This is a genomic window from Salibacterium aidingense DSM 18341 (assembly GCF_000429685.1).
GTDB lineage: Bacteria > Bacillota > Bacilli > Bacillales > Marinococcaceae > Salibacterium > Salibacterium aidingense.
In genome coordinates this window covers 115344-211144 of the sequence record NZ_AUCI01000008.1, presented here as the reverse complement: position 1 = coordinate 211144, position 95801 = coordinate 115344, and the positions used below count along the sequence as shown (strand labels likewise).

The following is a 95801-nucleotide window of genomic DNA, read 5'->3' as shown; positions in this document are numbered from 1 at the left end:
CCAAAATATAGTCCTTATAGGAATCCAATTTCCTTGTCCTGGTCTTCAACGTTTCAACCCAATCCAAGGCTTCATCCCAATCCATTTCTAAATAGTTATAAACCGTGTTTCTTGATACACCGCACTTGCGGGCGATGGCTGCAATGCTGAAACCCTCTTCTTTCAAGTCACGAATACGCATATGATCTTTCATTTTATTCACCTTTCGTTTCCTCCAGACCAGCAATTATTGTTCCTAGTATAGCTGGTCCAAGAGAGATTCGTAACGAAAAAGTGTTCAATCTTATCAAGCAAAAAGTGTTAACTCTAATCTAGCAGTTACATGTAGGCATTTTATTGTCAATCGAACAATATGTAGGTGCTTTTTTGTCTTAAATAAGATTAGAATGTTGGCATTTTCATGTCAATAATTTTATGGATGAACGAGTTTTTCATTTAATTTCATGTTATGTAGGCACAATGTGTCATTTATGTAGGCACTTTTATGTCGACGGACAACTGCACAGGAGAGAGGGACATATTAAGAAGAATTTGTTTTTAGTTTACATAATATATATTATAGGAAGTTAAGGGGTAAAAATCCTTTTTGTATCAAAATTAAAGTAAACTTCTTATTTTGAGACATAAAAATTTTTTGAAATGCGAGAGATTCTTTCGGCCACTTCACACCGAATTCATGCCAGCAAGGTTTGACATATTGCCAATTCTGTATATACCCCTAGTTAACATACTGTTTATCGTTATCCGTCGATTGTTCCATCATTGCCGTTTCAGGATCATTTTCTAGGACTGCAGGCTGTTAATATCGATAAAAACCCGCTGTGACAACTGGTATCGCAAAATAAACGTCCTCTCCCCTGTCTCTATAATAGTACCTTCCAAATGACCAATTAACGACTAATAAATAATCCTGAATAACAAAAGACAGTGGTAAAAGCTCCACTGTCTTTCGTTTTCACCCTGCTTTTTATATGATATGGATACTAAAATAAACAATCCAGCTGAGCATAAGTACGGAAATCGTTCCTTCTCCCAGGACGGATCCTGTTTTTGTCGTGAGGGGGAACATCACGTTATACTTCACAGGATACAATAAGCGAATTCCCCGGGGGGTCATCATATCCAGAATGAAGTGACTTGCCATCCCTATCGTCAGACCGTATTGAAAGGCGGGGCCCCAGCCGTAAGGAATGGCCCCTGTCACGATGTAAAGAATACATAAAAAAAGGAGGCTGTGAGTGATTGTACGGTGCCCGAACAACTTCTGCACGACTTTGGATATCACGGTCATCCGCCTTCCGATCCACGAAAAGGGCTGGCAGATGTCAGGAAGGAGTCCACCGGTTACTACGGCCGCGGCGTATACCACTCCTTCCATACTGGTAAGACCAAACGGCATAGGTTGGATCGTATAAACGGCAGCACCGGCAGCCAGAGCACCAATCGTATGGGTTCCTGCATTCATGAGGATTTAACCTTTCTTTTTTCATTAGTTTACATAATATAATTATCGTTCATTTTCTTCGCTGTTGTTATTTTTCTGCAGCGTTTGATAATCGATTTTGGGCCAGGCGTGGGTTACTGTTCCATTTTCCTGGGTATCCACCACAAAGGATCCGTTGCTGTACCGATCACTTTCTCTCATGCTGCTGAAGTTCTCTGTTTCCAAATGTCCTGTTTCTGTTTGAATGTTGATCCACTCGTCTTCTCTCTGCAGCTTTTCCAGTCCGACAATGAGATGAGGTTTCTTTTTCAATTCCCGCAGTATCACCAGACCGCGTTTAGCCCGGCTCATGGTTTCAAATTCATCCAGCGGCATTCTTTTTACCGCTCCCCGGTGCGTAATAACTGCTGCGTCCGGATGCTGATTCGGCGGAATGATAAATCCATTAATAACCGTATCGCCAGGCTTTAAATTTATTCCCTTCACGCCGGCTGCGCGCTGGCCGACCGGTGCTGCTTCCTCTTCATGAAAACGAAGGCCGAAACCATAATTGGTCCCTAAGAATATTTCTCCGTCTCCATCTGTCATCTCCACATTAACAACATGATCCTCTTCTTTTAACTTGACCGCCACAAGAGCTCTGGAATAGCGCTGGGCCTTATAGGCGGATAACACTGTCTTTTTTACCAATCCCATTTTTGTGAAAAACACCAACAAACGATCATCGCTGAATTCAGAGATCGGAATGGCTTTAATCAGTGTATCCTCTGTATCCAACGGGACAATATTACCGATATGCTGGCCGTTATCCTTCCACCGTATTTCGCCCAGTTCATGAACCGGCATATAAAGGTACTGCCCTTTTTTTGTAAATAACAGCAGCGTGTCTGTTGTATTCAATTCCCCAAAGAACAATAGATCATCTGTTTCTTTCATGCCCGGCGGCTCTTCATTGGAAGCTGAATAGGACCGGTAACTTGTGCGTTTTACATATCCTTCCCTTGTAGCAGTGACAATGACGTTTTCCGACGGGACCATGACTTCAAGGTCAATTTTCAGTTCTTCAATTTCATCTTCTATCACCGTAAGACGTTCATCATTGTATGTCTTTTTTACATAATTCAGCTGATCTTTAATAACCTTTAAGAGCTTTGTTTCACTGGATAAAATGCCTTGAAGTTTTTTGATTTGCTTTTCAAGTTCTTCGGCTTCTTTTTCCAGTGTTGTAATATCTGTGTTAGTTAACCGGTAGAGCTGCAATGTAACGATGGCTTCCGCCTGCTCCTCCGTAAAATCAAAAGACTGGACCAGATTCGTCTTTGCATCTTTTTTATCATTGGAAGCACGGATGGTTTCAATCACTTGATCCAAAATAGAAATTGCTTTTTTTAGACCTTCTACAATATGCTGCCTTTTTTCCGCTTTATCCAGTTCGTACCTGGAACGGTTGGTGACGACTTCTTTCTGGTGGGAAACATAAGCCTGTAGTAATTGCTTTAAGCCGAGAAGCTGCGGTGTTTTATTATGTATCGCCACCATATTGAAATTATAGGACACCTGAAGATCCGTGTTCTTATATAAGTAATGCAGAACGCCTTGCGGATCTGCTTCTTTTTTTAGTTCAATCACAATCCTGAGTCCTGTTCGGTCCGTATCGTCCCGTACTTCCGCAATCCCTTCTATTTTTTTGTCAAAGCGTATCTCGTCCATGCGTTTTACGAGATTTGATTTTACTACTTCATACGGGATTTCGGTTACCACAATTTGTTTGCGGCCGCCTTTCAATGTTTCTACGTCCGTTTTCGATCGGACGACGACTTTTCCTTTTCCGGTTTCATATGCCTTCTTGATTCCATCTGTGCCCTGAATGATTCCTCCGGTAGGGAAATCCGGACCTTTTAAAACAGTCATCAAATCCTCTACGGAACACCCGGGGTTGTTTATTTCCATTAATGCCGCATCAATAACTTCTCCAAGCTGGTGCGGAGGAATATCGGTCGCATAACCGGAAGAAATTCCCATCGATCCGTTCACAAGGAGATTCGGATACATCGCGGGAAGGACAACAGGTTCTTCGATGGAATCATCAAAATTGGGGATATACTCCACCGTATTTTTTTCAATATCCCGCAGCATTTCTCCGGAAATGGAAGCAAGGCGGGCTTCGGTGTAACGCATCGCAGCCGGAGGATCCCCATCAATGGAACCGTTGTTTCCATGCATTTCAACGAGCGGATTCCTTCCCTTCCAGTCCTGGCTCATTCTTACCATGGCTTCATACACAGAAGAATCGCCGTGGGGATGATAATTGCCGATCACATTCCCAACGGTCTTGGCTGCTTTACGGAATGGTTTATCCGCCGTATTGCCGTCCTGCAGCATGGCATACAGGATACGCCTCTGAACCGGCTTCAACCCATCTCTGGCATCCGGGAGGGCCCGTTCCTGAATAATATATTTACTGTAGCGCCCGAATCGGTCGCCCAGCACGTCTTCCAGTGGTAAATCCAGATGTTTCTCTGCCTCGGTCACAATTACTCCTCCTCTGCCACATGAAGGTTTTCATTTTCAAGAATGTTCGCATCCTCTTCCATGCCAAACGCTACATGGGACTCAATCCATTTCCGCCGGGGTTCGACTTTATCCCCCATCAGCGTCGTCACACGTTTATCGGCGCGTGCCAGATCTTCTACAGTAACCCGTACAAGCGTTCTCGTTTCCGGATTCATGGTTGTCTCCCACAACTGGGTGGCATCCATTTCTCCCAGCCCCTTATAACGCTGAATGGAATAGCCTTTTCCTACTTTTTTGATCGCTTCCTGCATGCCTTCTTCATCCCAGGCATATTCAATTTTTTCCTTTGTTCCACTGCCTTTGCTTACTTTATACAAAGGAGGAAGAGCGATAAATACCTTGCCGGCTTCCACAAGCTGTCTCATATACCGGTAAAAAAAGGTGAGCAGCAGAACCTGAATGTGAGCACCATCAGTATCGGCGTCGGTCATGATGACGACTTTATCATAATTGCTGTCATCCAGGGAAAAATCCGTTCCTACTCCCGCACCAAGAGCGTAAATAATCGTACGGATCTCTTCATTTCTCATTATGTCGTCCAGTTTCGCTTTCTCCGTATTAATTACCTTGCCGCGCAAGGGGAGCACCGCCTGAAATTTCCGGTCTCTTCCCTGTTTTGCCGAGCCTCCGGCAGAATCTCCTTCGACAAGATACAGTTCATTGCGTTCTGGATTTCTCGACTGAGCCGGTGTCAGTTTTCCACTCAGCAGTTCTTTTTTCCGGCTCTTTTTCCCATTACGGGCTTCTTCCCGTGCTTTTCTCGCAGCTTCTCTGGCTTGCGATGCCTTAATGGCTTTTTTGATCAGCATCGAACTGATCGAAGGATTTTCTTCAAAAAAGTACGTTAGTTTTTCGGAAACAACTTGATCGATGGCTGATCTTGCCTCCGGCGTGCCCAATTTACTTTTTGTCTGACCTTCAAACTGAAGCATCGCTTCAGGAACCCGGATGGCGATAACGGCCGTAAAACCTTCCCGGATATCCGAACCATCAAGGTTTTTATCCTTTTCCTTTAGGAAATTCATTTTACGAGCATATTCGTTCACCACTCGGGTTAAGGCTGTTTTCGCTCCTGATTCATGAGTGCCGCCGTCTTTTGTCCGGACGTTGTTTACAAAAGACAATACGTTTTCCGTATAAGCATCGTTAAACTGAAAAGCAATTTCCAGTTCAATATCCTGGCTTTTTCCTTCGAAATAAACGACTGGGTGAAGCACCTCTTTATCTTCATTCAAATATTCAGCAAATGCTTTTATCCCTGTCTCATAGATAAATGTTTCGGAAATAACGTCTTCCTGTCTTTCATCTGTCAGTCTAATCGATACACCATTTAATAAAAAAGCTGCTTCTCTTAACCGCTCTGCCAGCATGTCATATTGGTAAGAGGTCGTACTGAATATAGCCGGATCAGGCTTAAACCGGATCGAGGTCCCTGATTGACTGGTCGTTCCTTCTTCTACAAGCGCCGTTACCGGTTTTCCGCCATCTGCAAATTCCTGCCGGTAAATCCTGCCGTCCCGATGAATCGTAACGGTCAGCCATTCCGACAAGGCGTTTACAACAGAAGCTCCTACTCCATGAAGCCCTCCGCTTGTCACATAGCCTCCCTGTCCGAATTTGCCGCCCGCATGCAAAACGGTAAATATAACCTCCGGGGTAGACTTGCCGGTGCGGTGCATTCCGGTTGGTATGCCTCTTCCATAGTCTGTAACGGAAACGCTTTGATCAGGATGGAGCGTAACATCAATAACGTCTCCGAAACCTGCCAGTGCCTCATCCACGGCATTATCGAGTATTTCAAATACAAGATGGTGAAGGCCGCGGCTGTCTGTGCTGCCGATATACATCCCCGGTCTTTTCCGGACAGCCTCCAGCCCTTCCAGTACCTGTATGGCATCATCATTATAATCAAAGGTCTGTGTCAATGACGTGTTCCCCTTTCTCTCCAAAGCAAAGCATGTATAGTACACTATAACATATCACACAAGAACATACGTTTCATTTGGTGAATTTTTTCAATGAGAAACGCTCATCTAGGATGGATGAGCGCAGATTACCTTTATTTTAGCATGGAATGTTCGATCTTAATACATTTATCCATGATCACTGTCATCCCTGCATCCCCGGCGATACGGGCTGCTTCTTCACTGACAAGATCCAGCTGGGTCCAAAACACATCAGGCACAGACGGCATCGATGCGGCGTCTTCTGCAACTGCCGGAAGGTGTTCCCTGCGCCGGAACACATTGACGATATCGACGTGCTCTTGTATATCCTGCAGCCTTGAAACAGCTTTTCTGCCAAGTACTTCTGACACGGTAGGATTCACAGGAATAATCGTATATCCTGCGTCCTGTATCGCTTTGCTTACCTGGTAGGCTGTCCGGGATGGATTATCAGACAGACCTACTACAGCAATCGTTTTGCTTTCTTTTAAGATCGTTTTGATGTCGTCCTGTGCTGGATTGGTAAAATTACTCATTGGCGGCTCTCTCCTTTTATATAGATTAGTCAAAAAAGCCATTGTCCGTCAAGTACTCTCTGGCAACCTTACTGGGATCTGCATCATTGTAATCCACCATATAGTTCATCTGCTGCATTTCTTCGTTTGAAATTTCTCCGCCGAGCTGATTTAAAATTTCTAATTGAGGATAAGCTTCCATCGTTTCTTGTTTCATCAATGGAGCGCCCTGGTAGGGAGGAAATAAATTTTTGTCATCCTCCAGTACCCGCAGATTGTACTCCACCATGTCTGCATCCGTAAAGTAGGCATCGATAAAGTCGACCTGTCCGGTCTCCACGGCTCTTGTACGAAGACCCGAGTCCATCGTTTCGACATTCTCAAAGGTCAGACCATATACGTCCTGAATACCGGGATAGCCATCTTCCCGGTCCGCAAATTCAAATGTAAAGCCGGCTGTTAATTCATCCGTATAAGGTTCCAAATCAGAAATCGTCTCAATTCCTAATTCATCCGCCTGCTGTTCTCTCATCGCAATGGCGTACGTGTTGTTAAACTGCATAGGTTCCAAATACACCATACCATATTCTTCAGCCATTCCCTTCTTTGCCTGCTGGTAGACTTCTTCTTCGGTGCTTCCCGATTCCGGAGTTTCTTCCAATAAGGCAGCCATTGCTGTACCCGTAAACTCCGGATAGATATCGATCTCATCCACAGACAACGCGTTAAAAGCAGCATCGGTGCTTCCAAAACCTGATTCCACCACTACCTGCAGATTCGTTTCTTCTTCAATAACATGCTTATACATATTAGCGATAATTTCCGGTTCCGCCCCCAGTTTTCCGCCAATCACAAGGTCGGGTTTTTGACTGAAGGTGAAAAGCGGAGCGGCCGCCACAAGTAGTGCTGCGATAAGTACAGAAGCGACAGGTGTTAAAGCTTTCCCCTGGGAGGTCTTTTCCGTTATCCGTAAAACAAAATCAAAAAACAGGGCAAGCAGCGCTGCCGGAATCGCACCGAGTAAAATGTACGCATTATCTGCGCGGTCAATGCCGGTCATAATAAAATCACCCAGCCCGCCGGCACTGATTAAAGCAGCTAACGTTGCTGTCCCCACAATAAGTACCATTGACGTACGTATACCAGCCATGATAACAGGAATGGCCATCGGCAGTTCCACTTTGCGAAGTCTGCGGAAGGAAGACATTCCCATTCCGGTGGCTGCTTCCTTGATCGCCGGATCCACTTCATTTATTCCGGTATACGTATTTCGAAGAATCGGAAGCAGCGCATACACCGAAAGCGCTACCACCGCTGGGAGAGTCCCGATTTCATTCAACAATAAAATCATGAACCCAAGCAGTGCCAGGCTCGGAATCGTCTGCAGCACAGCAGCCGCACCAATGATTGGTTCCGCAATTCGTTTCTTTCGTGATAAATAGATGCCAAGCGGGACGGAGATGAAGATCGCACAAAGCAGGGCTAAAAGGGACATATGTATATGTTCCCACAGCAGCGTCCAAAACATATTCTGCCGGTTTTGAAAAAGGTCGGCGACAGCTTGAATCGTTCCCATTTAAACCGACTCCTTTCCTGGCTGCGCATGGATGTTTTTCATATACCACACGATATCTTTGTAGCTTAACACCCCGATTAGTCTCCCGTTCTCCAGCACAGGCAGCGCATCCATATCTGTTTTTTCAAAATACTGCACAGCCTTTTTTAACAGCATATCGGGAGTAATAGAAACATCATGTTCAATTATCTCTCGGCCCTGCCGGCGTCCCAAAAAACTGGAATCATTATCAAAAATGTATAAAGGAGCGGGATATAAAGGGAGATTTGGAAGCTCCTCAATATTTGCGATATAGTCACTTTGCGGGTCCATCATTTCTCTTACCGGGGTGTCCCATTCATTTATGCGATCTCCGATAAAATCACGGACAAAATCATTTGCTGGATGGTTGGTCAGCTCATGCGGCGTTCCCACCTGCACTATGCTGCCCCCCTCCATCATACAAATACGATCTCCAAGAGCGAGAGCTTCATCCATATCATGGGTGACAAAAACAATGGTCTTCTGTATTCTGGACTGTAGTTGTTTAATGTCCTGCTGCAGCTGTTCTCTTGTTAACGGATCGAGGGCACTGAAAGGCTCGTCCATAATTAAAATATCTGGATCAGCGGCAAGAGCGCGAACGACGCCGACACGCTGCTGCTCCCCGCCGGAGAGTTCTGCCGGTTTACGCTTTTTATAAACAGCGGGATCGAGTTCCACCATTCGCAGCAGCTCTTCCACTCTTTCTGCCGTCTGTTTTCTTCCCCATCTGCGCATTTCCGGCACCACAGCCACGTTCTCTTCAATTGTCATCGTTGGAAACAAGGCAATCTGCTGGAGGACGTACCCAATGTTCCATCTTAATTCCTGCTTGTTCCAGTTCTTAAGGTTTCGGCCTTCGATGTGAATTGTCCCCTGGGTCGGTTCTATTAAGCGGTTAATCATTTTTAACGTCGTTGTTTTTCCGCACCCGCTGGGGCCGATAAGAACAAAAAGTTCTCCTTTTTCTATCGTGGTGGAGAAATCCTGAACTGCCTTTGTTCCATCCTGAAATTCTTTGGAGATATTTTCAAACGTTATCATTTTCAAGTCCTCTCTTCTTCCCTTAAAGATATCTATAATTATTTTTAATATCACATTTTGTTCGTTTTTAAACAAAAATTATTAGAGAAATCCTGGTTTTTGTCGAAGGGTTCGTGGAACGGAGCCTTCCTTTGGTTGCAGTATCTGAATAAGCAGCTTTACAGAGGACGCGCAAGCCAGGCGGAACCGTGTCAGAATAGCGAAGAAACAATGAGCAGGGACTTTCCCAGGCTCTGTTATTCAAATTTTTTAAAAAGATCCCAATAGATTTGGGACCTTATTAAGGAGCAACGATGGCAGCTGTTGCTGTCTGATACTCTTGAGGAGGACATGGGGTTCCTTTTAGAAATTTATAAACGGTACAGCGGTTTGTATTTATCTTCGAGGTAGGTTATTAAATAATCGGGATTAATCCCTTCCCCAGTAGTATCTTTCATGATGTCGGCCGGCGTTTTCGTCTTACCGTACTGATGGACATGTGTGGTCAGCCATTGCTTGACAGGCGACAGATTTCCACTGCGGATGTAGGAATCCAGATCCGGAAACTCCTTGCGCACCGCGTGATGAAGCTGGGCGGCATAAATATATCCTAACGCATAAGAAGGAAAATACCCAAAAGCCCCAAAGGACCAATGTACATCCTGAAGCACACCTTCCCTGTCTGTAGGAGGGGTGATGCCAAGGTATTGTTCCATTTTTTCATTCCACACTTCCGGCAGGTCTTTTACCTGCAAATCCCCGTTGATTAGTTTCTTTTCTATTTCATAGCGTGCAATAATATGAAGCGAATACGTGAGTTCATCCGCCTCTATTCGAATAAACGATGGTTTCGCCTCATTAACGGCACGATAAAAATCATCCAGCGGCACCTTTTCAAACTGACCGTTCGAGTAAGCTTTTAATAAATCGTAATTTTTCTCCCAGAATGCTTTGCTTCGTCCCACGAAGTTTTCCCAAAATAACGACTGGGATTCATGAATCCCCATGGAGGCAGCGTCACAGAGCACCGTCTCTCTCCATTCTGCCGGCAGATTTTGTTCATACAGGGCGTGTCCGCCTTCATGAATGGTACCAAAAACAGCCGTTCGAAAGTCCATTTTGTCATACTTAGTGGTTACGCGGACATCATTTGGATTTAACCCGAGGGCAAAAGGATGAACGGTTTCGTCCAGACGTCCGGCCTCAAAATCGTAAGTCATCTGCTCCAGAATCGTTTCACTGACCGCCTGCTGATTTTCCTTTGGAAACGTCCGGAATAAAAAGTCCGTTTCTGGTCTGTTGGGCGAAGCATTTATGTCTTCCACGAGGGGAACCAACCGTTCACGCAGCCGTTGAAAAACAGCATCCAATGTCCCCACCGTCATATCAGGTTCATAATCTTTCAGCAGCGCGTTATAGGGATGGCCCTCATATCCCCAGTACTCCGTAAATTTCCGGCTGAAATCAACGATCTTTTCCAGGTACGGCCGAAAGCTCTCAAAATCATTATTGTCTTTCGCCGTTTCCCACACAGATTCTGCTTTTGACGTTAAAATACTATACTCCTGAAATTCAGGCTCGGGAATCTGAACAGAACGATCATATTCCTTCTTCAGTTCTTCGGCGGCCCTTTTGGTACCTGTAGAAAGCTCATTGGAATCAGCCTCCAGAATACGGTGAACGAGGCGGCCGCTCGTATCGGAGGTTTTTAATTTAAATAGTTCGGTAGACAACATGCCAATTACTTCAGCCCGGGAGTCTGCTCCTTTTTTTGGAATCTTCGTGCGGGCGTCCCATTGCAGCAGACCGAGCGCCTGCTCATACGAAGACATTTTCTGCATATGTTCATAAAAAGCTTTTTCCGTCGTTTTAATGGAGTCCGTCACTGGGTCGACTCTCCTTTTATTATTTTTTCGTTTCTTGATTACAGAGTAAGCGTAACATATTCTTTTACAGGTTTTCATTTTTGAAAGACCACCGCAATCGTGTTATAACTGGTGATAGAAGAAAGGGGGCGGACCTATGAAGGTAACCATTAAACCTGAAGCGGCCCTTCTTTATAAAGAGGAGATGGAATTGGAGGACGGCGATTATCTTCGTTTGTATGTGCGTATCGGCGGGGTGGGTTCCGGCGGTTATTCCATTGGTGTCGGAAAAGAAAAACCTGAAGCAGATGCATACGTGCTTCAGGAACAAGGCATATATTTTTTTGTAAATCCGCAGGATCAATGGTATTTAGATGGAATGATTATTTCCTATGATTCAAAAATTGACCTGCTTCATTTCGAAAACCCGAACATTTATGATGTCACGAATCCGAGGTAGTTTTAAAGCCGTTGGGTCAAACGATAATTCCAGGCCATATTCAATTGGCGTTTAGCCTGGATTATAGCATCTTCCGGCTTAGAAGATAAGGGTTGTCCGTTTGGCGATTGGAGTGCTTTTTCAGCATTGCCGATCGCTTTTTCAATTTTTCGTAAAGATTGGATTTTCTGTTCTTCCTGAATACGTTCCAACCTGTCTCCCTCCCTGAATCATTCTACTTTAAAAGAATATCCAGATCAGGGCGGAAATATGCTAATTTTTTGGCGGACGCTGCCCCCAGTACTGGTAATAGTCCGTCTTTATTTTTCCGTTATAAAGCTTACGTTTTTTGGTTGCTTTTTTGCCATAAAGGGATTCAAATTTTTCATTAGACGTTAATATATAGATAGACCAGGTTTCAAGAGAACGAAATGCTTGGCCAATCTCCTGATACAGGGTATCAATGGATTCTTTTTCTCCGAGTCGTTCCCCGTACGGCGGGTTGGAAACAAGACACCCATAGGGTTTTTTGGCCGTAAAGTCCGAAGCCTGCATTTGTTTAAAGGAGACGACACCGTATAGTCCGGCTTCCATCGCATTTTCACGTGCCAGTTCCACAATCCGGTGGTCAATATCCGACCCCTGTATCTCCAACGGCTGGTCATACTCTGCTTTATCTTCTGCTTCTTGCCGGGCTCTCTCCCATATCCCCGGATCCAGCCATTCCCACGATTCCGCTGCAAAATCACGATTGAACCCGGGGGCAATCTTCTGGCCGATCAGCGCAGCTTCAATAGGAATCGTACCAGAACCGCAAAACGGATCCGCAAATGGCCGGTCCGGCTGCCAATTCGTCAGCATAACCAGAGACGCTGCCAGCGTTTCTTTTAAAGGTGCAGTATTTTGCACGGCTCTATATCCGCGTTTATGAAGACCGGCTCCGGATGTATCGATCGTTAAGACCGCCGTATCCTTATGCAGCGCAATTTCGATTTTGTACACTCCGCCGCTTTCGGCAAACCACTCTTTATGGTAGGTCTGCTTTAAGCGTTCCACTACTGCTTTTTTGACAATGGACTGGCAGTCCGGGACGCTGTAAAGGGTCGATTTGACAGAACGACCGATGACAGGAAATTCCGCATCCTCCGGAAGGTAATCCTCCCAGGCTGTCGCTTTGGTCCTTTCAAACAATTCCTCAAAGGAATAGGCCTTGAATTCCGCCACTTTTATTTTAACCCGGTCCGCCGTACGCAGCCACATATTTGTCCGGGCGACTGCTTCCACCGGAGCTTCAAATTCGACCCTCCCATTTTCCACTGTCACGTTTTCATACCCGAGCTCTTTTACTTCACGGGCAACCAGCGCCTCCAGTCCCATCGTAGCCGTTGCAATTAATGTTACATGATCGCTCATCGTTTCCTGCTCCTTTAAGGGTGCGGCTTCTTTGATTATGTTTCACTTGATGATAGTATTGGATAAAGAAAAAACCCCTTATTCAGGGGTTGACCGATGCCGTAACATTCCTATAAGCCATGTTCTGTCCCTTTGTGCTGCTGACGGTTATTCACCTCGCACTCCGGTGGCAGTCATCTATCTGCAGAGGAGATCTCTGCCCTTTCTTTCCGTTGATTTCCTTCCGAAAGGTGCCCCTACCAATATTTGGGTTTCTCGCTCGAGGGGTTTACCGCGTTCCACTCTGCTTGTTTCCAAACAGACTACGTCACTGTGGCACTTTCAGGGTAATCAGACCATATCTGAACAAGACACAGGTCTTTTTCCCGCCGTCGGTCCAGCAGAAGCCGGACCGCCCTGACTTATGGTTTCGCCAGGCACGAACACTACAGCCGTCTCAGGCTGTGCGAGCATGGACTTTCCTCTGCGCCTGAAGCGGCGCAGCGACTGCCGGAATGTTATCAGCATCTTTTTCAGCCACATGCTATTATATCCTGTTCCACGTGGTTTGACAAGCCGTATTATCTAAATTCAGGCGAACTTTTATTCTTTTTCACCGCTTTTTTGGAGAGTTGATCAGCGGCCCGGTTTTGCGTGGATGGAATCCATTTGACAAAACATAATTCGCAGGCAGAAAAAAGCTGCAGAATATCAGACAGATAGGAAGTGTACAGGCGGTGTTTGGTAAACTGTTTTTCGACTGCATCGTCGACCAATTTAGAATCCGTATGAATGGATGCCATCGTCCACCCCTTATCCACACACATTTGCAGTGCTTCCCGCAGCGCAGCAAATTCAGCCTCATGATTGCTCATGGTTCCAAGCGGTATGGCATAATGCTCATTTTCACCATCCGGTCGATTGACAAAAATACCCGCTCCGGCCGGGCCGGGATTGCCGGCGCTGGCTCCATCTATAAAGATTTTTAACATGGAGACTCCCCCAGCTCCCAGTTCCTATTCATATAGTTTTTTTCCAAACACTTCTTTTTCGAGATTCGATAAACGTTTTAAAATATCGTAATTTGTTCCGCCGGCCTGGATGGTCTGCTCCATGGAGGCATCCTGAGGCTGGCCATTATACCGGGTCTCGCGCTGGCGTGTATTCTGGTTCTGCTCGAGCTGCTGTTCCAGTTCTTTCACTCGTTCTTCATAAGCTTCATAATCCTGAATGATGATATCAAGAAATTGGTCCACTTCATCTTTATTATAGCCTTTCATACTGCTTTTAAAATCTTTATCTAAAATATCTTTTCCTGTTAATCGAATATTTTGCATCGTTAAGGTTCACCCCGAATATCATAGCATTTTGATATAAGTTGTTTGTCCTTTATTTTTTCAGAACTTCTTTGAAAAGTCAATTTTCAATCATTTTACTATTCAAAGTCATTGTGCTTTCTTATCCCAATTTCTTCTACCGTCTCCTGAAGATCGTCGGGGGTGATGCGATATATCGGGTACTCGTGGCTTTCGGCTTTTCGATTTGCGGCCTGAAGGTAATACTTTGGAGTTCCTTCCTGTTCTTCTGTATACAAAAGAAGCAGGGCCTCTGTTTTCATAACGATAAAGTCATTTTTGGCTCGAAGCTGCCCCGGATTTTCATATTCTTTATTGGAAATAGCTTCACTGTAGTCCGCCATTTGCAGGATACGCTGATATCGTTCCTGGGCATGCTCCGGCCAGATTTTATCCTGGTGCAGAAAAGGCGGAAGGACAGCCAGCCGGAGCCGGGGCCATTCGGCTTTCATATCAAGAACTACTTCCGCCGCCCATTGTTCCACTCCGGGGTGGCCGGAAACGACCACCCACTCCAGATCCTCTGCTAAAAAACCCTGAAGTTTGGCTTCCAAAGTTTTCTTGATATACGTTATTTCCTCCGCATCCTGCTTGAAAATCCCCATCTCCTGCGGCTTATATCCCGTCACAGCCAGTACTTTCACTCCAAATCCTCTCCTGTCCTATTTCCTCAGGAATATTTCCTTTATCAAACCATACCCCTTCTTTTTTCGACAAGAAGGCAAAAAAGAACACCTTACCCGCCTGGAGGGTATTGTCAAAAGAAAAAGATAATGCGCTGATCATGTACCTTTATGCGCTTGCCCGGGAAATAATTTCAGCCGGCATTTCCCTTTGCGATTTTATTTCGTAAACGCTGCCGGCGTTTATTAATTTCCTCTGAATACTGCCGGGCGTCTGCGGCGATTTCAGTATAATACAGCGCTTTTTCAATGTCTTTCTTTGTATGTTCCATGTATTTAGCTAGTTCCACCGCGGCATCTGCCGTATGCTGGTTTTCCTCCCGGCATGCCCTCTCAAAGTAACTCACAGCTTCCTCGATACGTTTTTGTTTTTTTAATACCCGTCCCAGCGCGTAGGAAGGAGATTCCTCTGTTTCTTTCTTGGACTCCGCAGCTTTTGTATAACACCATTCCGCCTGCGGCCACTCTTTGATTTGTTCAAACCAGCGTCCGATTTCCATCGTTTCCTGACGGGAGGTCCCCCGCTGCATCACTCTATCGGAAAGCTCAATATACAACGTGATCAAAGAAAGAACATCCCATTCATTATGGGTGAGTATCCCCTCAATAAATCCGGGATGCTGCTCCTGTAGATAATCGAAATAAAGCATAGGTGCCAGATATCCCGGGGTGTCGTTTTCCCTTTGGAAGCCTAGAATTTCAGCTTCCACGACAGAAAGCCGGCACGACGGAAGATCGTGTTTAAAAAGGCGCCGGGACGCATGCAGCAAATCAAAATGGCCAAACTCAGGAAGCTTTGGTACTTCGTTTCTTACAAACGTATGCCTAGTTTTCAACTGGGGCCAGTCAAAGGCTTTTCCATTAAAAGTAGCAAGATGGCAGATCGAATCCTTCATTTCTTTTAAAAAATAATAGTAAAACGCCACCTCGGCTTCTGGTCCCGGCAGAAAATACTGGCTCACATGGACATCACTCCTGGAAAAATACGCTCCCCCGAGCAGGAAAATCATATTTCCCGCACCGCTGTTCAGCCCTGTTGTTTCCGTATCAAAAAACAGAAGATCTTCCGGACGGCGTTCAAGAGGACGAAGCGGATGCCGGGTTAACTCCTTCTCCCATCGCTCCCATATTGGAAAAAGCTCCCCTAAAGCGTGTCTGCCATGATAGTGATCGAGGGGGTACTGCACTTCCCGTCTTATTACATACTGGTTTTCTAAATACAGAGGGGCGGCATGAAGCTGGTGCCATTCCTCTAAATAGGGAACCGTCTGCTGATCTTGTGCCGGCTGAACGCAGGTCTCTATGTTTTCTTTTGTCTTCTCGTCGGAAGAGGTGTGGTTCATGTGATGTTTCATCCGGTTTAATTTATTTTTAAGCTTCAACCTGCTGTTCCTCCTCCAGGATACGAATTAATCGCAATGTAAGCCACTTGGTCTCCTCTCCAAGGTTTAGGTCAGAGCCGGTGCAGGATGGGCAGCCGGATGTACAGGGACAGGCACGAATCAATTTCCGGCAGTCATGCAGAATGGTTGGAAATGTCCTGTAAACGGCTTCCGACAACCCTACGCCTCCCGGATATCTGTCATATAAAAAGATAGTTGGCTGTTCAGAATGGGTGGCTTTCATCTGGGGGACAACATGAAGGTCACTTGGATCACACATCACATGAATAGGAGCCACGTGACGGAGGACGTTTGCTGTGCCCATCAGAGCCTGTTCCAGCGGCTGTCTTCCAAACTTCTGCACAGCTGACTCGGGAAAACTGATCCAGCACGCGTTGGTATGCAGTTCCTCTTCCGGGAGGTGGATCGTTCCGGACCCGATATTTTCAAAGGTCGTCATCTTGATTTTTTTGAAAATGGTTGCTTTGGCGTTTACCATAACGTCACCAAATGCAGTGTCAAAGGAGGCGCAGGCTGTTTTTTTATCTTCCTCCAGCACCTTCAGATCCACAGCAAGATTGGCATCTGTATAATACTCTACCTGCACTTCTTCCACATAGGCTTTCTTCTCTTCCCAGTCAAGTTCTTCCACCTGGTATTGAACGCCCTGGTGCAGATAAATGGCTTTTTCATGCAGCAGGGTCATCGCGCTGAAACGGTCCATTTCCCCAATAACTTTTACGTTGGATATATCGGTTTGATCGATGATCACAACATTTTCCTGGGACGCAGAGCGCAGACTGATGCCATGAGCAGGGAAGGCATCATTCATCCAATACCATTTATTTCCACGCTGGTGCAGCACCTGCTCTTCGGCAAGATATTCCAGCACTTCTTCTATTGCCGTCCCATCAAAGGTCTCCCCTTGTTGAAAAGGTAATTCAAAGGCTGCACACTTGACATGATCCACGAGAATAATCAAATTATCCGGATGAACACGGGCGGATTCCGGATTTTGGTCCAGGAAAAATTCCGGCTGCTGGATCATATACTGATCCACGGGAGCAGAACTTGCCACCAGAACGATCAGGGATTCATCCTGGCGTCTTCCCGCCCGGCCGGCCTGCTGCCAGGCACTGGCAACCGAGCCGGGATATCCTGTCATAATACAAACCTGCAGCTGACCGATGTCAACTCCTAATTCCAGCGCATTTGTGCTGACGACACCCATAATGTCTCCGTCCCGGAGTCCCTTTTCAATCTCCCGTCTTTGTTGTGGAAGGTAACCGCCCCGATAACCCTGAATCGTTTTGGGACCTAATTCCTTTTTTACCAGTTCCTGCAGATGGCTTAAAATAACTTCTACTCTTACCCTGCTTCTGGCGAAAACAATTGTTTGAATGTTTTCTTTCAGGAAGCGGGAAGCCAGAGCATTTACCTCGGAGGTCGCCCCTCTGCGGATATTCAAAGATTCATTGACGACAGGCGGATTATAAAACACAAAATGTTTTTTCCCGCGCGGGGCACCGTTGTTATCTATCAGTTCAAAAGGCTCCCCGGTTAAATTTTCGGCTAGTTCCTTTGGATTGGAAATCGTGGCTGAGGTGGAAATAAAGACCGGAGAACTTCCATAATAGGAAGCAATCCGTTTCAGACGCCGGATAACGTTGGCAACATGACTTCCGAAAACCCCGCGGTAGGTATGAATTTCATCAATAATAATATAGTCAAGATTTTCAAACAGGGAGACCCATTTCGTATGGTGCGGCAGTATGGCAGAATGCAGCATATCTGGGTTTGTAATTACGACATGGCCGGCTTTTCGCACCAACTGCCTGATATTTGCGTTCGTGTCTCCATCGTAAGTATAACTCTTAATATCTTCACCGGCCGCTTCGATTAAATCATTTATCTCGCTTTTCTGGTCCTGGGCGAGGGCCTTTGTCGGGAAAAGATATAATGCTCTGCTTTCCTTATTATTTAAAATAGACTGCAGGACAGGCAAGTTGTAACAGAGCGTTTTACCGGAAGCCGTAGGCGTGACTGAAACGGTATTCTTCTGTTCAAACCCGCTTTTCTGCAGAGCAGAATGCTGATGGGTATAGAGCTCTGTTATACCCTTTTCTTTCAAGGCTTGAACAAGTCTAACATCCAACCCGGCTGAAAAAGGCGCCGTCCGTGCCGGTTCTGCTTCTATCGTATGCCAATATTCGATCCGGCTGCTCCACTCCGGATCCTTCTGCATCCACTCCATTAATTGGCGCAATGTTTGCTTTTGCATTCGAATTTTCACCTCTTATATCTCCTATTATACCGAATATACGTTTGATTTCCAATCCTCTGTGACAGAGAAACGAAAAGCCGCCAAACTTCACATTGGCGGCTTCATGTATTATTTTCCGCATGACGGGATCTCTTCAGTCAATGATCCGCGGCAGACGGTTTACCTATTCTTTCTCTATAGAGCTTTTTCAGTTCATCATTGTTAAGCCGGGTCAGCATCTGCCGCGGCAGTCCGCATATCATCTCTAAGTCTTTAATGAGTTTCCTGCGTTCCGTGGTACTCAAAAGACTATCTTCCCTTCTCCCTGTTTGCTTGCTTTTATTATACGTTTTCAGTCAGCATAAATCAAAAATTAATATTGTATTAGTACAGAAAAGGAACAAAAAAATACAATAACGAAATATCGTTATTGTAAAAAGAAGCAGAAATGCTGAAACCTTATATTATCTGGCCGTGTGGTATTCGTTAATCATCTGCAAAACGGTCTTTTCCTCTTTTGCCGGTGTTACACTGCGTTCTTTCGTTTTCCTGTTGGTCTTCTGCATGCTGATCACTCTCCCCATGAATAGTGTTATAATGTAATGCTTATTATACACAGTTGTTATAATACAGTCAACCGGTTTTGAAGAAATTTTCTAACATATCCCTTTCGGCTAAGAATTCGGGCTTCAGTCTACTTCATCCAATATTTATTGACTACGCTCTAAAAAAACTCTTACAGCAGATGCTGTAAGAGATATTAATATTAATTCAGTATTAATGTATCTATTTCGTCGACCAGATGGACAATTTCCGGTTTGCTGATCTGCGCTTCTGCCCCTACCTGTTCTCCTTTATGGTATAAATCCTCTGTAATCAATGATGAAAATATGACCACAGGGATGGATTTTAATTCATGATGATCTTTAATTTTATAGGTTAAATGATGTCCGTCCATTTTTGGCATTTCCAAATCGGTAATGATCAAGTCTGGAAGCTTCCGCTCTTCCACGTCCTCCGGTTCCCCCTGCAGGTAATCCCAGGCAGCTTTTCCATCCTGGAACATAAATGAATTAACATACCCGGCTTCCTCCAGCACATCTTCGAGCATTTGTCTTAAGATCGTGGAATCCTCAACGATCATCAGTTGTTTTTCGGTTCTGTCTTTATAGCTGATATTACTTACCTGGTTCATATTCACACCGGCTTCCGGGGCAATGTCCATCACGATTTTTTCATAGTCCAGAAGGAGGGACATTTTTTCCTCCATTTTTACAATTCCAATCGTATTTGCATCATATCCCTGGGAGAGTTCACCCGGTTTTTCTATCTGCTCCCAGGAAATGCGGTGTATTCGTGAGACGGAATGAACGTGAAAAGCAACCTTCATTTGATTTAGTTCGGAAATGATAAATTTATCGTGTTCCGGCTGTTCGGATGGCGGATATCCTAATACTTTCGCCAGATCTACAACCGGAATAACTTCCTCTCTAAGACGAACGACTCCTTCCAGATGTTCGTGTCGATTCGGCGTTTCTGTTACCGCTACCGGCTGAATAATTTCCCTTACCTTTAACACATTAATTCCAAAGGTGCCGCCGCCCACTTCAAACATGACGATTTCCAGTTCATTGGTGCCGCTTTCGAGCAGTATATCTGTTTGATTTGTCAGTGCCATGGTTCTACCCCCAACTATTCATATGGCATTAGTACTTTTGTCTCTATTTTACCTAATTACCGCTGAACTGCAAGGATTATTTCTAAATTACCCAAAAAAATCAAACTTTCCTCCTGATATAAATATAAAAAAGCCGGCAGTGGGGACTGCCGGCTTTTTTTGTTACAGGTTAACGGTAACGTCTCCTTCTTCACGGAGCTGATCGACAAGAGACTGTACCTGCTCATTCTGTTTTTGAGAGGTAATCTGCTGTTCAATCTGTGGTCTCATTTCTTCCAATGAAGGAGTCTCTGATTCAGAAGACCCGTCTTCTTCGCTGCCTCCGTCTTCACTTTCTTCACTGCCTTCTTCTCCTTCACCGCCGCCCTGGGCTTGTACCATTTGATTGTACATCTCTTCTACTTCTTCATCTGTTACCTCAATGTCCCCTGTTTCATTTTCTACCAATTTGTTTACTTTAACCTGCTGTTCAATATCGCTTTGCAGTTCATCCTCAGAAACACCTTCCGAATCAAGAGCTTCCTGGAACTGCTCATCAGAGCCAAACTGTTCTTTCAAGGATGTCAGTTCTTCATCAATTTCTTCTTCTGATGCGGTAATATCCTGGTTATCTGCTTCCTGAATCAACAGTTTCTGGCCGATTAACTGATCGACGGTCTGCTGTTGAATCTGTTCCTGCATTTCTCCGTTTTCATCCTGCTCCTGAATATTCATGCCTTGAGCAGCGTAGTTATTCAGCGTCGAGACATAAACCGATTCAAATTCATTTTTAGAGATTTCTTCTCCATTAACTTCAGCTACAACATCAGGTATATCGGAAAGATCAGGATCAGGCATTTCTTGAGCCGTTTCTCCCTCATTGCCGCCGTCTTCATTAGAGGAATTCTCATTGTTTTCCTCATTGGTTTCTTCCTGCTGGGAGTCATTGGATTGACCTTCCTGGTCATCTGATGCTTCGTCTCCTCCGCAGGCTGTCATTACAGACACAGACACAGCAAGCGCAAGGCTGACTATCCATTTTTTACTCAAATGTATTTCTCCTTTCATAATCCATACTGCCATGTATTGTAACATATAGAGCAGGCTAACACACATTATCCCTTTCCATTCTCCCTGTCCTGTCTTGGTGAAGACCATGACTTGTGTCTGCAAACCCTTCCATGGCAGGAAAAATATCCCCATTTTCTATTCTAATAGGAAAATGTGTAAAAGTATCAAACCTTATTCTTCCTCCTTATGGAACAAGAAGCCAGGGTCTTTCCTTCTCCCAATGTACTCTCCCCTTTACCTCAAACGTTTCCTGTACATTGGCATCATTGAGAATTTCTTTTTTTGGGCCCTTATGTATCATGTTTGCCTCTTTTAATAATAATACATTGCTTACAGAAGCCGGAAGTTCCTCCATATGATGGGTAACATAAATCAAGGCCGGAGCATTGTCCAGCTCCATAAGAGCTTCCAGGGAAGATAGAAATTCCTCTCTCCCTTTCACATCCAGCCCGGTACACGGTTCATCCAGAAGCAGGATCCGCGGCTCTGCCATCCAGGCCCGGGCAAGCATCGTTCTCTTTTTTTCCCCCTGGGAAAGCTGGGAGTACTTATTCTCTTTTAAATGTCCTATTCCAAAAAAATCCATCCAGCCGGAAGCTGTTTCTACCTGGTACGTGTTTGTCTTTTCATATAATCCCACCGAAGCAAATAATCCGCTTAATACCACTTCCAGCGCTGTATCACTGGCTCTTGTTCGATAACGATCATCCAGGGCATCACTGACCCAGCCAATACGCTGCCGCAGTTTTGGAATACTAATCCTTCCGTATTTCCCCTGCCAGCTATAGACAGCTCCGGATGTGGGCCATACATATCCGGCAATAATCTGGAGCAGAGTTGTTTTACCGGAGCCATTCAACCCTAATAACCCCCATTGTTCTCCTTCTTTCAATTCGAAAGTCACATCTTTTAACCTGATCGTACCGCCTGTTATTACATCTACGTTCTCAAAGGATAACAGCATTCTTTGCTTTTCCATGTTCTCCTCCTATATGTACAGATACATTAATACAATACCAAATTTTTAGGTTTTATTACAGTAATATTCCGGTACCATAAAAAAAATAAAATTTTTTCAATGGACATGCCACAAGAGCTGAAGCTTAATTGTTCCATTTATTTTATTTGACTTTTCTCGAGAAAATGTTATGTTAAATTTGTTAAAAAAATATTTAATTAATCTAACATTCTTAACGAAAAGGGGGCGAGAATGAAACGTATGGGTTATGCTCATGCTGAGAAAGAAGGATGCACAGTCTAGACCATTCATACGTTATCTTTCTGCTGAAGAAAAAATCAAAAGTAAGGGGTATCAATGAAAATGATGAAACAAATGATAAGCTCGATGTTATTTTTCTTTTTACTCACAGGACTTGCAGCCTGCGGCAGTGACGACACGGACACTTCCGAGGAACCGGATAACGCAGAAGAAGAAGCAGGAGAACAAAAGGAAGACGAGTCCTCCGGCGGAGAGTCCAGCGAAGAAGCAGACAGTGAGAGCAGCAAAGACACGCTGACAATGGGACAGATTAACTGGGCGGAAAATATCGCCGTGACAAACATGTGGAAAGTCATCCTGGAAGACCAAGGGTATGACGTTGAATTAAATAACCTCGATATGGGAACGACCATGGCAGCTGTCGCGGAAGGCGGCCTTGATATCAGTCTTGAAGTATGGCTGCCGATTCAGGATGCCAGTTATGTAGAAGAATACGGGGATGACATCAACTTCTCTGATGAAGTATGGTATGAAAATGCCAAGGTTGGGCTTGTTGTTCCTGAATACATGGAAGAGATCAACAGCATTGAAGACCTGAATGACCACGCGGAAGAATTCAATGGGGAGATCACAGGGTTCGATCCGGGTGCAGGTACGATGGAAGTAACCGAGGATCTTATTGAAGAATATGATCTGGACTTCGAACTTCTGCCAAGCTCGGAACCGGCCATGCTGGAGGAAATTAACCAGGCTGTTCAAAATGAAGAGCCGATAGTAGCTCCGCTTTGGAGTCCGCACCGGGTGTTTTCTCAGCATGATCTAAAATATTTGGAGGATCCTAAAAACACGTACGGTGATTCAGAGCAAATCCACCATGCCACACGCGAAGGGTTTGCGGAGGATTACCCTGAACTCGATGAATGGTTTAAGAACTGGAAAATGGAGGACGACGCGATTGGTGAATTGATGGTAGAAGTGAATGAAGCAGAAGAGCCAATTGATGGAGCAGAGAAATGGGTCGAGGAAAATCAGGATCTAGTTAACGAGTGGATAGAATAGAAGGAAAAAAGCTGTCCCGGCGGAAGCGTCTCCGCTGCAGGACAGCTTTTTCTTTATTTCAGGGGTTAACAGCAATCGCTGTCCGGAGCCCCGTTCATGACCAGTCCCGGTTCCCCGTCTTCGGAGGTTTCAACATCAAGCGTTACCTCTTCCACGTGTGAGAGAATCTGCTGTTCAATCGCTACGTGGATGCCGTTAATATCCCGTTTTACATCCTCTTCTGCCGGCTCATCCAGAGCCAGTCCTACATTTGGACCGCCTCAGCCCATGCCGGAAAAGACGACACGAATCGAGGACATATCATGTTCCTGCATGATTCCTTCAATAAACTGTTTAGCCTTGTCTGTAATCTCCATGTATTTCACCTCTTTCCTTCTTTATTCTAGAGGATCATCCTGTGTTTGAAAAGGATGGCGCTTTGTATCATATCGTTTATTGTTCCAATACCTTCGAAAATTGCAGCACGCTATTTTTTTTACTATCTCCTCATCAAACCGCTGCAGAAGCCATTCGATGAGGGAAGGAAATTTGGCAGGGGTTTCCATTCCTGTAATGGTTTCTGTTATTCCATCAAAATCAGAGCCAAACCCAATAATATCCGCTGCTCCCAGACTGCACAAGTGTTCCACCTGCCGGCCGAAGTCGGAAAAACCGGCCGTTTCTGTTCCATTTATAAACGGAGGATAAAAGGTCAAACCAATAAATCCCTGCTTTTGCACTAGAGTGCGAATTTGATCATCTGAAAGATTACGCGGATGAGGATGAAGGGTCTTCACATTCGTATGACTGACAACAGGTTGTTCTACCAGCTCTACAGCCTGCCAAAAACTTTTTTCATTTAAATGAGCCGCATCAAATACAATATTATGGTCATTCATCCATTGGATCACGTTTTTCCCCTTATCCGTGAGTCCATAATTATTGGACTGGAGACTTCCAGCGGCTAATTCATTTCTTTCGTTCCAGGTAAGAGAGGCCATTTCTACTCCGTTTTCTATCATTCTCTCCCATTCATTGAAGTCATCCTCCAGGACCCCCGCTCCTTCCAGGGATAACAAGGGCTGAATTCCGCCGTCTCCTAAAGAAGATTTTCTCCAATGGTGGTACAGCTGCATTTCTTTCTTTAATAATTCCTTTTGTTGTCCAGGTGTTTTATCGGTTGGAACAAACAATGCAAAATTCTGCATCCGCACGCCGCCCTTATTCATGGCTTCCGCTGTCACGGATGGCGGAAGTGACTGAACCATTTTCCATAAAGCATCACAATGAGCATCTGCAATATCCATGAACGATATCTTCCCTTCCTATTTTTGTATATTCTATGCGGGTGGGAAATAATCGTTTCATTCTACGGGCTGCTTTCTCATTTTCACTCCAACCGCGATGGTTTCATTTTTGTTCTTTAGGACCCATCCCAATGACGGATGATGGTCAAGACAAGGATTCGGTTTGATGTGAGAATACACATCTTCCCCGGCATAAACCTGCCCTTCGCTGTCATGAACTGATTCCTCCAGAATCAGGGCAAAATCAATAAAACCTTGTCAGCCTCCTGACAGGGCAGCCGTAAGAAAAATCCGGCCGCCGTTATCTATCCGCCGTTTCAATTGCCGGGCCGCTTTCTCTGTTATGGGTACCTGTTTCATGTTTTGGCCGCTCCCTTTCCTTGCTTTGCCTAAGAAAAAAGATTGCCCCTCACATATCGGGACAATCAGCTTGACTTATGAAAAGGTCAAGGGTAGAGGTCTATGGGTGACTTTTACACATTCCGGAACAGACCCCGATTTTTTTCCTTCAAGAAGGTGCTGGTACATCTTTTTTCCAGCCGCTGCATTGGCAGAATGTATTGTGATATGATCTGGATATAAATTATGTTCAAGAAGATAGAGTACAACGTCAAATCCATTTGTTTTCTTACTTCCTAAATCGTGATCCAGTGACAGGTGGGACACTGGTTCACCATCCCGCAGAAGCAGCATGCACTCTTCTGCTGTTTTTACTACAATATGATCTTCTGGTCCAGGCCTCACATCGTCAAGGAAAATATTACGTCGTTCCAATTAAATCATCCTTTGCTAATCATTCGATCACAGCAACTGATCGATGTTCGAGCCTATTGTCTTTCCATTTTATCACATCTATATACACAAACCAACAATGTTATAGGACAAGATCAATTTTTTGTATAATGCTGTCAATCGTTTGGAGCTCTCCTGTGTCCTTTTCGGAGTCCAATGAGTCCTTCACCTGACAGGCGGTCTGTTTATACCATGTCAGGCTGGATCCCCAGTTTTCTCTCATCCGGGCAATGAAGATATTATTCAAATAGGCGTGATAGGATGCTGTATACTCATCACCATACGGGCGAAGAGATTGTTCCAGTCTCTCCTTTAATTCGTTGTATTCTCCTTCAATGAAAAAACGGCCGGCGGTGCGGTAATGTTTTAAATAAGGCAGATCCCCGCTTTGGAAAGGAGGATGTTCATATATTCGAAACTCTGGAAAGCCGTCCCTCCATTCTGTTTTGGCAAAAGAATCTTTTATTTCGGACGGCAAAGCCTCGACGACCTGTTTCTGCATACTTTCCCATTGTCGTTTGATATAATATTCCATTCGTATAACAGTAGCACGGATTTCCTCAGCCAGAAGGTAAAAGATAAATTGAATCAATTCATTCACATACCGGTATAATTGTGGAGGAAAAGACGTGTCCTGATAAAAACGATGAGCTCCCAACTTCTCTTTATATTCGTCAAAGTAGCGGTAAAATACGCGCTGTTTCACATAGAACATTAATTCTTCCAGTTCCCTCTCTGTCTCCTGAATATCCAGTTCTACGTCGTAGGTTTCCAGCCATTCAATAAACTCTTGCGTTTTATGCCGGATTTTCTTCTCCTCTTTCTTTTCCATCATTTCTTTCTGCAGGATATATTGTTTATGCCATGCCAGGGCTTTTTTGGCCTGATATAGCTCTTCGTGTCCTTCTTTTATTAATGTTTGTTCCAATACATTCTCAGCAATATGCTGAAAATGCTTTAAAAAGGCTTCTACACCGGAAGCGTGCCCGGAACCATATAATTCTTCCTTTCCAGATATAGGAAATACCCGGGGAGAGGAAATACCAAAGCGTTGGAATTGATTCGTAACATAATCAAGAACATCCTGTAATTCCTTATTAGTAGTGGCCAGGTCGGCAGCATTTACCAGAAAAAACATCTTATCGTATGAAAAATATTCTTTCGTTCTGCCTAACTGTTTAAGAAACTCCTGGTCCGCTTTCGAATAGGCGTGATTGTAGTAGGTGATAAATAACACCGCATCTGCGTGTTTTAATTCTTCAAATGCTGTTTGGCTGTGCCGCTTATAAATAGAGCCAATCCCAGGGGTATCTGTTAACACATACCCATCCGCTGTGAAGCGGCAGCAAAAGTATATCGCCGCAGAACGAATAAGCAGCACTTCTTCTTTTCGCTGCAGCATTTCTTTGTACTCCTGAAGGTCGATCTGGACTATACGGTTTAATCGAGCTGATAAATGATGATAGGAGTCCCAGTATTGATCCAGGAGAACAATTTCTTCGGGTTGAAGCACTTCTACCGGAAGCGGGACTTCCTCCTCTTGCTCGTCCCCACTGTTCTTTTCCATCGCTTTCATATCAAGCCAGTCTTCCGGCGTTTCCAGGGTCATTCCAGCAGGTGATAAAATGTCATTCATGTCTTCGGTTAACTCCCGCCTTGATTTGTATTGCACCTCCACCGTACGATCCGGATGCCTTGAATCGGGATATTGTATGGATTGCACAAAACTCGTCGTAGGATTCGCGGAAGCTTCCAGTATAGGTTCTCCTGCTATTGCATTAGCCAGCGTTGATTTTCCTGCACTGAAGCTTCCAAACAACGACACCCGGTAGTATTTGTGTCTTAATCGGTCCGCTTTATTTTTTAATGACTGTTTTTGGTGTGCTAGGGTTTTCACTGCTGGAAGAAGGGAGTAAACATATTCCATTCTCCGGGCCATGTTTTCTGCGGCCCGGGCATAAGAAACCTTCGTCTGTGCCGGCAGCGGAGGATAAAAATCATCGATATCGACCACCGGCTCTCTCCTGACAGACACAACGGGGGATTTTGGACCGACGCCGGCATCCATTTTCGTTTGTTCCATCTGACTCTGGAGCGGGAGGGCGGAATACTCCAGATGTTTGATAACCTGTGCTGCTGTGCGGGTGATTGCTGTATACTCCTCCTGCCACTTTTTCCATACAAGAAGGGCTTCCTCCAGTTTAGCGTGTTGATTCTGTAAACGAGCTGTTTCCTTTTGCTGAGCCATATAGATTCTTTCTTTTACATAGGGAAACCATTCAATCACACTGGCTTTGTATTTTTTTCGTATTTCATCTATTATACTTCTGCAGAAAACCGATACATACGCATCAGAATATCTGGATCCCGGGCGTTCTGCCTGCCGTAATAGAGCGGCATCCGGAGAATGGCGGAGCGCGAATAGTTTTCTTTTCATATCCTGCTGGAAAATACCATAAGTTGTCATAATTGATTTTAGGTCATCCTGCAGATGAATATCTATATAGTTTCGGACGTTTTCCTGAAGACTTTCTATTAATTTCTCCTGTTTCTCCTGTAACTCCGTCCAGCGTTTTCTGCGGGAAAACAGGCGGAGCGGCAGGAACGAAGATTGTTTCGTTTCCAGGTAATCTTTTGCCAGAGTTCTGGTATGATATGGAGTGATTTTAGCATTGGCAAATACGGTATCAACGGCTCGAAGCATATCAATTTCCAGATGCTTGGACCAGGAGGAGGCTTTTTCGATTAGATGCCTGGTTTCCTCCACCTTCTCTGCAAGCTCCTGCTGGGAGGCGAAAGGTTGAATAACTGCCACATGTTCAGCGTCGGGCCTGGCTTTTCTTTCCCATTCCCCCGCCGTTTTTTCTAGAATTTGATATACCCGGAGAGCCATTGATTGACTGACATACCGGAAAGGATCGCGGCTGAGAGCCTGGATCATTCTGTTCAGGAGCTTCCAGGATTCCGGTGTTGTTTCTGGCTTTAAGGCAGATAAATAATGAAGGGAATGAAGGGTGATATTTTGTTTTTTCAAACTTTGGGTAACTTTCTTTTGAAAATCGGAAAAATATAACTCTCGTTCCTCATGTTTATCCACTTGATTAACAAGGAGCAGCGGCTCGATGTACATTCCATTTAATTTTTTTAAGAAAGCAAAGTTTTCTTCTGACTCTACATGCTGGTAATCAGTGACGTAACATACAAAGTCGGCTTCCTGTAAAGGAGCTTCGGCTGCCAGCCGGTGAGCCGCGATGCTCGAGTCTATCCCCGGAGTGTCCATGACTTTCACATTTTCCGGGAGTTGCGTTTCAGGGGATTGAATAAACAACTCCTCTATTTCATCTGTGGTGAACCAGGAATGATGCAGGTAATCCTCGGTCGCCTCCTCCCACACCTCGCTGGAGGAAGTCCGGTACCGCACAAAAGTACGATCTCCCTTTTGAAACTGAACAACATTGGCACTGGTAGGGACAGGATGAGACGGTAATATATCGTTTCCAATCAAATGATTCAGCAATGTCGATTTCCCAGCGGAAAAATGCCCGCAGAACACGACCGAAACGGCCGCGTCTTCTTGTTGATTAAAGGTGTCAAGCTGCCGTTGTACATCCTGAAACGATTCCAGCTGCTTGGCATGCACTAGTTGCGACAGGAACGATTCCAGGTATTCCATGGAGAATTGGTGCTGTTGAAAAAACGCACGTCGTTCCTCTTCCTTTAATAATACATCAGTAAGAGAAGGAGCTTTCATACGACCATTCCTCCTTTACGATTAAGCCGAAGCCAACGTGTTTTTTACGCGAAGGGAATAAAAGATAAGAAAAACTGCCCCTGCCAGGCTGAAGATACCAAGCCACACGTACAGCCCGCTTCCCCCAAGCTGCTCCATTGCCCAGCCGCCGCCTAAAGCTCCAGCAATTCCGGATATTCCAAAGAACGTGGTAATAAATAATAAGTGTCCCGTAGCCTGCAATTCTTCAGGAACAATTCTTGTCATATAACTGATCGAAGAAAAATACATTAATCCAAATGTTACTCCGTGAAACACCTGAAGCCATAAAATGTAGACAGGGTCGTCCGCGACTCCCATGATAAACCAGCGGGAAGCATACAACATCCCTGCAATAATAATAAAAACAAGGGGATGAAACCGTCGGAACCACAGAGCCGACAAAAAGAAAACGACAGCCTCGGAAACCACGCCGATAAACCAGGCTCTCCCAACAAGAGATTCCCGGCCGCCCAGTTCCATGATATACAAGCCTAAAAAACTATCGTTCGCGCGGTGGCCGATCGAAATAAAAAACAGCAAAATCAAAAAGATCACTACTTCTTTTCTGAGTCCAAATTGAACCGCGTGCAGAATCGTAACCGGCTTTTTAGCCGGTTCAGCATCCCGAAGGAAAAAAATAAGGCTGAAGGCTGCAGCTGCACAAGTTAAAAAGGGCAGAAAAATGAAACCAGGATGAAACTGTTCAAGCAATATCCCGGTGAGAAGGGAAGTAATCGCAAATCCCATCGAGCCCCACATCCGGATCGAACCAAAATTTAACCCGCGTTGAGTAACTGTTTTTTGTGTCAAACTATCTCCCAGAGCGGTACAGGGAGCAAGGAATAAAAAAAGGAAAAACATGAAAAGCATAAGGGACCATAAAACATTCATCTGGAAAAATACTAGACTGATGCCCATAGCCATCCCCATGCAAATCATGAGTACACGTTTAATGGTTTTCCATTTATCGCTCATATAGCCCCAAAACGGCTGGGCAAACACAGAAGCCAGGGGCCCCATCGCCATAAGCCAGCCGATTTGTGTCTCGGTCATTCCTTTGAACTGGAAATAAATAGGGGCATACCCTACCATAACCGTCAAGGCAGAATAAGCAAAAAATAAATAGGTCATTAATGGGAAAATTCCCTTTTGCCGGATCATGCCTGTACTCCTTTCCGTGTGACAGCGATTTCAATATCAAAAGAAAACCGGCCTGCGGCTGCCGGTGTGTACTAAATCAAAAAGTCTTTTTCAAATAGATAAGAATAAGGGATGTCAATAAATACATAAAGATCTTCGTTGATCGGATAAGAATACGTTCGAATTCGTTCTTCTTTATGAATATCCGTATAAAGATCAGACAAGATGCCCTTTTTTTCAAAATTCATCCGGACAATGTTTTCAAGAAAATAAGGGCGCCAGCTCCAATTTCTATTCCGTTCTTCAAAATGATACTGCCAGTTTCCTTCCTTATCGAGCACCGCATTGCCGGACTGCTGGAAGCCCTCATAATTACAAATATAGACCCGGAATGTGATGTCTTCGAGTTCGGAGGCAATACTTTTCGTCAATTCGTCCATATCAATCGGTTCTTTTTTGTTTTTTAATGCTTCCTGAAGGCGGGCTGCCAATGTATTGGTTAATTCAATCTGGGCTTCTATCTTTTTTTTCTCAAAATGAAGGAAGTGATTAAAATCTTTACGCAGGGTTTCCGCAAAAGTCATTTTATCCAGAAAACCGGGTTTTGGTTTTCCCAGATAATGACCTTGAAAGTATCTGGCCCCTTGCTTCCATGCAAAATTTAACTGGTTGAATTCACTTATATTTTCGAACAGGAGGGAAGCCCCGATTTTTCTGGAAAGGACCGATAAGGAATGCAGGGCTTCTCTAAACATTCCGGGAAAGGAGTGATCTTCCATGAATTCAAGGTCCACCTTTACAATATTGGGATTTAAATAGGCGATTTCATCCAAATGGGTGGAGCTTTTTCCTAAATCATCTAAGGCGACGTTAATCCCCATACTCTGAACATATTGGATAACATGTTTCAATTGAGACAAATCACCGTGAAATTCATGTTCTTTTAATTCCAGTACAATATTTTCAAACAACATGCCTTGTTCTTTATAGGCATTCATCCGGTTGAAGAAATGTTCGCCCCCGTCCGTTATAATTAAGTTTGCATCAATATTTAGAAACATGTAATCTCCGCGGCGCTCTTCCAGAAATACCATCAGTGCCTGGTGGTGGATATGTTCCTCGATTTCGAGACGATATTCTTCAGGTATGGAAGAATCCTGAAAAAAAGGAGCCAGGCTGATGACCTCTTCGCCAACCTTATAGCGCCCCAGCACTTCATACCCCATAATTTCCTGTTTGTCCGCACTAATAATAGGTTGATAGTGAGGGAACACATTTTGTTTGTTCATGACAATATCAAGAGCATCCATCGTTATCACTTCCTCTGTCCCAGACGTTTCTTCTATGACCGAATACCGGCCGCTGCAAATAGAAAGGTCTGTATAAGCTTCCTGTTATACAGACCCTGACGCTACGCAAAATCGTAAGGAGTTTGCTGATAAACGAAATAGTTTAACCAGTTGAGAAATAAAAGGTTGGAATGAGCCCTCCAGCGTAATGGCGGGTTTAAAAGATGATTGTCTTCCGGAAAATAATTTTTCGGCAGCTTGGTGGAAATCCCTCTCCGCGCGTCCCGTTCAAACTCCTCGCGAAGCGTTTCTGCATCGTATTCGCTGTGACCGGTAATGAATATCTGCTTCCCATTCCTTGAAGCCAGCAGGTAAACCCCGGCCTCTTCTGATTCTGACAAAATGTCGAGATCCGGTACGCTGTCCACATCTTCTCTTCTTGTTTCCGTATATCTGGAATGAGGAGCATTAAATACATCATCAAACCCCCTCAGTAAACTGTGGGTGGGGTCATGGATCTGATGTTCAAAAACGCCGAACTTCTTCTTCTCCAGCGGATGTTTCGGAATACCGTAATGATAGTATAACGCAGCCTGGGCTCCCCAGCAGATGTGAAGAGTGGACGTAACATTCGTCTTACTCCATTCCAGAATCTTCTTCATTTCCTCCCAGTAATCGACTTCTTCAAACGGAAGTTTCTCCACAGGAGCCCCGGTGATGATCATGCCGTCAAAGGTACGGCTGCTCACCTCGTCAATCGTTTTATAAAAAGCAGCCAGGTGTTCATGCGGAGTATTTTTCGAGCGGTGTGTATCCGGGTGAAGAAAGGAAACGTCCAGCTGCAGTGGAGTATTACCCAGCATTCTTAATATCTGGGTTTCTGTTGTTTCTTTTAAAGGCATTAAGTTTAAAATAAGAATTTTAAGCGGGCGGATGTCCTGCGTGTAGGCCCGGCTCTCATTCATAACAAATATGTTCTCTTTTGTTAATACGTCTTTGGCCGGCAGGTGATCGGGTACTTTTATTGGCATACGTCTCTCTTACTCCTTATTCTATTTCTCTTTATGATATTTCGTATAGTGGTATCTTAATTCTACAAAATATCATGAAATAGGAAAAGAATCAATTACCGGACAGAGAGACCTTTCCTTTAAGACTCCTGGCGTTTATCTTCATTTACATTTAATTTCCAGCTCGCGAGGCCGCTCCCTGTATGATTAGTATAGGACAATTCATAGTGGCCGGAGGGACGGACGTTGAAAGCAAGCGTTCCTCTTCTCAGACCTTCCGGGCGGAGCTGCCCCCCAACTAAACGCTGGTCTTCATGAGACGAATCGTGTTCAGCGCTATAGCCTTCTTCATCAGTTACTAAAATATTAAATAAAGGAATTTCCTGTGTTTCTTCCGACGCATTAAAAAATGACAAATCTACCACTATAAATGAATCTCCGTCTTCTTTTGTCATATAGGCATCATGGACTGTAATATCAAATTTTCCAACTCTTGCGGTTTCCTGCATTTCCAAAAGAAAATCGGAATTTGCGGAAACCGTCTGGTAAAATTGTTCGCTTTCTCCAGCTGACCGTTGTGATTGTAAAAACATTCCGCTGAAGATACCTAATACCAGCATAAGTGCAAGCAACAGCCAATATTTTTTATCCATTTCCTTTTCTCTCCATTTCTCCTTAAAACATCTCTCTTTTTCGATCAGGTCTACACCAGGAAAAAACAGCGGAATGACAGGATGTACTACGGTTATGGGAGGATCACTTCCACCAGTCGTCATGGATGGTGACCGGCAGCTGACGTTTGTGTTCCGTCTGTTCATATCGTTTTATTATTTTATCTTTTACCTCCGGATCAATATCTTTCCCTTCCAAAAAGTCATCGATTTGATGATACGTAAACCCTAATGCCTCTTCATCGGGAAGTCCCGGTTTATCACTTTCCAGGTCGGCCGTCGGTACTTTCTCAAAGGTATTGGAAGGGGCATCCAAGGCGCGCAGCAGCTGCTTTCCCTGTCTTTTATTCAATCCGAACAACGGAGCAACATCGCAGGCTCCATCCCCATGTTTTGTAAAAAACCCGGTTAAGGCTTCCGCCGCATGATCTGTCCCCAGAACAAGACAGCCAAATTCTGCAGCAATGTCATATTGAACCTTCATACGCTCCCGGGCTTTAGTATTTCCTTTATTAAAATCACTCATTTCCGTGCCAACTGCTTCTTTAAATGCCTCTTCTGCAGCATCTACCGCTTTTTGGATGTTCACGGTGACGGCCTTGTCCGGAGAAATATAATTCATGGCCGTAACGGCATCTTCCTCGTCGAACTGCTCTCCGTAGGGAAGACGCATCGCTATAAATGTATATGTTTTCGATTCTTCGTTATTCAATTCTGAAACAGCCAGCTGGGCAAGTTTTGCGGCAAGGGTGGAATCCTGGCCCCCGGAAATACCCAAAACGTAGCCGTTTGCTCCCGTTTTTTTTAAATAGTTCTTCAAAAAATCTTTTCTTTCTATGATTTCCTGATGCTCGTTGATATCGGGTTGAACTTCTAAATCGTCTATGATTGTTTGTTGAGTGACTTCCATGTTTTTCCCTCCAGCACTATTCTTTTTTATATTTACCTGTTCTTTGTGTATTCTAAACTTCATCTGAATAAGGAAGGATAAACCGCTCGAGCTGGGCCACTATCCCTTCCTCCTTAAGTATACGAACCTGAGTAGCTCCTAATAGATCAAAGTGCGGAAATGTCCGGCGCTCATGTATCCATTCTGGTTTCAAGCCATATTGTTTTCCCCATGCCGACAATGTATTGACATCAGCACAGCCTGCTTTCGTCACACAACGGCAGTCGGGAAATCTTGGATCATACCAATAATGGGTGATAAAGGCGATTTCTCCATTGTTTACTTTTCGCTTCCATTCATTCAGCTCACGCCTGTTAATTCCAAAAGCCATGGGATCCCCCTCCCCTTTTTATACCACAGTATTTATTTTCCTGTCGGAAAATGTGCCAGAAAAATTGACAAACCAATTACTGTTTATTTTTCTCGTAGGCTTGATGCCACTCCGGTAAATGTTTTTTTATGGATAAGGGGCGGAACGTGGTTTTATTCACACACACGTGACTGCTGGTCCCTTCCGCACACTGTTCTCCTTGACCATTGGTGATGGAGTATCCGTATACGACCCGGATACCGTCATACTTTTCAATCCATGTATATAACAGAACCGTATCTCCATAACGAACCGGTAATTTGTAATGTAAATCAACCTGGATAACCGGAGAGACAATACCGGCTGCTTCCAGTTCTTCATAGGAGAACCCCAGCTTATGGATAAAATGAGTGCGTCCCAGTTCACACCAGACGATATAATTCGAGTGATGGACAATCCCCATTTGGTCCGTCTCTGCATACCTAACTTCGATTTCTGTCACGGATTCCGTCATGTTTTTCATTCCTTCTTTCTGATTGTTTATACTGAAACGCGGCTTCCACATCCTCTATGGTCACGAGAACGAGCTTCTCTTCAGACAGCTCCTCCTCCTGAGAAAGACGGTAAGCCTGCTGTTGAAATAATTCTTCTGCCATATCTTCTGCAAAACGAGCGTTTCCGGAAGTATCCATTTGTTTAAAAACACTGCTTAAATGAATGTCTGCTCCTTTTTCAAAGAAGTAACCAAATCTTCGACAATATTCAATCGTAATGTGAACAAGATCCTCTACCGGAAACGAGGGAAAATAAAAGGATTTTTTAAAGCGGGACTGTAAACCGGGATTCATTTGGAATAATTGGTCCATGGGACCTGGGTAACCAGAAAGAATCACCACCAGATTATGCTCCTGCTTGGTCATTTCTTCCACTAGTGTATCCAGAGCTTCCCGGCCAAAGTCTGCCTTTCCGGCAGCCGCGAGAGAGTAGGCTTCATCAATAAAAAGCACTCCTCCCAGCGCTTCTCTAATTTTCCGCCGTGTTTTAACCGCCGTCTGGCCTGTGTATTCTGCCACGAGCTCACTTCTTCCAACGACAATTAAATGCCCTCGTTTCAACAGATCCATTTCTTTTAAGATTTCTGCATACAGCTGGGCTACTGTCGTTTTGCCCGTGCCTGGAGGTCCCGTGAAAACGGTATGGAGCTGAATCGGAGCAACAGGCTGTCCTGCCTTTCGGCGCTCCGTTTGAATCTTAATAAAGGAAGCGAGTTTTCTCATTTCCTGTTTTACATTATCCAGTCCGATCAAGGACTCCAGCCGGTGTAATGGAGAGACCTGATGTTCATTGTTTTCTTCTGCCGCCGGATCTTTCATATCTTCAGCAGTCAGCAGAGCAAAATCGTCCATTGCCCCGGTAGATTCCGCACCTATCTTCGCCCCCTTTTGAAAAATAGCATCCATAACGATATCTTTTATCGTTCTTGCATTTCCAAAACTATCGTCTACCTGTTCGTTTTCAATACGTTTTTTTAATTCTTTTGCCGCTTCTTCACTAATAACAAAATCATTATCAAGTGCTGTTTTTTCTGCTATTTTCTGAAGCTCCTCCAAGGAATAGTCAGGAAGATGAATGTGATTACTTTCCGGAAAACGACTTCGAAGTCCTGGGTTGGAGCGTAAAAACTGTCTCATTTCTTCAGGGTATCCTGCCAGTATAACAGCAAATGTTCCGGCATATTCTCCACTGGTCATCGCCGTTATAAGGGTATCGATGGCCGTCTGGCCAAAATCGTTGGCAGACATTCCCTCCCGTTTCAAACTATACGCTTCGTCAATAAATAATACTCCGCCTACAGCTTCTTTCACAAGGTTCATTGTTTTTTCTTCGGTTTGTCCAACGTACCCTCCAACCAGATGGGAGCGGTCCGCTTCGAGTACTTCACTGCGCTGAAGCAGACCAAGCTGATGGTATATCTGCGCCAGCAGATGAGCAAGCATCGTTTTCCCAGTCCCTGGATTCCCGGTTAGAATCATGTGCAGACTTCGTTCATCATTTAATTGATACCCTTTTTCTTTTCTTAATTTCTGATATTGTAAATAGTGGTATAAACGATGCACTCTTTTTTTTACATTTTCCAGTCCTATTAACTGTTCCAGTTCATATAAAGGGTTCTGATCCGGCTTATGGGACGTTTTCGTATGCTTCATTGCTTCTTCCCAGTGATCTTTTTTTTCATTTATACGTGATAATGCTTCTTTCATTTGTTTTACCTGCTCCGGGGAATAAAAAGAGCCGGACGCTGTACGCAGGTATTCGCCTGAAGCTTCGAATAAATCTGTATAGGCAGATAATCCTTCTTCGGTCAGGTTCTGCATCAACGCTAAATCATAATTGTAGTCTTCAGCTGTCTCTTCCAAAACATGCTTTCCATTTTCTAAAAAATGCTGGACCTGCTTTAAATAGTGGAGTTCTTTATCTGCGGTATCATATAACTGCCTGGCTGCTTTCTCTCTCGCACTGCTTTGATCTGTTTCTCGTATCGAAGTCAACGGATGAGTAAAAGCCATTTCTTTAATATTTTCAAGCTGTTCTAAGGTGGAAAGCTTTTGGATAACAGCTTCCTCTTCCAGTAATTCCCTTCCGTTGTGCATCCAGTGTTTGACCATTGGATCAAAGCGATAGCGCAGATTAAATCGGTCACGAGCCATTAATCCATAAATTTTAGCAGAAAGGTCCCGTTCTTTTTTGTGATCCGGATTTAATTGATCCAGCCAGTTCTTCGCTGTTTGAACCTTTACTACTTCTTTTTCTTTTTCCCAATTGTCTACTGCCGTCTTTATGGACTCGTACTTCGATTCGGACAACAACGACACTCCTTTTAAGGCACTGCTTTGCAATAGTTTCGCTGCAAACAGAGGCTTTCTCCCCTTGCTTAGGATAACGTATTATTCAGAGACCTTTAATAAGGTAACATTCACAAGAAAAGGGAGCTGTATCAAAGGTACAGCTCCTTTTCTATGACAAAGAGAAGACCATGAAGGGCAAGAGCGGAAGGCGGCGACTCCGGGCCAACAGGATGTTGGTCATGCAGGCGTTGCCACATGATGTGGCGGTTTTAGCCTGTTTCCTTTTCAAGCAGCAGCTGAGGCGCTGCCCGCTGCAAGCGTCCGCCTGCAGCGTATGCCCTCGTGATTCACCAAGAACTTATGGCTATTAATAGACTTTTGATACATCCCCCGTTAAAAATAGTCCATTTTATGATTTTCTCTTACACTGTATTTTGAAACGAGCCAGCGGATGCACAAGGTGCAGAATGCCCCTGCTATCCCGCCGATAGCGTTTAACAGGACATCATCTACATTTGCTACACGATGCGTAAAAATATATTGGTTTATTTCAATAAAGCTGGACAAAATGAGCGATAATACAGGTACCAGCCATATTGCTTTTCTTTTTTTCTCCATCCCTGCTGCCATTAACAGCCCAAAAGGAAAAAACATGATGACGTTTCCTCCAAGTATAATCAGCGGGTCTGCGATATCCGGACTGTAAATAGCAATTCTATATATACTGCGTAAGGGGACCAGATTATAGTTTCTTCCTCCCGGCCCGAGGGGCCCGTAAGAAGCTCCGTGGTTCCACGCAAATAATGTGACATAAAACAAAATAGATAAATAGATGAATAGTAATATAATTAAAATCGTTTTTCGGGTAAATAGATCATTAGTGTTCTTATCCCTTTTTGTATGTATCTCAAACTTGTTCATGCTCATCTCCTGTTTTCAAAGACCTGTCCCTTATTCTATTATCTGTTTTGAATATCTTTTTGACAAGAGAAATTATGTCTACAGGCATATAAGAAAAATACCCGCCATTTTTCAGCGGGTTAAGACATTTTCCGTTTATTCTCCCATTTTTCTTCAAGTTTATCCAATAACGCAGGAGTATTTTTAATTTCCTGCTTATTTGCCTCAATGAGATTTTTTAATGATTGTTTTTTTTGTTTATACATGAACATACCTCCTTTATTTTTAGTTTTGACATGTTATTTTGTATTTATACTAAGTACAGTACGTGAAATTTTAAAATATGCAAGATCTTGGATTAAATTTTCGAAGCAGCGATAGATAGTTTATGGTTCTAAAGTTTCATTATCTTAATGGTTTTATCGGCCAAATAAATAGTTTTTTAATATTTTTAGACAAAATTCTACAAAAATTAATTATGGTACGTGAAATTATAGAATAAAGCAGTCCATACTGACCCAGCGTTCTCTTAGATATTACTGTTCCAACCGTCCCGGTCTTTCTTGCCGCTGAATTCGCCTGTGTTTTACCTCTGGTCCACGTATCAATCGTTCCAATTCCCCCCTTTTTCACTTCCAAAAAAGGACTGCCCGGTATTCGGACAATCCTTTTGAATAGATATTAAACTTTCTTTTCTCCTTTAGCCTCTGCCAATTTGTCACGCAGTACAAGCTGCAGAATGCCTCCATGACGGTAGTAATCCATTTCAACATCACTGTCAAACCTGGCAATGGCCTCAAACGTGGTTGCTTTTCCATCCTCATCGACGGCTTCTACTACCACTTCCTCGTGAGGATGAACGTTATTATCAATTTTCACGTTAAACGATTCTTTTCCGGTTAATCCCAGCGATTCCGCATTTTCTCCTTCTTTAAACTGAAGCGGCAGCACTCCCATCAACACTAGGTTACTGCGGTGAATTCTTTCAAAGCTTTCTGCAATAACGGTTTTGATGCCCAGCAGATTGGTCCCTTTCGCCGCCCAGTCCCGGGAGCTTCCCATGCCGTAGTCTTTTCCGGCAATAACCATAAGCCCTGTATTATCTTGTTTATATTTCATCGCTGCATCATAAATAGCCATAACCTCGCCGTTCGGCCAATAGGTGGTATAGCCGCCTTCCGTACCGGGAGCGAGCTGATTTTTAATACGGATATTGGCGAATGTTCCGCGCATCATAACTTCATGGTTACCGCGGCGGGAACCATAGGAGTTGAACTGCGAAGGTTTCAACCCTTTATCCATTAAATATTTTCCTGCCGGGCTGTCTTTAGCTATCGAACCTGCGGGAGAGATATGGTCCGTGGTGACAGAGTCTCCAAATTTACCAATAACCCGCAGTTTATTAAGCGGTTTGATATCTTCCGGTTCTTCCGACATTTCTTCGAAAAACGGAGGATTTTGAATATAGGTGGACTCTTCCTCCCAGTCATAAAGCATCGGGTTGTCATCCGACTGCAGTTCATTCCAGCGCTCATTGTTGTCAAATACACTATCGTATTCGTCTTTAAATAATTTAGGAGATACGTTCTGATGGACAAAGTCTTTTACTTCTTCAGCAGAAGGCCAGATATCCTCAAAGTACACCTCGTTGCCGTCTTTGTCTTTTCCAAAAGAATCCTTACTCATGTCAAAATTAACATTTCCCGCAAGCGCATAAGCGACCACCAGCGGCGGAGAAGCAAGATAGTTTGCTTTTACAAGCGGATGAATACGTCCTTCGAAGTTACGGTTTCCGCTCAACACCGAAGAAACAAGCATATCATTGTCAGCTATCGCTTTTTCGATTTCCTCCGGAAGCGGTCCGCTGTTCCCAATACAGGTGGTGCAGCCGTATCCGACAAGATTGAAACCAAGATCATTCAAGTACGGCATCAACCCGGAATCTTCCAGATAACGTGTAACAACTTTGGAACCTGGAGCAAGGGAAGTTTTCACATACTCCGGCACATCCAGTCCTTTTTCGATGGCGTTTTTAGCCAGAAGCCCGGCGCCGATCATGACATATGGATTGGATGTGTTTGTACAGCTGGTAATTGCTGCAATCGTCACAGCTCCAGTTTCAAGCTTTGATGTCTTTCCGTTTTGATGTGTTACGTTCACCTTTTTATTTACGTCTTCTGGCGCAAGACCGAACCCTTGATTGCCTGCAGGCGCTGTCAGTGCTTCATTAAACGTCTTTTTCATTTGCGACATAGGAATTAAATCCTGTGGACGCTTTGGTCCGGAAAGGCTTGGCTCAATTGTAGACAAATCCAGTTCTACAATTTTAGAGAACTCCGGCTCCTCTTTTCCGTCTTCATAAAACAAGTCGTTAGCTTTCGCATAAGCTTCCACCATATCGATATGCTCTTCGGAACGCCCTGTCAGCCTAAGATAATTCAAGGATTCTTCATCTACCGGGAAGAAGCCGCAGGTTGCCCCGTATTCCGGAGCCATATTCGAGATTGTCGCGCGGTCGGCAAGAGGCATTTCTTTTAATCCTGGTCCGAAAAACTCCACAAATTTACCGACCACATTCGTTTCCCGCAGCAGCTGGGTTACTTTCAACGCTAAATCAGTGGCTGTGGCGCCGTTCGGAAGTGCCCCTTTCAGGCGGACACCAACAACGTCGGGAGCGGGAAAATAGGATGGCTGCTGAAGCATGCCGGCTTCCGCTTCAATACCGCCGACACCCCACCCCAGTACACCGAGACCATTAATCATGGTGGTGTGGGAATCTGTACCGACGAGAGTATCCGGGAAGGTATCAACTTCTCCATTTTCCGTTTCTTTTGTATGCACAACGGAGGCAAGATATTCAAGATTCACCTGATGGACAATTCCTGTAGCCGGGGGAACCGCTCTATAATTATCAAATGCTTTGGTTGCCCAGCTTAATAGTTTATAACGTTCTTCATTTCGTTCAAATTCCAGATTCATGTTCCGTTCCAGAGAATCCGGGGTGCCAAAACGGTCCACCTGGACAGAGTGGTCCACTACAAGGTCTACTGGAATGGCCGGATTAATCTTTTCGGCGTCTCCGCCGATGTCAGCCATCGCCTTACGCAGCGAAGCAAGGTCAACCACAGCCGGAACACCAGTGAAGTCCTGCAGGATGACCCGGGACGGCTTAAATGGAACATCTGCTGTTCCTCCCTCTTCCTTTCCCCACTTTGCGAGACTTTCCACGTGCTCTTTCTTGATCACTTTACCGTCCATCTGTCTTAATACAGATTCAAGGAGCACTTTAATTGAATACGGGAGCCTGGAGACATTACCGGCACCAGCTTCCTGCAGTGCTTTGATGTCATAATAATGATACGTCTGCCCATTCGATGTGAAAGTTTTGCGGGCATTAAATACATCGTGGTTCGCACTCATATGTATTCCCTCCTCTTAAACTATGATATAACAGATAATAGAAAAAGTCGAAAAAAAAGTTTTCCTTTCTCTGTTTGTCAAAATACTAAGGATTCCCTATCTAAGAATAGCAAAACTTGAATGAAATATAAATATTTTTTTTCAAAAACTCATAACGAGCAGAGATTATTCTCCATCGATATAAGCCTCCCAATAGAGCAGAGCAGAAGCCAGTTCCGCTATTTCTTCCTCGGCCACCGTCCGAAGATCCATCCATATCTTCCCATTCTTCATCCTGGCAGCAATAGATGGCTCCGCTTCCGTCCGCATTTTCTGAACCACTTTCTGTGCCTGTCCTTCCTTTGTTGCCACACTGACCACGGCAGTAGGAATTTCGACTTCTGGCATGGTGCCTCCGCCCACTTTGGACACATCCTCTTCTATTTGAGCCCGCCATTCAGAGAACGTTAGCTGTTTTAAAAGCTGCCAGGCCCGGCTTTTCACCTCTTCTTTTGATTCCAGCACCATCCGTACGGATGGTATTTGGTCTGCTTCCCCTTTTGCATAAGCTTTTAATGTTTCCTCCAAGGCGGCCAGCGTCATTTTATCCACCCGGAGAACACGGGCAAGCTGATGTTTTTTCAGAGCATCGATCCACTTTTTCTTTCCAGCGATAATACCGGCCTGCGGTCCTCCCAGCAGCTTATCCCCGGAGAAAGTGACCAGATCCGCCCCTGTCGATAATGCCTCTTTTACGGTTGGTTCATTGCCGATACCCTGCTTTTTAAAATCATAAAGGGCGCCGCTTCCTAAGTCTTCGTATACAAGCACGTCCCCATTTTCCTCTGCAATGTCTGTTAATTCGTGCAGGGGTACTTCTTCTGTAAATCCGATTGTTGTAAAATTACTCGTATGTACTTTCATCAGCATGGCTGTTTCTTCGCCCAGGGCTTTTTCGTAATCGCTGCGGCGGGTTTTATTTGTCGTCCCCACTTCCACTAGTCTGGCTCCGCTTTCTTCCATAATGGAAGACACCCGGAACGAACCTCCGATTTCTACTAGTTGACCACGGGAGACAATCACTTCTTTTTCGGATGCCAATGCTTTCAGCACGAAATATACAGCAGCTGCGTTGTTATTCACGACCATTGCTGCTTCCGCACCGGTTGTAATCTGTAACAGGTCCTCTAATACCGCATGACGGGAGCCGCGCTCTCCCGTTGTAATGTTATATTCCAAATTGGAGTAATAACGGGCTGTTCTGTGCACCTTCTGCACCGCAGCCTCACTCATGCTGGCGCGGCCAAGGTTGGTGTGGAGAATCGTGCCTGTTGCATTAATGATTTTTACGAGACGATCCCTGTCAAACGTGTGCAGACGCTCTTCCAGCCGTTCAAACAGATGATGTTTCACTGCCTCTCTTGATGATAGAGAAGGAGCGCTGCCATGTAAAAAAGCGGTACGCAGGTTGTCCGTTTCTTCGCGCAGCCAATTTGTCAGCAGCATGCTGTCCCCAAGATGTTCCTGAAGCTGCTGGAATTGGGAGGTATTTTGCATATCATGTATAGGCGGAATCCATCTTACCTGTTCCCTTGTCATTCTAAGCCACCTTCTATTCGTATATACACCAGGGGCTAAAAGAAGCGGCCGGCAGCGAAGGCCGACCGTTTCTGCTATTATTTTCCTATGTCATGAACCAGCTTATCTTCATCGGGAAACGTTCCCGTTTCTTTTTTGGAATACACTTGTTCTCCGTCGACGGTAACTTCAAACACCCCGCCGGATCCGGTGATAAGCTGTATCGACTCAATATCGGCCCGATGTACATCGTATAATTTATCCGCGAGACCCACGGCTTTAGGAGCATAATTTCACTGCATGCAGAATTCAATACTTACTTTCATCCTATCTCCCTTCCTATATTGATGATGCCTTTATTTTAGTGTATTGTTTGTGTTCATGCAAACAAACAGATTATACTAAAACACGAAGATGATTGTATGGAGGTGAACCGTTTGAGTAAGGAAGAAAAAATCAAGCTCACCAGTCTATCCTCAAAAGCCGGCTGAGGATGCAAAATCGGTCCTGAAGACCTGACGCAGGTCCTGCGTCATTTACCCGAAAGAGAAAAAGATCCAAACCTTTTAGTCGGCATGGATACCTCCGATGATGGTGGGGTTTATAAATTAACGGACGACATTGCTCTTGTCCAATCGGTCGACTATTTTACCCCGATTGTGGATGATGCTTACATGTTTGGACAGATCGCGGCGGCAAATGCGTTAAGCGACATCTATGCCATGGGGGGCAGACCGGCGACAGTTCTCAATATTGTCGGGTTTCCCATTCAGGAACTGCCGGATGATATCCTGGCAGGTATGATGAAAGGCTCGGCAGATAAAGTGTATGAATCCGGCGCAACCATTGTTGGCGGGCACTCTATTGACGATGAAGAACCAAAATACGGCCTGGCTGCCACCGGCATTGTCCATCCGGATAACATCTGGGCCAATCAGGGGGCAAAACCTGGCGATGCCCTTGTCCTGACAAAACCGATCGGGGTCGGTATTATGACCACAGCAATAAAACGTGAGGTTATTACTGCTTCACAGGAAGAAGCGGTAACACACGTCATGGCAGAACTGAACCATACTGCTGCGGAAACATTAAGATCCTATCGTCCCCATGCGGTAACAGATGTCACCGGCTTCGGCCTGCTTGGACACGGTTTTGAAATGGCAGAGGCCAGCAGCGTCACATTTACTTTTCAGACAGATAAGGTTCCTGTCCTCGACGGTGCTGCCGAACTTGCCGAACAAGGGGTCATTCCCGGAGGTTCAAAGGCGAATGCCTCTTATCTGGCTGACAGCATAACGTGGGAAAACAACGTCACGGAACTTACAAAAAGTATTCTCTGCGATGCCATTACTTCCGGCGGACTTTTAATCGCCATGGACCCCGCGGAAGCCGACGATTATGTAAAAGACATGCATAAAAAAGGGAAAACCGAGACGGCTGTTATTGGTACCGTTGAAGACCGAAAAGAAGCTTCCATTCACTTACGCTGACTCCGCCTGTTTTATAAACAATAGGCTGGGACAAAACAGTATCAAAACAAAAAAAATCCGAACGATTTCTTCCACAGATCGTTCGGATTTTTGTGCATTTGTCCTATCGCTGCGTCAGAATAGGCCGCTTCACGCGCACGACACATTTGGTTTTTTTGAAACCTGCTTTCTTTTGGCCAAGCCCCTTTGTTTTTTAAAGGAATATATTATCTAGGCGTGAATTGCTTTCCCGTATATAGTTTCCAGATTTTCTTCTCCCAGCTCCGCAGGAGGTCCGTCATAGATAATTTCCCCATTGGATAATCCGACCACCCTGGTTGCAAACGTTTTAGCCAGAGTGACATCATGAACATTCACCAAGGATAATAAATGCTGTTTATGATGCACTTCTTTCAATAAATGAAACACAGCCCGGGCCGTTCCAGGATCAAGACTTGCGACGGGCTCATCTCCTAAAAACACATCAGGCTCCTGCATCAAAGCGCGGGCCACTCCTACACGTTGTTTCTGCCCGCCGCTTAAGGATTCCACGCGCCGGTCGGCCATCTGTGATAAACCAACCTCCGCCATGACTTCCCGGGCCTTCTTTTTTTCCGCGTGCGTAAATATTCCGGCAAAATTCACAAACGAGCTGCGTTTCCCGAAAAGGCCCGTTAAAATATTCTGCTGCACGGTAAGCCTGGGAATAAGATGAAAATGCTGAAAAATCATGCCAGTACGGCTCCGCCAGCTGCGTCTCTGAGCTTCGGACATCGAGGCCAGGGATTCTCCCTGAACCCGAACTGTTCCTTCGGAAACAGGCTGCAGGGCATTAATTGTCCGGATCATCGTAGATTTTCCAGCCCCGCTCGGCCCGAGGACACAAACAAATTCCCCCGCTTCCAGGGACAAATTAATATTTTTAACCGCCGGCTCTGCCGCTTTAGGATAATAAACCGTTACATTTTCCAGTTCTATCAATGGTTTCCCTCTTTTCTTCCTTAAATGACCCGTTTCCGTACAAAAGCTCCGAATAAATCCACGATAATGACAAGCAGCATGATAAGCATAACTTCCACCGTTACCGCTGCATAGTTAAAGCTGTTAAAATCATTGATCAATTTTTGGCCGATACCGCCGCCGCCAATAAAGCCAAGAATCAAGGAGGTTCGTATCGCGACCTCAAATCTGTAAAAATAATGGGACAGCACATTGGGCCAAATTTGCGGCACAATCGAAAAAAGATTTCCAAGGCGTCTCCCGGCCCCAACGGACTTCATCGCTTCCTGCGGGCCTGGATCAGCAGCCTCGACCAGTTCGGATATAAGCTTTCCAAGCACACCAATATTATGAAGCAGTATGGCAAACACCGCCGGAAACGGCCCAAGCCCTAATACGACAACAAAAATTAAGCCAAAAACAATCTCCGGAATCGAACGTAAAATCGATAAAAAGAACCGAACCACGTAATAAAGAAGCGGATTTGCAGCTGTATTTTTGGCAGCAGCAAAGCTGAAAGGCAGAGCGATGAGCAGGGCAAAAAACGTCCCTAAAAACGCAATCGCAAGCGTCACGAGAACCGGATCAATCAGTGCAGGGATAACCTCCCAGCTCGCAGGAAAAAATTGTTCCCGGATAAACGTAACAGCATTGCTGAATTCTTTAAAATTGCTCCATTCAAATTCTGTTTTGCCCATGCTCCACCAGGAGAAAAATACGAGCAGGAGCACATATATCCAGGCTCTTTTTTTAAACCAGTTCATTCTTTCTACTCCTTTGACCGCCCTGCCTTAGTCTTCTATGCTTTCCATATTCAGCATGCCAAAATCCTCCGCTGCCTGAGCAATACTTTCATAGTTACTGTGATCCGTTTTTACAAAGGAGGAGGCCCCTCCAAATATTTCTAAAATCTCTTCGTCTTCAATGCTTGTAAAGGCATCCTGAAACTGCTGCTTTGTCTCCTCGTCCATTCCTTCCGGAACCGCCCACGGATATTGATACAGCTGTTCCGATTCCCAGATTGTTTTTATTTCACTATCATCAATGACACCTTCATCAACCAATTCATTGTAAATCGCACTGTCAATGGCACCTGCCTCTACCTCCTGATTCGCGACTGCATTTGCCGTCACATCGTGAGAGCCTGTATAACGAACGGAAGCAAAATCATGGTCTTCTTCCGATTCAAATACGCCTCGGTCTCTCAGCTCAAGCCCGGGAATGAGCGAACCAGAGGTAGAAGAGACACTTCCAAAAGCAAAATCAACTTCCCCGGCCTGTTCCAGCATTTCATCCAGGCTGTCCCACGGCTGATCTACATGAGAAATAATATAGGAATAATAATATGGCTGCCCGTCTATTTCTTGTGTTACGATAGCTTCTGCCCCGCTTTCCTCATTTGCAATTACATAGGTGAGCGGACCCAGATAAGCAAGATCAATATGGCCAAAATTAAGTGCCTCCACCACCGCGTTATAGCTCGGATAGTGGTCTACTTCCACTTCCCGGTCCATGGATTCATTTAACGAGGATTCCAGCGCATCCAGCCCATCTTCCATTTCTCCAGCGGATTGAGCCGGAATAACAGCGACTTCCAGCGCTTCACCAGAGCTTTCCCCGCCGCCTTTGTCTTCCTTTTCTCCGACATCCCCGCATCCTCCAAGTACAAGCAGGGAAGAAGCTGTCAGTGTCGTCAGCCATTTTTTCATGTTATGTACCCCCTGTTTCGTTAAAATAATCATATTCATTCTAAAAAAGAATAACAATTGCGTTATTAAGCTATCATTGTTTACGATAATTGTAAAGAAACTCGAATTTCCATGCAGAAAAGAAGGTGAGGGCATGAATGAAAAACAATTGCAGCTCTTCCTGGAGCTTGCGGAGTACCGCAGTTTTTCCCAGACGGCACATCGATTAAACATATCCCAATCCACCGTTACAAAACAGCTCCAAAGTCTGGAAAACGAGCTTGGAACAAAACTGATTGACCGGCAGAACGCCGGTCTCACAGAAGAAGGAGAGATGGTGTTTGAAAAAGCTAAAAGCCTTTTGACCGAGTGGGGACAGCTGCGAAAAGCCTGTCAGACAAGGGGAACCAAGTATACAGAATCGCTGAGGATCGGAGCGGGCACTACGCCTGGCACCTATTTTCTCCCCTCTTTATGTAAAGAATGCCACTATCATTATCCGCACTGGCGTCTCCACCTGCATATCGACGATTCCTCTACGGTTCTCTCTCTTTTGCTTGACAAAGAAATTGACGTTGCGATCATCGGAGCCAAGGTAGACAAGCCCCATGTCATTTCCACCAGGTTTTGGGAAGACAGACTTGCGATTATTGCCCCTCCCGGTGAAAATAATGAAACAGTCGAATCTTTTTCCGACTTGACGTCCCGGGCCTTTGTAAAAAGGAAACAGGCTTCCGGCACCTTTCAGGCTGTGGAAAAAGGGTTGAAAAACTGGGGCGGTTCGCTGGCAGAGCTGGAAACAGCAGCCGTTGTTCCAAATACAGAAAGTCTGCTTTCCTTGGTTGAAGCAGGTATCGGCTTTGGATTCGTTTCCGAATACGCGCTTCCTGCCGCCAGAGCCAGAGGATGTGTAAATAAAGGTTTTCTTTCCCATAAGCGGGAATTTTACCTTGCTTTCAGTAAAGAAAAAAAAGATCACCCTGTCATTCAAGCCTTCAGGCAGGTGGCCGAAGACTGGAAAGCATGACATATCAATGAGAAAGCAGCGAATAATATAAATCGGTATATTTGCCGGCCTCTTCCTCCGGGTGATGATATTTCTGAACGTATGCAGCAGAGGCGGCCTTCATTTTTTTGTACTGAGCCGGATGTTCTAATAAGTGGTAAAGTTTCTCTGTGCATTCCTCCGGCGAAGCAAAAAGATACCCGTTTACTCCGGGTGTGATAACACTTGCATTTCCGGGGTTCTGCCTGGCCAGCGCCGGTACGCCGAGGGCCATTCCTTCGAGCAGACTTATCGGCTGGCCTTCAGATACCGATGAATTTAACACGACATCCGCCCACCGGTAAAAGCTTGTCATCGTCCCGCTGTCGACCGGAGATTTATAATGAAACCAGGGACGAATGGCGGCTTCCTTTTCCACCTGAAGGGCCACGCTTTCTTCTAATTTTTCTCCTACGAGTAAAAGCTGAAGATCAGGGTACACCGTTTTTATAGTATCCAAAGCGTTCACGGTATACAACACATCTTTCACGGGGCGCAGCCCGGCGGGAAGCAGCAGTTTTGGATACCCCTGCGGCAGAGAAGGCGTCACGCCAGCCTCTGGATAAGAAACAGCGACGGCTTGCGGAATCACGACTACACGTTCCTGCATCCACGGAAAATCGTGCAGCACTTTTTCTCTGCTATCTTCCGTAAACACAGCCAGGATCCCGGCTTTACTCAAAAAACGTTCCATTTGAATTTTCTTGAACCTCTCCTTTAAATCGATATTAATATCAGTTCCGCCCGTGGTTAACACCAGGGGTTTATGAAGATTAACTCCTTTTTCCTCCACAAATTCCGCTGTCCGTCTTACATGCAGGGCATGCACCACATCAGCCCAGTCCATCCACTCATCGATTGGAGCGGATTCCTCTTCAAAAGCATGAACGTGAACCCGATGCCCTATTTTCTCTAAATAGGTTTTCATTCGCTTTGCTGTTGTTGAATTTCCCCTTTTTGAATAGTAATAAGGAGTAAGATAAAGGATGGATAACCCTTGTTCAGTCTTGGTCATATGTCTCACGCCACACTCTTTCTTCCTGTTTTCGTTTCGTCCATTTTTGTTCATCCAGCCATTCCAAAAAGGGTACAAGGTATTTTCTGGATATCGCGGCGGTTTCTTTTGCCTGCTGGAGAGTAAAACCATCAGGATAATTGGCAGTAAGGGCCCGTATCGTTTTCATCATTTCTGAAACGGCCCAGATATGTTTATCATCCATGGAAACAGCCTCCCCGGCCTGCAGTAAGGAATACTTAAGTTCCTCGCTGAGATCTTCCGGGATCCCCTGTTCCTCCGTATATTCTGCCCACGGACGCGGAGATAAACCGTCCTGCTTCCATGCCTCCTCTGCACGAGTCATCCGTTTCTCCCACCCATCCGGGTAATAAGGTATATGAGAGGAGTTCGCTACATATTGCTTATGCCGGGCCACCTTGTGGTGTCGTTCTGCTTCATCGAGGATTCGTTCGGCAAGTTCCTTAGGGAGCGTTCCTTCCGCAAACAGCTGCAGTTCCTGCTTATTTTTTCCGATCCGTAAAGGATGGGCCTCATGAAAAGATTCTAGTTCTTTCATCATGTCCGCTGTTTTTTGCTCGTATAATTCCTGTAAAGTTATTTTTTTATTATCGTATTGTTTGGCTTCCCCTTGTTCAATCAAACGGGCGCTTATCTCCTGCACCTCTTCCAGTAACAGACCTGCTTCTTTTGCCAATTGTTCAGGTTCGAGCCATTTATATTCCCGCAGCGCCGCTTTCAAATGTTCTTCCGGTGTCCCCTGCAATTCCTTTTGAAGCAGCTCCACCGCCTGCCTCCCGAAACGGAGCCGTTCTGCATTCGGATTAATAATCCAGCCGCCTCCAATTGTTTCCATCGGAGAAGGCCTGCGTAGAATAAAACGGTCGTGCCGTTTGGTCACGACCGACTCATTTAATAAAAGCTGACAGTAGACTTCCTGCTTTCCAGGCTCCAGCACATTCCGATCAAAAAATATGATTTTGCCGTATACTTCTGCGGTGCCGAGGTGCAGCTTCACGGGTCCGCGCTGCTTGAGTGCATACACGGCCAGTTCGGAAGTATAGAGCACAATATTTAATCTTGTGGTTGTTATGTAGTGTTCTGCCGAGACGACGACGTCGCCTCTTTTCAGTTCTTCTCTATCGACGCCGCTGATATTCATCGCCAGGCGCTGCCCTGCTTCACCTTTTGACACCTTTTCTCCGTGCCGTTGCAGCTGCCTGATTTTCACCGTCTTTCGAAGCGGCAGTACCTGGACGGTATTTCCTTCTTCCACCGTGCCCTCGTATACCGTCCCTCTCACAATGGTCCCCTGACCATGAACACTGAATACTTGATCGATTGGAAGGCGGAACGCCCCCCTGGGATTTCGGGAAGGAAGATCCTGCAGTATGCTCCTCAATGCTGTCCTGACTTCCTGTATCCCGCGGCCGGAAAGACTATCCACCTCCACCATGGCGGCATCTTCAAATGGGGTTCCCTGTACTTCTTCCCGTATGTCCTCTCCTGCCAGCTCAAGCAGTTCATCCTCGACCTTGTCTGCTTTCGTTACTGCTATCAAGCCGCCTTTTACATTCAGTAGAGATAAAATTTCAAGGTGCTCCTTTGTCTGGGGCATAACGCCTTCGTCGGCCGCCACCGTCAGAATGACAGCATCAATACCTGCCACTCCTGCAATCATCTGCCGTATAAAGCGTTCGTGACCCGGTACATCGATAATCGATACATCGATGTTCTCTGCTAATTGGAGGGGGGCAAAACCCGGTTCGATCGATACGTTTCGTTCTTTTTCCTCTTTCAAACGGTCTGTATCCCAGTCTGTTAACGCTTTGGTCAGGGTGGTTTTGCCGTGGTCAATATGACCTGCCATCCCTATCGTATACATTCGTTTCGCCATGGATTCCCCCGCCTTCTTCTTTATTTAAGAGACCTCTCTCCCTCTGTTCTGTCTATCTTACTATATGTCGAAAAACATTGAAAATCATTTCAATTGCTTGCAATGTCCTTATTGAAGGCGTAAAATACATTCCGTAATCTAGATACGGGGCCGGTTGCGATGCTGGTGCACGCCAAAGTCTTCAAAACTTTCCGGGAGGCGCGTGACGTCTCCGCTGGGTTCGATTCCCAGACGGTCCCGCCACTTTCTTTATTCCATTCCTAATAATTTTCTCCACCATGACCTCTTTGGTTTTTCCTTCGTATGGTCATCTGCCTCTTCTTCCACAAAAATTACTTCCCGGTGAACGGCATATTCCTTTGCAATAACAAGACCGACGTCACTCTTTTTGTCCATGGAAGTCACACGCCGAGCGTGAATCCCATAGTTCGAAGCGAGCTTCGTATAAGCTGATAACGCCTGGTAGCCGAGTTTGCCATTCACCACCATGATGGCATCGGAATGTTTCTGCAGCAGTTCTTCCACCTGAGGAAAAGTACCTTTTTTCATTACTTGTTTTTTCGTTAACGCAAGCAATACCCGCTCCCGGTAAGTTCCGAGAAACCTACGTTTTTCGTCGGGCTTCACCTCTTTAGGACCGTAGATCCCTTCTTCGAGATAATCGTTCACCTGTTTATCTGCCATTCCATTTACTCCTTTCCTGTCTCCAGTATATCAAACAACGGTTATCGACAATATTGCAACAATAAAGGCTTTCTCTATGTTTTTCGAGCGGGTTTGTGATAGAATACCGTTGAGATAAAGAGGAACGAGGTGAAACAGATGCCTTCTGATATGTTCATGTGGTTTATCGTCATATGGTCTGTATTTTTAACAGTCATGATGTTTATCGGCGGGTACTTCATGTTTCGCAAATTTTTAAAAAGGCTCCCGAAGGAAGACGGGCGGTCGATTCTGGATTGGCAGGATCACTATCTGGAAAGAACCATCCATTTGTGGCCGCAGGATAAGAAAGACTTACTGGAAGAATTGGTCGAACCGGTACCAGAACTGTTTCGAGATACCGCCCGGGAAAAAATAGCAGGAAAAGTCGGGGAACTGGCTCTGCAGGAAAATGCAAAGCGTATTGATGAAGACTTGCTGATCCGCGGCTATATTGTTGCCACTCCAAAACGGGATCATAAATTTCTGCGAAAAAAACTTGATGAAAAACAAATTGACGTCAGCCCTTACGAGCATTTATTTTCATAAGAAAAGCCGTTCCTTGTTCCGGAACGGTCTTTTTTATGGCTGCTGCGAACGAAATGCCAGTTCTCCGTCTTTTTTCTGAACCATTTTTTTCTTTTCCATTTTCTTAAACTGAACCAGCATGAAAATCCGCCACGGGATGATCATACCGTAGGCAAGGATAAAAAACATTCCAGCCAGTTCTTCGAGGTCGATCACATCCCCCATTAGTAATTTAAACACGATCCGGGCGATTAACAGGAAAAACAGTAAAAAAACGAAAGCTTTCGATCGAATCATATAAATGTCTGTCCCCCGTATTTCAAAACGGGAGGTTTTCATCAGCAAAAGGGAAAATAACAGACCGACTGATAAAGCTTCCAGTATTTGAGCGGCGTGCAGCCGGGCCGGTTCATACAAAAACATGAGAAACCCCGTAGACATAAAAAAGGGCGGCAGTATGATTTTTTTAACGTTTGCCGGTTTTTTAATGGCTTTCATTCGTATAAAAATCGCAACGAGCGCCATCACTGCTGCGCCTGCAGTGGAGATCAGTAACATATCATTCATGATAATCGGCCAACTCCTATCCCCTGCTTCGACAGAGGAAGACTTCTGAATTCCTTCATTTTTCTATCATACAATGGAAGAAACACGCAATGCAATGTGCCCCGCCTACAGAAAAAGCTGTTTCCTGTTCGGTCCGGTTCCTTCCCGCCGATTGGAAACAGCCTGCGTTTGTTTACTTTTTATCCTGTTGCTTCTGCATGGCTTTCATCATTTGGTTTATTTTTTTCTGCGACGGGTTTTGTCCCATCTGCATCATCATGACCCGGAGCATCTGCTCATTAATCGGGGGATTTTTCTTCAAATAGTTCATCATTGTTTTACGGGCGATAAAAAACCCTAATGCCGCGCCCGCCAATAGACAAAGTACACCGACGAGCACAAACCAAAGCCAGTCCATCCCGTTCATTTCCTCCTTCTACATACGTTACAGCGAATAGTTGATTGTCGTTACAACGTTTAACCTACATAATTATAACGTATCCCCTGCATCTTGGAAAGAGGGACGGCCTATTTCATGATAAAACGGAGTAGACTTTCAAAGGTTTCAGCCATCCATAGGCTTCTTTGTTTATGTTCACTGCAAAAAAATAGGGGGATATTTTTTTTAAACAGTCAAATACCTGCCATTCTTCTTTCGCAGACCCGGCATGGTCAAAAATAATATGTCTATCCTCCAGATAAATCGAACTATCCGAACGACAGGACACATAAGCAGCGTGTTCTGAAGGAAGTTTATCGAATCCTATCTTACTTAAATCCTTCTCCAGGGAGTCGATAAAATAAGGATACAACAGCGGTTCCGTTATATAATGTATCTGTTTTTCCAGTAAAGGTCTGGCCCACTCATATGCTTTGTGATAATCAAGAAACAACCGGTACAGCTTGTCCTCTGCTTGAAAATAGTGGAGCGCCACTTCTTTTGTAATAATAATCAGCTTATATCTTGTCATCGTTTCGCTCTCCTTTCGCTTCTTAACTTCGCCGGTGAGAATGCAGCTGCCTTTTCTAAACTATGTGTAGTACCGCTGATATGTCCCCCTCTAAACGCTTACCTACATCATACCGGAATCGAAGCGAAAGAACTGTCATTTTCTGAAAATAAAAAAAACTGTTTTTGTCGAATACGCCGGTTTTTCTCGACGTTGGAGAAGGTTTTCCCCGATGCGCGACAAAATTTTCCAATTTCGTCTCCTATTTCTTCTGCGTGTCAGGTCAAATAAAAAGGGGATGCCATGGTGTTGGCACCCCCTTTTTTTATTTGGAATCCAATAGTGTTTTGACTCGTGCGGTTACGTTTTCTACGGTAAAACCAAATTCTTTAATATTGACATCTCCGGGTGCAGAAGCACCAAACCTGTCAATACCCAGAACCGCTCCGTAGGCACCGGTATATTTGTACCAGCCATGGGACGATCCCATTTCAATAGCAAGAGCCGGAACGCCTTCAGGCAGAACTTCCCGCTGATATTCAAGCGGCTGCTGATCAAAGGCATGCCAGTTTGGCATACTGACCACGTTAGCTTTAACCCCTTCTTTTTCCAGGGATTCCTGTGCCTCTACGGCTAAAGCTACTTCCGACCCGGCAGCAAGCAGGAGAACATCCGGCTGTTTATCGATTTCCACTAATACATAAGCCCCTTGCTGAACACCCTTCTCTGCTTTTTCTGCTGTGCCGGGGAGAGTAGGAACTCCTTGTCTTGTTAAAACAAGAGCGGTTGGAGTCTTTTCACTTAGCAGAGCTGTTTTCCAGGCTGCAACGGTTTCATTCCCGTCAGCCGGCCGGATCACATTCAAATTCGGAATCGCCCGCAGAGAAGACGTTTGTTCAATCGGCTCATGGGTCGGTCCGTCTTCCCCGACAGCGATACTGTCATGCGTAAATACATACGTTACCGGCAGTTCCATCAATGCACTTAAACGCAGAGCCGGGCGCAGGTAGTCGGAAAACACTAAAAACGTGGAAACATAAGGATGGACGCCTCCATGCAGTTTCATCCCGTTACCAGCGGCAGCCATCGCAAATTCTCGTACACCAAACCATATATTCCGGCCTTTATAATCCTCTCGGGAAAAGTCATTTTCTTCTTTGATCAATGTCTTATTAGAACCGGAGAGATCCGCTGATCCGCCAAACAAGGATGGTACGGAGTTAGAAAGAACCTGCAGGGCTTCCCCTGATGTTGCCCGGGTAGCTGCTTTTTCGTCGCGGTACACTGGAAGCTCCCTGTCCCAACCTTCCGGCAGGTTTCCCTGGACGGCGAGGCTGAACTGTTTAGCGAGCTCTGGATATTTTTGTTTGTAGGTTTCAAAGGTTTGATTCCATTCTTGTTCTTTTCTCGCTCCTGCCGCTTTAACATTGGCAAAGTGTTCCGTAACTTCCGCGGGAATATGGAAATCTTCCGTAAATTCCCATTTATAAGCTTCCTTCGCCAGCTTTACTTCGTCGCCACCAAGCGGAGCACCATGAGCTGCACTGGTTCCGCCTTTATTTGGGGAACCGTACCCGATTTCCGTTTTCACTTCAATAAGGGACGGGCGGTCTGTTCCTCGGGCTTCTTCGATGGCGTTTTCAATCTCATTCAAATCATTACCGTCCTTAACGAGAACTGTATGCCAGCCATAGGCTTCATATCGTTTCATCACATCTTCAGAAAATGCCTGGCTCAAGGCTCCATCCAGAGAGACATCATTGGAATCATACAGAACAATTAACCGGCTCAGCTGAAGATGCCCCGCTAAAGATGCGGATTCAGCTGAAATACCTTCCATCAAATCTCCATCTCCACACAGGACATACGTATAGTGATCAACCAGTTGAATGTCATCGGTGTTATACGTTGCAGCAAGATGACGTTCTGCCATCGCCATTCCTGTAGCCATGCCTATGCCCTGGCCAAGCGGTCCAGTTGTTGCTTCAACCCCGGGGGTGTCCCCAAACTCCGGATGTCCTGGAGTTTTACTTCCCCACTGCCGGAAATTCTTCAGCTCATCCAGCGCCAGGTCATAGCCCGATAAATGAAGCAGACTGTACAAAAGCATAGAGCCATGTCCGGCTGATAAAACAAACCGGTCCCGGTTAAACCACTCCGGATGTCCTGGATTGTGGTTCATAAATTGGGTCCACAGTTTATAAGCCATAGGGGCGGCGCCCATTGGTAATCCGGGATGCCCCGAATTTGCCTGTTCCACACTGTCAATAGACAACGTACGGATCGTATTAACCGCCAATTCTTCCACATTCATTGCTGCCATCTGTTTCCCTGCCTTTCTATCCAATTAACTATGTATTGTCTTCTACCTCCTTAATCATAAACGTATTTTTTCTTTTGTACAAGCCGGATGGTGTGTTTCTTTACTCCAAAAACGAGCAAATAAAAATCCTGACGATTGATTGATCATCAGGAATTTCACGGACATATATGATAGGCAGATTTATTCACTCTATTGACGAAAGTGGGGATTGTTTCTTTTTGCTCTTTCCAGTTTATGAGGCGTAACATCGTCGCCTTTCTGGTCTACGACCTTTACAGATTGAAGCTGGCTCTTGAAGGAAGAACGAAACTTCGATAAATATTCGTTGCGGAGCTCATGCTGTTCTTCTTCTTCCTGCTCTGTTAATCCCGTCGTTTTGGAACGATGAGCCAATTCATTGATTCGGTCAATCTTCTCCTGAGAAAGCATAAAGCTGTATAACCCTCCCTCTTTCCTTTTTAAGCTTGTATTTATACTGTAAATCAGACGTTACCAGGAAGCAAACCGCTTTGTTCCCGGTGAGGCAGGATGAATAAGTGTGTACAGCACTTACAAGGGAGCAAGAAAAGATTTACTCCTGATTCGTAACATTTTTATTTTCCCTTTCTATAAATGCCTTATACCTTCTGTGGACTGTCGCTTTAGATATGTCGTAGCCAAGCCCCCTTAAGGCGGCGGCGATATCATAAAAAGGCAGTTCCCGCTGTCTCAGCCTTACAATCTCTTCAATCGGGGCCTGCTTTTTCTTTCTTCCGCCTCCTTCCCTGCCTGTCAGGTTTTTTTCCGGCTGATAACCTGACTGAACCGCCCGCTTCATTCCCCGTTTTATTTTCAAATTATGCAGTTTGCGCTGATGCTCTTCCACCATAGCCAATATATCCATAAGCATACTGTCATTTTCCGAAAGCTGCAGAACGCCTTCATCTCTTACTGTATATACCGGGATGTTCAGTGACGCCAGTTGATGCAGAAGCGCTATTTTCGCATTGCCGCGGCCGATTCTTGTTTCGTCCTGAATGCATAAAACGTCAGCCTGTCCGGAACTGAAACGATCCAGCATGTCCAGAAGGCCCTCTCTTTCCAGTGAATATCCACTCGCTTCTTCCACAATTATTTTATCGACTTGAAATCCGCAGCTTTCCGTTAACCGCTGCAGTTCTTCCTCCTGTCTTTGTAAGGAAGACTGCTGAGATTCCTTATTTGTACTGACTCGGCAGTAAATAATACAGCTTGTCATTTTGTTCCCTCAATTTTATTTATTTTCTACAGACCATTCATACGTTATTCTATCAGGCTGGTTTGTTTCATCAACATGTTCAACATAGGCATTGTCCTCTTCTCCCTGTCCGACCCATTCCACCGTAGCAATAAGCGAGAATAATGAAATAATGAAAAGTATTAAAATGGTCCATTCCTGTGCATTTAATTGTTTTATTTTTGAAATCATCCTGTCCCCTCCAAAAATAAGAATGTCTGTTCTGTTCTCATTTTAGTATATACAGAACTATTGTTCCCGTCAAGGGAAAATTAGAACTAGTGTTTGCGCACATATGTTTTCCATGATACAATAGCACCAATAAATTATAAAAAAATGAGGTGCAGCTTATGCCCAAATTATCGAAACGGCAACAGCAGATTCTGGATTATATAAAAGACGAAGTTAAACTGAAAGGCTATCCTCCTTCTGTCCGTGAAATCGGCGAGTCCGTCGGACTGGCTTCCAGCTCTACGGTTCATGGTCATCTTTCCAGACTGGAAAATAAAGGTTATATACGCCGTGATCCAACAAAACCGCGTGCTATCGAAGTACTGGAACTGGAAGAAGAAAATGTTTCGATCTCGGAAAGCCAGGCTGTCTATGTTCCGGTCCTCGGGAAAGTCACCGCCGGGGAACCGATCACTGCCGTGGAGAATATTGATGAATATATCCCTCTTCCTGATCGTATGGTTACCGATGAGAAAGTATTCGTTCTAACCATCGAAGGAGACAGTATGATTGAAGCCGGGATTTATAACGGGGATCTTGTCATCGTCAAACAGCAGCAAACTGCAGATAACGGAGATATCATCGTAGCGATGACGGATGAACTGGAAGCTACCGTCAAACGTTTTTACAAGGAAGATAACTACATCCGGCTGCAGCCGGAAAACGCTGCAATGGAGCCGATTATTTTGGATAACTGCACCATTTTGGGAAAAGTAACTGGAGTGTTCCGCACCCTCCATTAATGGAAAAAAAGACATTTCATAGTTTGTGTAAAGAAGCAATGCGTCAACATACGCAGACTCCCTCCAGGGGGAACAGCACGTGTCTCGTGACCTCCGCAGAGAGGGAATTCCTCCCATGGAGGCTCAAGTGCGTCCCCTACGGCAAAGCAGACACTCCAAGAACGACCAAAGGGAGTTAAGAAATGGTGCCCTTGTGCCCTGGGGAAAAGCGAAGTTTTTTGACGCAGCGGTAGAATGGGTACAAAAAAATTCCGAACGGTTCTCTCACGAATCGTTCGGAATTTTTTATCTCTTAATGGTTTTGTCCCAGACTCTTATTTTATGGCGGTTAGGCAGAAGCTTTTGGACCTGCTGATAAAATGCGGCTCCTTTTTAACGTGCGAAGGTGCTGTTTATGATGGCACCAGACCAGAATATCTGTTTCCCTTATCCGAAAAATACTGACTGTACGCTGGCTCAGCCTTCCGTTCTTTGATTCATAGATGATCTGAAGCGGACGTCCTGACTCTTTTGCACGCTGCAGTAAGCCATTCATATGCAATCCTCCCCCAACCCTTTTCTTTCATTATATACGAACATTTGTTTTGTTTCAATCAAAGCTGCTGCCATTCTGCCAGGGAATGTTCTCCAGTCTTCCTGCAGCGCCATAATAATAAAAGTCTGCCAATGATAACTCTTTCTTAGGATAACAACAGGGGGCTAATACAATGAATAAAAAATGATACCAATTCGTCCGTCCGCGGGCAGCCCCAGCCACCTCGAACACTTTTGACGGCTCGTTCTGCGGGGTCTTTGCCTCATGCTCTTCCCGCATGCACGTCTCGTTCATTCATGGAGCTTCAGTGATACAATCCGTGAAGTTTACTCCACATCAGCAAAAAAAATCGAGAAGGTTGTCATGCAAAAATATGAAAGACATAGGGGTAATATCCTCAAATGGGAGGGCAGTCGTTTTTCATCTTCGTATCGGCTTTTCACCCAAATAAAAGAAAACCCTCGGCACTTGATGTGCCAAGGGTTAACGATTTTAATACGTGGAAAGGAACTGTTCTCTTTCCCACGGGTGAACCATGCTGCGGAACATGTCCCATTCGATCTCTTTGGCTTCCGCAAAATGTTCGATAGCGTGCGGTCCGATAGCATTTACAAGGGTTTCATCGCTGAGAAGGTTATCCAGCGCTGCCCGAAGATCGGCAGGCAGGTCTTTGATGCCTTCTTCTTCGCGTTCTTCTTTACTCATCACATAGATGTTACGATCGGTTGGCTCCGGGGCATTAAGCTTTCTTTTTATTCCGTCCAGGCCTGCCGCGAGCATCGAAGCCATAGCAAGGTAGGGGTTGGCGGATGGGTCCGGACTTCTTACTTCGATACGGGTGCTCATGCCTCGGGATGAAGGAATACGCACAAGCGGACTTCTGTTTCTCAGAGACCAGGCCACATATACCGGTGCTTCAAATCCTGGTACAAGACGCTTGTAAGAGTTAACAATCGGGTTGGTCAGCGCAGTAAAAGCCTGGGCATGTTCCAGAATACCGGCAAGGAACTGCATTGCTGTTTCACTAAGCTGAGAGTCCGTCTTTTTATCATAAAACGCGTTTTCTTTGCCTTTAAATAAAGACATATTGCAGTGCATTCCCGAACCATTCACACCAAACAACGGCTTTGGCATAAAGGTCGCGTGCAGGCCGTGCTTTCTGGCAATCGTTTTAACGACCAGCTTAAACGTTTGAATGTTGTCACACGTTGTTACAGCATCAGCATATTTGAAATCAATTTCGTGCTGTCCCGGTGCCACTTCGTGGTGGGAAGCTTCAATTTCAAAGCCCATGTCTTCGAGTTCAAGCACGATATCGCGGCGGCAGTTTTCGCCGAGGTCTGTCGGGGCAAGGTCAAAATATCCGCCTTTATCGTTAAGTTCCATTGTCGGTTCTCCGTTTTCATCATTTTTGAAAAGGAAGAACTCCGGCTCCGGTCCAATGTTGAAATCTGTAAATCCAAGCTTTTCTGCTTCTTTCAGCACACGCTTCAGGACACCGCGCGGATCCCCTTCAAACGGAGTGGGTTCCTGTCCTGGTGCACCCGGCTCGTATATGTCGCAGATAAGGCGTGCCACCTTGCCTTTTTCCGGTGTCCATGGAAATACCACCCATGTATCCAGGTCCGGATATAAGTACATATCAGATTCTTCAATACGCACAAAACCTTCAATGGAAGATCCATCAAACATCATCAGGTTGTCCAGCGCTTTATCCAGCTGGTCGTATGGAATTTCCACATTTTTAATGATCCCCTGTAAATCGGTAAATTGAAGCCGTATGAATTTTACGTTTTCTTCTTCAGCCATTTTCATAATGTCTTTTTTTGTATTGGCCATGACGTAATCTCCTCTCTTCATTATAAAATTAAATTAATATGAAATCTTCTGCGAAAAAGCAAAAGAATATTCATTGAGCTAATGAAAAAATCGTGAAAGCTGTCCTTGAATCATAGAGGATCTTCCCTGGGTTCCCGCCATCATGACCTCTTTCTGCAAGTGGCGGCGGAGTTCTTTATCACTCATACCTTCTGTATTTTTAAGCGCAGCAGCCGGTTTCTCCTTCTCCTGGTCCGCGCGGAGTTCAAAAATTTCTTTGATGCCTGATAAGTTCACCCCTCGTTCAATCAGGGTTTTGATTTCAAGAAGTTTATCCACATCGTTAAATGAAAACTGGCGCTGATTTCCTTCCGTCCGCGACGGGTAGATCAAACCATGTTCTTCATAATAACGAATCTGCCTTGCGGATAGTTCCGTCAGTTTTTTCACGATACTTATAGGAAATAAAGGCATATTACGCCGAATATGATCATTCATCTGGCTGCCTCCTTTCCTTGTTGAAGTTAAGTTAATCCTACATGATGTGAGGTTTTTAGTCAATAGCATGTTAACTATTTTTACATCGGATTTTGGTTTTCTTTGTCGAATGGTAAGGTGAGCAGTTTTTCTTCAAGTAAGGTTTGAAGAGCTTGTTTTACTGCATATTTCACATGGGGAAACGTTAATCCGCCTTGAACATAAGCTGTGTAGGGAGGACGGAGCGGTCCATCCGCCGAAAGTTCAATACTGGATCCCTGGATGAAGGTGCCTGCCGCCATGATGACTTCATCTTCATAACCAGGCATCGGAGATGGGTTCGGCTGGACCATCGAATCAATCGGTGACGCTTTTTGGATGGCCTGGCAAAATCGAATCATTCGTTCTTTATTTTCAAACTGCACAGCCTGAATTAAATCCGTCCGCGGGTCTGTCGATGCCGGAACGGTGTTCAACCCCACTTCTTCCAGCATGGCCGCAGTATAGTGTGCCCCCATTAAGGCCTGAGAAACGATATGCGGCGCCATAAAAATCCCCTGAAACATCTCAAGCAGGCTATGTAAGGTAGCTCCTCCTTCCAGCCCAATACCCGGGGCGGCAAACCGCGCTGCTGCCTCTTCTATATATGTCGCGCTGCCGGCAATGTATCCTCCTGTCCGGACAAGCCCTCCGCCGGGATTTTTTATTAACGACCCTGCCAATAAATCTGCACCGGCATGTCCTGGTTCCGTCCTTTCCGCAAACTCCCCATAGCAATTATCGACGAATACTATAATGCCGGGTTTTATCTGTTTAATAAAGGTTATTAATGCTTCGAGTTTCTCTATTGTTAATGAAGGACGATTGCTGTATCCTTTAGAACGCTGCAGGGCCACTACTTTGGTATCTTCTTTTATCCAAGAGGCCAGAACCTCCGGATCAGGCAGGCCATTTTCAGAGAGCGGTGCTATATCACAGGAAATGCCAAATTCTTTCATGGAGCCTTTTTCCCGGCCGCTCAACCCTATTGCTGTCTCCAGGGTATCGTAAGGCCTGCCGCAGTATAAGAGGTGATCTCCCGGCCGGAGCACGCCAAACAATGCAGTGGTAATAGCATGTGTTCCCGAAATAAACTGGGGTCTGACCATAGCTTTTTCGGTTCCAAAGATTTTGGCATAAACCCTGTCAAGTGTTTCCCGCCCCATGTCATCATAGCCATATCCCGTGGAAGGCTGAAAGTGTACAGCAGCCACCTTTTCTTCCTGGAAAATTTGAAGAACACGAGCCTGATTCACTTCTGCTGTTTTTTCCACCGCGGCACGCCTGGCGGTTATTTTTGCTTCAGCTGCTTCTTCTAATTGCTCGAGAGAATCTCGTCTATTCATGAATAAGCGTCCTTTCTAATAGGTGAAATGCCGTAATGTACCATTTACCGGATGATCCCGAAGAACATAACCGCGCATTTCGAAATAATGTTCATTCTCGATGAGTTGTTCTTGTTCTACCATCGTACCCCGCTGCACCTCCGCCAAACTTTTTCCGTCTTCCACCGGGATCTTCACATGATAATAATTCATCTGTGATTTTAACGTCGATTCCATCAGTTCTTTCAGGGCTTCGATATCTTCTTCTTTAAATGCCGATAGATAGATCATTGGCCGCACCACTTCCGGAAAAAAAGAGGAATCTTCTAAACGATCGGCCTTATTTAAAACAGTCACCACCGGAATAGAGTCGGCGCCCAGTTCTTTCAACAGCTTGTCCACGGTCTCCATTTGCGACACAGCTTCTGGATGAGAGGCATCAACGATATGAAGAAGAACATCTGCTTCCTTGACTTCCTCAAGTGTCGAGCGAAAAGCAGCGATCAGGGTGGTCGGCAAATGTTGTATAAATCCCACCGTATCTGTTAATAACACCGGATACCCGGAAGGCAGCGTCATCTGTCTTGTCAAAGGGTCCAGCGTAGCAAATAATAAATTCTCCTGAAACGTCTCAGCGCCGGAGAGCTTTGTTAAAAGTGTTGATTTTCCGGCATTCGTGTAACCGACCAGGGCGAATTGGACCGTGTTGTTTTTACGCCGTTGTTCACGGTAACTTTCACGATGAGATGTGACATCTGCCAGCTGCTTTTTCAAGTCATCCATCCGTTTTAAAATATAGCGCCGGTCGGTTTCCAGCTTGGTCTCCCCCGGGCCCCGGGTTCCAATCCCTCCCCCGAGTCTTGACAGCGCTTCCCCCCGGCCGGCCAGCCGGGGGAGCAGATAAGAAAGCTGAGCCAATTCTACTTGTATGTTTCCTTCCTTCGTTTTCGCCCGCTCCGCAAAAATGTCAAGAATCAGCTGCGTGCGGTCTATCACCCGAATCTCCATTTCCTGGTCGAGATTGCGGACCTGCCCCGGAGATAACTCATCATTGAAAACAACAAGGTCGGCCTCCCCGGAATGGACCGCTTCCATTATCTCCGTAACTTTTCCTTTTCCAACATAAGTGGCAGGGTCCGGCTTTTCCCTTGCCTGGACAATTTCTGCCGCCACCTCCCCCTGAACCGTATGAACAAGAGCTTTCAGCTCTTCCATCGTCATATGAAACTGTTTCTGACTCATTTGGGGAAATCGACAGCCTACAATGATTACTCTTTCGGTCATACCTGTACTCCTTCATCTTCTGTTATTGTCATATCATCTGCCTCCAGCGTCATCAGCGTGTGTTTATTGATAGGTCTTCCTTCTTCCAGCAGCCGCAAAGCATGGCGGCGGATCATACGCTCTACCAGATTTCTCACGTAACGTCCATTGTGGCTGGCCTTAGGATAACGCAGCTGCTGAAAATGACGGTACAGCTGCTTTAGTAAAGCATCTGTAGCCTGGTAGTCTTTCTCTTGAATTAAGTTTTTGCTTAACTCCAGCATATCGGACCCGGAAAAATCCTGAAACGTTAACGTATTGGGGAACCTTGACGGCAATCCGGGATTCAGCCGTAAAAACTGCTTCATTTCTTCCGGGTACCCGGCCAGTATTAAAATGAAACGGTGCTGCTGGTCTTCCATCGCCTTTACTAACGTATCAACTGCTTCCCTGCCAAAATCTTTTTCGCCGCCGCGTGCCAAAGAGTAAGCTTCGTCTATGAACAGTATTCCGCCTTCTGCTTTTTTAATAACGTCCTTCGTTTTTTGAGCTGTCTGTCCTATATATTCCCCAACAAGGTCTGCCCGTTCTGCTTCAATAAAATGCCCTTTCTCCAGTACATGCATTTCTTTCATCATCTCAGCCATGATACGAGCCACGGTTGTTTTTCCGGTTCCCGGGTTTCCAATAAACAGCATATGATAATTCTGCCGGGTGGCTTCCAGCTCAAGCTTGTGCCGGCATTCATTTACATAGACGAGAGCATACATTTCTCTGATAAAATCTTTTACATGTTTCATGCCTATCATACCGGTGATTTTTTTCTCTGCTTTAAATAACGGATAATGCTGATCAAGCGAAAGAAGTTCTTTTTCTTTTACCATCTCTTTATCCGGGGAGGAGTTCAGGTTAATCTGTATCTTTTCTCTTCTTTTCGTTTGTATCATCACAGAAATTCCCCTCTTTCTAAACGCTGAAATCATACCGGGCGTTCACCCATAGTATACGTCAACAAGTAGTGAATGGTGATTGGATGGTCTGCTATAATAGATACAGCCTGTAAAACGAAAGGAAGACCGACATGCCGGATGATACATTTGATCTGCCCGCTTCAGCCGAAACGTTTTTGGATTATTTGAAATCAAGAGGAAGAAAAGAAAGTACCATTCGACGGTACCGGTATGATCTGGCTGATTTTTTCCGTTACATTGACGTTGTCACCGGTTCCGTCTCCTTCCCAGCATCAACCGATCCTCAGCGGATAGAAGGGTATTTTTCATTATTAGAAAAAAACCGGCATTATCAGATACGTACATTAAAAAGAATCCAAACCGTTTTAAAACAATACTTTTCTTTTTTGAGAGGGGCCGGGCTGCTTTCTTATCACCCAATGGCCTCCCTTGATCTGGAGGAATCCATCTGGGACGAAATAACATCCCATGATATTCTTCACCGTCTCGAAGAAAAAAAATTAAAAACCAGTCTGCTTTCCGATGCTGGGTTAAGTGAAAAACAAGCAACGGCACGGCCGCTGCTTGCTCCGAGAAATCTGGTCATTATCCGCTGGTTTCTCCATTATGGGCTTCGTTTGCAGGAACTGTCCTGCCTTCAGATGGAACATTTAAATGAGGGACGCGGACTGATACATATACCGGAAAATACTGGCAATCCAAGATCTATCTTTTTATCCAGAGACGATCAATCCTTATTATACCATTATTTGCACGGAATTCCGAAAGCGGTTCGGCCCTATATGAAACATCATCCTATTTTTGCAGCGTTTGATTTTCAGCGGCAGACCTATCGCTGGAGCTATGAACAGGACCGCCCCAAAAATTTAACGGAAATTGCCATTCAGAAAATGATCAGAGAGGAGCGTAAGCGTGCTGGGATAGAGCGGGCTGTTTCAGCCAAGCATTTACGGAACACCTTTATTATTCGTGCTCTTCAGGATGGAATGAGCCCTAAAAGATTAAAAGAAAAACTCGGGTTAAACAGCATTCTGACGTTAAATAAATATATTGCGTATGTACACAGAAATGAATCCAGATGAACCCTGCCCCCGCTGGGCTGGAAACGATATCCCGCTATCAAGAGACAGTCTCTATTCTTCCCTTAAAAAAAGCTTCCAGCCTTGGCCGGAAGCTTTTTTGTTAAGTCTGCGACGGCGTTTCTTCCTTTTCCGGTTCTACCTGAAGAGAAATTTGACGCTGCGGCGCAAACGTAGATATCGCATGTTTGTAGACAAGCTGTTGTTTCCCATCGCTGTCCAGTACAACGGTGAAGTTATCAAAAGCTTTCACCTGTCCCCTTAATTGAAAGCCGTTCAGCAGAAAAACGGTAACAGGGATCTTTTCTCTGCGCAGGGTGTTTAAAAATTGGTCCTGAATATTTACTGGCTGTTTCATGACATAAAGTCCCCCTCATCATTCTCTATTTATAATTATTCGACGATTCATTTATATTTTCCTTCTATCCAACGTATCATTTTTTCTATTTTTTCCTCACGGGGTCCTGCTGTCATATCAAACCATTCCACTTCTTCTTTGTTGCGGAACCAGGTAAGCTGACGCTTGGCATAATGTCTTGAATTCTTTTTCAACTGAGCAGCAGCTTCTTCCAGGGAGCAGTCCCCTCTAAAATAGGGAAAAAACTCTTTATAACCAATAGCCTGGGCCGCTTGTACATTCGGGGGATAATGATCATACAGCCATTTTGCTTCTTCTACAAGACCTGCCTCCACCATTTTATCTACTCTTTCGTTGATACGGCTGTACAATACATTCCGGTCCATTGTTAATCCAATAATTATATGGTCGTAATGGAAAGTGGTTGGTTCCCTGCGGGCAAACGGCTGTTTCGTTTTCCCGGTTACATGGCGGATCTCCAAAGCACGAATTACTTTCTTTGTGTTATTTGGATGAATGGAACGGGCACTTTCTTCGTCCTGCTGCTTCAATTTTTCATGCAGAGCGGTTCTGCCATGGTTACGGACATATGTTTCCATTTTATTTCTAAATTCTTCATCAGAGGGAGCGTCATGAAAATCCAGATTTCGCAGGACCGATTGAATGTAAAAACCCGTCCCCCCTACAATAAACGGTAATTTACCGCGCTGATTAATCTCTTCTATGCGTTTTTGAGCCGCTTCCTTAAAGGCAGAAGCAGAAAACGAATCATCCGGCTCACATTCATCTATCAGATAATGAGGGATTCCTGCTCGTTCTTCTTTTGAAACTTTAGCTGTTCCAATATCCAGCCCTTTATATATCTGCATTGAATCTCCGCTGATGATTTCGCCCTGAAAATGAGAGGCCAGTTTTATGCCGGCTTCGGATTTTCCAACTGCCGTAGGTCCGGCAATTACGACTACTTTTTCTTTCATTCGATTTCTTCTCCTTTATCAAGGACAGCATATGAAAAAGAAGCACCCGCTCTTTTCATCCAAGTAAAACCGAGCGATTCGAGAGAAGACGAAAACGATGTTGTTTTTACAACCACCCTTTTTCCAGCTACCCTGATTGCTTCGGTGAGAACGCTGCGTTGCAGAGGCTCATGAGAAGCAAATAACCGCAGCGGTTTAAGATGAACCGAAGCATCCACTGCTTTTTCAAACATTGGGTCAAAATAGACGACATCAACCTGATGATCCGACATGTTTTCTAAAACCTGACCGTGCTCTCCTGTCACTAAGTTTATCCGCCGCATCGCCCTGTTAAAAGCGGAGCAATCTTCTTCCCAATGCTTGAGGCCCTTCTGCACAAGCCTTGCCATGAAGGGATGACATTCCACCCCACAAACGTTCCCCATCTCTCCCGTTACGGTACTGGCAACAATACTGTCTGAAGCAAGGCCCAGGGTGCCGTCCAGAAATGTCATTCCTTCTCGTAATCCTGCAGCTTCAACCATCGGATCTTTTCCACCCTTTTTCAGACGCTGGTATCGAATCCAAGCCATGCTCGGATGAAAGGTCAATGGATGGTTGGAAGCCGGATGGTATAGTTTATCCTGCTTCGCTCCAACGGCATAAATCGATTCGTTTCTTTGGCGGAGCCATTGTTGAAAGGATTTCTTCCTCCGGGGCTCATAAGGATGATCCCATGTTTCTGCCAGCCATTGTGCTTCCTCTATTTCGTCGGTCCGTGCTTTTTTCGCCGTTGTTATAATCATACCCATGCCTCTCTTTACCTAATATGACCTATTATAACAGTTAAAAAGGGGGATGTATCAAAAATCTACGGAGAGCCCAGTACCTCCCGCTCCTGTCCATGAGTTTGACTTTTCATTGGCATAGAAAAGAATCTGGGACAAAACTATGAAGAAATAAAAAATTCCGAACGATTATTCCATAAATCGTTCGGAATTTTTGTGCACTCATCCTACACTACGTCAAAATACTTCGCTTGTTCGTTGCTTATTTTATACATACTACGGAATGTTCGGGTTTTTATTTATACTTTTTTCTTTTGTCCCACGCTCTTCTGATGAAATGCTGATTAATGGTTCGATTGAGATTGTTTCATCATATAGATAGCCATAATAACACTAATAAAAATTGCGAAACCTGATACGCTTAGAACAATGATTAAATCCAGGGCTGTCATGCATCATCTTCTCCTTCTCCGTGCTTTTGCCTGCATTGTACCACACCGTTCCTTTTTATTATCCCCGTAAATGTGACGATGATGTAAACATTTCACGACGATTACATGACCCGTTTAAACATCTTTTCCATATCATAACCGGAAAAATGAATAACGATCGGCCTTCCATGCGGGCAGGTAAATGGCTGACTGCACTGGCGGAGACGTTCCATTAAAGAGGTTATCTCGTCCTGGCGCAAATAGCGGTTCGCTTTTATGGCCGCTTTACATGACATTAAAATAGCTGCCTCTTCTCGAAGTTTTGGGACACTGATGGTTTTTTCCTCCACCAATTGCTGAAGCAGTTCTCTTATTGTGCTTTCTTCCTCCCCTTTTGGAAACCAGGCGGGGTGGCAGACAGCCCGGTACGTCCGGCGGCCGAATGGTTCAAGGTAAACCCCAACCTGTTCCAGATCGTCCTTATAAGTCTGAAAAACCATGTCTTCTGGCGGTGACAGCTCCATAGTGATGGGTACCATTAAATCTTGAAGATGCCGTTCATTATCCACCATTTTCTCCCGGTAATATTCATAAAAGATTCGTTCCTGTGCCGCGTGTTGATCGATGATATAAAGTCCCTTTTCGTTTTGAGCTAAAATATAGGTACCGTGCATCTGCCCGATCGCTTCCAATTCCGGCATCCTATCCTGCTGCCCTTCTTGTTTCTCCGGGATTTCCCTCTCTTCTGCCGGTGTCTCTTCCTCTGGATGATCATAATTTTCCAAAACTGTTTCGTGCTGCCGCTCCTGAGGAGTTTTTTCCGTCTGCTCCGGATAAAAAGATACCTCTTCAGATGGAAAAGGTTTCTCATAGGCTACCTGACGTTCCTGTTTCTCAGAAGATGTATCCCAGGGAACTGACGCAGAAGACGATGTAACATTTAGAGAAAGCTGTTCTGACCCAGGCTTTTGTTTGGCGCGGGACTGCTCTACATTCGGAATAAACGTTTCCTTCGTTAATTGTTGTTTCACCGCTTCTTCTACCAGCGTCAGTAATTCCCGTTCTTTGCTAAGCCGCACTTCAAGCTTGGCGGGATGGACGTTGACATCAATCAAAACCGGATCCATTTCTATATGAAGCACAAGAATGGGATGACGGCCGATTGGGAGAAGGGTATGGTACGCATTTTCAATTGCTTTTACAAGCGGATAATGCTTAACATATCTTCCGTTGATAAACGTGGAAATATATTGGCGGGAGGCGCGGTTAATTTCAGGCTCCGCCGCAAATCCATACACCTTATAATCCATTGATGATTTGTTAATTTCTAAAAACCTTCTCGCGGTCCGGTGCCCATATATCGCAGCAAGCACAGCCTGCAAGTCTTTGTTTCCATTTGTGAATAACAGCTGCTTTTGATTATGAGAAAGTTTTAACGATACGGAAGGATTGGCAAGCGCCAGCCGGTTTACAACATCACTGATATTTCCCATTTCTGTATTAATCGTTTTCATGTATTTCAGCCGGGCCGGTGTGTTGTAAAATAGATCTCTTACCGTAACTTCTGTCCCTTTTCGTGCTTTCGCTGCCGTAAGCGCAATCCGTTTTCCGCCCTGATAACGGATCAGCGTTCCTTCTCCGGCCCCGGTTCCGGTTTCCAATTCCAGGTTGGAAACAGCAGCAATACTGGGAAGGGCTTCGCCTCTAAACCCCAAGGAGGCGATTTTAAATAAATCACGTTCTGTTTTAATCTTACTGGTGGCATGGCGTAAAAAAGCGAGTTCTGCATCTTCTCGTTCCATGCCGCTTCCGTTGTCCACCACCCGGATTTTTGATAAACCACCTTCTTCCACCTCGATATCAATCCGGGTGCTCCCGGCATCCACCGCATTTTCCACTAATTCTTTCACAATCGAGGCTGGTCGTTCCACCACTTCTCCAGCCGCGATTTTATTGGACAATTCATCTGACAGTTTTTTAACCGGGGGCATTTGTTTCCCTCCTTACGATTTCAATTTCTGCTGGTATTTATATAACGTTTCCAATGCTTCAATCGGAGACAACCGTAACACGTCTGTGCTTTTCAGCTCATGTAAAACCTTCCGTATCGTCTCCTCCTCTTCTTTTTGCTCCAGTGCTGTTTCCCCAGAATCGGAGAAAAGCTTCAGCTGCTGAGCTTTTTCCGGCTCCGCTTCCGGAAGAGGGGATTGTTCTTCTTCTTGTTTCGTTTCCACAGCCGCCGCCGCATCTGTTTTTACAGAAGGAGAACCTTCAAACTGCTTAAGGAGCGTTTCAGCCCGATCCAGCACTTCGACAGGCAGTTCGGCCAATTTGGCTACATAAATACCATAGCTTCGGTCCGCTTTCCCTTTTTCTACTTTATGCAGAAACACAATTTCCCCGTTTTCTTCCACCGCCCGGACATGAACATTGTTCAGCCTGGACAGACTGTTTTCCAGTGTTGTTAACTCGTGGTAATGAGTGGAAAACAACGTTTTGGCCCCGACTTCTTCGTGAAGGTATTCGACAATGGATTGAGCGAGGGCCATGCCGTCATACGTAGAAGTTCCGCGGCCGATTTCATCCAATAAAATCAGACTGTCGGGTGTTGCCATGGATAAAGCCTGTCTAGTTTCAAGCATTTCGACCATAAATGTGCTCTGTCCGGCGGTTAAATCGTCGGAAGCGCCGATTCTTGTAAACACTTGGTCAAAAATCGGAAGCTCCGCATTTTGAGCCGGCACAAAACAGCCGGCCTGTGCCATGATGGAGATAAGGGCGGTCTGCCGCATATATGTGCTTTTTCCTGCCATATTCGGTCCGGTAATCAACAACATTTCGTTGTCAGCATCCAGAGAAATGTCATTGGCCACATATTCCCCCTGCTCAAGCATCTGTTCTACTACTGGGTGGCGCCCCTCTTCGATTCTCAGCCGGCGGTGATGGGAGAAAACGGGACGCACATACTGCTGCCGCTCGCTGACACAGGCGAATCCCTGAAGAACATCAATTTCGCTGATAATACGCGCGGTATGCTGCAGGGCATGCAAATATTCTTTTACTTTGTCTCTTATTTCTATAAATAACTGATACTCAAGCTCCGTACTATTTTCTTCCGCTCCCAGAATCATGGCTTCTTTTTCTTTAAGTTCCGGAGTCACATACCGCTCTGCATTGGTCAAGGTCTGTTTTCGTTCGTACCTGCCTTCCGGAAGATAGGAAATATTTGGTTTGGTTACTTCAATATAATAACCGAACACTTTATTAAATCCCACTTTCAGAGATTTAATTCCCGTAGCTTCCCGTTCTTTTTGTTCCAGGCTCGATATCCAATCTTTTCCATTTTTGCTCGCTTCTTTGTATTGATCCAGCTCATCATGGTACCCTTCCTTAATAAGTCCTCCTTCTGTAATCGAGATAGGAGGGTCCTCCTTAAGGCTTTCTTCCAGAAGCTGGCGCAGGTCTGAGAAATCATCGGCACGCCCGGTCAATTCTTGCATATATAAGTTATTAAGATTTTCCAGGATCCCGAACAAATCAGGAAGTTCTTGCAGAGAACGGCGGAGCTGTACGAGTTCCCGTGCATTTACGTTTCCATAAGACGTTTTTCCGGCTAATCTCTCTAAGTCATAAACATGGCGGAGGCGCTCCCTTAATTCTTCACGTTCAAAATAAAAATCCAGAAACGACTGGACAAGCGAGTGGCGGTTTTGTATTTCCCTTACATCTAGTAAAGGCTCCTCCAACCATTTTTTTGCAAGCCTGCCTCCCATTGCTGTAACGGTCTGATCCAACAGCCAAAGCAGGGAACCCTTTTTTTTATTGTCTATCATGGTTTCCGTTAATTCGAGGTTCCGCCGCGAATGTAAATCCAGCTGCATGCTGTCTTTTGGTCTGTATACAAAAAGTGGCTGCAAATGAGCTAGAGATCGCTTCTGCGTCCGTGAAAAATAATTCGTCAGCAGCGCAAAAGCCGTTTCCACTTTCTTATCGGCGTCTTTTGGATAAAGGTGGTGAAATTCTTCCTGCAGCTCTGTCTCCTCCTCCACTGAGTAAACAAGCGACGGCATTCCAAGGGATCCTGTATCAAAAAAAGCAGGAATAACTAATTCTTTTAAGTCCGTCCGTGTAATTTCCCTTTTCCACTCCCGTATATCTTTATCCAGCACAGCACCGGCTGTTTCTCCAGTCGTTAAATCCGCCTTTACAAAAGCCGCCGTCCCGTCCTGAAAAGGGTAAAGCGCAGCAATATAATTATTCTCATTATCCTGAATGGCCCGTCCTTCCATAATGGTACCGGGAGTAATGATTTGGACAACCTCACGTTTCACTACGCCTTTTGCCGTTTTTGGATCTTCGACCTGTTCGCAGATCGCTATTTTATAGCCTTTTTCAATAAGAGTGGAAATGTACTGCTCGGCGGAATGATAAGGGACACCGCACATGGGTATATGCTGTTCATTTTTACTTCCCCGTCTCGTCAGAGTGATCTCCAGTTCCCGGGCAGCTTTTACTGCATCGTCAAAAAACAATTCATAAAAATCGCCGAGGCGATAAAATAAAAAAGTATCTTCGTATTGTGACTTTATCTGCTTGTACTGCTTCATCATAGGAGTTTCTTCAGACACGTCTATTCCTCCAGGCGCTGATTATGTATGAAATCATTATATCACACCGCGGCCGGACAAAGGAAAAGCCCGGCTGTATTTTTTCAGCCGGACTCGTTTCTATTTAATGATCCTTATCTTCTAAAAAGTCAGTATCGATTTTTTTCAATTCTTCTTCAGACACCTGTTCTTCCCACTTTACATTTTTGTAATCATCGTCTTCGGCATCCGGATGTATTTGAATGCACACTTTTGTTTCTCCGACTAGCTCTGCAGAAAATTCTTTTTCAACTTCTACTTCCACATCTTTTCCTTTTTCTCCAATCGAGGCTTCAAGTGTATTCGGCTGTTTCACTGCTCTGGCAATCACATCGACTTCATCACTAATTAATTCCTTTTGTTTCATCTTTAACGGTATCAGTTCTGAATACGAGACATTTCCTGTCATCACGTCTGTTTTTGTATTGTCATCATAGGAGTACCAGACGTTCACATCGTAATGGCCGTTGACCTCAATTGAATCTCCTTTTCGATCCGCTTCATACTCATGATTAATGATCCAGCAGCCTAAAATACTGGAAGGCTTTTGAGGGGGTTTAATAACATGAGTATCTTTGCAATGCTTTTTTCCTTTTCCACACACAGCTTTCGTTACAATCTCGCGATATCTGGCATCATTTTCCGACGGCATGTATTACCCTCCTTATCAAACATAAGAATGCCTGTGAGACACTCCCTGTCATTCTTGTTTAACTATATGCAGGACAATCGTCTATGTTGACCACTTTATTCAAATGATTCTCGTCTATCTGAAAATAACAGGGTTCAGAAGGTTGTATGATATAAAAATATGGTACGTGAAATTATATGTGTATTAAAAATAAAGTTGGAGCAAAAGAAAGAAGTATTAAAAGACACCTATTTCGTCCCCCCTGTTATAGGATCAGTCATCCAGTGAAGGCAGCGATACTAAAATGATTCTGGGACAAAACATTATCATGGACAAAAAATCCGAACGATTTTTTCCATAAATCGTTCGGATTTTTGTGTATTGTTCTATCGCTGCGTCAAGATAGGTCGCTTTCCGCGGGCACGGCTCGAATAAAGGAGGATCGGCTAAGGACGGCACATCCTGTGCCGACGCCGATCTGACCCGCATCCTGCGGGCCCTCGGGAAAAAATCTCTTCCTGCGGGGTCTCGAGACTCGTGCTTTTCCCGCAGGAGTCGACCTATTTTGACTCCGCTGAATATATAAACCCTAAGATGTCCGTTTTACCAATTTTTCTTTCGTTTGGCCCAACCTCCCTCTCTATTCCTCCGAGGCCGGCCACGGAGACTCCAGATTCCCTTTTGTCTCATTTGTTGTTTATTGGTTTTTGATATCCATAAAAGGATTGGGCCCGGTGGTCCCTTTCATTTTATCTCCGCCGGTAGATTCAATAATTTCATCGGTGACGGTATTAGAGATTGTGGTGGAAACCAGCTGCAGCAGCTGGTTTACATCTTTCTGGCTCTGTTGGAATTCCTGAACGATTGGAATACTCTCAATTTCCTTATTTAATTCTTCTAGTTCCTGTTCGGCCTGCTTCAATGCTTCCTGCTTCTCATAATGCTGCAGATTAACCGCTTCTTTCTGTTTATTTTTAATTTGTTGAATGAGTTCCTGTACTCTTACGTTTCGGTTAATCTGGGCTTCGGCCCGTTTAAAAAAATCTACTTCTTCTGTTTCTGAAATAAAACGTCCCAGTTCACGCGCTTTATCAAGAACTTCTTTTCTAGAATATACGGCTTCACTCATTACTTATTCACCTCTGCTGTTTCAACCATTTCCCCATCAAGCGTCCAGGTTTTGGCTTCATTGATGCGGGTATAAACGATCGTTCCGATCGCAGCTTTAGGACCGCGGAAATTCACCAACTTGTTGGTTCTCGTCCGCCCGGATAAAATATCAGCGTTCTTTTTACTTTCCCCTTCCACAAGGACTTCCACAACCTGCCCTTCCAGCTCCTTATTTCGTCTTGCAGAAATTCCATTGACAACTTCGTTTAAACGAGCCAGACGGTCTTTTTTCACGTCCTGGGGTACATTGTCTTCAAACTGGGCGGCCGGCGTCTTGTCACGCGGCGAGTAAATATAGGTAAACGCACTGTCGTAATCCATTTCTTTCATTAAAGAAAGGGTATCCTGAAACTGCTCCTCCGTTTCGTTTGGAAAGCCGACAATAATATCAGTCGTAAAAGAAGCATGCGGCATCGCTTCTTTTATCTTGCGGGCCAGCTCAACATATTGTTCTCTCGTATATTTACGCCCCATTAATTTCAGGACATCATTGTTCCCCGACTGAACCGGAAGATGGATGTGTTCTACGAGATTCCCGCCTTTAGCCAGCACCTGTACGAGGTGATCATCAAAATCGCGGGGATGGCTGGTCGTAAAACGGATACGCGGGATATCAATCAACCGCAGTTCATCCATTAAATCAGCCAGGCCGTAGTCCTCCTCCAGATCCTTCCCATAGGCATTAACATTCTGCCCGAGCAGGGTGATTTCTTTATAGCCCTGTCTTGCAATGTCGCGGACTTCGGCGATGATGTCTTCCGGGCGTCTGCTCCGCTCTTTCCCACGGGTATAAGGGACAATACAGTACGTACAGAACTTATCACAGCCGTACATAATATTTACCCAGGCCTGTGTTTTTCCTGCCCGTTTACGAGGCATATTCTCGACGACGTCGCCTTCTTTGGACCAAACTTCGATCACCATCTCTTTACCCTGGATCGCATCCCATAACAGGTCTGGGACCCGGTGGATATTATGGGTGCCGAATATCAGGTCGATATGCTGGTGTTTCTGCATGATTTTATTTACGACTGATTCTTCCTGGGACATACAGCCGCACACCCCAAGTATTAGTTCGGGCTTCTCCTTCTTCAACGCTTTCAGGTTCCCAATTTCTCCAAACACCTTATTTTCCGCATTTTCCCGAATCGCGCACGTATTCAAAAAGATAACGTCCGCTTCATTTGTATCATCGGTTTCCGTAAAGCCCATTTCCTCTAAGATGCCTGCCATATTTTCCGTATCATGGTAGTTCATCTGGCAGCCATACGTGCGGATTAAGTACCGTTTTCCCGCACCGATGCCCTGCATATGCGAAGGGATGGAAAAATCATAATGTACTTCCACTTCCTCACGGCCTCGCTTGCGCCCTTTTTTATAATCCGGCTGCTCATTTATTAAAATACTGCGCCCGCCGATCTTCATATATTGTCTGCCATCCTCGGCTTCTTCCATTTTTGCACCGGAAAAATCAAAGTATTTGCTGAAATCTTTATCCTCTGTCTTTCTTTCGCCTGCTGCGGATTTTGAGTCCGTGGGAGAAAGCTCTGACTTTTGCTGTTGTCTATCTGTCATATGAGACTACGCTCCTTTCCTGCACCCTTTTCTATTATCATTTATAGATGAATTTCCTTTGTATGAACAGAAATACTTCCCTTGAAATTATACCGCCTATACCCCCGGAAAACAATAGTGCGCCGCTGAAGAAACGACGCACTGCTTTCTTATATTATTTTTAATGAACGGTGCCGGTTAATGGCAGCCGCCAGTTCAAAACGACGAGGCCAGGCCAGGTCGCCGGGATGCTGCCCCTGAAACGGGGAGACCACATCAAGTCCTTCGCTTTCTACCTGCCTTTCAATAAGGTGCAGAATATCTTCAAGCGGCGCTTCTTTTCCAAGCTTTCGCACAGCATGACGAATCATCGCGGCGATGGCGTTGGTCTGGCTTGGGTTGATTAACTGTTCCACTCCGGATAGATCAATGGTGTCTTTGCCGTACATAATGGTGTGCAGGCCTTTGCCGCTCACTTTTTCTTTTTTACCCTTTTGAGCTTCAAAGCTGGCTAACTGAACGGTACGCGGAGTAATTTCCCCAAAAGAGGTCCCCGCTTCTTTCTTCCGGTCGCTGCCAAAATTTTCGGCAATCCGTTTTGCTTCCTCTGTCACATCCCTGGGCAGATACTCTTCCATCATCACAACCCGATCTGCTACATCAAAATAATCACCTGCTCCTCCGACGACAAGAATGGTCGAAACACCGTGTTCGTCATGCAGCGCTCTTACTTTGTCAATGAACGGAGTAATTGGTTCTTTCTCTTTTGCCACAAGCTCCTGCATCCGTCCATCCCGTATCATGAAGTTGGTGGCGCTGGTATCTTCATCCATCAGCAGACACTGGGTTCCGGCTTCCAGACTTTCCATAATATTCGCAGCCTGGGATGTACTGCCGCTGGCGTTATCTGTAGAAAAAACTTGGGTATCCTTTTGAATCGGGAGATTGGAAATGAATGGAGATATATTTACACTGGATACACTTCTTCCATCCTCCGCCCGAACCTTGCAGGCAGAATCATTCGTGATCACAAACTCTCTTCCATCTCCGGCACGGTGGTTATATACACCGCGTTCTACCGCTTCCAGCAGCGTACTTTTCCCGTGATAACCGCCGCCGACTATGATATTGATACCTTCTTTCAAGGCCATTCCCCGAATCGGGCCGCGGTGGGGAAGCTCTATTTCAACTTCCTGTGAAGCAGGAGACTGAAAGGGAACAACCTGGCTGTCCTGGAGAGGTTTATTACTAATCCCGCTTTGCCGCGGCAGTACAGAACCATTCGCTACAAAAGTGATATAGTCCTTTTCTTTTAAATAGCGGCGTACAGTTTCCTGTTGATCAGCAAGCTGCAAGCTTTTTTCCAGCTCCTGTCGTTGGTAATGGATGACGGCCTGGTTAATCACAGCAGGAAGGTCCTTTGTCAGGCGCTGTTTCGCCTGTTTTCCAAGTATTGTCCTTCCTTTTGCCGGGAAGTGAATGGAAAGACGAATATCGAGTTCATCCTTTTTCAGGACCACGGCTGTGCGGTCCATCACCTCCTGTCCCGGACCATCAATAACGATGGCTTTCCTTTGGTTTTCCTTATTTAACTCCTTCTGTACTTGTCTGGCAAAAAAATCAATCGCGGCCACTCTTCTTGCACTGGTTTTGTCACATTCCGCGTCCAGCCCAAGATCCTTTCGTTTTAACACAACCCTCGCGCGGGAAGGACTCGCAAATGGATCCGCCTGTACATGATCGATATGAAGCGTAAATTTGCGGAAAGAATAAGACCCCTTTGTATCATTGTAAGCTTTGTACCCTTTGTTATCGATTCGATCCAGAATGTTGATTAACTGCTGCAACGATTGGCACGCTCCTTTCCTTATCCTTACGTTTATGTCCGGTAACTCCCTGTTTTAAACGGAAAAAAATGACCCGGTTTCCCCAGACCATTCCCATCCTTACAAAAAGTGATACGTTTTCCATCATCCTTTGGCCTGTCAACGCTCCTTTATCTATCACCAGCGTCTGCAGGGCTGATTCACCGCCTTCGGGTCCCGGGCAACAGGTTATAAGAATTCTTTTTACCGTATCAAGTGTATCGTATGACCCAGCCCGATTGCAAACGCACCTTCGTCTCCTTCGGAACCGGTACCTCCAGGTAGATTGTTAGTATTTTTTCAGTCGAAACGCAGAAGCTGAAGACCCAAGTCACAGAAAAACCCGGCCTGCCTCCGAGGCAGCACCGGGTGTACCATCCAAATAACGTTAACGGGGCTCTATGATAAGTTTTATTGCCGTTCGTTCTTCTCCATCAATTTGAATATCTGTGAAAGCAGGAATACAAATAAGATCAATACCGCTTGGAGCCACAAAGCCCCGGGCTATCGCTATCGCTTTTATAGACTGATTCAGGGCACCCGCACCAATCGCTTGAATTTCGGCAGCGCCTCTTTCCCGGATGACTCCCGCTAATGCGCCTGCAACTGAATTTGGAGTGGATTTGGCTGATACTTTTAATACTTCCATCTTTAGTACCTCCTTATGTGGTATAATGCCCCTCTGTATTGTATATTCACGATATTGCCTTTGTATTCCTTCTTCCCGGCTGCATTATTTTCTAAATTTTCTAATCGTAACCGTCACTCATAGAACGGCTGCTCTTCACTTATTTGAATGCGTTCTATGTTCTTGGCTTGGCCTGTTTTTCTATCAACTTCAATCAGGGTCCCATTTAATTGTTCCCTTCCACCCGCAACTTCAAACCTTACGGGGAGGTTTGTTAAAAATTTATTAATAATCGCTTCTTTCTCCATGCCTAAAATGCCATCCATCGGCCCTGTCATCCCGGCGTCGCTGATATATCCTGTGCCTTTAGGGAGGACACGGTTATCTGCTGTCTGGACATGCGTGTGAGTGCCGACCACAGCCGTGACTCTTCCGTCAAGATACCAGCCCATTGCCTGTTTCTCACTCGTTGTTTCCGCATGAAAATCAACAAAAATGTACGGCGTTCGTTTTCTCAATTCCTTTACTATCTGATCTGCTTTTTTAAACGGACAGTCATTCGGCTGCATAAAGGTGCGTCCGATCAGGTTTACCACACCGATTTCCAGGTCATTAACTTTCAGAAGCGTGTACCCGCTTCCGGGTGTTTCTTCCGGAAAATTGGCCGGACGGATCATGGAAGAAGCGCGATCCATAAATTCAAAAATCTCCTTGTTATCCCAGGTGTGATTTCCAAGCGTCACAGCCTGAGCTCCTGTTTCAAGAAATACTTTATAGATTTTCTCTGTGATCCCTTTGCCGCCGGCCGCATTTTCTCCATTGATGATGGTTACAGCGGGCTTGTACTTTTTCTTCAATTTTGGCAGGTATTCCTGCACCATTTGTCTGCCCGGCCTGCCCACAACATCGCCAATAAATAATAGTTTCATACGTCTACCCTTTCTATTCTCAAGTAAGCTCCTGCAACCCTGTTATATCAAATGTATCCATGAAAAGCAATTTCTCCGTTCCGGCTCCCTTTCTGCCATTGGCCTTCCTGTGGAACCCCGGTCAAACACAGCAGGAACAGCATCTGTTTTATTTGACAAAAAAATAAAGCGGCGTGCTGCCGCTTTATTTTGCGTATTCCACTGCTCTTGTTTCCCGGATCACTGTCACGCGGATATGCCCGGGGTAATCGAGTTCACTCTCAATCTGTTTCGTAATGTCCCGGGCCAACCGATGAGCAATCATATCATCTACCAGATCCGGCTTTACCATAATCCGAACTTCGCGTCCAGCCTGAATGGCGTAAGTTTTCTCCACTCCTTCAAAGGACTCAGCGATTTCTTCCAGTTTTTCAAGACGCCGGATATAGGTTTCCAGGGTTTCCCGTCTGGCTCCAGGCCTTGCTGCCGACAATGTATCCGCAGCTGCGACCAGCGTTGAAATAACCGAAGTCGCCTCCGTATCTCCGTGGTGGGACGCAATACTGTTAATGACTACCTCATTTTCATTATACTTCTGCGCCAGTTCCACACCAATTTCAACGTGGCTTCCTTCTACTTCATGATCAATCGCTTTTCCAATATCATGCAGAAGACCGGCGCGCTTGGCTAATTGTTCATCTTCACCAAGTTCTGCAGCCATAAGAGCAGTTAAATGCGCTACTTCCATGGAATGTTTTAATACATTCTGCCCATAACTGGAACGGAATTTCATCCGGCCAAGAATTTTAATCAAATCCGGATGCAGCCCGTGAATGCCCATTTCAAAAGTTGCTTCTTCCCCGTACTCACGGATGGCATCATCCACTTCACGCCGTGACTTTTCCACTGTTTCTTCTATACGGGCCGGATGAATTCTTCCATCCTGTACGAGTTTATCCAATGCCGTTCTCGCAATTTCCCGGCGGATGGGATCAAATCCGGAAAGGATGACAGCTTCCGGGGTATCATCGATGATAAGATCTATTCCTGTCAACGTCTCTAGAGCCCGGATGTTTCTGCCTTCTCTGCCGATAATACGTCCTTTCATTTCATCATTCGGCAGGTTGACAACGGATACTGTGGTTTCTGCAATATGATCTGCAGCACAGCGTTGAATAGCAAGAGAGAGAATCTGACGCGCCTTTTTATCCGCTTCTTCTTTTGCTTTATCCGTATATTCCTTTACCATCAGAGCCGAATCATGTTCGAGCTCCTGTTTCATATCATTCTTGATAATCTCCCTGGCTTCTTCACGGGTCATTCCTGAAATTCTTTCCAATTCTTCCTGTTGTTTAGATAAAATCTCCTCCACTTTGCTGTTTTGTTCATCTACCTGTCGTTGTTTATCGGCGAGAGATTCTTCTCTCTTTTCCAACGATTCTTCTTTTTTGTCCAAAGTTTCGCTTTTACGGTCAAGAATCTCTTCTTTTTGCATTAAGCGGTTTTCTTGCTTTTGAACTTCGTTTTTACGTTCTCGCAAATCCTGCTCTGCTTCTTCACGGAGCTTATGCGCTTCATCCTTGGCTTCCAGGACGGCTTCCTTTTTACTCGCTTCCGCCTGCCGCTCGGCATCCTCTACGATTTGCCTGGAAGCTTGTTCCGCGCTCGCTATCTTCGCTTCCGCTGTTGATTTACGAACAAAATAACCAATCAATCCACTCAAAGCTGCAACGACAACAAGCAAAATGGAGATGAGAAAGATGTTATCCAAGTCTTTTCACCTCCTCTTGCTATCTGTTTGTTCCCTTCTTTGCTTTATTATTTACGAAGGGCGTCATGTTTCGTTTGTTGGAACCACATACAGCATAAAATAAATGAATGTTTCTTTGACGTGGTGTGACCGGTTGCGCCACTAACGCAAAAGGACAAACTGCCTTTTGCGTTCTTCATCAGTAATAAAGAAAAAACGCTCCGTTACGGTAAACATTCTAAATATGCTAAAAAAGCATCATTCACCTCAATTGTATCCTTCCGTCTAATACATGTCAAGACTTGCCAAAGCGGCAGGCCCTGCGGTTGAGACGTAAAGACCGGTCTCACACTCTCCTGCCAAACCATTGGACACGGAGCTTTCACCTCCAGAATCCAACGAAGGATAAGAAAAATAGAGCTGGAAGCCCGCCGGAATTTGTCCTTTTGATTCAAGGCCTGCGCTGCAGTCCGCAAAAATTTTATATTTTCCCTTTGCCAACGATCAAGAAAAGGCTGTCCTTTTGGCACAGCCCTTTTCCTATTTATTCATTATTGTCTGCGTCCAGCGGCAGTCCTTCTTCTTCTGTTTCTGCCGGATCTGCCTGTACGGTATCGAGGTTGTAATAATCGCGGATACTCTTTTCAATCGAGTCCGTAACGGCCGGGTTCTCTTTTAAATACTGCTTTGCATTTTCCCGTCCCTGTCCCAGACGGTCTCCTTCATAAGAGTACCAGGCTCCGCTTTTTTGAATCACCTCCAGCTCAGCTCCCATATCAAGGACAGATCCTTCTCTGGAAATACCTTCCCCGTACATGATATCCACTTCCGCCTGCTTAAAGGGAGGGGCCACCTTATTCTTTACAATTTTCACCCTCGTTTTGTTTCCAACCATTTCATTCCCCTGCTTGAGTGTTTCCGCCCGGCGCACTTCCAGCCTCACACTCGAATAGAACTTTAGAGCTCTGCCGCCTGTTGTCGTTTCAGGGCTTCCAAACATGACCCCTACTTTTTCCCGGATCTGATTAATAAACATGGCGATGGAGTTGGACTTACTAATAGCACCGGAAAGCTTCCGAAGAGCCTGGGACATTAACCTTGCCTGCAGTCCGACATGGCTGTCTCCCATTTCCCCTTCAATTTCGGCTTTTGGCACAAGGGCTGCGACAGAATCCACGACAATAATATCGACTGCCGCACTGCGGACAAGCGCTTCAGCAATTTCCAAAGCTTGTTCCCCGGTATCCGGCTGGGATAACAACAGCTCATCAATATCCACTCCCAGATTCTGTGCGTAAACTGGATCGAGCGCATGCTCGGCGTCTATAAAGGCTGCCTGGCCGCCCTGGCGTTGAATTTCTGCAATCGAATGCAGAGCGACCGTCGTTTTACCGGATGACTCCGGTCCGAACACTTCGACAATCCGTCCCCGCGGATAACCGCCCACTCCAAGAGCTACATCAATGGCAAGGGCCCCGCTTGAAAAGGTAGATACTTTTCGTTCCGCCTGTTCCCCAAGTTTCATAATAGAGCCTTTTCCAAATTGTTTTTCAATATTTCTCAGCGCCTGATCCAGCGCCGTTTTTCGTTCACTCATGATATCTCTCCTTTTTGAAGATAAAGGCCGGTCCTGTCCGTCTGCCGTCCCCTTAAAGCAGATAGAACACGACGGCCGGTTTTCCCTTATTAGAAAGGGGACCGTTTATTGTTGTACCACCATGTTTATCATATCTTGTTTTTAACTGTTTGCCAATAGGTTTCACGAACATTTATTCGTTTTTTTGCAATCAGCAGACTGAAAGGCCGATAAAGACTGAACTTCAGAACCCTGTCTGAAATGCTCCTCCTTGTCCCGGGCGGGGATATGAAAGATGGCGGCAGGCACGGCAGCTTATACAAGCCTGCGCGCTTAAAAAAACTGTTCAAAGGCAGGGCCGTTGAACAGTTTTTTGCTGCAGCTCTACATTTATTTAGAGGACCGCTGCCCTGCCGAAGAACCTGTCTTTTTTGGGCGCGGTTTGGCCGGTTCCAGATTTACTCTGGCGCCATTGATACGGGAATACCGCAGGGCTTCATAAACAAACGGGGCCACTTCTTCCGGCACTTCCACAAATGTAAAGTTTTCAAATATATCAATACGTCCGATTGCTTTACCCGGGATGCCGACAGCGTCGGAAATCTCCTGTATGAGGATTTTCGGAGTCATACTTACATTTCTTCCCACATTGATGAAGAATCGAATCATTCCTTTGGCGCCGCCTGTTTCCCCAAAGTTATATCCATCGTTTGTTTCATTCAGAGATGCTGAAAAATTCATTTTCATTAAGGAACGGATAACGTTTTTAGGGTCGTATTCCGCCAGCAGTTCATCTGCTATATCATCAAACAAAGAAAGACTCTGCTCGTCCTGAAATTGGTCGACAATCAGCTTCTTCCAGGATTCCTGCTGCTTTTCCACGACTTCCTCAATCGTTGGCACACTTTGAGTAGGAATCACCATTTTAATTTCCTCTTCAATGGATCGAAGGTGTTTCATCTCTCTTGGAGTGACCAGTGTAAGAGCCTGGCCTTTACGGCCGGCACGACCAGTTCTGCCGATACGGTGAACATAACTTTCCGGATCCTGCGGAATATCATAATTTATGACATGGCTCACGCTTAAGACGTCGATACCGCGGGCGGCCACATCTGTCGCCACCAAAAATTCAATGGTGCCCCTGCGGAATTTATTCATTACTTCGTCACGCTGGGATTGGGTCAGGTCGCCATGCAGCCCATCTGCAAGATAACCCCGCGCTTGAAGAGCTTCTGCCAATTCCGCTACTCCTTTTTTCGTCCGGCAGAAGATAATGCCGAGCTCAGGGTCCTGACTATCCAGAATACGGCAGAGGGATTCTTGTTTATTACGTTCCAGCACTTTGTAATAAACCTGGTCAATCGAAGGTGCCGTTACTTCGCTTTTGTTGACGGAAACCGTTGTCGGCTTGACCATGTATCTTTTCGAAAGCTTGCGGATAGCTGGAGGAATGGTCGCAGAAAACAAAAGCGTCTGCCGATCCACATTAATCTGTTTTAGTATAGTTTCAATATCCTCAATAAATCCCATATCAAGCATTTCATCCGCTTCGTCGAGAACGACAGTCCTCACCCGGTCCAGTTTCAGCGTCTTCCGGCGCAAATGATCCTGCACACGCCCCGGGGTTCCTATGACAATCTGCACCCCCTGCTTTAATGCTTTTATCTGATGGCCGATCGATTGACCGCCGTATATCGGAAGCGTACGGATATCCAGATGTTTGGAAAGCTTCTGCAGCTCACCGGATACTTGAATAGCCAGTTCTCTTGTTGGAGTAAGAATCATCGCCTGGACATGATTTTCATTCGTAATGCGGTTAATCAGCGGAATACCAAATGCCGCTGTCTTTCCCGTTCCTGTCTGGGCCTGAGCAATTAAATCCTTGGACTGCAGAATTTCCGGTATTGCTTTCTCCTGGACCGGGGAAGGCTCTTCAAAACCCATTTCCCTGATCGCTTTCTTTATTTCTTCTTTTACATCAAAATCGTTAAAGTACATTATTTGTTACCACCTTTTCTTTTTAGAAAAACCCGGCTTAACCCGAGTTCATACGGCGGAGGCCGAAGTTTTCCTTATACTGAGCACGGATAAGAAACGAAAGCTTATCTGTGCAATAAAAACCAGCAGCCGTAATACACCGCGAGGCGGCGGATATGTTCACGGCTTCCTGTGAGATTTAATAAATGAGAGGTGACCTGCCTGGAATCAGCCACACCGATCCACACCGTTCCCGGCTCTTTCCCCTCTATTGACCCGGGGCCGGCCGTTCCGGTGAAACTGATACCGATCCTGCTCCCGTACATACGGCGGACTTTCTCTGCCATCTGTTCCGCGCACTCGCTGCTCACGGCGCCATGGTGAGCAATTACGTCAGCATCCACCCCTAATACTTTTGTTTTCGCCTGCTCCGTGTAAACCGTCACCGCTCCTTCTAATATTCCTGAAGCTCCGGGGATATCGACCAGGGCTTTAGAAAACCATCCGCCGGTTATACTTTCCGCCGCAGCTATCGTCAAGCCGTTATCTGTAAACATTCGAACTACCTGAGAGGGCAGTGTTTCCTTTTCTTTCCCATACAGGTACTTGCCAACTTTGTTCTGAATCTGTGCTTCAACGGTATCCAGCATTTTTTCTGCCTCCGCCCGCCCGGCGGCTTTGGCAGTCAATCTTACCGTTACCTCTCCGTCCGAAGCCAGAGGAGCGATCGTTGGGTTTGTCTGATGTTGAATGAGATCAATCAACTGTTCCTCCAGACGTGACTCTCCAATGCCAAAAAAACGCAGAACGCGTGATAAAACAAGGGCATTTTCATCTAATCTATTCAGAAGATAAGGCTTCACATCGTTTTCAAACATGTGCTTTAACTCACGGGGCGGCCCCGGAAGCAGTAAAAAAAGCGTGTCTTCATGTTCTAACCCTATACCGCAGGCAAATCCGGCTCTATTATAAAATACATCACTGCTTTCTGTATAGAGAGCCTGCTTTTTATTGTTCTGCGGCATGGGACTTCCTTTTTTTGCAAAATAGTCTTCAACTTTCTTCAGAGAGGCTTCATGGTAAAAAAGCTGTTTCCCTGTAAAACGAGCAAGCGTTTCTTTTGTCAGATCATCCTCTGTCGGACCGAGGCCCCCTGAGACAATTATTGTATCTGCCCGTTCCGATGCTTCCTTTAGTGCCTCCAGCAGACGTTCTTCATTGTCCCCGACGACAGTATGCCGATATACATTAATTCCAATCCCTGCTAGTTCTGTGGAAAGGTACTGTCCATTTGTGTCTGCGATCTGTCCTAATAAGAGTTCCGAGCCGACTGCAATGATTTCTGCGTTCATTCCTATCCTCCTGTTACTCCTGTTACTCCTGTTACATCGATTGCCTGAATATATGTTTGTTTTTCACAAAATAATCAATACCCGATAAAATGGTAAGCACTACCGCCGCCCACATCAATAGCATTCCTACAGGAAGATTCCATCCAGCAAACGGAACATTGTGCAGTAACAATACAGCCAGCGCTGCCATTTGAAACACTGTCTTCCACTTAGCCAGTCCGCTGGCTGCAATAACATTTCCTTCCGAAGCAGCAACAAGCCGCATTCCCGTCACCGCAAATTCTCGGCTTAAAATAACAATCCCCATCCAGGCCGGAAGCAGTCCCATTTCAATCAGCGAAAGCAGCGCAGCCGTAACGAGCAGTTTATCGGCCAGGGGATCAAGAAACTTCCCAAAATTACTGACAAGATTATATTTTCTCGCAAAATACCCATCAAGCCAGTCCGTGGCTGCCGCGATAACAAATAATAAAGCACCCGCCGCATGCGTGGATGGAAGCGGGATGCCATTTATATTTATGTTCCCCAGCGAAAGCGGAGCAAGCATTAATACCATAAACACAGGAATTAAAAGTATCCGGGCAATGGTAATTTGGTTTGGCAGATTCATGGTAAAAACCCTCGTTTCGTTCCAGTTCACCTGATCTTCTACAGCAATTTTTCACCCGCTCGTTCAGAATTCACCCATCATTGTACCATAATATCTTTCGAAAAGTGACTCAAAGCATATAAAAAACACCTTAAAATCCAGCCGTTTCTCATAAGGAAACCCCGGGAGGCAGGAAAACCCGGGGTTAAAAAGCTATTGAGGCTGTTTGTCAAAAATAAGATGCTGATGCACGCTGTCGATCGGATATTCCACTTCCTCACCGTTAAAACGTACAATGACATTAGGAGAACTTCCGATATTAATTTTGACATAGTCTTCACCGCTAAGATCCATTTCCACGGTATCCCCGGCCTGCAGTCCCGATACATCCTCCAGACTGCTTCCTTCTTCGTCTTCCACCGCAAGCCATGCATCACCGGTTAGTTCAAGTTCAATTATCATTTCATCCGCCCCGGATACATCAAAAACAGAGCGGTTCCCCTGGGTGGTTTCCACAAATTCTGGCTGAACGGCCTCTTCTGTTTCTTCCTCTTCTTCCCCAGCACTGCTATTTTGTTCGGTCGAGTCTCCAGAGTCCGGCTCCTCCTCCGCCTTTCCTTCATCCTTTTCCTGTTCAGGGACGTCCCGGCCTTCTTCCGACTCTGACTCGTTTTCTCCCGCTTCTTCGTTTGAGTCCATTTCGATCGCCGGATCATCATCAGGCTCGCTGCCTTCCGGATTTCCCTGATCCGTTTCCTGGACCACGAGATATATACCTGCTGCAACGACCAGAAGAAAAAGAATACCCAAGAGAGCCGGCAGGACAGTTGGTTTACGGCCTCTGTTTTTCTGCACTTTAGGCTTTGATTTTTCCGCCCGGGAAGGCAGGTCCGTCGTCTGCTGCTTGGGCTGGGGCAGTTCACTGCCGTAGGTTTCAAATACGTCTTCCGGATTTAATCGTAACGCTTCCGCATAACTTTTTACAAAAGCCCTCGTATAAAAAGCTCCCGGCAGGGAATCATAACGCCCTTCTTCAATAGCCGCGAGATACCTTTTTTGTATCTTAGTCATCTCTTGAAGTCTTTCAATCGATATATCCTGTTCTTCTCTTTTTGTCCTTAAAAATTCACCAAGCTCTGACACTGTTAACACCTACCACTTAACTGATATCGAAAGAAGAAAAACCAGATTCCACTACTTCATATGTAATCTCTTCTGATTCATTGTTCCGCAGTTCAATCATACAATCAAAATCATCAAACGTATACTGGGATTCTCTTATAAAAATATCCGGGTGTTCGATCACTTTAACTGCAGGCAGCTTCATAATATCATGAACAAGCTCCTGATGCTGGCTGGAGGCTCTCATCATTGACACAATTCCATCAACAATGTAAATATGTCCCTTTTCCAGCTCATCCTCTGCCAGCTGGTTCCGAACCGTCTGCCTGAGCAGCGTCGAAGAAATAAAAGACCAGCGTTTATTGGCACATACGCTTGCCGCTACCAGCGATTCGGTTTTCCCTACTCTCGGCATCCCCCGGATACCGACAAGATAATGCCTGTCTTTTTTGAATAATTCCGCCATAAAATCTACTAAAAGACCAAGTTCGTCCCTGACAAACCGAAAGGTCTTTTTATCATCCGCATCCCGTTCTATGTACCGTCCGTGCATGACAGCCAGACGATCTCGAAGCCTCGGTTCTCTTATTTTCCGAACGGTAATATTCTCTATCGTATCAAGGATGGCGCAAAAACGAGATATTTGATCATCATGCCGGCTGCGGATCAACATCCCGCGGCGTCTGTCCTCCACCCCGTTGATCGTAACAATATTAATGGAAAGAATACCGAGTAAAGAAGAAATATCCCCTAAAAGTCCGGGCCGGTTCTGATGAATTTCATATTCAAGATACCACTCCTTCTTTCCTTCCATATCATTCTCTCCCTTTGTGACAGACAATTTCATCGGATATCTGTCATTTTACGCTATTTTTTTTCGTTTGAATAGTGTTATTCCAATTTTAAGAAGAATGTCCTTCTAAAATAGAAACAAACTGCCCTTTACAAGGAAGGGCAGTTTGTATTGTTTAATTCATGGAATCGGACTGTACAAGTTTTACCATCATGTTGGCTATGGCGTGCTGTTCCTCTTCATCAGCAACATGCCATAAATCAGAAAGTATTCGTTCCTGTTCATTTTTTGGGTCGACGGAATTGGCGAGGTATTCGCCTACTTCATAGGCCACTTCCGAGACAACAGTGTCATTCATGCCTTCCTGTTTAGCCTGGTCCAGCCTTCCATCCAAAAACTGTTTCCATTGATCCCAATTATCAAGCACCGACATGATACATTCCCTCCTTCAAGGTAATTTCTATTGTAGTGTTCTCCATGAGAAGGAAATATATGTGTCATCCGCCTTCATTCTTTTACCAGCCGCCATTCACATTTAAAATATGACCGTTAATATAGGAAGAAGACTCCCGCATTAAAAAAACCACTGCTTCTGCCACGTCCTCGGGAACACCAAAACGGCCGGCGGGCACCTCCCCGGCCAGCTCCGCTTTTTCTTCCTCTGTAAACCCGTTCATCATCGGAGTATCCACAATACCGGGCGCCACAGCATTCACCCTCACTCCGGACCGTGCCGTCTCTTTGGCCAGTGCTTTTACAAATGTATTTACTCCGCCTTTCATGGCAGAATAGGCGACTTCAAGGGCTGCTCCCTTTTCTCCCCAAATAGAGGAGATCATCACAATCGTCCCCTTTTTATTCGTTAACATGGAAGGGAGTAACTCGTGTGTCAGCCACATGGCATTTAAAAAATGGATATGAGCCAGCTCATAAAATTCTTTTTCGGAAAGATCCTGATACAACCCGTAAGAAGGTGTGCCGCAGTTATAAACGACATGTCCCACCGGAAAATGCAGCTGCTCTAATAAACAGGCTGCCCCATTTCTTGATGTTAAATCGCTTTGCACTATAACTGCCTGGCTGCCATAGGCCTCACATTCCTGCTTCAGCTGCATTATATTCTCTCTGGAACGATGATAATGGAGAAACAATGCATGTCCTTCTTTGGCAAGGGAAAGGGCAATCGCCCTCCCTATTCCCCCGCTTGCCCCCGTTACCAGCGTAAACTCGCTCATGCTATTCATCCTGCTTTTTTGTGATCTGTGATACAGCTTTTGCTTTTTCCTGGAATAACACAGGAAGTAATTCATTCACTTGATCGCTTGTAATTTCTTCCAACAAGGGGATGACGTCAAACAAATGCAGATCATGAAAGGCATAATCTGTATATTGGTTAGCCATAAATTCCGGGGAATTCAGCTGTTTTAAAAAGTTCCCAATTTTCTTACGGCGCACTCTTTCGATGTTTTCCCTGCTTATTCCCTCCGAAGCTGCTCTGTCCAGCGTCTCTGTTATGCGCTGCACCAATTTATCCGGTTCTGCCGTATCTCCGCCGATAGCAGCAAAAGAAAAGGAACGCTCCAGCATAAATTCTGACGAAAAAGAATCGTCGATCAATCCTTCTTCATAGAGAGATTCATACACATCTGATCCTGCCCCAAACAGAGCTTCCAGCAGTATTTCCACGGTAAGTTCATAACGCAGAAGGGCTTTGCCCTGCTTTTCCGGGAAAGCAATTTTATATCCAACCATACATTTAGGTGTATTGACACTCATGGGAACGACTGTTTTTTCCTGAACCGAATGTTCCGGCTCCTTCTCAAAAATCCGCTCTACTTCCTCTGGATCTTTAAACGTCTTACGAGCTTGATTTTCTTTCACGATATTAATAATATGCGAAGGCTCGGCGTCCCCTGCTACACATAATATCATGTTGCTGGGATGATAAAACGTTTCATAACATTCATATAAGTCATCCTTCGTAATTTCACGAATGGAATCTACTGTGCCGGCAATATCTATTTTTACCGGATGATTGTGATACAATCCAGCCAAAAGATTAAAAAAAAGCTGCCAGTCCGGATTATCTTCATACATCCGGATCTCCTGGGAGATAATACCCTTTTCCTTCTCCACCGTTTCTTCTGTAAAATAAGGATGCTGCACAAAATCCAGCAGCGTTGTTAAATTTTTTTCTGTCTCCTGGGTACTGGAAAACAAATACGCTGTTTTGGTGAAGCTGGTAAATGCATTGGCCGATGCTCCCTGTTCCCCAAACGTCTGAAACACATCGCCTTCTTCATCTTCAAACATTTTATGTTCCAAAAAATGTGCAATCCCATCCGGGACTTTTACCTCCCCTTGTTTACCGATGGGAACAAATCGATTATCAATGGAGCCGTAATTCGTTGTAAATGTCGCAAACGTTTTATGAAACCCCTTTTTCGGCAGGACAAAAATCGTCAAACCATTGGAAAGTTGTTCTTTATAAACTGTCTCCTGGAGTTGGTCAAATGTAATCGTTTCACTCATTTGTTATCCTCCTTGCTGCGCAGAAAGTAGATTGTATCCAGTTCGAGGGTTTCGGCACAAGAAATAACATCTTCCCTGGTAACGTCATCCACCGCCTGCAGCCATTCCTTTATGGTACGGGGATGATCCGCATTCCGCCCCTGATAATATAATTCGATCAACCCCCTAGGATTATCGGTTGTTTCTAAAAGCTGATTTTTCACCATTCCTTTAGTCTGCTCGACATCGCTATCTGCAAACCGGCCCTTTCGTATATCTTCCATCTGTTCTTTAATGATGGCTACCGCTTTTTCATAATCCTCCACTTCAATCCCTGCCATAACAAGAATAATTCCCTTCTGGCTTTCATACCTGGAGGCCGCATAATAGGCCATGCTTTCCTTTTCCCGGACGTTAATAAAAAGTTTTGAGTTCGGAAATCCCCCAAACAATCCGTTCATGACCTGCAGGGCAGGAAAACGGCTGTCGGAAAAAGTGACCGGGGTCCGGTAGCCAAGATGGAGTTTTCCCTGCTGAATATCATCGGTTTCTATTTTTTCCCTTGGCTGGGTTATGCTGTTATGGTTGACTGCTGAGGAGTGGGCAGCAAGCTTTCGATCCGGGTCGAGGGTGAACATTGAGGCGGCCTCTTTAGCTTCTTCTGGTTCCATATCGCCGACGATATAAAGACAGATATCATCCTCTTCCAGCATCCGCCTGTACTCGTCTGTTAGTTCACGAAGTGAAATGTTTTCCACCTCCCCCACTTCTCCGTAAGGGTGGATCGAAAAAGGTTCCGCTTCGCACATCACTTCCAGCAGCCGTTTATTTGCATACCTCATCTTATCATCATAAATAGATTGAATACGCTGTTTTAACGTTCGTTTTTCCTCATTTACTACTTTTTCTGCAAACTTCCCGTCCGGAAGATAAGGGTCTTCCAGCGCATGCTGCAGAAAGGAAATACTTTTGTGGAATAGAGAAGGGGCCTCTTTCAGATATTTTTCATTTGCGATCTCCATCCGCATAGAGATAATGTGATTTTCTCCTTTTTTCTGGACGTCTGTGTGAAACGCCGCCCCGTACAAATCATCGAGATATAGGCGGATTTGTTTCCGGGATCTGAGATCATTTGTTGCGCTTTGCAGCACACTGGCAAGCAGAGCCCTCTTGGCCGCTGTTTCCCTGGTTAATGCGGCTTTTATCTGTAATACAAGTGTAGTTGTTTTATATTTTGCGGTTGGAATTAAATGAACATCCAAACCGCTGCCCTGCACTACTTCTTCTTCCTGTATCATACATTTACCTCCTCCTTGTCAAACCCTTTCATTCGAAGATACTTCTTCTTCCTGCTCCTGTGTTCCGCTTATCAATACCTCCCTTGGTTTGCTTCCTCCGTAGGGGCCGACAATTCCCCGTACTTCCATTTCATCTATAAGGCGTGCTGCTCTTGTGTAGCCTATTCTAAACCTTCGCTGGAGCATTGACACAGATGCGCTCTGCATATGAACGACCAGATCCACCGCGTCCTGGTAAAGCTCATCGTCCACTTCCTCCTGGACTTCCGGTTTATCTTCCGGAATCATTTCTTCCTGGTAATTCGCTTTCTGTTGAGCCACCACAGCTTCCACTACCTTTTCTACTTCCTCATCCGAAACAAACGCCCCTTGGACACGGGTTGATTTATTTGATCCTACCGGCTGGAAAAGCATATCGCCCTTGCCAAGCAGTTTGTCTGCCCCTCCGGCATCAAGAATAGTCCGGGAGTCTGTCTGGCTGGAAACTCCGAATGCGATTCTGGATGGAATGTTTGCTTTAATGACACCGGTTATCACATCGACAGAAGGTCTCTGTGTAGCAATAATCATGTGAATACCCGCCGCTCTGGCCATCTGGGCAAGTCTTGTGATCGCATCCTCCACTTCGTTGGAAGCAACCATCATCAGGTCGGCCAGTTCATCCACAATGACCACGATATACGGAAGTTCCGGATGATTTTCCCCATTCTTTTCATTTTGCTTTTTGACCCACTCATTATAGCCTTCCATATTTCTTGTGCCGGTATGAGAAAATAAGTCATATCGGCGTTCCATTTCAGCGACTACTTTTTTCAGAGCCTGGGCCGCTTTTTTCGGCTCCGTAACCACAGGTGTGAGAAGATGCGGAACTCCGTTATACACATTCAGTTCCACCATTTTAGGATCGATCATCATCAGTTTTACTTCATGAGGCCGCGCTTTCATTAAGATACTCGTAATAATGCCGTTAATGCATACGCTTTTTCCACTCCCTGTGGCGCCTGCTACAAGGAGATGCGGCATCTTATCCAGAGAAGCGAGCACCGGCTCTCCTGAAATATCTCTTCCCAGCGCGACCGAGAGGACATGATCTTCTCTTTGATAACCTGCCTCAATGACTTCGCGCAAAGTTACCATCGCTACTTCTGAATTAGGTACTTCAATTCCGATCGCAGCTTTTCCGGGAATCGGAGCTTCCATACGAATATCCTTGGCGGCTAAAGCAAGTGCCAGATCATCAGCAAGGTTTACAATTTTACTTACCTTGACTCCAGTATCCGGCTGTACTTCATACTTCGTAACGGCCGGTCCCAGGTGTACCTCGTTTACTCTCGCCTTCACCCCAAAGCTTTGCAGTGTTTCTTCGAGCTTTCTGGCATTCGAGGAAATAAGGCTTCTCTCCTGGTGCTGCGAATTATGCTGTGAGGCCCCAAGAATGTCGATCGCAGGAAGTTCATAGTTTTCATTCTCCGGTTCATCAGCCAGCAGGGAAACCTCCTGGGAATCTTCCGCCGCTTCCTTCTTCTTTTTTGACTGCTCTGTTTCCTTATTATGGACCGCTGTATATTCCTTATTCGGCATCGGCCTGGTTCTTTCCTGCGCCGAATTGGAATAGGCATTTTCAGCAAACGTATAAATAACAGGTTTCTGTTCCTCTGCAGCCTCCGCCGACCGCTCCTGCTGCGTTAATGCGGGTTCGGGCCGGCTCTCTGTCTTTTTCGACTGCGACGACTTTTTTTCCTTTGCAGCTTTTCCTTTTTCAGCTAAAAAAGTACGCAGCTGTTTTACCCTGGGCCCGGTTTTCTTTGTGCAATATTGAAAGATTTCCTGAATGGAAAGGCCGGTGATTAATAGAAAGGAAAGAATAAATAAAAAGCCGGCTATAATTCTCGTTCCAGCCGCATCAAATAAAAACCGGGTCAGAACGAATAATACAGCCCCCAGCATTCCCCCTCCAATATCCTCTACTATCCCCTCATCAAAAGGATCAAGCATAAAAAGTTCAAACGTCGTTACAATAGCGGAGCTTTCCTGATATTCTCCCTGCGCCCCTAAATTTTCAAACATCTGCACATGACTTAATAATATTAACGTAAGGACAGCAAGGTATATACCGCTCAAACGTTTCCCGGTAAATGGAGGGAGTTTTCTTTTAACAATGAGAATAGCAGCTATCAGCAGCAGCCCTGCATTTAAAAGCGGGGCCCATTCTCCTGCGGTAAAACGGAAAAGAGATTGGATGACTCCGCCGGCACGTCCAAGATGAAATAATGCCAATATTCCAGCTGTGAATAGAAATAACCCCGTCAATTCATATTTCATCTGAACTTTCCACTGTTTGGATTTTTTGGTATTCTTTTTTTTTCGCTTTGACTTCTGCGCCATGTTCCTTCACCTCAGTTCCCTTTTCGACTGTAAAAAAATCGTTTATGTAAAATGATTTCTATAATGAATCAGGCTGTCTCCATTTTATTTTTTCAGGGAGACAGCCTTCCGTCCATCAACTTCCGTATTTTATTATAGCATATCTTGCCTTTCATTCCTTCCCTTTAGAAGAAGATCATTCGTAATCCT

At 45.2% G+C, this 95801-nt stretch carries 86 protein-coding genes, 1 tRNA gene, 1 other RNA gene and 1 pseudogene (1 of these 89 only partly in view); 8 read left to right on the top strand and 81 right to left on the bottom strand.

Going from position 1 to position 95801, the window contains the following annotated elements; translation table 11 throughout:
* The 8 genes from G475_RS0110065 to G475_RS0110030 all read right to left on the bottom strand — a co-directional run.
* Positions 1-193 (bottom strand): helix-turn-helix domain-containing protein (locus G475_RS0110065; protein WP_233275760.1); only part of this gene is annotated, 193 nt, incomplete at its 3' end.
* Positions 194-967: 774 nt separating this feature from the next.
* Positions 968-1465 (bottom strand): metal-dependent hydrolase, encoded by a 498-nt coding sequence (locus G475_RS0110060; protein ID WP_026701194.1) that lies wholly within the window; start codon positions 1463-1465, stop codon positions 968-970.
* A 42-nt stretch (positions 1466-1507) separates the two neighbouring features.
* A complete protein-coding gene (gene parC, locus G475_RS24670) occupies positions 1508-3976 on the bottom strand; it encodes a DNA topoisomerase IV subunit A (RefSeq protein WP_035710798.1) in 2469 nt (822 codons plus the stop codon).
* A 2-nt stretch (positions 3977-3978) separates the two neighbouring features.
* The gene (parE, locus tag G475_RS0110050; protein ID WP_026701193.1) at positions 3979-5943 is read right to left on the bottom strand and encodes a DNA topoisomerase IV subunit B; all 1965 of its coding nucleotides are present in this window, start codon (positions 5941-5943) and stop codon (positions 3979-3981) included.
* Positions 5944-6077: 134 nt separating this feature from the next.
* Positions 6078-6500, bottom strand: a complete 423-nt coding sequence (locus tag G475_RS0110045; RefSeq protein WP_026701192.1) for a CoA-binding protein — start codon at positions 6498-6500, stop codon at positions 6078-6080.
* Positions 6501-6525: 25 nt separating this feature from the next.
* Entirely contained in the window at positions 6526-8055 is a 1530-nt protein-coding gene (locus tag G475_RS0110040; RefSeq protein ID WP_026701191.1) for an ABC transporter permease/substrate-binding protein, read from the bottom strand.
* The gene (locus G475_RS0110035; RefSeq protein ID WP_026701190.1) at positions 8056-9120 is read right to left on the bottom strand and encodes an ABC transporter ATP-binding protein; all 1065 of its coding nucleotides are present in this window, start codon (positions 9118-9120) and stop codon (positions 8056-8058) included.
* 350 nt (positions 9121-9470) lie between these two features.
* The gene (locus G475_RS0110030; RefSeq protein WP_026701189.1) at positions 9471-10985 is read right to left on the bottom strand and encodes a carboxypeptidase M32; all 1515 of its coding nucleotides are present in this window, start codon (positions 10983-10985) and stop codon (positions 9471-9473) included.
* A 136-nt stretch (positions 10986-11121) separates the two neighbouring features.
* On the opposite strand from G475_RS0110030, the gene G475_RS0110025 reads away from it, so the two are divergent.
* The gene (locus G475_RS0110025) at positions 11122-11424 is read left to right on the top strand and encodes a HesB/YadR/YfhF family protein (protein ID WP_026701188.1); all 303 of its coding nucleotides are present in this window, start codon (positions 11122-11124) and stop codon (positions 11422-11424) included.
* A 2-nt stretch (positions 11425-11426) separates the two neighbouring features.
* On the opposite strand, the gene G475_RS0110020 is transcribed toward G475_RS0110025, so the two are convergent.
* The 12 genes from G475_RS0110020 to G475_RS0109960 form a co-directional block, all read right to left on the bottom strand.
* On the bottom strand, positions 11427-11615 hold the full coding sequence (locus G475_RS0110020; RefSeq protein ID WP_026701187.1) for a hypothetical protein: 189 nt from the start codon (positions 11613-11615) through the stop codon (positions 11427-11429).
* A gap of 61 nt (positions 11616-11676) precedes the next feature.
* The gene (locus tag G475_RS0110015; protein WP_026701186.1) at positions 11677-12816 is read right to left on the bottom strand and encodes a THUMP domain-containing class I SAM-dependent RNA methyltransferase; all 1140 of its coding nucleotides are present in this window, start codon (positions 12814-12816) and stop codon (positions 11677-11679) included.
* Between the two features lie 108 nt (positions 12817-12924).
* An RNA gene (gene rnpB, locus G475_RS26780) (RNase P RNA component class B) lies at positions 12925-13314 on the bottom strand.
* 62 nt (positions 13315-13376) lie between these two features.
* Positions 13377-13787, bottom strand: coding sequence for a reverse transcriptase-like protein (locus G475_RS0110005; protein WP_026701184.1), 411 nt, complete (start codon positions 13785-13787; stop codon positions 13377-13379).
* Positions 13788-13811: 24 nt separating this feature from the next.
* Positions 13812-14132, bottom strand: coding sequence for a cell division regulator GpsB (gpsB, locus tag G475_RS0110000; protein WP_026701183.1), 321 nt, complete (start codon positions 14130-14132; stop codon positions 13812-13814).
* A 98-nt stretch (positions 14133-14230) separates the two neighbouring features.
* Positions 14231-14794 (bottom strand): DUF1273 domain-containing protein, encoded by a 564-nt coding sequence (locus G475_RS0109995; protein ID WP_026701182.1) that lies wholly within the window; start codon positions 14792-14794, stop codon positions 14231-14233.
* 173 nt (positions 14795-14967) lie between these two features.
* Positions 14968-16215, bottom strand: coding sequence for a ribonuclease H-like domain-containing protein (locus tag G475_RS0109990; protein WP_026701181.1), 1248 nt, complete (start codon positions 16213-16215; stop codon positions 14968-14970).
* Positions 16205-18496, bottom strand: coding sequence for a DEAD/DEAH box helicase (locus G475_RS0109985; RefSeq protein WP_026701180.1), 2292 nt, complete (start codon positions 18494-18496; stop codon positions 16205-16207). The genes G475_RS0109990 and G475_RS0109985 overlap by 11 nt, the downstream gene beginning before the upstream one ends.
* Positions 18497-18636: 140 nt before the next feature.
* Positions 18637-18783: a hypothetical protein gene (locus G475_RS27180; protein WP_156911665.1), complete on the bottom strand. Its 147-nt coding sequence runs from the start codon at positions 18781-18783 to the stop codon at positions 18637-18639.
* Between the two features lie 461 nt (positions 18784-19244).
* Positions 19245-20156: a chemotaxis protein gene (locus G475_RS0109970; protein ID WP_026701179.1), complete on the bottom strand. Its 912-nt coding sequence runs from the start codon at positions 20154-20156 to the stop codon at positions 19245-19247.
* A 162-nt stretch (positions 20157-20318) separates the two neighbouring features.
* On the bottom strand, positions 20319-21185 hold the full coding sequence (locus G475_RS0109965; protein WP_169728520.1) for a SurA N-terminal domain-containing protein: 867 nt from the start codon (positions 21183-21185) through the stop codon (positions 20319-20321).
* Positions 21186-21390: 205 nt separating this feature from the next.
* On the bottom strand, positions 21391-22185 hold the full coding sequence (locus tag G475_RS0109960; protein ID WP_026701177.1) for an ABC transporter ATP-binding protein: 795 nt from the start codon (positions 22183-22185) through the stop codon (positions 21391-21393).
* A gap of 336 nt (positions 22186-22521) precedes the next feature.
* On the opposite strand from G475_RS0109960, the gene G475_RS0109950 reads away from it, so the two are divergent.
* Positions 22522-23484: a glycine betaine ABC transporter substrate-binding protein gene (locus tag G475_RS0109950; RefSeq protein ID WP_026701176.1), complete on the top strand. Its 963-nt coding sequence runs from the start codon at positions 22522-22524 to the stop codon at positions 23482-23484.
* 65 nt (positions 23485-23549) lie between these two features.
* On the opposite strand, the gene G475_RS28170 is transcribed toward G475_RS0109950, so the two are convergent.
* From G475_RS28170 to G475_RS26775, 17 genes and pseudogenes are all read right to left on the bottom strand, one after another.
* Complete coding sequence (locus G475_RS28170; protein WP_422787564.1) at positions 23550-23840, bottom strand: HesB-like (seleno)protein; 291 nt, start codon at positions 23838-23840, stop codon at positions 23550-23552.
* A 21-nt stretch (positions 23841-23861) separates the two neighbouring features.
* Complete coding sequence (locus G475_RS0109940) at positions 23862-24770, bottom strand: dipeptidase (protein ID WP_026701175.1); 909 nt, start codon at positions 24768-24770, stop codon at positions 23862-23864.
* Positions 24771-25205: 435 nt separating this feature from the next.
* Positions 25206-25544 carry a cyclic-phosphate processing receiver domain-containing protein gene (locus G475_RS0109930; RefSeq protein ID WP_026701174.1) on the bottom strand — a complete coding sequence of 113 codons (339 nt, stop codon included), beginning with the start codon at positions 25542-25544 and terminating at the stop codon, positions 25206-25208.
* 100 nt (positions 25545-25644) lie between these two features.
* On the bottom strand, positions 25645-29313 hold the full coding sequence (locus tag G475_RS0109925; protein ID WP_026701173.1) for a dynamin family protein: 3669 nt from the start codon (positions 29311-29313) through the stop codon (positions 25645-25647).
* A 21-nt stretch (positions 29314-29334) separates the two neighbouring features.
* The gene (locus tag G475_RS0109920) at positions 29335-30495 is read right to left on the bottom strand and encodes an MFS transporter (protein ID WP_026701172.1); all 1161 of its coding nucleotides are present in this window, start codon (positions 30493-30495) and stop codon (positions 29335-29337) included.
* A gap of 71 nt (positions 30496-30566) precedes the next feature.
* Positions 30567-31784 (bottom strand): EAL domain-containing protein, encoded by a 1218-nt coding sequence (locus tag G475_RS0109915; RefSeq protein ID WP_026701171.1) that lies wholly within the window; start codon positions 31782-31784, stop codon positions 30567-30569.
* A gap of 101 nt (positions 31785-31885) precedes the next feature.
* Positions 31886-32794: a homoserine O-acetyltransferase MetA gene (gene metA, locus G475_RS0109910; protein WP_026701170.1), complete on the bottom strand. Its 909-nt coding sequence runs from the start codon at positions 32792-32794 to the stop codon at positions 31886-31888.
* Between the two features lie 119 nt (positions 32795-32913).
* Positions 32914-33426 carry a DUF4352 domain-containing protein gene (locus tag G475_RS0109905; protein WP_169728519.1) on the bottom strand — a complete coding sequence of 171 codons (513 nt, stop codon included), beginning with the start codon at positions 33424-33426 and terminating at the stop codon, positions 32914-32916.
* Positions 33427-33529: 103 nt separating this feature from the next.
* On the bottom strand, positions 33530-34354 hold the full coding sequence (gene nadE / locus G475_RS0109900) for an ammonia-dependent NAD(+) synthetase (RefSeq protein WP_026701168.1): 825 nt from the start codon (positions 34352-34354) through the stop codon (positions 33530-33532).
* A 52-nt stretch (positions 34355-34406) separates the two neighbouring features.
* Positions 34407-34724, bottom strand: coding sequence for a hypothetical protein (locus G475_RS0109895; protein ID WP_026701167.1), 318 nt, complete (start codon positions 34722-34724; stop codon positions 34407-34409).
* A 76-nt stretch (positions 34725-34800) separates the two neighbouring features.
* Positions 34801-35217, bottom strand: a complete 417-nt coding sequence (locus G475_RS0109890; protein WP_026701166.1) for an acyl-CoA thioesterase — start codon at positions 35215-35217, stop codon at positions 34801-34803.
* Positions 35186-37567 (bottom strand): AAA family ATPase, encoded by a 2382-nt coding sequence (locus G475_RS24665; protein WP_051302372.1) that lies wholly within the window; start codon positions 37565-37567, stop codon positions 35186-35188. The genes G475_RS0109890 and G475_RS24665 overlap by 32 nt, the downstream gene beginning before the upstream one ends.
* Positions 37568-37942: 375 nt before the next feature.
* A complete protein-coding gene (locus G475_RS24660; RefSeq protein ID WP_084414072.1) occupies positions 37943-38470 on the bottom strand; it encodes a VanZ family protein in 528 nt (175 codons plus the stop codon).
* A gap of 119 nt (positions 38471-38589) precedes the next feature.
* Positions 38590-38715: an FbpB family small basic protein gene (locus G475_RS27175; RefSeq protein ID WP_169728518.1), complete on the bottom strand. Its 126-nt coding sequence runs from the start codon at positions 38713-38715 to the stop codon at positions 38590-38592.
* A 415-nt stretch (positions 38716-39130) separates the two neighbouring features.
* The gene (gene acnA, locus G475_RS0109870) at positions 39131-41869 is read right to left on the bottom strand and encodes an aconitate hydratase AcnA (RefSeq protein ID WP_026701165.1); all 2739 of its coding nucleotides are present in this window, start codon (positions 41867-41869) and stop codon (positions 39131-39133) included.
* A 165-nt stretch (positions 41870-42034) separates the two neighbouring features.
* Complete coding sequence (gene selA, locus G475_RS0109865; RefSeq protein ID WP_026701164.1) at positions 42035-43447, bottom strand: L-seryl-tRNA(Sec) selenium transferase; 1413 nt, start codon at positions 43445-43447, stop codon at positions 42035-42037.
* A gap of 77 nt (positions 43448-43524) precedes the next feature.
* A pseudogene (locus G475_RS26775) lies at positions 43525-43707 on the bottom strand (Rdx family protein); the annotation flags it as partial.
* A gap of 141 nt (positions 43708-43848) precedes the next feature.
* Here G475_RS26775 and selD point away from each other — a divergent pair.
* On the top strand, positions 43849-44916 hold the full coding sequence (selD, locus tag G475_RS0109855; protein WP_407636198.1) for a selenide, water dikinase SelD: 1068 nt from the start codon (positions 43849-43851) through the stop codon (positions 44914-44916).
* Positions 44917-45126: 210 nt separating this feature from the next.
* Here selD and phnC read toward each other — a convergent pair whose 3' ends face one another.
* Genes phnC through phnD form a run of 3 tightly spaced genes read right to left on the bottom strand, consistent with a single transcriptional unit; the run spans position 45127 to position 47603 of the window.
* Positions 45127-45876, bottom strand: a complete 750-nt coding sequence (gene phnC / locus G475_RS0109850; protein WP_026701162.1) for a phosphonate ABC transporter ATP-binding protein — start codon at positions 45874-45876, stop codon at positions 45127-45129.
* Positions 45877-45896: 20 nt separating this feature from the next.
* Entirely contained in the window at positions 45897-46658 is a 762-nt protein-coding gene (phnE, locus tag G475_RS0109845) for a phosphonate ABC transporter, permease protein PhnE (RefSeq protein WP_026701161.1), read from the bottom strand.
* Positions 46659-46685: 27 nt separating this feature from the next.
* Positions 46686-47603 carry a phosphate/phosphite/phosphonate ABC transporter substrate-binding protein gene (gene phnD, locus G475_RS0109840; protein WP_026701160.1) on the bottom strand — a complete coding sequence of 306 codons (918 nt, stop codon included), beginning with the start codon at positions 47601-47603 and terminating at the stop codon, positions 46686-46688.
* A gap of 133 nt (positions 47604-47736) precedes the next feature.
* Here phnD and G475_RS0109835 point away from each other — a divergent pair, with 133 nt between their 5' ends.
* Positions 47737-48609: a selenium metabolism-associated LysR family transcriptional regulator gene (locus tag G475_RS0109835; protein WP_026701159.1), complete on the top strand. Its 873-nt coding sequence runs from the start codon at positions 47737-47739 to the stop codon at positions 48607-48609.
* Positions 48610-48613: 4 nt separating this feature from the next.
* Here the strand turns inward: G475_RS0109835 and G475_RS0109830 are convergent, their stop codons facing one another.
* A complete protein-coding gene (locus G475_RS0109830) occupies positions 48614-49642 on the bottom strand; it encodes a glycosyltransferase (protein WP_026701158.1) in 1029 nt (342 codons plus the stop codon).
* Positions 49629-51539, bottom strand: coding sequence for a selenocysteine-specific translation elongation factor (selB, locus tag G475_RS0109825; protein WP_026701157.1), 1911 nt, complete (start codon positions 51537-51539; stop codon positions 49629-49631). Before selB ends, G475_RS0109830 begins: the two co-directional genes overlap by 14 nt.
* Positions 51540-51685: 146 nt before the next feature.
* Between selB and G475_RS0109820 the strand changes: the two genes are divergently transcribed.
* Positions 51686-51782, top strand: a tRNA-Sec gene (locus G475_RS0109820).
* Between the two features lie 6 nt (positions 51783-51788).
* Here the strand turns inward: G475_RS0109820 and G475_RS0109815 are convergent.
* Positions 51789-52223, bottom strand: coding sequence for a YueI family protein (locus G475_RS0109815; RefSeq protein ID WP_026701156.1), 435 nt, complete (start codon positions 52221-52223; stop codon positions 51789-51791).
* A gap of 138 nt (positions 52224-52361) precedes the next feature.
* On the opposite strand from G475_RS0109815, the gene G475_RS0109810 reads away from it, so the two are divergent.
* Positions 52362-52790 carry a DUF2621 domain-containing protein gene (locus G475_RS0109810; RefSeq protein ID WP_026701155.1) on the top strand — a complete coding sequence of 143 codons (429 nt, stop codon included), beginning with the start codon at positions 52362-52364 and terminating at the stop codon, positions 52788-52790.
* A gap of 33 nt (positions 52791-52823) precedes the next feature.
* Here G475_RS0109810 and G475_RS0109805 read toward each other — a convergent pair whose 3' ends face one another.
* The 7 genes from G475_RS0109805 to G475_RS0109775 all read right to left on the bottom strand — a co-directional run bounded on the left by G475_RS0109805 (position 52824) and on the right by G475_RS0109775 (position 58035).
* The gene (locus tag G475_RS0109805) at positions 52824-53336 is read right to left on the bottom strand and encodes a CcdC family protein (RefSeq protein WP_026701154.1); all 513 of its coding nucleotides are present in this window, start codon (positions 53334-53336) and stop codon (positions 52824-52826) included.
* A 172-nt stretch (positions 53337-53508) separates the two neighbouring features.
* Positions 53509-53733, bottom strand: a complete 225-nt coding sequence (locus tag G475_RS0109800) for a YneF family protein (RefSeq protein WP_026701153.1) — start codon at positions 53731-53733, stop codon at positions 53509-53511.
* Between the two features lie 115 nt (positions 53734-53848).
* Positions 53849-54286, bottom strand: coding sequence for a sporulation inhibitor of replication protein SirA (gene sirA / locus G475_RS0109795; RefSeq protein WP_026701152.1), 438 nt, complete (start codon positions 54284-54286; stop codon positions 53849-53851).
* Positions 54287-54590: 304 nt separating this feature from the next.
* Positions 54591-56588, bottom strand: a complete 1998-nt coding sequence (gene tkt, locus G475_RS0109790; RefSeq protein ID WP_026701151.1) for a transketolase — start codon at positions 56586-56588, stop codon at positions 54591-54593.
* A 189-nt stretch (positions 56589-56777) separates the two neighbouring features.
* Positions 56778-57017, bottom strand: coding sequence for a DUF896 domain-containing protein (locus G475_RS0109785; protein ID WP_026701150.1), 240 nt, complete (start codon positions 57015-57017; stop codon positions 56778-56780).
* Positions 57018-57159: 142 nt separating this feature from the next.
* Complete coding sequence (locus G475_RS0109780) at positions 57160-57825, bottom strand: YneB family resolvase-like protein (RefSeq protein ID WP_026701149.1); 666 nt, start codon at positions 57823-57825, stop codon at positions 57160-57162.
* Between the two features lie 15 nt (positions 57826-57840).
* Complete coding sequence (locus tag G475_RS0109775) at positions 57841-58035, bottom strand: hypothetical protein (protein WP_026701148.1); 195 nt, start codon at positions 58033-58035, stop codon at positions 57841-57843.
* A 158-nt stretch (positions 58036-58193) separates the two neighbouring features.
* On the opposite strand from G475_RS0109775, the gene lexA reads away from it, so the two are divergent.
* Complete coding sequence (gene lexA / locus G475_RS0109770) at positions 58194-58817, top strand: transcriptional repressor LexA (protein WP_026701147.1); 624 nt, start codon at positions 58194-58196, stop codon at positions 58815-58817.
* 328 nt (positions 58818-59145) lie between these two features.
* Here the strand turns inward: lexA and G475_RS0109765 are convergent, their stop codons facing one another.
* From G475_RS0109765 to G475_RS0109735, 7 genes are all read right to left on the bottom strand, one after another.
* Positions 59146-59352 carry a WYL domain-containing protein gene (locus tag G475_RS0109765; protein WP_026701146.1) on the bottom strand — a complete coding sequence of 69 codons (207 nt, stop codon included), beginning with the start codon at positions 59350-59352 and terminating at the stop codon, positions 59146-59148.
* A 54-nt stretch (positions 59353-59406) separates the two neighbouring features.
* Positions 59407-59646: a hypothetical protein gene (locus G475_RS0109760; RefSeq protein WP_156911663.1), complete on the bottom strand. Its 240-nt coding sequence runs from the start codon at positions 59644-59646 to the stop codon at positions 59407-59409.
* A gap of 198 nt (positions 59647-59844) precedes the next feature.
* The gene (gene glnA / locus G475_RS0109755) at positions 59845-61191 is read right to left on the bottom strand and encodes a type I glutamate--ammonia ligase (RefSeq protein ID WP_026701144.1); all 1347 of its coding nucleotides are present in this window, start codon (positions 61189-61191) and stop codon (positions 59845-59847) included.
* Between the two features lie 78 nt (positions 61192-61269).
* Positions 61270-61668 carry a MerR family transcriptional regulator gene (locus G475_RS0109750; protein ID WP_026701143.1) on the bottom strand — a complete coding sequence of 133 codons (399 nt, stop codon included), beginning with the start codon at positions 61666-61668 and terminating at the stop codon, positions 61270-61272.
* A gap of 80 nt (positions 61669-61748) precedes the next feature.
* Positions 61749-63032: a methionine gamma-lyase family protein gene (locus G475_RS0109745; RefSeq protein WP_026701142.1), complete on the bottom strand. Its 1284-nt coding sequence runs from the start codon at positions 63030-63032 to the stop codon at positions 61749-61751.
* A gap of 15 nt (positions 63033-63047) precedes the next feature.
* Positions 63048-64295, bottom strand: a complete 1248-nt coding sequence (gene hflX / locus G475_RS0109740; protein WP_026701141.1) for a GTPase HflX — start codon at positions 64293-64295, stop codon at positions 63048-63050.
* Positions 64292-65221 carry an AAA family ATPase gene (locus tag G475_RS0109735; RefSeq protein ID WP_156911669.1) on the bottom strand — a complete coding sequence of 310 codons (930 nt, stop codon included), beginning with the start codon at positions 65219-65221 and terminating at the stop codon, positions 64292-64294. The genes hflX and G475_RS0109735 overlap by 4 nt, the downstream gene beginning before the upstream one ends.
* A 134-nt stretch (positions 65222-65355) precedes the next feature.
* Here G475_RS0109735 and G475_RS0109730 point away from each other — a divergent pair, with 134 nt between their 5' ends.
* Positions 65356-66327, top strand: coding sequence for a tyrosine-type recombinase/integrase (locus tag G475_RS0109730; protein ID WP_035710784.1), 972 nt, complete (start codon positions 65356-65358; stop codon positions 66325-66327).
* 100 nt (positions 66328-66427) lie between these two features.
* On the opposite strand, the gene hfq is transcribed toward G475_RS0109730, so the two are convergent.
* The 24 genes from hfq to G475_RS24655 form a co-directional block, all read right to left on the bottom strand.
* Positions 66428-66682 carry an RNA chaperone Hfq gene (gene hfq, locus G475_RS0109720; RefSeq protein WP_026701138.1) on the bottom strand — a complete coding sequence of 85 codons (255 nt, stop codon included), beginning with the start codon at positions 66680-66682 and terminating at the stop codon, positions 66428-66430.
* Positions 66683-66729: 47 nt separating this feature from the next.
* The gene (miaA, locus tag G475_RS0109715) at positions 66730-67659 is read right to left on the bottom strand and encodes a tRNA (adenosine(37)-N6)-dimethylallyltransferase MiaA (protein WP_026701137.1); all 930 of its coding nucleotides are present in this window, start codon (positions 67657-67659) and stop codon (positions 66730-66732) included.
* Positions 67656-68444 (bottom strand): class I SAM-dependent methyltransferase, encoded by a 789-nt coding sequence (locus G475_RS0109710; protein WP_026701136.1) that lies wholly within the window; start codon positions 68442-68444, stop codon positions 67656-67658. Before G475_RS0109710 ends, miaA begins: the two co-directional genes overlap by 4 nt.
* 535 nt (positions 68445-68979) lie before the next feature.
* Positions 68980-70848, bottom strand: a complete 1869-nt coding sequence (gene mutL / locus G475_RS0109700) for a DNA mismatch repair endonuclease MutL (protein ID WP_026701135.1) — start codon at positions 70846-70848, stop codon at positions 68980-68982.
* A gap of 12 nt (positions 70849-70860) precedes the next feature.
* Positions 70861-73485 (bottom strand): DNA mismatch repair protein MutS, encoded by a 2625-nt coding sequence (mutS, locus tag G475_RS0109695; protein ID WP_026701134.1) that lies wholly within the window; start codon positions 73483-73485, stop codon positions 70861-70863.
* 103 nt (positions 73486-73588) lie between these two features.
* Positions 73589-74155: an outer spore coat protein CotE gene (gene cotE / locus G475_RS0109690; RefSeq protein WP_026701133.1), complete on the bottom strand. Its 567-nt coding sequence runs from the start codon at positions 74153-74155 to the stop codon at positions 73589-73591.
* Between the two features lie 676 nt (positions 74156-74831).
* The gene (locus G475_RS0109680; RefSeq protein ID WP_026701131.1) at positions 74832-75263 is read right to left on the bottom strand and encodes a RicAFT regulatory complex protein RicA family protein; all 432 of its coding nucleotides are present in this window, start codon (positions 75261-75263) and stop codon (positions 74832-74834) included.
* The gene (gene miaB, locus G475_RS0109675) at positions 75263-76879 is read right to left on the bottom strand and encodes a tRNA (N6-isopentenyl adenosine(37)-C2)-methylthiotransferase MiaB (RefSeq protein WP_026701130.1); all 1617 of its coding nucleotides are present in this window, start codon (positions 76877-76879) and stop codon (positions 75263-75265) included. The genes G475_RS0109680 and miaB overlap by 1 nt, the downstream gene beginning before the upstream one ends.
* A gap of 149 nt (positions 76880-77028) precedes the next feature.
* Positions 77029-78705, bottom strand: coding sequence for an ABC-ATPase domain-containing protein (locus G475_RS0109670; RefSeq protein WP_026701129.1), 1677 nt, complete (start codon positions 78703-78705; stop codon positions 77029-77031).
* Between the two features lie 406 nt (positions 78706-79111).
* Positions 79112-79372, bottom strand: a complete 261-nt coding sequence (locus tag G475_RS0109665) for a stage V sporulation protein S (protein WP_026701128.1) — start codon at positions 79370-79372, stop codon at positions 79112-79114.
* Between the two features lie 113 nt (positions 79373-79485).
* A complete protein-coding gene (locus G475_RS0109660) occupies positions 79486-80280 on the bottom strand; it encodes a TIGR00282 family metallophosphoesterase (protein WP_026701127.1) in 795 nt (264 codons plus the stop codon).
* 184 nt (positions 80281-80464) lie between these two features.
* On the bottom strand, positions 80465-82030 hold the full coding sequence (rny, locus tag G475_RS0109655; protein ID WP_026701126.1) for a ribonuclease Y: 1566 nt from the start codon (positions 82028-82030) through the stop codon (positions 80465-80467).
* Between the two features lie 523 nt (positions 82031-82553).
* Positions 82554-83606, bottom strand: coding sequence for a recombinase RecA (gene recA / locus G475_RS0109645; protein ID WP_026701124.1), 1053 nt, complete (start codon positions 83604-83606; stop codon positions 82554-82556).
* Between the two features lie 369 nt (positions 83607-83975).
* Positions 83976-85586 carry a DEAD/DEAH box helicase gene (locus G475_RS0109640; RefSeq protein WP_026701123.1) on the bottom strand — a complete coding sequence of 537 codons (1611 nt, stop codon included), beginning with the start codon at positions 85584-85586 and terminating at the stop codon, positions 83976-83978.
* A 101-nt stretch (positions 85587-85687) separates the two neighbouring features.
* Positions 85688-86914 (bottom strand): competence/damage-inducible protein A, encoded by a 1227-nt coding sequence (locus tag G475_RS0109635; RefSeq protein WP_026701122.1) that lies wholly within the window; start codon positions 86912-86914, stop codon positions 85688-85690.
* Between the two features lie 31 nt (positions 86915-86945).
* Positions 86946-87524: a CDP-diacylglycerol--glycerol-3-phosphate 3-phosphatidyltransferase gene (gene pgsA / locus G475_RS0109630; protein ID WP_026701121.1), complete on the bottom strand. Its 579-nt coding sequence runs from the start codon at positions 87522-87524 to the stop codon at positions 86946-86948.
* Between the two features lie 192 nt (positions 87525-87716).
* Positions 87717-88646: a helix-turn-helix domain-containing protein gene (locus tag G475_RS0109625; RefSeq protein ID WP_026701120.1), complete on the bottom strand. Its 930-nt coding sequence runs from the start codon at positions 88644-88646 to the stop codon at positions 87717-87719.
* 16 nt (positions 88647-88662) lie between these two features.
* Positions 88663-89439, bottom strand: a complete 777-nt coding sequence (locus tag G475_RS0109620; RefSeq protein WP_026701119.1) for a DUF3388 domain-containing protein — start codon at positions 89437-89439, stop codon at positions 88663-88665.
* 154 nt (positions 89440-89593) lie between these two features.
* On the bottom strand, positions 89594-89851 hold the full coding sequence (locus G475_RS0109615; RefSeq protein ID WP_026701118.1) for a DUF3243 domain-containing protein: 258 nt from the start codon (positions 89849-89851) through the stop codon (positions 89594-89596).
* Positions 89852-89933: 82 nt separating this feature from the next.
* On the bottom strand, positions 89934-90653 hold the full coding sequence (gene ymfI / locus G475_RS0109610; protein WP_026701117.1) for an elongation factor P 5-aminopentanone reductase: 720 nt from the start codon (positions 90651-90653) through the stop codon (positions 89934-89936).
* Position 90654: 1 nt separating this feature from the next.
* On the bottom strand, positions 90655-91950 hold the full coding sequence (gene yfmH, locus G475_RS0109605) for an EF-P 5-aminopentanol modification-associated protein YfmH (protein ID WP_026701116.1): 1296 nt from the start codon (positions 91948-91950) through the stop codon (positions 90655-90657).
* A complete protein-coding gene (gene yfmF / locus G475_RS0109600; RefSeq protein ID WP_051302367.1) occupies positions 91947-93227 on the bottom strand; it encodes an EF-P 5-aminopentanol modification-associated protein YfmF in 1281 nt (426 codons plus the stop codon). The genes yfmH and yfmF overlap by 4 nt, the downstream gene beginning before the upstream one ends.
* Before the next feature lie 18 nt (positions 93228-93245).
* Positions 93246-95612, bottom strand: coding sequence for an FtsK/SpoIIIE family DNA translocase (locus tag G475_RS0109595; protein ID WP_026701114.1), 2367 nt, complete (start codon positions 95610-95612; stop codon positions 93246-93248).
* A gap of 175 nt (positions 95613-95787) precedes the next feature.
* Positions 95788-95801, bottom strand: the 3' end of a protein-coding gene (locus G475_RS24655) for a YlzJ-like family protein (protein ID WP_035710778.1). It continues 202 nt past the right edge of the window; the window shows 14 of its 216 coding nt (coding positions 203-216); its start codon lies beyond the right edge, outside the window — the gene reads right to left on this strand; the stop codon is at positions 95788-95790.

What these genes read in the sequence shown, in the direction of transcription:
- nadE (WP_026701168.1), bottom strand. Translation starts at nt 34,354, where the DNA reads ATGGAAGTCACTCAACAAACAATCATAGACGATTTAGAAGTTCAACCC.
- G475_RS0110035 (WP_026701190.1), bottom strand. Translation starts at nt 9,120, where the DNA reads ATGATAACGTTTGAAAATATCTCCAAAGAATTTCAGGATGGAACAAAG.
- G475_RS0109745 (WP_026701142.1), bottom strand. Translation starts at nt 63,032, where the DNA reads ATGAATAGACGAGATTCTCTCGAGCAATTAGAAGAAGCAGCTGAAGCA.
- G475_RS0109835 (WP_026701159.1), top strand. Translation starts at nt 47,737, where the DNA reads ATGAATGAAAAACAATTGCAGCTCTTCCTGGAGCTTGCGGAGTACCGC.
- G475_RS0110025 (WP_026701188.1), top strand. Translation starts at nt 11,122, where the DNA reads ATGAAGGTAACCATTAAACCTGAAGCGGCCCTTCTTTATAAAGAGGAG.
- selA (WP_026701164.1), bottom strand. Translation starts at nt 43,447, where the DNA reads ATGACAAGGGAACAGGTAAGATGGATTCCGCCTATACATGATATGCAA.
- G475_RS0109595 (WP_026701114.1), bottom strand. Translation starts at nt 95,612, where the DNA reads ATGGCGCAGAAGTCAAAGCGAAAAAAAAAGAATACCAAAAAATCCAAA.
- G475_RS0109970 (WP_026701179.1), bottom strand. Translation starts at nt 20,156, where the DNA reads ATGGCACTGACAAATCAAACAGATATACTGCTCGAAAGCGGCACCAAT.
- G475_RS0109680 (WP_026701131.1), bottom strand. Translation starts at nt 75,263, where the DNA reads ATGAGTGAAGCCGTATATTCTAGAAAAGAAGTTCTTGATAAAGCGCGT.
- G475_RS0109925 (WP_026701173.1), bottom strand. Translation starts at nt 29,313, where the DNA reads ATGAAAGCTCCTTCTCTTACTGATGTATTATTAAAGGAAGAGGAACGA.
- G475_RS0109920 (WP_026701172.1), bottom strand. Translation starts at nt 30,495, where the DNA reads ATGATCCGGCAAAAGGGAATTTTCCCATTAATGACCTATTTATTTTTT.
- G475_RS0109615 (WP_026701118.1), bottom strand. Translation starts at nt 89,851, where the DNA reads ATGTCGGTGCTTGATAATTGGGATCAATGGAAACAGTTTTTGGATGGA.
- G475_RS0109895 (WP_026701167.1), bottom strand. Translation starts at nt 34,724, where the DNA reads ATGGCTTTTGGAATTAACAGGCGTGAGCTGAATGAATGGAAGCGAAAA.
- yfmH (WP_026701116.1), bottom strand. Translation starts at nt 91,950, where the DNA reads ATGAGTGAAACGATTACATTTGACCAACTCCAGGAGACAGTTTATAAA.
- acnA (WP_026701165.1), bottom strand. Translation starts at nt 41,869, where the DNA reads ATGAGTGCGAACCACGATGTATTTAATGCCCGCAAAACTTTCACATCG.
- G475_RS0109620 (WP_026701119.1), bottom strand. Translation starts at nt 89,439, where the DNA reads ATGGAAGGAAAGAAGGAGTGGTATCTTGAATATGAAATTCATCAGAAC.
- G475_RS0109750 (WP_026701143.1), bottom strand. Translation starts at nt 61,668, where the DNA reads ATGAATGATCATATTCGGCGTAATATGCCTTTATTTCCTATAAGTATC.
- G475_RS0109765 (WP_026701146.1), bottom strand. Translation starts at nt 59,352, where the DNA reads ATGAATGGCTTACTGCAGCGTGCAAAAGAGTCAGGACGTCCGCTTCAG.
- yfmF (WP_051302367.1), bottom strand. Translation starts at nt 93,227, where the DNA reads ATGATACAGGAAGAAGAAGTAGTGCAGGGCAGCGGTTTGGATGTTCAT.
- G475_RS0109775 (WP_026701148.1), bottom strand. Translation starts at nt 58,035, where the DNA reads ATGATTTCAAAAATAAAACAATTAAATGCACAGGAATGGACCATTTTA.
- G475_RS0110015 (WP_026701186.1), bottom strand. Translation starts at nt 12,816, where the DNA reads ATGAGCGATCATGTAACATTAATTGCAACGGCTACGATGGGACTGGAG.
- metA (WP_026701170.1), bottom strand. Translation starts at nt 32,794, where the DNA reads ATGCCAATAAAAGTACCCGATCACCTGCCGGCCAAAGACGTATTAACA.
- recA (WP_026701124.1), bottom strand. Translation starts at nt 83,606, where the DNA reads ATGAGTGAACGAAAAACGGCGCTGGATCAGGCGCTGAGAAATATTGAA.
- G475_RS0109730 (WP_035710784.1), top strand. Translation starts at nt 65,356, where the DNA reads ATGCCGGATGATACATTTGATCTGCCCGCTTCAGCCGAAACGTTTTTG.
- G475_RS0109800 (WP_026701153.1), bottom strand. Translation starts at nt 53,733, where the DNA reads ATGGACTGGCTTTGGTTTGTGCTCGTCGGTGTACTTTGTCTATTGGCG.
- G475_RS0109710 (WP_026701136.1), bottom strand. Translation starts at nt 68,444, where the DNA reads ATGATTATAACAACGGCGAAAAAAGCACGGACCGACGAAATAGAGGAA.
- G475_RS0109960 (WP_026701177.1), bottom strand. Translation starts at nt 22,185, where the DNA reads ATGGAAAAGCAAAGAATGCTGTTATCCTTTGAGAACGTAGATGTAATA.
- G475_RS0109635 (WP_026701122.1), bottom strand. Translation starts at nt 86,914, where the DNA reads ATGAACGCAGAAATCATTGCAGTCGGCTCGGAACTCTTATTAGGACAG.
- G475_RS0109785 (WP_026701150.1), bottom strand. Translation starts at nt 57,017, where the DNA reads ATGCTTTCTCAGGAGAAGATTGACCGAATCAATGAATTGGCTCATCGT.
- cotE (WP_026701133.1), bottom strand. Translation starts at nt 74,155, where the DNA reads ATGCCGTCGGAAAATGATGCCAGATATCGCGAGATTGTAACGAAAGCT.
- G475_RS0109985 (WP_026701180.1), bottom strand. Translation starts at nt 18,496, where the DNA reads ATGCAAAAGCAAACATTGCGCCAATTAATGGAGTGGATGCAGAAGGAT.
- tkt (WP_026701151.1), bottom strand. Translation starts at nt 56,588, where the DNA reads ATGGCAGCAATGAATGTGGAAGAATTGGCGGTTAATACGATCCGTACG.
- G475_RS0109940 (WP_026701175.1), bottom strand. Translation starts at nt 24,770, where the DNA reads ATGGATATTGCAGATGCTCATTGTGATGCTTTATGGAAAATGGTTCAG.
- G475_RS27175 (WP_169728518.1), bottom strand. Translation starts at nt 38,715, where the DNA reads ATGTATAAACAAAAAAAACAATCATTAAAAAATCTCATTGAGGCAAAT.
- sirA (WP_026701152.1), bottom strand. Translation starts at nt 54,286, where the DNA reads ATGACAAGATATAAGCTGATTATTATTACAAAAGAAGTGGCGCTCCAC.
- phnE (WP_026701161.1), bottom strand. Translation starts at nt 46,658, where the DNA reads ATGAACTGGTTTAAAAAAAGAGCCTGGATATATGTGCTCCTGCTCGTA.
- G475_RS0110060 (WP_026701194.1), bottom strand. Translation starts at nt 1,465, where the DNA reads ATGAATGCAGGAACCCATACGATTGGTGCTCTGGCTGCCGGTGCTGCC.
- selB (WP_026701157.1), bottom strand. Translation starts at nt 51,539, where the DNA reads ATGGCGAAACGAATGTATACGATAGGGATGGCAGGTCATATTGACCAC.
- ymfI (WP_026701117.1), bottom strand. Translation starts at nt 90,653, where the DNA reads ATGAGCGAGTTTACGCTGGTAACGGGGGCAAGCGGGGGAATAGGGAGG.
- G475_RS0109780 (WP_026701149.1), bottom strand. Translation starts at nt 57,825, where the DNA reads ATGACAAGCTGTATTATTTACTGCCGAGTCAGTACAAATAAGGAATCT.
- G475_RS0109950 (WP_026701176.1), top strand. Translation starts at nt 22,522, where the DNA reads ATGAAAATGATGAAACAAATGATAAGCTCGATGTTATTTTTCTTTTTA.
- hfq (WP_026701138.1), bottom strand. Translation starts at nt 66,682, where the DNA reads ATGAAACAGCCAGTAAATATTCAGGACCAATTTTTAAACACCCTGCGC.
- glnA (WP_026701144.1), bottom strand. Translation starts at nt 61,191, where the DNA reads ATGGCCAATACAAAAAAAGACATTATGAAAATGGCTGAAGAAGAAAAC.
- G475_RS0109810 (WP_026701155.1), top strand. Translation starts at nt 52,362, where the DNA reads ATGCCTTCTGATATGTTCATGTGGTTTATCGTCATATGGTCTGTATTT.
- G475_RS24660 (WP_084414072.1), bottom strand. Translation starts at nt 38,470, where the DNA reads ATGAACAAGTTTGAGATACATACAAAAAGGGATAAGAACACTAATGAT.
- G475_RS0109815 (WP_026701156.1), bottom strand. Translation starts at nt 52,223, where the DNA reads ATGGCAGATAAACAGGTGAACGATTATCTCGAAGAAGGGATCTACGGT.
- G475_RS0109805 (WP_026701154.1), bottom strand. Translation starts at nt 53,336, where the DNA reads ATGAATGATATGTTACTGATCTCCACTGCAGGCGCAGCAGTGATGGCG.
- miaA (WP_026701137.1), bottom strand. Translation starts at nt 67,659, where the DNA reads ATGAAAGAAAAAGTAGTCGTAATTGCCGGACCTACGGCAGTTGGAAAA.
- G475_RS0109830 (WP_026701158.1), bottom strand. Translation starts at nt 49,642, where the DNA reads ATGACCAAGACTGAACAAGGGTTATCCATCCTTTATCTTACTCCTTAT.
- lexA (WP_026701147.1), top strand. Translation starts at nt 58,194, where the DNA reads ATGCCCAAATTATCGAAACGGCAACAGCAGATTCTGGATTATATAAAA.
- mutL (WP_026701135.1), bottom strand. Translation starts at nt 70,848, where the DNA reads ATGCCCCCGGTTAAAAAACTGTCAGATGAATTGTCCAATAAAATCGCG.
- gpsB (WP_026701183.1), bottom strand. Translation starts at nt 14,132, where the DNA reads ATGCAAAATATTCGATTAACAGGAAAAGATATTTTAGATAAAGATTTT.
- G475_RS0109905 (WP_169728519.1), bottom strand. Translation starts at nt 33,426, where the DNA reads ATGGATAAAAAATATTGGCTGTTGCTTGCACTTATGCTGGTATTAGGT.
- G475_RS0109760 (WP_156911663.1), bottom strand. Translation starts at nt 59,646, where the DNA reads ATGAACGAGACGTGCATGCGGGAAGAGCATGAGGCAAAGACCCCGCAG.
- G475_RS0109735 (WP_156911669.1), bottom strand. Translation starts at nt 65,221, where the DNA reads ATGATACAAACGAAAAGAAGAGAAAAGATACAGATTAACCTGAACTCC.
- G475_RS0109665 (WP_026701128.1), bottom strand. Translation starts at nt 79,372, where the DNA reads ATGGAAGTATTAAAAGTATCAGCCAAATCCACTCCAAATTCAGTTGCA.
- G475_RS0110005 (WP_026701184.1), bottom strand. Translation starts at nt 13,787, where the DNA reads ATGTTAAAAATCTTTATAGATGGAGCCAGCGCCGGCAATCCCGGCCCG.
- G475_RS0110040 (WP_026701191.1), bottom strand. Translation starts at nt 8,055, where the DNA reads ATGGGAACGATTCAAGCTGTCGCCGACCTTTTTCAAAACCGGCAGAAT.
- G475_RS0109915 (WP_026701171.1), bottom strand. Translation starts at nt 31,784, where the DNA reads ATGGATGCTCTTGATATTGTCATGAACAAACAAAATGTGTTCCCTCAC.
- miaB (WP_026701130.1), bottom strand. Translation starts at nt 76,879, where the DNA reads ATGACAGATAGACAACAGCAAAAGTCAGAGCTTTCTCCCACGGACTCA.
- G475_RS0110045 (WP_026701192.1), bottom strand. Translation starts at nt 6,500, where the DNA reads ATGAGTAATTTTACCAATCCAGCACAGGACGACATCAAAACGATCTTA.
- pgsA (WP_026701121.1), bottom strand. Translation starts at nt 87,524, where the DNA reads ATGAATCTGCCAAACCAAATTACCATTGCCCGGATACTTTTAATTCCT.
- hflX (WP_026701141.1), bottom strand. Translation starts at nt 64,295, where the DNA reads ATGACCGAAAGAGTAATCATTGTAGGCTGTCGATTTCCCCAAATGAGT.
- G475_RS0109660 (WP_026701127.1), bottom strand. Translation starts at nt 80,280, where the DNA reads ATGAAACTATTATTTATTGGCGATGTTGTGGGCAGGCCGGGCAGACAA.
- G475_RS0109890 (WP_026701166.1), bottom strand. Translation starts at nt 35,217, where the DNA reads ATGACGGAATCCGTGACAGAAATCGAAGTTAGGTATGCAGAGACGGAC.
- phnD (WP_026701160.1), bottom strand. Translation starts at nt 47,603, where the DNA reads ATGAAAAAATGGCTGACGACACTGACAGCTTCTTCCCTGCTTGTACTT.